The organism is Klebsiella sp. GB_Kp047 (assembly GCF_040065235.1).
Taxonomy (GTDB): Bacteria; Pseudomonadota; Gammaproteobacteria; order Enterobacterales; family Enterobacteriaceae; genus Klebsiella; species Klebsiella quasipneumoniae.
The window spans coordinates 222439-335626 of record NZ_JBEAJG010000041.1; the positions used below are offsets into that span (position 1 = coordinate 222439).

Annotated in this window: 112 protein-coding genes, 3 pseudogenes and 1 riboswitch (2 of these 116 running past the window's edge); of the genes and pseudogenes, 64 read left to right on the forward strand and 51 right to left on the reverse strand. The window is 57.4% G+C overall.

The window, feature by feature from the left end; all coding sequences use genetic code 11:
• Positions 1–50: the 3' portion of a GNAT family protein gene (locus ABLV76_RS21620; RefSeq protein WP_017900284.1), read on the forward strand. 487 nt of this gene lie to the left of the window's left edge; the window shows 50 of its 537 coding nt (coding positions 488–537); its start codon lies beyond the left edge, outside the window; it ends in the stop codon at positions 48–50.
• 38 nt (positions 51–88) lie between these two features.
• On the opposite strand, the gene oxlT is transcribed toward ABLV76_RS21620, so the two are convergent.
• The gene (oxlT, locus tag ABLV76_RS21625; protein ID WP_049115388.1) at positions 89–1345 is read right to left on the reverse strand and encodes an oxalate/formate MFS antiporter; all 1257 of its coding nucleotides are present in this window, start codon (positions 1343–1345) and stop codon (positions 89–91) included.
• 702 nt (positions 1346–2047) lie between these two features.
• Between oxlT and ABLV76_RS21630 the strand changes: the two genes are divergently transcribed.
• Complete coding sequence (locus tag ABLV76_RS21630) at positions 2048–2479, forward strand: DUF4354 family protein (RefSeq protein ID WP_122542975.1); 432 nt, start codon at positions 2048–2050, stop codon at positions 2477–2479.
• Between the two features lie 513 nt (positions 2480–2992).
• Here the strand turns inward: ABLV76_RS21630 and ABLV76_RS21635 are convergent.
• Complete coding sequence (locus tag ABLV76_RS21635) at positions 2993–3343, reverse strand: hypothetical protein (RefSeq protein ID WP_348878465.1); 351 nt, start codon at positions 3341–3343, stop codon at positions 2993–2995.
• A gap of 540 nt (positions 3344–3883) precedes the next feature.
• Positions 3884–3982: riboswitch (guanidine-I (ykkC/yxkD leader) on the forward strand.
• Between the two features lie 56 nt (positions 3983–4038).
• Between ABLV76_RS21635 and ABLV76_RS21640 the strand changes: the two genes are divergently transcribed.
• The 7 genes from ABLV76_RS21640 (at position 4039) to atzF (ending at position 13654) form a co-directional block, all read left to right on the forward strand.
• A complete protein-coding gene (locus ABLV76_RS21640; protein ID WP_348878466.1) occupies positions 4039–5097 on the forward strand; it encodes a putative urea ABC transporter substrate-binding protein in 1059 nt (352 codons plus the stop codon).
• A gap of 24 nt (positions 5098–5121) precedes the next feature.
• Complete coding sequence (locus ABLV76_RS21645; RefSeq protein ID WP_023318280.1) at positions 5122–5937, forward strand: ABC transporter permease; 816 nt, start codon at positions 5122–5124, stop codon at positions 5935–5937.
• Positions 5934–6710, forward strand: a complete 777-nt coding sequence (locus ABLV76_RS21650; protein WP_004205863.1) for an ABC transporter ATP-binding protein — start codon at positions 5934–5936, stop codon at positions 6708–6710. Before ABLV76_RS21645 ends, ABLV76_RS21650 begins: the two co-directional genes overlap by 4 nt.
• A gap of 4 nt (positions 6711–6714) precedes the next feature.
• Positions 6715–7443 (forward strand): urea amidolyase associated protein UAAP1, encoded by a 729-nt coding sequence (locus tag ABLV76_RS21655; protein WP_130971865.1) that lies wholly within the window; start codon positions 6715–6717, stop codon positions 7441–7443.
• 10 nt (positions 7444–7453) lie between these two features.
• On the forward strand, positions 7454–8089 hold the full coding sequence (locus ABLV76_RS21660) for an urea amidolyase associated protein UAAP2 (RefSeq protein WP_017900291.1): 636 nt from the start codon (positions 7454–7456) through the stop codon (positions 8087–8089).
• 166 nt (positions 8090–8255) lie between these two features.
• Entirely contained in the window at positions 8256–11861 is a 3606-nt protein-coding gene (gene uca / locus ABLV76_RS21665; RefSeq protein WP_135683718.1) for an urea carboxylase, read from the forward strand.
• Complete coding sequence (atzF, locus tag ABLV76_RS21670; RefSeq protein WP_085846137.1) at positions 11858–13654, forward strand: allophanate hydrolase; 1797 nt, start codon at positions 11858–11860, stop codon at positions 13652–13654. Before uca ends, atzF begins: the two co-directional genes overlap by 4 nt.
• A gap of 42 nt (positions 13655–13696) precedes the next feature.
• On the opposite strand, the gene ABLV76_RS21675 is transcribed toward atzF, so the two are convergent.
• Entirely contained in the window at positions 13697–14335 is a 639-nt protein-coding gene (locus ABLV76_RS21675; RefSeq protein WP_135683720.1) for a hypothetical protein, read from the reverse strand.
• Positions 14336–14784: 449 nt separating this feature from the next.
• Here ABLV76_RS21675 and ABLV76_RS21680 point away from each other — a divergent pair, with 449 nt between their 5' ends.
• The gene (locus tag ABLV76_RS21680; protein ID WP_235140262.1) at positions 14785–15576 is read left to right on the forward strand and encodes an HAD-IIB family hydrolase; all 792 of its coding nucleotides are present in this window, start codon (positions 14785–14787) and stop codon (positions 15574–15576) included.
• Positions 15577–15771: 195 nt separating this feature from the next.
• Complete coding sequence (locus ABLV76_RS21685; RefSeq protein ID WP_053810379.1) at positions 15772–16392, forward strand: LysE family translocator; 621 nt, start codon at positions 15772–15774, stop codon at positions 16390–16392.
• 51 nt (positions 16393–16443) lie between these two features.
• Here the strand turns inward: ABLV76_RS21685 and ABLV76_RS21690 are convergent, their stop codons facing one another.
• The 6 genes from ABLV76_RS21690 to ABLV76_RS21715 form a co-directional block, all read right to left on the reverse strand.
• A complete protein-coding gene (locus tag ABLV76_RS21690; RefSeq protein WP_032456064.1) occupies positions 16444–17070 on the reverse strand; it encodes a LuxR C-terminal-related transcriptional regulator in 627 nt (208 codons plus the stop codon).
• 135 nt (positions 17071–17205) lie between these two features.
• The gene (locus ABLV76_RS21695) at positions 17206–17718 is read right to left on the reverse strand and encodes a fimbrial protein (RefSeq protein ID WP_032456063.1); all 513 of its coding nucleotides are present in this window, start codon (positions 17716–17718) and stop codon (positions 17206–17208) included.
• A 10-nt stretch (positions 17719–17728) separates the two neighbouring features.
• Positions 17729–18736, reverse strand: a complete 1008-nt coding sequence (locus ABLV76_RS21700) for a fimbrial protein (protein ID WP_032456062.1) — start codon at positions 18734–18736, stop codon at positions 17729–17731.
• A gap of 34 nt (positions 18737–18770) precedes the next feature.
• Positions 18771–21305 (reverse strand): fimbria/pilus outer membrane usher protein, encoded by a 2535-nt coding sequence (locus ABLV76_RS21705; RefSeq protein ID WP_077263576.1) that lies wholly within the window; start codon positions 21303–21305, stop codon positions 18771–18773.
• Between the two features lie 28 nt (positions 21306–21333).
• Entirely contained in the window at positions 21334–22011 is a 678-nt protein-coding gene (locus ABLV76_RS21710) for a fimbria/pilus periplasmic chaperone (RefSeq protein ID WP_235140264.1), read from the reverse strand.
• A gap of 57 nt (positions 22012–22068) precedes the next feature.
• Complete coding sequence (locus ABLV76_RS21715) at positions 22069–22599, reverse strand: fimbrial protein (RefSeq protein WP_064183388.1); 531 nt, start codon at positions 22597–22599, stop codon at positions 22069–22071.
• A gap of 440 nt (positions 22600–23039) precedes the next feature.
• Between ABLV76_RS21715 and ABLV76_RS21720 the strand changes: the two genes are divergently transcribed.
• Positions 23040–23699, forward strand: a complete 660-nt coding sequence (locus tag ABLV76_RS21720) for a winged helix-turn-helix transcriptional regulator (protein ID WP_049092266.1) — start codon at positions 23040–23042, stop codon at positions 23697–23699.
• 66 nt (positions 23700–23765) lie between these two features.
• On the forward strand, positions 23766–24395 hold the full coding sequence (locus tag ABLV76_RS21725; RefSeq protein ID WP_049092259.1) for a helix-turn-helix domain-containing protein: 630 nt from the start codon (positions 23766–23768) through the stop codon (positions 24393–24395).
• 101 nt (positions 24396–24496) lie between these two features.
• Here ABLV76_RS21725 and ABLV76_RS21730 read toward each other — a convergent pair whose 3' ends face one another.
• On the reverse strand, positions 24497–25705 hold the full coding sequence (locus ABLV76_RS21730) for an MFS transporter (protein WP_049092258.1): 1209 nt from the start codon (positions 25703–25705) through the stop codon (positions 24497–24499).
• A gap of 103 nt (positions 25706–25808) precedes the next feature.
• Here ABLV76_RS21730 and ABLV76_RS21735 point away from each other — a divergent pair, with 103 nt between their 5' ends.
• On the forward strand, positions 25809–26714 hold the full coding sequence (locus tag ABLV76_RS21735) for a LysR family transcriptional regulator (RefSeq protein WP_049092257.1): 906 nt from the start codon (positions 25809–25811) through the stop codon (positions 26712–26714).
• 186 nt (positions 26715–26900) lie between these two features.
• Here ABLV76_RS21735 and ABLV76_RS21740 read toward each other — a convergent pair whose 3' ends face one another.
• From ABLV76_RS21740 to ABLV76_RS21770, 7 genes are all read right to left on the reverse strand, one after another.
• Positions 26901–27329 carry a cell envelope integrity TolA C-terminal domain-containing protein gene (locus ABLV76_RS21740; protein WP_049092256.1) on the reverse strand — a complete coding sequence of 143 codons (429 nt, stop codon included), beginning with the start codon at positions 27327–27329 and terminating at the stop codon, positions 26901–26903.
• A 111-nt stretch (positions 27330–27440) separates the two neighbouring features.
• Positions 27441–28583, reverse strand: a complete 1143-nt coding sequence (locus ABLV76_RS21745; RefSeq protein ID WP_023297627.1) for a M20 family metallopeptidase — start codon at positions 28581–28583, stop codon at positions 27441–27443.
• Entirely contained in the window at positions 28583–29338 is a 756-nt protein-coding gene (locus tag ABLV76_RS21750) for a glutamine amidotransferase (protein WP_023297626.1), read from the reverse strand. Before ABLV76_RS21750 ends, ABLV76_RS21745 begins: the two co-directional genes overlap by 1 nt.
• A gap of 14 nt (positions 29339–29352) precedes the next feature.
• Positions 29353–30432 (reverse strand): phosphotriesterase-related protein, encoded by a 1080-nt coding sequence (locus ABLV76_RS21755; RefSeq protein ID WP_064150035.1) that lies wholly within the window; start codon positions 30430–30432, stop codon positions 29353–29355.
• A 3-nt stretch (positions 30433–30435) separates the two neighbouring features.
• The gene (locus ABLV76_RS21760; protein ID WP_348878467.1) at positions 30436–31437 is read right to left on the reverse strand and encodes an ABC transporter permease; all 1002 of its coding nucleotides are present in this window, start codon (positions 31435–31437) and stop codon (positions 30436–30438) included.
• An 18-nt stretch (positions 31438–31455) separates the two neighbouring features.
• Complete coding sequence (locus ABLV76_RS21765; RefSeq protein ID WP_315966736.1) at positions 31456–32202, reverse strand: ATP-binding cassette domain-containing protein; 747 nt, start codon at positions 32200–32202, stop codon at positions 31456–31458.
• Between the two features lie 380 nt (positions 32203–32582).
• A complete protein-coding gene (locus ABLV76_RS21770; protein ID WP_348878468.1) occupies positions 32583–33605 on the reverse strand; it encodes a LacI family DNA-binding transcriptional regulator in 1023 nt (340 codons plus the stop codon).
• Between the two features lie 345 nt (positions 33606–33950).
• On the opposite strand from ABLV76_RS21770, the gene ABLV76_RS21775 reads away from it, so the two are divergent.
• On the forward strand, positions 33951–34904 hold the full coding sequence (locus ABLV76_RS21775; protein WP_049138059.1) for a substrate-binding domain-containing protein: 954 nt from the start codon (positions 33951–33953) through the stop codon (positions 34902–34904).
• A gap of 1 nt (position 34905) precedes the next feature.
• Here the strand turns inward: ABLV76_RS21775 and ABLV76_RS21780 are convergent, their stop codons facing one another.
• Positions 34906–35778 (reverse strand): PfkB family carbohydrate kinase, encoded by an 873-nt coding sequence (locus tag ABLV76_RS21780; RefSeq protein WP_315966687.1) that lies wholly within the window; start codon positions 35776–35778, stop codon positions 34906–34908.
• 26 nt (positions 35779–35804) lie between these two features.
• On the opposite strand from ABLV76_RS21780, the gene ABLV76_RS21785 reads away from it, so the two are divergent.
• From ABLV76_RS21785 to ABLV76_RS21810, 6 genes are all read left to right on the forward strand, one after another.
• Positions 35805–36650, forward strand: a complete 846-nt coding sequence (locus ABLV76_RS21785; RefSeq protein ID WP_032740651.1) for a BtpA/SgcQ family protein — start codon at positions 35805–35807, stop codon at positions 36648–36650.
• Entirely contained in the window at positions 36650–37294 is a 645-nt protein-coding gene (locus tag ABLV76_RS21790; protein WP_348878469.1) for a TenA family protein, read from the forward strand. The genes ABLV76_RS21785 and ABLV76_RS21790 overlap by 1 nt, the downstream gene beginning before the upstream one ends.
• 377 nt (positions 37295–37671) lie before the next feature.
• Positions 37672–39282, forward strand: a complete 1611-nt coding sequence (locus ABLV76_RS21795) for an ABC transporter substrate-binding protein (RefSeq protein WP_008804870.1) — start codon at positions 37672–37674, stop codon at positions 39280–39282.
• Positions 39260–40222 carry an ABC transporter permease gene (locus ABLV76_RS21800; protein WP_008804871.1) on the forward strand — a complete coding sequence of 321 codons (963 nt, stop codon included), beginning with the start codon at positions 39260–39262 and terminating at the stop codon, positions 40220–40222. The genes ABLV76_RS21795 and ABLV76_RS21800 overlap by 23 nt, the downstream gene beginning before the upstream one ends.
• On the forward strand, positions 40215–41078 hold the full coding sequence (locus ABLV76_RS21805) for an ABC transporter permease (RefSeq protein WP_315966685.1): 864 nt from the start codon (positions 40215–40217) through the stop codon (positions 41076–41078). The genes ABLV76_RS21800 and ABLV76_RS21805 overlap by 8 nt, the downstream gene beginning before the upstream one ends.
• Positions 41075–42748 (forward strand): ABC transporter ATP-binding protein, encoded by a 1674-nt coding sequence (locus ABLV76_RS21810; protein ID WP_348878470.1) that lies wholly within the window; start codon positions 41075–41077, stop codon positions 42746–42748. The genes ABLV76_RS21805 and ABLV76_RS21810 overlap by 4 nt, the downstream gene beginning before the upstream one ends.
• 184 nt (positions 42749–42932) lie before the next feature.
• On the opposite strand, the gene ABLV76_RS21815 is transcribed toward ABLV76_RS21810, so the two are convergent.
• The 5 genes and pseudogenes from ABLV76_RS21815 to ABLV76_RS21835 form a co-directional block, all read right to left on the reverse strand.
• Complete coding sequence (locus ABLV76_RS21815) at positions 42933–44471, reverse strand: DHA2 family efflux MFS transporter permease subunit (protein ID WP_012968223.1); 1539 nt, start codon at positions 44469–44471, stop codon at positions 42933–42935.
• Between the two features lie 10 nt (positions 44472–44481).
• Positions 44482–45660, reverse strand: coding sequence for an efflux RND transporter periplasmic adaptor subunit (locus ABLV76_RS21820; protein ID WP_203558860.1), 1179 nt, complete (start codon positions 45658–45660; stop codon positions 44482–44484).
• A gap of 15 nt (positions 45661–45675) precedes the next feature.
• On the reverse strand, positions 45676–46131 hold the full coding sequence (locus ABLV76_RS21825; protein ID WP_012541719.1) for a MarR family transcriptional regulator: 456 nt from the start codon (positions 46129–46131) through the stop codon (positions 45676–45678).
• Positions 46132–46251: 120 nt separating this feature from the next.
• Positions 46252–46554: pseudogene (locus ABLV76_RS21830) on the reverse strand (ISNCY family transposase); the annotation flags it as partial.
• Positions 46555–47304: 750 nt separating this feature from the next.
• A complete protein-coding gene (locus tag ABLV76_RS21835) occupies positions 47305–48090 on the reverse strand; it encodes a MipA/OmpV family protein (protein ID WP_032456049.1) in 786 nt (261 codons plus the stop codon).
• Between the two features lie 124 nt (positions 48091–48214).
• Between ABLV76_RS21835 and ABLV76_RS21840 the strand changes: the two genes are divergently transcribed.
• The 5 genes from ABLV76_RS21840 to ABLV76_RS21860 all read left to right on the forward strand — a co-directional run bounded on the left by ABLV76_RS21840 (position 48215) and on the right by ABLV76_RS21860 (position 56048).
• Positions 48215–48910, forward strand: coding sequence for a response regulator (locus ABLV76_RS21840; RefSeq protein ID WP_348878471.1), 696 nt, complete (start codon positions 48215–48217; stop codon positions 48908–48910).
• Entirely contained in the window at positions 48907–50103 is a 1197-nt protein-coding gene (locus tag ABLV76_RS21845) for a HAMP domain-containing sensor histidine kinase (RefSeq protein ID WP_004205880.1), read from the forward strand. Before ABLV76_RS21840 ends, ABLV76_RS21845 begins: the two co-directional genes overlap by 4 nt.
• 78 nt (positions 50104–50181) lie before the next feature.
• Complete coding sequence (locus ABLV76_RS21850; protein WP_065904734.1) at positions 50182–51330, forward strand: efflux RND transporter periplasmic adaptor subunit; 1149 nt, start codon at positions 50182–50184, stop codon at positions 51328–51330.
• Positions 51327–54401 carry an efflux RND transporter permease subunit gene (locus tag ABLV76_RS21855; protein WP_130944729.1) on the forward strand — a complete coding sequence of 1025 codons (3075 nt, stop codon included), beginning with the start codon at positions 51327–51329 and terminating at the stop codon, positions 54399–54401. The genes ABLV76_RS21850 and ABLV76_RS21855 overlap by 4 nt, the downstream gene beginning before the upstream one ends.
• A gap of 177 nt (positions 54402–54578) precedes the next feature.
• Positions 54579–56048, forward strand: coding sequence for an alpha/beta hydrolase (locus ABLV76_RS21860; protein ID WP_065904736.1), 1470 nt, complete (start codon positions 54579–54581; stop codon positions 56046–56048).
• A 52-nt stretch (positions 56049–56100) separates the two neighbouring features.
• On the opposite strand, the gene ABLV76_RS21865 is transcribed toward ABLV76_RS21860, so the two are convergent.
• From ABLV76_RS21865 to ABLV76_RS21875, 3 genes are all read right to left on the reverse strand, one after another.
• The gene (locus tag ABLV76_RS21865) at positions 56101–56835 is read right to left on the reverse strand and encodes an NAD(P)-binding domain-containing protein (RefSeq protein WP_348878532.1); all 735 of its coding nucleotides are present in this window, start codon (positions 56833–56835) and stop codon (positions 56101–56103) included.
• The gene (locus ABLV76_RS21870) at positions 56787–56975 is read right to left on the reverse strand and encodes an NAD(P)-binding domain-containing protein (protein ID WP_348878472.1); all 189 of its coding nucleotides are present in this window, start codon (positions 56973–56975) and stop codon (positions 56787–56789) included. Before ABLV76_RS21870 ends, ABLV76_RS21865 begins: the two co-directional genes overlap by 49 nt.
• Before the next feature lie 130 nt (positions 56976–57105).
• Positions 57106–57990 carry a LysR family transcriptional regulator gene (locus ABLV76_RS21875; RefSeq protein ID WP_348878473.1) on the reverse strand — a complete coding sequence of 295 codons (885 nt, stop codon included), beginning with the start codon at positions 57988–57990 and terminating at the stop codon, positions 57106–57108.
• 110 nt (positions 57991–58100) lie between these two features.
• On the opposite strand from ABLV76_RS21875, the gene ABLV76_RS21880 reads away from it, so the two are divergent.
• A complete protein-coding gene (locus tag ABLV76_RS21880; protein WP_348878533.1) occupies positions 58101–58853 on the forward strand; it encodes a sulfite exporter TauE/SafE family protein in 753 nt (250 codons plus the stop codon).
• Here ABLV76_RS21880 and ABLV76_RS21885 read toward each other — a convergent pair.
• Entirely contained in the window at positions 58850–59548 is a 699-nt protein-coding gene (locus ABLV76_RS21885) for a GntR family transcriptional regulator (protein ID WP_348878474.1), read from the reverse strand. The two genes, ABLV76_RS21880 and ABLV76_RS21885, sit on opposite strands and share 4 nt — an antisense overlap.
• Positions 59549–59815: 267 nt before the next feature.
• On the opposite strand from ABLV76_RS21885, the gene ABLV76_RS21890 reads away from it, so the two are divergent.
• From ABLV76_RS21890 to ABLV76_RS21920, 7 genes are all read left to right on the forward strand, one after another.
• Positions 59816–61354: a PTS transporter subunit EIIC gene (locus ABLV76_RS21890; protein ID WP_004205900.1), complete on the forward strand. Its 1539-nt coding sequence runs from the start codon at positions 59816–59818 to the stop codon at positions 61352–61354.
• An 11-nt stretch (positions 61355–61365) separates the two neighbouring features.
• Complete coding sequence (locus ABLV76_RS21895) at positions 61366–62694, forward strand: 6-phospho-alpha-glucosidase (protein ID WP_053810391.1); 1329 nt, start codon at positions 61366–61368, stop codon at positions 62692–62694.
• Between the two features lie 741 nt (positions 62695–63435).
• Complete coding sequence (locus ABLV76_RS21900; protein ID WP_004205904.1) at positions 63436–64881, forward strand: sugar porter family MFS transporter; 1446 nt, start codon at positions 63436–63438, stop codon at positions 64879–64881.
• Entirely contained in the window at positions 64871–65314 is a 444-nt protein-coding gene (locus ABLV76_RS21905; protein ID WP_004205906.1) for a PTS sugar transporter subunit IIA, read from the forward strand. Before ABLV76_RS21900 ends, ABLV76_RS21905 begins: the two co-directional genes overlap by 11 nt.
• Before the next feature lie 431 nt (positions 65315–65745).
• Complete coding sequence (locus tag ABLV76_RS21910; RefSeq protein ID WP_004205908.1) at positions 65746–65997, forward strand: hypothetical protein; 252 nt, start codon at positions 65746–65748, stop codon at positions 65995–65997.
• A 12-nt stretch (positions 65998–66009) separates the two neighbouring features.
• On the forward strand, positions 66010–66150 hold the full coding sequence (locus ABLV76_RS21915; protein WP_017900388.1) for a hypothetical protein: 141 nt from the start codon (positions 66010–66012) through the stop codon (positions 66148–66150).
• Positions 66151–66338: 188 nt separating this feature from the next.
• Positions 66339–67277 carry an alpha/beta hydrolase-fold protein gene (locus tag ABLV76_RS21920; RefSeq protein WP_032426155.1) on the forward strand — a complete coding sequence of 313 codons (939 nt, stop codon included), beginning with the start codon at positions 66339–66341 and terminating at the stop codon, positions 67275–67277.
• 33 nt (positions 67278–67310) lie between these two features.
• Here the strand turns inward: ABLV76_RS21920 and ABLV76_RS21925 are convergent, their stop codons facing one another.
• Positions 67311–68966, reverse strand: coding sequence for an EAL domain-containing protein (locus ABLV76_RS21925; protein ID WP_004205911.1), 1656 nt, complete (start codon positions 68964–68966; stop codon positions 67311–67313).
• 296 nt (positions 68967–69262) lie between these two features.
• Here ABLV76_RS21925 and ABLV76_RS21930 point away from each other — a divergent pair, with 296 nt between their 5' ends.
• From ABLV76_RS21930 to ABLV76_RS21965, 8 genes and pseudogenes are all read left to right on the forward strand, one after another.
• Positions 69263–69511: a hypothetical protein gene (locus ABLV76_RS21930; protein ID WP_004205912.1), complete on the forward strand. Its 249-nt coding sequence runs from the start codon at positions 69263–69265 to the stop codon at positions 69509–69511.
• 290 nt (positions 69512–69801) lie between these two features.
• Complete coding sequence (locus ABLV76_RS21935; RefSeq protein ID WP_002904808.1) at positions 69802–70020, forward strand: ParD-like family protein; 219 nt, start codon at positions 69802–69804, stop codon at positions 70018–70020.
• The gene (gene map / locus ABLV76_RS21940; protein ID WP_182937248.1) at positions 70001–70783 is read left to right on the forward strand and encodes a type I methionyl aminopeptidase; all 783 of its coding nucleotides are present in this window, start codon (positions 70001–70003) and stop codon (positions 70781–70783) included. The genes ABLV76_RS21935 and map overlap by 20 nt, the downstream gene beginning before the upstream one ends.
• Before the next feature lie 268 nt (positions 70784–71051).
• Positions 71052–72166, forward strand: a pseudogene (locus tag ABLV76_RS21945) (serine hydrolase domain-containing protein).
• The gene (locus ABLV76_RS21950; RefSeq protein ID WP_004205915.1) at positions 72153–72497 is read left to right on the forward strand and encodes a hypothetical protein; all 345 of its coding nucleotides are present in this window, start codon (positions 72153–72155) and stop codon (positions 72495–72497) included. The pseudogene ABLV76_RS21945 and the gene ABLV76_RS21950 overlap by 14 nt, the downstream one beginning before the upstream one ends.
• Positions 72498–72525: 28 nt before the next feature.
• A complete protein-coding gene (locus ABLV76_RS21955) occupies positions 72526–73059 on the forward strand; it encodes a hypothetical protein (protein ID WP_004205916.1) in 534 nt (177 codons plus the stop codon).
• 2 nt (positions 73060–73061) lie between these two features.
• On the forward strand, positions 73062–73268 hold the full coding sequence (locus ABLV76_RS21960; protein WP_004205917.1) for a helix-turn-helix transcriptional regulator: 207 nt from the start codon (positions 73062–73064) through the stop codon (positions 73266–73268).
• 141 nt (positions 73269–73409) lie between these two features.
• On the forward strand, positions 73410–74702 hold the full coding sequence (locus ABLV76_RS21965; RefSeq protein ID WP_017900382.1) for a glycoside hydrolase family 10 protein: 1293 nt from the start codon (positions 73410–73412) through the stop codon (positions 74700–74702).
• Between the two features lie 16 nt (positions 74703–74718).
• Here ABLV76_RS21965 and ABLV76_RS21970 read toward each other — a convergent pair whose 3' ends face one another.
• From ABLV76_RS21970 to ABLV76_RS21990, 5 genes are all read right to left on the reverse strand, one after another.
• Positions 74719–76041: a type II toxin-antitoxin system HipA family toxin gene (locus ABLV76_RS21970; protein ID WP_017900381.1), complete on the reverse strand. Its 1323-nt coding sequence runs from the start codon at positions 76039–76041 to the stop codon at positions 74719–74721.
• Positions 76041–76307, reverse strand: coding sequence for a type II toxin-antitoxin system antitoxin HipB (gene hipB, locus ABLV76_RS21975; protein WP_004205921.1), 267 nt, complete (start codon positions 76305–76307; stop codon positions 76041–76043). The genes ABLV76_RS21970 and hipB overlap by 1 nt, the downstream gene beginning before the upstream one ends.
• A gap of 282 nt (positions 76308–76589) precedes the next feature.
• The gene (gene uraH, locus ABLV76_RS21980) at positions 76590–76916 is read right to left on the reverse strand and encodes a hydroxyisourate hydrolase (RefSeq protein ID WP_049003664.1); all 327 of its coding nucleotides are present in this window, start codon (positions 76914–76916) and stop codon (positions 76590–76592) included.
• Positions 76913–77413, reverse strand: coding sequence for a 2-oxo-4-hydroxy-4-carboxy-5-ureidoimidazoline decarboxylase (gene uraD, locus ABLV76_RS21985; protein WP_017900378.1), 501 nt, complete (start codon positions 77411–77413; stop codon positions 76913–76915). The genes uraH and uraD overlap by 4 nt, the downstream gene beginning before the upstream one ends.
• Positions 77391–78770, reverse strand: coding sequence for a nucleobase:cation symporter-2 family protein (locus ABLV76_RS21990; protein ID WP_023318211.1), 1380 nt, complete (start codon positions 78768–78770; stop codon positions 77391–77393). Before ABLV76_RS21990 ends, uraD begins: the two co-directional genes overlap by 23 nt.
• 345 nt (positions 78771–79115) lie before the next feature.
• Between ABLV76_RS21990 and hpxO the strand changes: the two genes are divergently transcribed.
• Positions 79116–80270 carry an FAD-dependent urate hydroxylase HpxO gene (hpxO, locus tag ABLV76_RS21995; protein WP_004205928.1) on the forward strand — a complete coding sequence of 385 codons (1155 nt, stop codon included), beginning with the start codon at positions 79116–79118 and terminating at the stop codon, positions 80268–80270.
• Here the strand turns inward: hpxO and hpxR are convergent.
• Positions 80251–81174: a LysR family hpxDE operon transcriptional regulator HpxR gene (hpxR, locus tag ABLV76_RS22000; protein WP_160124777.1), complete on the reverse strand. Its 924-nt coding sequence runs from the start codon at positions 81172–81174 to the stop codon at positions 80251–80253. The genes hpxO and hpxR overlap by 20 nt on opposite strands.
• A gap of 125 nt (positions 81175–81299) precedes the next feature.
• Between hpxR and hpxD the strand changes: the two genes are divergently transcribed.
• Both hpxD and hpxE read left to right on the forward strand, forming a co-directional pair.
• Positions 81300–82337, forward strand: coding sequence for a molybdenum cofactor-independent xanthine hydroxylase subunit HpxD (hpxD, locus tag ABLV76_RS22005; protein ID WP_021314344.1), 1038 nt, complete (start codon positions 81300–81302; stop codon positions 82335–82337).
• A gap of 11 nt (positions 82338–82348) precedes the next feature.
• The gene (hpxE, locus tag ABLV76_RS22010; RefSeq protein WP_064183711.1) at positions 82349–83323 is read left to right on the forward strand and encodes a molybdenum cofactor-independent xanthine hydroxylase subunit HpxE; all 975 of its coding nucleotides are present in this window, start codon (positions 82349–82351) and stop codon (positions 83321–83323) included.
• On the opposite strand, the gene ABLV76_RS22015 is transcribed toward hpxE, so the two are convergent.
• A complete protein-coding gene (locus ABLV76_RS22015) occupies positions 83300–84538 on the reverse strand; it encodes an MFS transporter (RefSeq protein ID WP_348878475.1) in 1239 nt (412 codons plus the stop codon). The genes hpxE and ABLV76_RS22015 overlap by 24 nt on opposite strands.
• Positions 84539–84643: 105 nt before the next feature.
• Here ABLV76_RS22015 and ABLV76_RS22020 point away from each other — a divergent pair, with 105 nt between their 5' ends.
• On the forward strand, positions 84644–85588 hold the full coding sequence (locus ABLV76_RS22020) for an AraC family transcriptional regulator (protein ID WP_004205934.1): 945 nt from the start codon (positions 84644–84646) through the stop codon (positions 85586–85588).
• A gap of 9 nt (positions 85589–85597) precedes the next feature.
• On the opposite strand, the gene ABLV76_RS22025 is transcribed toward ABLV76_RS22020, so the two are convergent.
• From ABLV76_RS22025 to ABLV76_RS22035, 3 genes are all read right to left on the reverse strand, one after another.
• Positions 85598–86353 (reverse strand): VOC family protein, encoded by a 756-nt coding sequence (locus ABLV76_RS22025; RefSeq protein WP_038431654.1) that lies wholly within the window; start codon positions 86351–86353, stop codon positions 85598–85600.
• 178 nt (positions 86354–86531) lie between these two features.
• Positions 86532–86843, reverse strand: coding sequence for a cupin domain-containing protein (locus tag ABLV76_RS22030; protein WP_004205936.1), 312 nt, complete (start codon positions 86841–86843; stop codon positions 86532–86534).
• A gap of 21 nt (positions 86844–86864) precedes the next feature.
• Positions 86865–87128, reverse strand: a complete 264-nt coding sequence (locus ABLV76_RS22035; protein WP_048294843.1) for a VF530 family protein — start codon at positions 87126–87128, stop codon at positions 86865–86867.
• 281 nt (positions 87129–87409) lie between these two features.
• Between ABLV76_RS22035 and ABLV76_RS22040 the strand changes: the two genes are divergently transcribed.
• The 4 genes from ABLV76_RS22040 to ABLV76_RS22055 are packed head-to-tail and all read left to right on the forward strand — an operon-like array spanning position 87410 to position 90712.
• Positions 87410–88438, forward strand: a complete 1029-nt coding sequence (locus ABLV76_RS22040; RefSeq protein ID WP_062913939.1) for an isopenicillin N synthase family oxygenase — start codon at positions 87410–87412, stop codon at positions 88436–88438.
• Positions 88439–88461: 23 nt separating this feature from the next.
• Complete coding sequence (locus ABLV76_RS22045) at positions 88462–89268, forward strand: MetQ/NlpA family ABC transporter substrate-binding protein (RefSeq protein ID WP_004205939.1); 807 nt, start codon at positions 88462–88464, stop codon at positions 89266–89268.
• A complete protein-coding gene (locus ABLV76_RS22050) occupies positions 89265–90056 on the forward strand; it encodes an ATP-binding cassette domain-containing protein (RefSeq protein ID WP_008804932.1) in 792 nt (263 codons plus the stop codon). The genes ABLV76_RS22045 and ABLV76_RS22050 overlap by 4 nt, the downstream gene beginning before the upstream one ends.
• Complete coding sequence (locus ABLV76_RS22055) at positions 90053–90712, forward strand: methionine ABC transporter permease (RefSeq protein ID WP_004217626.1); 660 nt, start codon at positions 90053–90055, stop codon at positions 90710–90712. Before ABLV76_RS22050 ends, ABLV76_RS22055 begins: the two co-directional genes overlap by 4 nt.
• A 10-nt stretch (positions 90713–90722) precedes the next feature.
• Here the strand turns inward: ABLV76_RS22055 and ABLV76_RS22060 are convergent, their stop codons facing one another.
• Positions 90723–91781 carry a nitronate monooxygenase gene (locus ABLV76_RS22060; protein WP_348878476.1) on the reverse strand — a complete coding sequence of 353 codons (1059 nt, stop codon included), beginning with the start codon at positions 91779–91781 and terminating at the stop codon, positions 90723–90725.
• A gap of 89 nt (positions 91782–91870) precedes the next feature.
• Between ABLV76_RS22060 and ABLV76_RS22065 the strand changes: the two genes are divergently transcribed.
• The 7 genes from ABLV76_RS22065 to ABLV76_RS22095 all read left to right on the forward strand — a co-directional run bounded on the left by ABLV76_RS22065 (position 91871) and on the right by ABLV76_RS22095 (position 97022).
• Complete coding sequence (locus tag ABLV76_RS22065; RefSeq protein WP_043519547.1) at positions 91871–92716, forward strand: LysR substrate-binding domain-containing protein; 846 nt, start codon at positions 91871–91873, stop codon at positions 92714–92716.
• Between the two features lie 202 nt (positions 92717–92918).
• Positions 92919–93341 carry a VOC family protein gene (locus ABLV76_RS22070; RefSeq protein WP_004205943.1) on the forward strand — a complete coding sequence of 141 codons (423 nt, stop codon included), beginning with the start codon at positions 92919–92921 and terminating at the stop codon, positions 93339–93341.
• Between the two features lie 155 nt (positions 93342–93496).
• Positions 93497–94684, forward strand: a complete 1188-nt coding sequence (locus ABLV76_RS22075; RefSeq protein WP_043519545.1) for an MFS transporter — start codon at positions 93497–93499, stop codon at positions 94682–94684.
• Between the two features lie 229 nt (positions 94685–94913).
• Positions 94914–95204 carry a hypothetical protein gene (locus tag ABLV76_RS22080; protein ID WP_004205945.1) on the forward strand — a complete coding sequence of 97 codons (291 nt, stop codon included), beginning with the start codon at positions 94914–94916 and terminating at the stop codon, positions 95202–95204.
• Positions 95205–95407: 203 nt separating this feature from the next.
• Positions 95408–96169 carry a trans-aconitate 2-methyltransferase gene (gene tam / locus ABLV76_RS22085; protein ID WP_264021329.1) on the forward strand — a complete coding sequence of 254 codons (762 nt, stop codon included), beginning with the start codon at positions 95408–95410 and terminating at the stop codon, positions 96167–96169.
• 161 nt (positions 96170–96330) lie between these two features.
• Positions 96331–96651 carry a carboxymuconolactone decarboxylase family protein gene (locus ABLV76_RS22090; RefSeq protein WP_004205948.1) on the forward strand — a complete coding sequence of 107 codons (321 nt, stop codon included), beginning with the start codon at positions 96331–96333 and terminating at the stop codon, positions 96649–96651.
• The gene (locus ABLV76_RS22095; protein WP_004205951.1) at positions 96642–97022 is read left to right on the forward strand and encodes a tautomerase family protein; all 381 of its coding nucleotides are present in this window, start codon (positions 96642–96644) and stop codon (positions 97020–97022) included. The genes ABLV76_RS22090 and ABLV76_RS22095 overlap by 10 nt, the downstream gene beginning before the upstream one ends.
• 209 nt (positions 97023–97231) lie before the next feature.
• Here ABLV76_RS22095 and ABLV76_RS22100 read toward each other — a convergent pair whose 3' ends face one another.
• From ABLV76_RS22100 to sad, 7 genes are all read right to left on the reverse strand, one after another.
• Positions 97232–97678: a GNAT family N-acetyltransferase gene (locus ABLV76_RS22100; protein WP_017900367.1), complete on the reverse strand. Its 447-nt coding sequence runs from the start codon at positions 97676–97678 to the stop codon at positions 97232–97234.
• Positions 97679–97930: 252 nt separating this feature from the next.
• Positions 97931–99382, reverse strand: coding sequence for a tagaturonate reductase (locus ABLV76_RS22105; RefSeq protein ID WP_348878477.1), 1452 nt, complete (start codon positions 99380–99382; stop codon positions 97931–97933).
• A gap of 113 nt (positions 99383–99495) precedes the next feature.
• Positions 99496–100026, reverse strand: coding sequence for a GNAT family N-acetyltransferase (locus tag ABLV76_RS22110; RefSeq protein ID WP_049003686.1), 531 nt, complete (start codon positions 100024–100026; stop codon positions 99496–99498).
• A 77-nt stretch (positions 100027–100103) separates the two neighbouring features.
• Positions 100104–101528, reverse strand: a complete 1425-nt coding sequence (locus tag ABLV76_RS22115; protein WP_192079452.1) for a GGDEF domain-containing protein — start codon at positions 101526–101528, stop codon at positions 100104–100106.
• Between the two features lie 114 nt (positions 101529–101642).
• A complete protein-coding gene (locus tag ABLV76_RS22120) occupies positions 101643–102011 on the reverse strand; it encodes a DUF4186 domain-containing protein (RefSeq protein WP_348878478.1) in 369 nt (122 codons plus the stop codon).
• Complete coding sequence (glsB, locus tag ABLV76_RS22125) at positions 102011–102937, reverse strand: glutaminase B (RefSeq protein ID WP_004205960.1); 927 nt, start codon at positions 102935–102937, stop codon at positions 102011–102013. Before glsB ends, ABLV76_RS22120 begins: the two co-directional genes overlap by 1 nt.
• Positions 102938–103017: 80 nt before the next feature.
• Positions 103018–104403: a succinate-semialdehyde dehydrogenase gene (gene sad, locus ABLV76_RS22130; RefSeq protein ID WP_004205961.1), complete on the reverse strand. Its 1386-nt coding sequence runs from the start codon at positions 104401–104403 to the stop codon at positions 103018–103020.
• A gap of 106 nt (positions 104404–104509) precedes the next feature.
• Between sad and ABLV76_RS22135 the strand changes: the two genes are divergently transcribed.
• Entirely contained in the window at positions 104510–105388 is an 879-nt protein-coding gene (locus ABLV76_RS22135) for a LysR family transcriptional regulator (RefSeq protein WP_348878479.1), read from the forward strand.
• On the opposite strand, the gene ABLV76_RS22140 is transcribed toward ABLV76_RS22135, so the two are convergent.
• The gene (locus tag ABLV76_RS22140; RefSeq protein ID WP_064177849.1) at positions 105342–105824 is read right to left on the reverse strand and encodes a GNAT family N-acetyltransferase; all 483 of its coding nucleotides are present in this window, start codon (positions 105822–105824) and stop codon (positions 105342–105344) included. The two genes, ABLV76_RS22135 and ABLV76_RS22140, sit on opposite strands and share 47 nt — an antisense overlap.
• Before the next feature lie 145 nt (positions 105825–105969).
• Here ABLV76_RS22140 and ABLV76_RS22145 point away from each other — a divergent pair, with 145 nt between their 5' ends.
• The gene (locus ABLV76_RS22145) at positions 105970–106914 is read left to right on the forward strand and encodes an L-lactate dehydrogenase (protein ID WP_017900360.1); all 945 of its coding nucleotides are present in this window, start codon (positions 105970–105972) and stop codon (positions 106912–106914) included.
• Positions 106915–106935: 21 nt separating this feature from the next.
• Here ABLV76_RS22145 and ABLV76_RS22150 read toward each other — a convergent pair.
• Positions 106936–107016 (reverse strand): annotated as a pseudogene (locus ABLV76_RS22150) (DeoR/GlpR transcriptional regulator); the annotation flags it as partial.
• Positions 107016–107810 (reverse strand): PhzF family phenazine biosynthesis protein, encoded by a 795-nt coding sequence (locus ABLV76_RS22155; RefSeq protein ID WP_348878480.1) that lies wholly within the window; start codon positions 107808–107810, stop codon positions 107016–107018. The gene ABLV76_RS22155 and the pseudogene ABLV76_RS22150, both read right to left, overlap by 1 nt.
• 201 nt (positions 107811–108011) lie before the next feature.
• Here ABLV76_RS22155 and ABLV76_RS22160 point away from each other — a divergent pair, with 201 nt between their 5' ends.
• A complete protein-coding gene (locus tag ABLV76_RS22160) occupies positions 108012–109211 on the forward strand; it encodes a sugar transporter (protein WP_004205967.1) in 1200 nt (399 codons plus the stop codon).
• A gap of 67 nt (positions 109212–109278) precedes the next feature.
• On the opposite strand, the gene ABLV76_RS22165 is transcribed toward ABLV76_RS22160, so the two are convergent.
• Positions 109279–109947 (reverse strand): MarC family NAAT transporter, encoded by a 669-nt coding sequence (locus ABLV76_RS22165; protein WP_004205969.1) that lies wholly within the window; start codon positions 109945–109947, stop codon positions 109279–109281.
• A gap of 261 nt (positions 109948–110208) precedes the next feature.
• Here ABLV76_RS22165 and marR point away from each other — a divergent pair, with 261 nt between their 5' ends.
• Genes marR through marB form a run of 3 tightly spaced genes read left to right on the forward strand, consistent with a single transcriptional unit; the run spans position 110209 to position 111297 of the window.
• On the forward strand, positions 110209–110643 hold the full coding sequence (marR, locus tag ABLV76_RS22170) for a multiple antibiotic resistance transcriptional regulator MarR (protein ID WP_017900358.1): 435 nt from the start codon (positions 110209–110211) through the stop codon (positions 110641–110643).
• A gap of 20 nt (positions 110644–110663) precedes the next feature.
• Positions 110664–111038 (forward strand): MDR efflux pump AcrAB transcriptional activator MarA, encoded by a 375-nt coding sequence (gene marA / locus ABLV76_RS22175; RefSeq protein WP_002904397.1) that lies wholly within the window; start codon positions 110664–110666, stop codon positions 111036–111038.
• 40 nt (positions 111039–111078) lie between these two features.
• A complete protein-coding gene (marB, locus tag ABLV76_RS22180) occupies positions 111079–111297 on the forward strand; it encodes a multiple antibiotic resistance protein MarB (protein WP_043519537.1) in 219 nt (72 codons plus the stop codon).
• Positions 111298–111345: 48 nt separating this feature from the next.
• Here the strand turns inward: marB and eamA are convergent, their stop codons facing one another.
• Positions 111346–112245 (reverse strand): O-acetylserine/cysteine exporter, encoded by a 900-nt coding sequence (eamA, locus tag ABLV76_RS22185; protein ID WP_064183699.1) that lies wholly within the window; start codon positions 112243–112245, stop codon positions 111346–111348.
• Between the two features lie 194 nt (positions 112246–112439).
• On the opposite strand from eamA, the gene ydeE reads away from it, so the two are divergent.
• On the forward strand, positions 112440–113188 hold the 5' portion of the coding sequence (gene ydeE / locus ABLV76_RS22190) for an efflux MFS transporter YdeE (protein ID WP_004205975.1). 448 nt of this gene lie beyond the right edge of the window; 749 of the gene's 1197 nt are visible here — the first part of the coding sequence; it begins with the start codon at positions 112440–112442; its stop codon lies beyond the right edge, outside the window.

Sequence of the window (113188 nt, forward strand, 5' to 3'; positions counted from 1 at the left end):
AGTGGGGCGATGAGTATCTGTACGCGCTGCTGCGCAGCGAATATCAGTGAAGTGACGGCATGGCCGTCACTTCTGTCCGGCCGGGCGATCAGCTATGCTGGCGGATAAAGCGCGCGCGCCACGGTTTTAGCACCCACAGCGCGAGGGCGGCGGTGATAAAATCCAGACCAATCGCGCAGCTGAAAACCACATGCCAGCCGTGGGTGTACTGATAGAGCAGCGCCGCCAGCGGGCCGCCGAAGATGGACCCGATGCCCTGCGAAATATACAGCCAGCCATAGTTGCTGGCGGCATGTTCGCTGCCGAACGTATCGGTGAGCGTCGACGGGAAGAGCGAGAAGATCTCCCCCCAGCCAAAGAACACCACCCCGGAGAGCAGGACAAACAGCAGCGGATCTTCCCGGCACGCCAGCCAGAGCGTCATCGCCACTCCCTCCAGCGCAAAGGCGATAAACATGGTTTGCTCGCGGCCGAAGCGGTCGGAAATAAAACCAAACAGCGGCCGGGTTAAGCCGTTGGTGAAGCGGTCTATCGTTAACGCCAGCGGCAGCGCCGCCATGCCAAACACCACCGCCTGGCTAATGCCGAAGTCCTCGGCGAACACCGCCATCTGCGAGGTGACCATCAGCCCGGAAGTCGACATCATTGCCATCATGGCAAACATCAGCCAGAACAGCGGCTGGCGCAGCATTTCCCGGGAGGTAAACGATCTGCTGCTCTGCGCCACCGTCTGGCTGACGGGCAGGGAGACAGCAGGCGGCGGCAGCTTCAGCCCCTGACTGGCGAGGAAGCCGACGAGGGCGAAAAGGATCCCGAAAGTTGTCAGCGTGTGTTCAAGGCCGTTAGTGGTCAGCGACAGGGAGATGGGGAAAGTGGTTATGATCGCCCCCATCCCGTAGCCCGCCGCCACCGCGCCGGCGGCAAAACCCCGCTGCCTTGGGAACCATTTAACCATCAGGCCGACAACGCCGATATAGACGATCCCGGTCCCGAGGCCGCCCATGCAGCCATAAACCAGCCACAGCGTCGCCAGGCCCTTCACCTGCGCAGAAAGCACCCAGCTCATTCCGGCCATCACCGTGCCGATAGCGATCAGCCGCCGTGGGCCAAATTTTTCCACTAACCGCCCCTGAAAGGGCGAAAAGAAGGTCTGGAGGATGATCAACAGCGAGAAGGTGACCTGCAGCTCGGGCAGACCGACGCCCAGCCTGGCGGCCAGGGGTTTCGTCAGCAGCGTCCAGACATATTGCGGGCTGGAGATGGCGGCCATACAGATCAAGCCCAGCACCAGCTGGCGCCATTTGTCATATTTCGGGGTAACCAACGGTTCGCTGAGTGTCGTCATGTTGTTCTCCGTTTTCAGTTAACAGACTTCCGTGAAACGCATTCACCCTGGATGCCTCACGGAAAGGGGAAGGTGGCGACCGCAGAGTGACGACGTGTTGTGGCCATACGGCATACGATCTTGTCCACATCGCGGTATACAAGCGCACAGCATTAAACGTGCCAGTTAAAATAGTGCTTTATATACATGCAGTTAACATGGCGATGCGGGATTTGATGGGCTTCAGTATGGTGAACAGCCGGCACTGAGTCGGTGCAAATGGGTCATCGCTGTGCGCTTCACTTGCTGACTGGCACCAGGTCGATGGTAGGTCTGATGGAAAAATAGACATGGCATTCAAGCGGGGGACAGGAACTCTCCTGCTTATCCTGTTCAGGATCGCTGATGATATTCACGCCATGGATACAGGGGGCACTAACCTGGCCGGTGCGAACGGCTTTAAATAGCATCCTGGTAAAGTTAAAGATAAACCGTGCATAAACATGACGCAGAAAAAAGTGAACAACAAGTTACTGGTAACAATTTTTTAAATTCAAATTAGAATTGTTTTAATGGTTATTTTCTCAATGTGCTGATTTATAGGTTTAAATATACTTGCAGGCTGAATTTTGATCATTGAGTGAACATGGATAATATCATTGATTATACCAATATCATGATCTATGGTAGCGCATGCTTAATAGTGAATTTAATGAGGTTGAAATGCATAACTATATTACGAAAGGTATTGCGCTGGCTGTAGCTATCGCTGCCTCAGGAATGGTGCAGGCTGATGAGAAAAAGAATCATGATTCTTATTTTTCGGGGATCAAGATTTTTGCGCAAAAGGAGTCCACCGGAAGTGAATGGGATAGCGTTACCGGCGAGGCGAAGTATCTGATATTCTATAAAGTTACGCTTGATAATTACTCTAATAAAAGCATTGAACCAGGCAAAGATAACAAAATGTGCTTCTTTTTGTATGATAAAAATGGCAAATCATTTATGAGCACCGGAATTCAAATGGAGATGCTGAAAAAATACAAACCCATTGAAAGCCGAACCGGAAGCGTGTTATTCAGCAGCGCCGATCCTGAAATACTGAATATACCTTTTGTTCGTCTTGCTTTCGGTAAAGAGTGCTTAACAAAATAACCACCATCCAGAGTGTGGATGATCTGCCTTATATGATGTTAGCGTAACACCGGGCGTCAGTCAGGTGTTACGAGACCTTATTATTTACCTGAACATTCCAACTGAATGATGAGGATGCGTGCGAGGCAGAGACCAGTGGTGACAAGCACCGCGCTCACCTGAAGAGGGTCACTCGTATTTCGGTTTTACGCGGAGGAGGTGCGTCTGCCGGGAGGGGGATGCACTGGCCAGTTATTGGACAACCTTACGCGTCTTTTTTGCTCCGCTATCCGTGACGCTCCTGATGATTTTTCTCAGTTGGCATATGCCAAAACTCATAGCAAATTTATTAGGGTGCTTCGGTTTGCTTACTGCACCTGAAAAAAGGGATCGCTCGACAAAACTGCTATCCTGATACAAAACAGTATCAGCGTGTAACTCGCCAGATATCATCAGCACTGTTATTAGCAAAAGGAGAGATCTTTTCATCATTCGTTCTCTGATAGCTTAATTCTGTTGCTATTTATCTGCGCATTATGTGCACCGTTCAGCAATGGCAGTAACCGACCGATGTATATCCGGCGCATGCGGCGCATAATAAAATTCTACCGAAGTCTGCCTGCTGTTGAATTTGCTGATTTCAACCCACGCGACAGCCGTGGTTTCAGTATTTATCAGATTGTACTTATAAACATTTTCAGGGAGAGTGTCATCATATTCCAGTGATAGTTTCTCTTTAGTGGCTGCATAATGAAGGCAATCAACCACCTGGCTTTTTCCCTGATTAACATAGTAAGTTTTTTCTTCCGGATGTATCCCTACATCCCCGAGATCCATACAACCATTTAACAGAATAAGGGGTGGTAACATCAGCAATATTTTCATGGATCCTCTCTGTGTTAAATAACATTGGCGTGATTTTAACTTGTATTTAACAGGCTAATCATGCTGGATTAACGAATGGTGATTTCATTCCGCCCCTCTCCTTAACGTGGCGCAATATTATCATCGTGCGTTAAAACGCACAACCAGGAAATTTAGCGTTAGTAGTATTCAACATTTAAATGCTTTACCGTCAGGCGGGTCGTACAGGCGGAAAAATAAGGATAACGCCCCCTGGCGACGGGGCAGCGGAGAAGTCCCTGCTACTTCCCAAATATCGAAGCGGCGTAATGGCAAACATTTACCCGCGCAATGATCATTAGTTACAGGACTCATCCCCCATGACCAACGGCCGGTTGTTTGCCAGGACGCGGTTGGCTTTCCCTCTGCACCAAAGCCATGCAATGCCCCACTTTTACTCCCCATTTTTGGGAGGCGATGCCCCGGTTGGCGGTAAATCGCTGATGGAACGGCTATCTGGCTCCTGGCATGGTGCTTGCAAGAACATCGGCAGAAAGCAGCGCAACAGACAATTCAGATCACACAATAGCTGGCTAGGGTTCCGGTTCACCGCGGTGAACGTCTGGTCCGAGAGCTGGCGACCTCGGCGAGGTTACACGGCGGGATAAAAGCCCGGGAGACAGCAGCACCGTTGGGTGTCGCGCTGCTCCGTTTCTCGTGCTAACCAGAGGTCCACCATGAAAACATCGCCGCTCCTCCGCTCACTCGTCCTGTCGCTGACGCTGCTGACCAGCGTCCCGTCCTTTGCCGCCGTCAAAAAAGAGTTCAACGTCTGCTGGACCATCTACGCCGGCTGGATGCCCTGGGGCGCCATCAGCAATGAAAAGATCATTGATAAATGGGCCAGCAAATACGGCATCAAAATCAATATCGTTCAGCTCAACGATTACATCGAATCCATCAACCAGTACACCGCCGGGCAGTTTGACGGCTGCACGATGACCAACATGGACGCGTTGACGATCCCGGCGGCGGGCGGTGTCGACAGTACGGCGCTGATCACCGGCAGCTACTCCGACGGTAACGACGGGGTGGTCCTCAAAGGGGCGGATAAAAAGCTCAGCGACCTGAAAGGAATGTCGGTGTATCTCCCGGAGCTGTCGGTATCCCACTATCTGCTGGTGCGCGGCCTGGAAAAAGCCGGGCTGCAGGAAAAAGACGTCAAGGTGGTGAATACCTCCGATGCCGATATCGTCTCGGCCTTCGGCACCAGCGGCGTGCGGGCGGCGGTGGCCTGGAATCCACAGCTGTCGGTTATCAAAAAGACCCCGCAAACCATCGAAGTGTTTAGCTCCTCGCAGGTGCCCGGCGAGCTTATCGACATGATGGTGGTGAATACCCAGACCCTGAAAGATAACCCCGCGCTGGGCAAAGCCCTGACCGGCGCCTGGTTTGAAATGATGGCCAAAATGAAGGCCGGGGATAGCCAGGCGTTGAGCGCTATGGCCGCCGACGCCGGTACCGATCTTGCCGGCTACCAGGCGCAGCTGAAAACCACCCATCTGTTCTGGACGCCTGCCGACACCCTGGCGTTTATCTCCTCGCCGGATCTGGCGAAAACCATGCAGCGAGTGGCGCAGTTCTCGTTCGATAAAGGCCTGCTGGGTGAAGGGGCGCAGAGCGCGGACTTTATCGGCATGACCTTTCCGGGAAATGTCACCCTCGGCGATGCCGCCAACCGCAAACTGCGCTTTGACGACAGCTACCTGAAGCTGGCCGCCGCGGGCCAGCTCTAATGATTGCCGCCGGGAGACCACGCCATGCGCCACATTAACCGTTATCCCCAAAAGGGGATGCGCCTGACGCTGATGCTGCTGCCTTTTGTCGTGCTGATCGCCGCCTGGTTTATGGGATCGGCGGTGCGGCTGGAAGCCAATCCGCAGGACAAGTTGCTGCCAGGCCTGTCGCAGATGGTGGCAGCCATTGACCGGATGGCGTTCACCCCGGACAAACGCAGCGGCGAGTATCTGCTGTGGGCCGATACGCTGATCAGCCTGAGCCGTCTGCTGACGGGCCTGGCCGTCTCGTCGCTGATCGGCCTCGGCATCGGCATCGCCGCCGGCGTCTTTCCGATGTACCGCGCGGCGCTGTCGCCGCTGCTGACGGTAGTGTCAATGATCCCGCCGCTGGCGATCCTGCCGGTGCTGTTTATCGTCTTTGGCCTGGATGAGCTGTCGAAAGTGATGCTGATCGTCATCGGTATTACGCCGATGCTGGCGCGCGACCTGGAGCAGCGGGCGCAGGAGATCCCGGCGGAGCTGTTTATTAAGGCGCAGACCCTCGGCGCCAATAGCTGGACCCTGGTGCTGCGGGTGGTGCTTCCCCAGCTGCTGTCGCGGCTGATCACCTCCCTGCGCCTGCTGCTGGGCTCGGCATGGCTGTTCCTCATCTCCGCCGAGGCCATCTCCGCCACCGCCGGGCTGGGGTACCGCATTTTCCTGGTGCGGCGCTATATGGCGATGGACGTGATTATTCCCTATGTCATCTGGATCACTTTGCTGGCATGGCTGATGGATCTGGCGCTGCGCCAGCTGCACAAGGCCTGTTTCCCGTGGGCGGAAGGAGGTCGGGGATGAGTTTTATCGACATCAAAAACATCTGGCAGGAGTACGGCGACCACGTGGTGCTGGAGCGCATCAATCTGCAGGTGAAAGAGGGCGAGTTTTGCTCGATGGTCGGCGCGTCCGGCTGTGGTAAATCGACCTTTCTGCGCCTGCTGCTCGGTCAGGAAAAACCGACCCGTGGTGCCATCCTGCTCGACGGCCAGCCGCTGGCGGCGGAGCCGGACCGCAGTCGTGGTGTGGTCTTCCAGCGCTATTCGGTGTTTCCGCATCTCAACGTGCTGGATAACGTCGCCATCGGTCTGGAGCTGCCGGCGTCCCCGCTGCTGGGGCGCCTGTTTGGCGGCAGAAAGCGCGAGGCCCGGCAACAGGCCCAGCGGATGCTGGAGAAAGTGGGCCTGGGACACGCCCTGGATAAATACCCGGCGCAGCTCTCGGGCGGGATGCAGCAGCGGCTGGCCATTGCCCAGGCGTTCGTGATGCAGCCGCGGGTGCTGCTGCTGGACGAGCCCTTCGGCGCGCTGGATCCCGGCATTCGCAAGGATATGCATGCGCTGCTGCTCCAGCTGTGGAGCGAAACGCGCATGACGGTGTTTATGGTCACCCACGACCTGGCGGAAGGCTTCAACCTCGGCACGAGGCTGCTGGTGTTCGACAAAGTGCGCATCGACCCGCAGGCGCCCAACGCCTGGGGAGCGCGTATTACTTACGACATCCCGCTCAATGAAGCGCGGATGGCGCAGCTGGCCGCCGGTAGCGACACCAACGTTTACGCATTAAGGAGATAAATTGATGACTGAATTGCTTCACTCCATCCCCAGCCTGCGCGAAGAGCAGCTTCCCGGCGGGGCGCACACCTCGCTGATTTTGCGCAAAGGGCAGATCCTGCGCCTGACCGATATCGACGGCGGGGCGAACGTCAGCATGATGATGCTCAACCCCCATGAGAAAAGTGAGCGCCTGAACCTGCCGGATACCCTCAAGGGGCAGCATACCGCGCGTCTGACCGCCGGGCACTGTTTCTACTCCGATATGGGCCGGGTGCTCGCCGGGATCGTCGCCGACAGCTGCGGCTGGCACGATCCGTTCGGCGGGGTCCTTAACGCCGAAGAGACGCACGACAAATATGGCGCCGGACGCTACCAGGAATTACGCAATGGCTTCTACCGCAACGGCGTCGATAACCTGCTGGTGGAGATGGGTAAATGGGATCTCGGTCTGGAAGATCTGCTGATGGTGGTCAACTTCTTCAGCAAAGTCACCGTCGATGACCAGGGGCGCTTTCACTTTGTCTCCGGCAACAGCCGCGCCGGGGATTACGTGGAACTGTATGCCCCGATGGACGTCCTGCTGGTGCTCACCGCGCTGCCGCATCCCCAGGATCCGGCCACCGAGTATGCCCCCCGTCCGGTTCAGCTGAGCTGGTATCAGGCCGACGATGAAGACGCAGCCACCCAGGCGCTCCTGACCCGCGATGAGAACCAGCGCGCGTTCCGCAATACCCAACTTTTTGCCCTGTAAGGAGGCGTTTATGACCCTTATCACCAGTAACCGACGCCCGGAAGAGGCCGTCTATCGCCATGTGATCCCCGCTGGGGAGCCGTGGCTGTTTGAGGTAAAAAAAGGGCAAACCCTGCGCCTGCTCGATCTCGAAGGCAACCAGGCGATTGATACCCTGTTTTACAACGCCGACAACCCGCGCGAGCGCTACGATGCGCAGCGCACGCTGCGCCGCCAGGGTAACGCCTACCTGACCGCCGGCAGCGTGCTCTATTCCAATCTTGGTCATCCGCTGATGACCATCGTGGCCGATACCTGCGGGCGGCACGATACCCTCGGCGGCGCCTGCGCCCAGGAGAGCAACACCGTGCGCTACGCTCTCGACAAGCGCTATATGCACAGCTGCCGGGACAATTTTCTCTGCGCCTGTCTGCACGATGGCCGTCTGCATAAACGCGATATCGGCGCCAACATTAACTTCTTTATGAACGTGCCGGTGACGCCGGAGGGGGGTCTGACCTTCGAGGATGGCATCTCGGCGGCGGGAAAATACGTGGAACTGCGCGCGGAGTGTAACGCCATGGTGCTGATCTCCAACTGCCCGCAGCTCAACAATCCCTGCAACGGCTGGAACCCGACCCCCGCCGAGGTGCTGGTATGGAACTAACCCGCTGGCAACGCTGGCGTTTGCTGGCCTTTCGGCTGTTCGCCGTTCGCGCCGACCGCCTGAACCACACGCCGACGCGCCACCTTTAAGCGCCGGCTCTCCCGGGGACGACCTCAGGGGAAGACGAATTATTGCGGGACGACCCGCTTCGCTGTGAGTTCCGCTTATGTTTGATACCTTACTGATTGCTAACCGCGGGGCGATTGCCTGCCGCATTCTGCGCACCCTGCGCGCCATGCAGGTGAAGGGCGTCGCCGTTTACGCCGAAGCCGACCTGAGCAGTCTGCACGTCCGCGAAGCGGATGAGGCGCTCAGCCTTGGCGAGGGGCCGGCAGCGCAAACCTATCTGGTGGTAGAGAAGATCATTGCCGCCGCGCTGCAGAGCGGCGCCCGCGCTATCCATCCCGGCTACGGCTTTCTGTCGGAAAACGCCGCCTTCGCCGAAGCCTGTGAGGCGGCGGGACTGGCGTTTGTTGGCCCGACACCGCAACAGTTGCGAACCTTCGGCCTGAAGCATACCGCCCGCGCCCTGGCGAAGGCGGAGGGCGTTCCGCTGCTGGAAGGCAGCGAACTGCTGGCCGACAGTGAGGAAGCCTGCCGGGCGGCTGAGGCGGTGGGCTACCCGGTGATGCTCAAGAGCACGGCGGGCGGCGGAGGGATTGGCATGCGCGTCTGCCGCGACGCCCGCGAACTGAGCGAGGCGTTTGCCACGGTACAGCGGTTGGGGCAAAACAACTTCAGCGACGCCGGGGTGTTTCTCGAAAAATATATCGAACGCGCCCGCCATCTGGAGGTGCAAATCTTCGGCGACGGGAAGGGGGAAGTTATCGCCCTCGGCGTGCGCGACTGCTCGCTGCAGCGACGTAACCAGAAAGTGATTGAAGAGACCCCGGCGCCAAATCTGCCGGACGGGATGGCGCAGGCGCTGTGTAGCGCGGCCATTGCCCTTGGAAAAGCAGTGAACTACCGCAGCGCCGGGACGGTGGAGTTTGTCTACGACAGCGCGGCGCAGCGTTTCTATTTCCTCGAGGTCAATACCCGACTGCAGGTGGAGCACGGCGTGACGGAGCAGGTGTGGGGCGTGGACCTGGTGCACTGGATGATCGCCCTGGCGGCAGGGGATTTACCGCCGCTGAGCGAGCTGGCCGCCGGGCTACAGCCCCGGGGCCATGCTATTCAGGCGCGAATTTACGCCGAAGATCCTGGCCGCCAGTTTCAGCCTTCTCCCGGACTGTTAACCGACGTCTCGTTTCCATCGGCGGACGGCGCCACCCTGCGCATCGATCGCTGGGTGGAGGCCGGGTGTGAGGTGCCGCCGTTTTTCGACCCGCTGTTGGCGAAAGCTATCGTCTGGCGCCCCAGCCGCGATGAGGCGATCGCCGGCCTGGCGCAGGCTCTGGCAGAGACCCGCCTGTACGGCGTCGAAACCAACCGCCAGTACCTGCAGCAGATCCTCAGCTTTGCGCCGTTTACTGCCGGCGAACCCTGGACCCGCTGTCTGGAGCAGTTGCGCTACCGGGCCGATACCGTGGAGGTTCTGAGCGCCGGCACCCAGACCAGCGTCCAGGACTACCCGGGACGTCTGGGGTACTGGGCGGTGGGCGTACCGCCCTCGGGACCGATGGATGACCGGGCGCTGCGCCTGGGCAACCGTCTGCTGGGCAATGCCGAGGGCGACGCTGCGCTGGAGATCACCCTTAGCGGACCCACCCTGAAATTTAATACCGCCGTACAGGCGGTGGTCTGCGGCGCGCCGCTGGCCGTAACGCTCGACGGCGTCGACCAGGAGATGGACTGCGTATTCACTATTCCGGCGGGGGCGACCCTCAGGCTGGGGGCAATAAGCGGGCCTGGGGTCAGAAGCTATCTTTGCCTGCGCGGCGGTATTCAGGTACCGGATTATTTGGGCAGTAAAAGCACCTTTACCCTCGGTCAGTTTGGCGGCCACGGCGGACGGGCGCTGCGCGCCGGCGACGTGCTGCATCTTGCACCTCCGGCTGAGACCACGGAAAGCGCGGCGCTTCCTGCAGGGTTGCGCACTGAGCTTGCGGCAGTGCGAACGCTGCGGGTGATCTATGGTCCCCACGGCGCGCCGGAGTTCTTTGCCCCGGCGTATATGGCGACCTTTTTTGCCACCGACTGGGAGGTGCATTTTAACTCCAGCCGCACCGGCGTGCGCCTGATCGGGCCCAAGCCGGTCTGGGCCCGCGACAGCGGCGGCGAAGCCGGGCTGCATCCGTCGAATATTCATGACAACCCCTATGCCGTGGGGGCCGTGGATTTTACCGGCGATATGCCGGTGATCCTCGGGCCGGACGGCCCAAGCCTCGGGGGCTTCGTCTGCCCGGTGACGGTGATCGAAGCCGATCTCTGGCAACTGGGCCAGCTTAAGGCGGGGGATAAAGTGCGCTTTGTGGCGGTGGACGTCCCCACCGCCCAGCGGCTGGCGGCAGGCCGTCGCGCGGAGCTGGCGACCCTGCAGGCGCAGGACGTTGCCTGGCAGCCTGTGCCGCTTACCTCGCCGGTGGTGATGACCTGCGGCGACGCTGACAAACGCCTGGTGGCGCGCCTCTCCGGCGATACCCATCTGCTGCTGGAGGCCGGTGAGGCGGAGCTGGATCTGGTGCTGCGCTTTCGCATCCATGCCCTGATGCAGGCCCTTGAGGAGCAAGCCCGGGAAGGGATCATTGATATCACGCCGGGGATCCGCTCCCTGCAGCTGCATTACCAGCCGGAAACGCTGGCGCTGGAGACCCTGCTGGCGTGGGTCCGCGAGGAGTGGGCCACGGTCTGCATGAGCGACGATCTGCAGGTGCCTACACGGGTGGTGCATCTCCCGCTCTCCTGGGACGATCCCGCCTGCCGCAAGGCGATCGACAAATATATGACCACCGTCCGCCCGGACGCCCCCTGGTGCCCAAGCAACCTCGAGTTTATTCGCCGGATAAACGATCTCCCGGATGAGCAGGCGGTGTGGCAAACGGTGTTTGACGCCAGCTATCTGGTGATGGGGCTCGGCGATGTCTATCTCGGCGCACCGGTGGCTACCCCCCTTGATCCGCGCCATCGGCTGGTCACCACCAAATACAACCCGGCGCGAACCTGGACGGCGGAAAACTCGGTGGGCATCGGCGGAGCGTATCTGTGCGTTTACGGCATGGAAGGCCCGGGTGGCTATCAGTTTGTCGGCCGCACCCTGCAGATGTGGAGTCGCTATCACGAGGTGGCTGATTTTGCTGGCAAGCCCTGGCTGCTGCGCTTTTTCGACCAGTTGCGTTTCTATCCGGTCTCGGCGGAGGAACTGCTGGAGATTCGCCGCGATTTCCCGCTCGGACGCTACCCGCTGCGCATCGAGCACAGCACGCTGCGGCTGGCGGAGTACCAGCAGTTTCTCGCTCGCGAGGCGCAGAGCATTAGCGCATTTCGCGACCATCAGCAGCGGGCGTTTAACGACGAGCGCGAGCGCTGGATCGCCAGCGGCCAGGCTCATTTCGACAGTCAGGAGAGCGCGACAGAAGAGGCGGGCGATGCGCCGCTGCAGCCGGGGGAACAGGGGGTGGAAAGCCCGGTATCCGGCAATCTGTGGCAGGTGCAGACCGCGGTGGGCCGCCAGGTACGTGCCGGCGATGTGCTGGTGGTGCTTGAGTCGATGAAAATGGAGATCCCGCTGCTGGCGCCATGCGATGGCAGGGTTCAGCAAGTCAATGTGCAGCCAGGCAGCGCGGTGCGTGCCGGGCAGCGGGTGGCAGTGATTTTTGAGGAGAAGGCATGATGCAGCAGACGTTTGATTTACGCCTGGCGACCCTGGCGGCGAACTATCGTAACGGCAACACCACCCCGCGCGCCCTGCTGGCAGCGATCCGCCAGCGGGCGGAAGCGCTGAATCCCGAGTTTAATCTGTTTATTCATCTCCTGAGCGAAGCGGAGCAGGCGCCGTTTCTGGCGGCGCTGGAAGGCCATTCGCCAGAGACGCTCCCGCTGTACGGGGTGCCGTTCGCGATCAAAGATAATATTGACCTTGCGGAGATCGTCACTACCGCTGCCTGTCCGGCGTTTGCTTACCGGCCGACGCAAAGCGCGACCATTGTCGCTCAGCTGATTGCCCTGGGGGCGGTGCCGGTGGGCAAAACCAATCTCGACCAGTTTGCCACCGGCCTGAACGGGACCCGTTCGCCGTATGGCCGCTGCCGCAACGCGTACCATCCCGCTTATCCCTCCGGCGGCTCCAGCGCCGGCTCCGCGCTGGCGGTAGCGCTGGGCGTGGCAAGCTTCGCGCTGGGGACCGACACCGCCGGCAGCGGTCGCGTCCCGGCCGGGCTGAATAACCTGGTGGGGCTGAAAGCGACGAAAGGGGTGATCTCTACCGCTGGAGTGGTACCTGCCTGCCGGACGCTGGACTGCGTGACCTTTTTCAGCGCCACCGCCGACGAGGCCAGCCAGCTGCTGGCCCTGGTTGCCCGATCCGATCAGCAGGATAGCTACAGCCGCCGCAATCCCCAGTGGAACAGCCGTCAGGCCTTCGGCAGGCCGTCCGCCGGGTTTCGCTTTGGCGTCCCGCGGGAGCTTAACTTCCTCGGCTGCCGCGTCAGCGAAGCGCTGTTCGCCCAGGCCGTGCAGCGGCTGACGGCGCTCGGCGGCGTGCCGGTAGCGATCGATTTCGCGCCATTTCTGGCCGCCGCCCGCCTGCTATATGACGGACCATGGGTTGCTGAACGCTATGCGGTGGCTGGCCCGCTGATTGAGCAGCAGCCGGATGCCGTGCTGCCGGTCATTCGCGATGTGCTGGCGAAAGCGCCTGATATCGACGCGACGGCGACTTTTAAGGCGATGTATCAGCTGCAGGGGTATAAAGCGCAGTGCGATGCCATTCTCGAGACGCTGGACTGCGTGCTGACGCCAACCGTTCCGCGCCCGGTAACGCTCGACGAGCTGGCGGTGGAGCCCATCGCCCGCAATGCCGACCTGGGCTACTACACCAACTTTATGAACCTGCTGGACTATGCGGCGGTGAGCGTGCCGTGCGGGTTTATGCCCGACGGACTTCCCTCCGGCGTCACGTTGTTTGGCCGGGCCTTTACCGATCAGTATTTGCTGAGCCTGGCCGACGCCTTCCAGCGCGCGGAGCGGCTACCGCTGGCAGGCGGCGCGCGGCTGGAAAGCCCGCCGCCTGCGCATCCCGCGGGCCATGATCGGATGGCTCTCGCGGTATGCGGCGCACATCTGTCCGGCCAGCCGCTGAACGGTCAATTGCTGGCGCGGGGCGGCAGGCTGCTGCAGGCGACCCACAGCGCGCCGCGCTATCGGTTGTATGTCCTTCCGGATGGCAAGCGCCCGGCGATGGTGCGTGACGAGCCAGAGGGGGACGCGATAGCCGTGGAAGTCTGGGAGATCCCCAGCGCCGAGGTGGGGTCGCTGCTGGTCGCCATCCCCGCGCCGCTGGGGCTGGGACAGATTGAGCTGGCCGACGGCCGCTGGGTGACAGGCTTTATTTGCGAAGCCGGAGGGCTGGGCGCGGCCACAGAGATCACCGCCTGGGGCGGCTGGCGTCAGTGGCTGGCCAGGTAAACGGGAAACCCTCTGCGGTAGCGCCGCAGAGGGAACCCTCGCTTATAACGGGCTGTTCTCATCGAGCAGGGTGACGCTCCAGACGCGGGCGTGCGTGTCATTGATGCGATAGTAGCTTTTCACGCTTGCCGTACCGCCGATGGCGTAGCCCACCAGAGCGACGATGTTGAGCTGATGCCCTTGCTTATCGGTAAACGCATAATATTCATCCAGCACATAGCCGCTGGCGCTGGCCGCTGATTCCAGACGATCGTCCCTTGCTTTCAGGTCCGGGGTATAATCGGCGATGGTTTTCCCCACAAAGTTTTTGGCGACGTCCTGCTTTTCGTCATCGCTGACGATAAACGCCGCGCTGGCAGGAAAGTGCTGAACCACGTCAGCCAGGGTTGGTTTCGGCGCGGCAGAGGGGAATAACGTGTGATCGATGGTGTAGGCCTGTAGCCAGCATGAAAATAACGCCGCTTCCGCCGCACGGCCATCCGGATCGGAAAGTCCGGGCAGCGCGTCGACGGTCTCTCCCGCTTTACGCAGCGCAATGAAATCGGCACAGGAGGAGACCCGTGCCTGATTCTGATCGCTCAGTACCAGCGTCAGGGGAGACTGGTTAATCTCAAGCTCGCCCGCCGCCAGCCCCGGCGTGCTCAACAATAACGTCACCGCCATACCGATAAAATATTTCATCACATAGCCTCCATGAATATCGACGTATCCTGATCCGAGGTGACAGGGAAAGCAAGCGATGGATGATGTCTTTTCCACACGTCCGGGCAATGGCTCATGCCGCCAGCTAGCAGGATCGCGCCTTGTCCACGCGCGGCCATCCGCGCAGAGACCGCTTTGATGGCGGCATACCCGGGTATTTATCGACACGGTATGCCAACAGCTGGCGTCATCCCCGCTGTGGCAGGGCGAGTTGAAGCGATAAGCAGGGGTTGCCGATGGCGCGGGGAAGCACAAGGCTTCGAAGTAGTACGGAACAATAAATTAATCTTCGGCCAGATAATGCCCCTGCTGACTTTCTTCGTGCAGTAAGAAGGTTCAAATCTCTCGAGTTAATAAAGAATAACAAATACTAAATTGATATTAACGTTTATCAAAAAAGCCATTAATATCGCCAGCATGGAGGAATTATGAATTTAATTGATAACGTTAAGAGTGAAGAGCTACAGAATATTCGTTTTGTTTTAACTGATATGGATGAAACGCTGACTTATAAAGGCAGGCTGCAGGCCAGAACCTATCAGAGTCTGGAAATGCTACAACATGCGGGCATTAAGGTGATTCCGGTAACGGCGGCCTCTGCCGGCTGGGCCGATCAGATGGCGAGAATGTGGCCTGTTGATGGAGTCATCGCTGAAAATGGAGGATTATTTCTTACCAGAAATACCATCGAACATGGCATTAACAGGTACTTCTGGCATGAAGACAAATATCTTCTCAATCGAAAAAAAATCAGCCACATTCTTCTCAAGATTCGCCAGAAATACCCCTGGGTTGAAGTGTCTGACGATCAGGATTTTCGCCTGACGAGTATTGCTTTCAAACTTCCCAAAAATCATGAGCAGACCAGACAGCTCATTGACGAATTAGCGGAAAATAAATGCAGCTATACCATTAATAATCTATGGGTACTGGGGTGGTTAGGGGGGTATGACAAACTCGTCATGAGCAGAAAGGTGTTAAAGCATTTTTACGCACTGGAAGAATCAGATGAACAGGCATCGGTTTTCTACAGTGGTGATTCGCTCAATGACGCCCCCATGTTCAGCTACTACAGCAAAACGTTGGGAATGAACACGATCAACGACATAGCGCAAGTTATACCATCATTGCCGCGCTGGATAAGTCAATTTCCAGGTGGTGAAGGGTTTGTTGATGGCGCGAACAGAATTTTAAATGCCAAAAGGGCAAGCATCAGTTAAGTTGCCTTCTCCGCTCTGGCAGATGGCAACCGGATCCATTGGTAGCAACAGGTCCGGTTGTTGTATGCGTTGGATAGAGAGCCTCATAGGGGACTTCCCGTTATCCAGGCGGACGCCATCCATGTTGAATGGCTCATCATTCTTGTTGCAAAAATGTGAACACTTCAGTAACCTTGTCTCTTTCGGAGACAGGAAATGCTCGTCACTGATTCACTTCTTGCTTACACTCTCGCTGCCACGCTGCTTACCCTGACGCCAGGTCTGGATACTGCTCTTATCCTGCGCACGGCGACCGCGGAAGGGGGACGCAAAGCCTTGCATGCCGCGTTAGGCATCGATCTCGGGTGCTTTATCTGGGGCGCGCTGGTGGCCTTTGGTTTGGGCGCGCTACTGGCGGTTTCTGAACTGGCTTACACCTTATTGAAATGGTGCGGCGCGGGCTACCTTTGTTGGCTGGGCATCCAGCTGCTCCTGCGCCCACGCCAGCAATTTAACACCCACCCGACCGAATCCAATTCCACGAGTAACTGGTTCCTGCGCGGAATGTTGGGGAATGTGCTTAATCCCAAAATGGGCGTCTTCTACGTTTCGTTTTTACCTCAGTTTATCCCCGCCGGACATTCACCCGTCAGCTGGACCTTTCTGCTGGTCGCTATCCATGTATTAATTGGTACGCTGTGGTCGTTAACGCTGATTACCGCCACTCGCTATGCCGCCGGCATCCTGAAAAAACCGGCCGTAGTGAAATGGATGGATCGAACGACCGGCTGCCTGTTTCTGGTATTTGCCGCGAAGCTGGCGATGAGCCGGCGGTAACCATGCAGGGGCTCGCGCCCCTGTGTCAGTTGCCTTCTCAGCGCATTGGTATCACTGGCTAACTTTTATAAAGCCATTTGGCCAGTCGTTATTTTTTGTCAGTTTATTGAGCAGAAGCATTAGCTCATAATCGTTGCGTAAGTTAAATTTACTCATGACCATATATTTATGCGCATAGACCGTTTTCTCACTGATCATAAGCTCATCGGCAATTTGCGTTACCGACATCCCCTCATATAAACAGATCATGATGCGGATTTGCTGCGGTGACAATTTGGTCGGCTGACAGTCAAAACATGACGCGGGTGACTGTCGATAATTTGTCTGCTGCAGCCGGTGCCAGGCCGTATGTACTGCTCTACGTAACTGTCTCACGGAATGCCGGCGAGAGATAAAGATAATATCCTGAAAGCAAGAGGGGAGCGCAGAGGCTCGCATATCATCATCAACAAAACCAATCACAATGCCTTTTTTTCGCTTCTGTAGTTCAGGGCAGCAAATAAAACATTCGCCTGGACATAATGCCAGCACAATGACGTCTGCTAGCTGAACGCTTTCTGACGTAAAGTTAAAATTGAAATCAACTGTAGTATTGTGTTGGGAAAAGAAATCACTAAAAAAAAAGGTCAGGCCACATTGGAAGAGGGTATCCGACTCTTTTATTACAATATTAACCATTTACCATACCGAAACATATTTATTAAGCGCTCCTGCATTCGGGTAATGATAGACGCAGCACATTATTTCACCCTGTTAGCTTCCTGAAGGGGATGATGACTAACGCGCCTATGACCCTCTATAGCCAGCGCCCCATCAGTTGTATTGCATTGTTAAAACGACGACGGCGCGAATGGAACCTGGTGTCGGCCTTCCCGCCACGGAGGTCACCATGGCTTTCATCGGTATCGTCGCCGTTCTGTCTTCAGCTATATTTTGCGTGATGCTGGATCCGCTGCCCATCAACAGACCCGTTGTGGCATCAGACATCGCAATGGCCACGCGGGTTGCCGTGCCGCTGTTTTGGTAATAATTCACGCCCGCTTCCGGGTCAGGCGTTCCGCTAAAACGGGTCGTCACGCTCAGCGTGCCCGGCGGACAGCGGGTAAACAGGAGATGAAAAGTAACCGGATCGGAAGAAGACCCGGGGGTGAACATGTTTGTTGCTTGGATATTGCCAAGATCAACATTCATATTTTCACTACCACCGTTAAAGACGCAGGGCGCAGCGATAATACGCCCGGTGACTTTGATATCTACATTGTCTGCGGACATTGCAGGTAATACCATTGCGCATGCCATCAGCAAGATTAGTTTATTCATCTTCATTTAACAGCCTTTATTGATAGGTAAGACTCAGCGTTGCGGACGCATTTGCGATGCCGGTGGTTACCGTTGTATTGGTCTGATAGTAGCGTGCGGTTAACGGGAACATCTCCTGGCCGCCATTGGTTCTCTTCAGAACAAGATTATTGCCAAGGATTAGAGGGGTATTGTTATAAACCAGCTGCACGCCAACCCCCTGTGCGACGCCTGCGCTTCCCTGACCGGTTAACGCCAGCACGGTATTATCACTGACGTCAGGATTCTGTGCGCCGGAGAGCATGACGTTAATATTGGCTCCGGCATCACAGTCCAGAATGAGATTCTGCGTTTTCTGCGCATTAGCGGGGGTTAATCCCACCGTAGAACCAAACTCAGTGACCAAAACGTCACCCAGTTCAAATACAATATTCGATGTTGTCACCGCACATGCCACCTGGGTAATAGATCCGGCCCCCGCATTCACGGGAATCTCAGGCGCTTGTTCTCCGCCGAGATATTGCATCGTAAAGGCGACAAACGATGCCAGTTGCCCCGTTACTGAGCCAGAGGTAATATCACCAATCTTCCAGAATTGTATAACTGGCTGATAATCGTGAATAACCAGTTCTCCAGGGTTTGATGACCAACTGGACATTGAAGCGTTACCGCGGTCAATATAATCGGTGCCGCTAAACGTCGACGCGCCTGCTTTGGAGTTCATGTAAAAGCCAAAAGAAATACCCACCCCAGGCACATTGGTTTGATAAACGCGCCGCGCGCCGTACGTCGCGACATAGGGTAAAATAGCGCTTTTCATTCCTGAGCTTGACCCTTCATTGCCGGTGGTGACGCAGGTATAAGCATGTGCTAAGGAACCATATATCTCATTGCTTATTGCTTGCCCAACGGGAACATCGCGCTGAACAATAATATTGCCATAATCCACGGTATAGGGAGAGCCGATGTAAGTATAATCACAACAGAAGCCCGTCAATGGAAACAACAAAGCCAGCATTAATAATGCAGATCGGAAAAGTCGCATATCTATGCACCTGATTTAAAAATTTGGTTCAACGTTAACGGCAAACAGCATTATCGATAATCACATCGTTATTCTGCTTCGTCATGTTTATCGCGTAATAGACCCTGCAGGTGTTTGCGGATTGATTTCCCCATTTCACGATCAGGTTTACCTGGGGATCGAGCCCCGTCAAATACACCTGTCCGCTATCACCAACGATAAAGCTGCTTGGTTCTGCTCCTTCAATGCTGGCCATTGCGCCAAACGGCACTAACTGGCCGTTTCGCTGGGTCAAGGTCATCAACATGCGAACACCGACGCTTGCCCGATAGTTCGCCCTGACAATCGCGCCACGCGTAGGGACCACGGTTTTGACCGTTTGTTCTAACTCAACGTTAGCCGGTAATGTTTCAGTGATTAATGACACATCATTTTTGCGATAAGGCATTAAGTTAGAGGCAACCGTATATCCGCGATAATCGGTTGTCGCTCCAGTCATATTCTGGATGCCTACGCCGGCAGCCCCGGGGGCGGCAATCAGCACGTTGGTTTCGCCCAATGGTTGAGAGAACGTCACGCCATTGGCATGCGCAACCACGCCTCCCTGAATCCCATAGTTCAGACGATCGGTATTTTTGTCATAGCTGTACCCGGCGGTGATTTCACCATAGGTGCCGCGATAATCACCATTCATGTTGCCGGTATAGGCCACGTCGTGAGTGCCGTAACCCTGTTGAATATTCCAGTTGAGCGCATTATTCGGCAGAGCAACACCATTTAACCCAGCGCTGTGTGTCGTACCGTTATTCTTGCTGGCATTCATGCCATAGTTTGCCCATGTCTGCGGCAACAGTTTTTCCAGTGGAATACTGATATTCAGCGCCAGCATCTGGTTTTTATCGTCGCTCTGGGGTGCGCTGTACGTTCCCGCGCCCCCATTCTTACTCAGAGTCCAGGTCAGGCCATAACTAATACTGTGCCAGTAGTTGTTATACCCAACGCTCCATGATTCCATCGCCTTACCTGAGTTCCAGTAATCTTCACGTGCGGCGTTCAGCATCAACGATCCCAGACGGTCTCCCAGCCCCTGGCTCAGCGTCAGCTCAGCACGGTTGCGGCGTCGGTCCTGAAGCGCATGACTGTCACCGTAAGAATCCAGGACCTCTTGCATGCCATAGTAGCCGCTGGTCGAATAGCGGTAGCCGGCAATCGCGAAGTTGGTGCCCGTTGCGGCAAAATTTTTACTGTATCGAGCCCGCCATGATTGCCCCCTGGTTTTCGGCATATTTTGCGGCGTGGACCAGCCCTGGGTGATGTCGCTGGAGATAGCGCCAAAGTCACCCATGTTTTTACCGACGCCCGCGGCGAGCGACTGGTACTTACTCGACTCCTGCAATCCGCCGTAAAACGTAAAGCCGTAGGGCAAGCCGAGAATAACGCTCATCTGAGCAAAGGGCGTTTTGTCCACGCTGCCGTTGTACGAACGATATTGGCCGCCCGTTAACGCATATTTTATTCGGCCTTCACGCTGTAATACGGGAAGGGAGGCAAATGGCACGCTAAAGTGCTGCTCGCTGCCATCAGCCTCTTTAATAGTGACATCAAGATCGCCGGCGCCTCCGGTAGGATACATGTCCGTGATTTCAAAAGCGCCCGGTGCCACAAAGCTCTGGTATATCTGATAGCCATTCTGGCGAATTATCACCTGGGCATTAGTCCGGGCGATCCCACGCACCACTGGGGCATAGCCCTTGAGGGAGTCGGGCAGCATGTCATCATCGGAAGCAAGTTGTCCTCCCCGGAAAGGCATACTGTCGAACACATCTGCCGGGGCAGAGCTGTCACCCAGCGTGAGCTGAGACTTTAACGGGATTATCGTACGTTGAGCATAGGTATAAACCGTCTTCCACGCATCATGACCCTGTGAATCTCGCGACCAGGTGGTGTAGTTTCTTAACCGCCAGGGGCCAATGTTCAGACCAGGACGCAGGTTGGCATACTGATTATCGCTGGTGCTGCTGTTGTTATTTTTGGCCCAGTTATTCGCCCCACTCAGACTGTAGTTGAGCAGGGCGGCGTTAATGCCTTGATCCCAGCGATCCGGTGGCACCGATCCGCGCGCTTGCGCTGAAAGTGCCGCTTGCGGAATGCTCAATACCAGACGTTGCATGGCAAACTGGAAATCCGCACTAGCCTTGGGAATCGCGGACAGGTTCGCACAGGATGTTTCACCCTTTAACGCGGGAAAAAGGCCCGTCTTGACTCCCCAGCTTTCTAATTGCTCAATGGATAAACAGGGGACTAATTTATCATCACCGCCAGGCTCTTTCAGCAACACAAACCTGATATCGCGGGTATCGACTAACCGATCGTCCAGGACGACATCGACATGATAATTCCCGGGGGCTTGCGCGCCAGATTCAAAACCAGAAAGATCGACTTTTTCTGTCCCTGGATTATCCAGTTCAACCAGTTCTGGGTTAAAAAAATCGCGACTATAGCTATTTTGTGTATTACCGAAGAGCGCGATGGTTATCAATAATGCCAACCGTGGAGACCGTGCTTTTATATAATCCATTGCCATCATCATAAATCCCACTCAGTGTCTTTGCGCCGGTCTACAGACTGGCTTTGTGTTCTGCCCCGGGACTGCCATAATCATTAATAATTTTGAATGTCACTGGCCCGCCCGTTACGCCGGAGGGTAAATCGAACATCGCGGTACTGCCGGGTAATACATAACTGACATCTGGTAATTTTTTACCTGATAGTGAAATCTCGTTAAAATTCATGACATGCTGAGTCGGATTGTTTACCTGTATCTTATTACCAACACGTTGCCAGCGTAGTTTATCGACCTGTTCTTCAGGGGAGGCGCCTTTCATCGCCGCCGGACGGTAGATAAGTTTAATTCTGGTTTTAATGGCAATTTGCAACGTATTGTCAACCTTAGCTGCGGAGGGGATGGCTTTTATATTAAGCCAAAACAAGCTCTCTTTATCCTGAGGTAAGGCTCCGGTGGCAACAATGCGCTCGACGTTTTGTTGGCCATTATTTAGTCGATATAGTGGTGGCGTAATGATAAAAGCCGCCTTTTCGCCACCCCCCCCAGGTGTTTCGATCCACGACTGGATAAGGTAAGGGGTTTTATCAGGGTTATTTATGCCAATCGAGGCTTCTTTTTTATTACCATCAAAAATGACGCGCGTACCACCAATAACGACACCGGCCTGAGCAACGGATACGCCAATACTCAATATCGTGATGGTAAGCAAGATACTGCCAAGAACATTCATTTTAGACCTCTGAAATATGGGGCCGTATCGACCCCATCAGCATTTCTTGAAAGAAAATTAGTTATATACAATGGAGAAGTTAGCAACAGAGTTGGCCGTACCCGGCGTTACTGATGCCGTGGTGGAGATATATTGCGCATAGAATTTCAGCGTATTGTCCTGGGTACTGCTAAGTATGTAGTTATAGCTGTTCTCACCGTGCAAAGGCAGGTCGACTTTATCGGCGGTCATCAGGTTAATCGCCACCCCTGACGCCGCACTGGAGGTTGATGTATCAATAGCCAGCAGGTTAGGGTTGGTCAGATCGGGGGTGCCATCAAAGCGTACTTTGGTCGAAGTCACCGTGGTTGGGCAGTTTTTAAGTACGATATTAAAATCCTTTGCAGCCGCTTTTGTGCCACTGCTCGGAAATTCAGTTTTATAAAAGTTACCGAGATTGACCTGCTGGTTTTGCGATGCCACATCGACTTCACAGGCAGTATCCAGAATATTGCCGACGAAATTCACGGTGCCAGCGGCAGCAAAAGCGTGAGACATAGACAGCGCTGCAGTTGCGGTCAAGGCAACTAAAACAAGACTTTTTTTCATTACTTTGTTTCCTTATTAACTTTGTTTGCCATTTATATTCAGGCAATAGGGTGCCGATGAGCGTTACACTCTTTTTGTACCAGTGCCTTAATTTTCACTGTGCAGCATGGCAGCCATAAATAATTACGGTAAGACCATGAACTGTTCTGCTGACTGGCTAAAATTTATCTAATCATTTTCTTAAACTCAAATGTTTTGTGGGTCTATAAGTAGACTCCCACTTAACGAATAAGCAACATTTCTTCTTTTTTATCATGCTTATTAAGGTCCGGTCTATTTTTAGACTCAAAGATCATGGGACACAAAATCAATAACTTAGAATGCATCTTTTGAGCGGTCTACTTTTAGACCCCAGGCCAATATTTCGCGGCTTCTTAATTTTTAAGATAATTCTTCGGTCGATCAATAAAGCGATCACAGTTGAGGAATTGAGGCTGCATATGAACACGCGCTTAACCACCCCGGAAAACCAAGATAAATCAATTACCCTGGAATTAAAGCCATTCCGGCACATCGAGACTCTGATAAAACATGTGTTGCCAGCAGCAGAAAGAGTAGTGATCGGCAGAGGTGAGGTCGTGCATTATTATAAAGATGATATCCGGCAATGTTTTTTACTATTGCAAGGTAGCGTCGCGCTGCACCGTCGCGGCGATGGCATTGTATTAAATTCTGAATCATCACCGTTTATTCTGGGCGTGAGTAGTCAGTTTTCCTCAGAGCATCTTTATGTGAGAGCGCTGGAGACGTCAGAGATCGCCCGGGTGTCACTGGATTGTTTTAATCACATCGTGGCGCAACTGGATCTATGGGAGCATTTTTCGAAACTCCTGATTTACACGGCCTCCCGGGTGTATGAACATTGCGCACAAATCTCGCAGATGTCGGCTTATGACATCATCCGCTTTCAGCTGGTTGAGCTTATGCAAGAGCCGGATGCGATACGGCAACAAATTACGGCTGCAACCTATATTAAAAGCCGAACCTATCTTTCACGGAGCGGGATTATGCGGATTCTGGCAGAGCTGCGAACCGGGAAGTACATCACGATGGAACGGGGTATACTCCTTGATATCAACCATCTGCCTCGAAAATACTGACGATGAGGATACCCGCAACAGGAAGTCAGGCTATAATCAGACAGGTCAATCTTAAGGTTATCGGTTATGTCCTCTTCAGCAAAACCTCACAAAGGTTCACCCTACGCGCAAGAGCTGATTTCTCACTTACAGCCATATTGCACGCCACGTAAAACTGAAAGAGGGGAGCAACTGGATTTCAAGGTGAATGGCCAGGGGATGTGTTACCTGATCCTTGAGGGAACCGTAGCGGTTTATCGCCGAAACGATAATATGATGCTGTCCACTGCGCGCAGTCCCGCCGTGTTTGGTCTTGCCAATCTGACGGATATTTACTTCGATGATTACATTAAAACTATCAACTCCTGCGTGATTGGCGAGATCTCCACCGCTCGTGTTCATGACATTATTAAAGAAAAGTCGTTATGGGGGCTGCTCTCAAAGCAACTGATGTTTGTGTATGGCCGACTTTACAACAATGTGATGCCGCAGGGCGCACCGACGGCGTACGAGATGATCCGCCAGCAGTTGCTCAATTTAATTGAAGAAGATGAGAGTTATCGCGCCGCAGTCACAGCGGAACTCTACATCCGCGAGAAAACCCATCTTTCTCGCAGCGGCGTCATGCGCATACTTGCAGATTTAAAAACGGGTGGTTTTATCGAAATGGAAGAGGGAAGACTCATTAAAATCCATAAGCTTCCCGCCAGGTACTAAATTCAGACCCCGTCAGACAAAAAAACGCCCCTCATCTCCATTTAGCGACCACACCAGGGTCAATGATAATTTTTAATGCCCAGGGCAGGGCGCGCCATGTTCTACCCAGTGGTGTGCCGATCGGGCGGGATCGTCCGCTTAGCCAGTTTTTTTTGCAAAATGATGATAATAATTGGGGATCCTGATGCGGAAATTGCACATAGCGCCAGCAACGTGTCCATATTCTGGAGCGCCATGCGATGGTCAGGTAACAGAAAAGCGGACAGGAAAAATGCGGCAGTCGTCATCAGATACATCATGGACGTCTGTAATGAAGAGAATCCCGCTCGTTGGTTGTTATCAGGAAACTGAATCGTAACCGCCGAAGATGAAACCAGACGACTGTAAGCTGCCCCGAGAAATAACGTCATAAACAGCGCCGGATGCGGATAGCCCAGGAAGGGTATCAGCAAGCTCAGAATAAAAACGAGGGTTGACCCGGTCGCCAAACTCAAGGCAGAAAAACGAGAGGTTAATGCCCCTGTCATTCTTGTAGACAGATACCCCGCCAGTCCCCCGCCGAAGAACAGCCAGGGCAGCAGGCCTTCAGAAGCCCCCAACAGCTGCGTCATTAACGGCGCCAGAACAGGAATGATCAGCATTGGACTAAACTGTACCAGCGCATTACCGGAAGCAAACAGTAAAGTATCAACATCGAGGGGCAGCGCGTAAGACGTGTCGAAAGTGACGGGGTCCTGAGGGATGACAGTGACGATGAATGGCAATGCCAACAAACAGAGCGTGCTGATTAACCACAACGCGACATGCCAACCGTAATGAGTACACAAAAATAATATAGCGGGCATCCCCACAACGCTTACCAGCGAAAATGACGCAATCACCGTCGCCAACATTTTTCCGCGCAAGTCAGCCGGCGTGTGGTTTATCAAAATACCGATCCCCACACCCATTGTCGTCCCTCCAACCAGCCCTGCGAAGAATCGCAAGGTAAGAAGAAGAGGAAAACGGGTTATGAATGTTGTCAACAGTGTCGCTATGGCTAGCAGCACCATATTAGCGATAAGAAAACGCTTCTTATTGCAACGGTCAACCCAGTAAAAGGCGATAATTCCCGACAGGACGGCTCCAGAGGTGTACATACCGGATACATAGCCTGAGAAGGAGACGGGAACAGCGAAATCCGCGGCCATAAATGTAAAAACAGGACTGAATATCATATATTCCAGCGCGTTAGTAAACTGCACAAAAGCGATGACCAGCGCTATCCGTATCAGCGCCTTTTGATTAAATGTTGTGGTGACCCGTGGCATAGCAAGCGACCTGTTGATGAAAGATAACCTAGCTTAACTACTATCAAACTTATCGATTAGATGGTAAAAATGGCACTCATTATTATCATATGTGGGATAGTTGATGCGGCCAGTTCTTGATTTTAATGCGCTGAAAGTCTTCATCGCTGTAGTTGAAAGAGACAGTTTTGTTGGGGCTTCGAAAGCCCTTGAAATGCCGGCATCAAATGTGAGCCGTTGCATTGCTCAGCTAGAAGACAAACTGAATCTTCAGCTTATTGAACGCAGTACCCGACATATGAAACTCACTCAGGCGGGGCATCTACTCTATACCCGGGCGAAGCCATTACTGGAAGCGCTTGAGCAAACTGAAACCGAATTAACGTTGCGGCAAATGCAATTCAAGGGGCCACTACGTATCTGTATTCCCAATGAAATCGGTCCTGCACTGCTGGGCGCTATTGTTGCCGATTTCGCCTGTCAGCATCCGGACCTGGAGATAAGTTGCGTCACCAATTTGTCTGGTTATGAATCCCTGCGCGATGATCTGGATCTCGCTGTCATTGTGAGTCGTGGTCAGATGGATGACAGTGACTACATAGCCCGTCATCTGGTGACCATCCCTTGCACCATCGTTGCGGCCCCCTCCGTTATCCAGCGTTATGGCACGCCTTCTCGTATACAGCAATTTGAAGAATTGCCCTGTATTACAACGGTAAATGCGCTTAAAGGCGCTCCCTGGCAGTTTGTGAATAAAAAGGGCGGATTCGAGACGATTAAAGTTAACGGTCGTTATCGGGTCAACAGCGGGGAGATGGCAGGGCGAGCGGCCATCTCAGGCGTCGGTTATGCCATCCTGTCGAAACAAGCCTGCCAGCCCTATATTGACGATGGCCGGTTAATCGAAATTGAATTTGAACAATCGGCGGCCCCCTTGCAATTGTTCGCCCTGTATTCCGATCGGCGTTATTTGCCGGCAAAAACAAGAGGGCTTATTGATTTCATGTATCAGAGATTGAGTCATGAATAAGAGGCCATCATCAGCGCACCTGGATGCGCTGTCCCGTTCAGCCGGCGCTCTTGCCGCTCATCACCTCGACTCAAGCACCATTGAATCACTCCTCGCCGATCGCCAAAAAGCGTCTGTTAAGGAGGCTGTCAGCTTATCTTTTTAGCCATTGCCCTGGCGATGGCCGGGGCGCTTTCTAGGGCAAGCTCAGGCCTTCAAGTCCAGAACGACATGGCTGAATGTTTGATAAGTTTTTTCATCGGGGGCAGGCGGAATTTTGGCGACTTTCAGCGCGGACATCACCTGCGCGCAGAATGGCCGATCGCCGCTCTCGACCGTCGGATCCTGCACTGTCCCGTCACGCTGTAGCGTAAAGCGCACCGAGCATTTTTGCCCTTGCCAGGAGGCCGGCTGGTCTATGTTAGCGAATATAGCCGCCTGGATCCGCGCCAGATAGCGTGAGGCATTGGCCTGGGGTGAAGTATCGGAACCCGTTTGATAATCGCGAAGTATCTTATCCACTTCAGCCGATATTTTAGCGTCTTCGGCGCTGTCCGGCGCAGAAGCACCACCCGAGCAGGCGGAAAGAAGTAAAGAGAGGGTGCAAACGAGCACAGCGTTGGTTTTCACGGACATGCTAAGCCTCCTTGCTGGTGGGGATACCGTCGTGTACGAGGCGGTTATCCTCTGTTATTCCGCGAAATTATTCAAACGCTGAATGCATGGCACGCGCTTTCAGTGACAGTGTCACTCATTTTTTACTTTCGTCGCGGGCGGTGATGCCATCCAGTCGCGAATAATGTCACCGTATAGCTGTTCTGCCTCCGCCAGTCGGCTGAGCAGGCAGTACTCGTCGGTTTGATGCGCCATCGACGGCTCGCCGGGGCCGAGAATAATACATGGCGGATCGCCCAATGCAGGCAGCAGCAGCGAGGCGTCGGTAAAGTAGGGCACGACGCGCGGCGCAATCGGCTCAGCGTGCAGCGGCTGACAGCGTTGGTAAACCTGCTTAATCCACGCGTGATCCTCCCGGCTGAGGACGGCGGGCAGGTCGACCAGCGTGGAGACGGTGACGCTTTCGCCAAGCAGCGTCGTCAAGCGCTCCCGGATAGTGGCGTGCTGTAAATTGGGCGCGCTGCGGATATCGACATCAAAACGCGTGCGGTCCGGTACGGAATTAATATTGAGTCCGCCTTCTATGCGTCCGACGTTGAGGGTGGGTTGCTTCATTAGCGGATGCGGCGCGCCTGGCGAAAAATGCTGAATCTTACCCAACGCATCCGCCGCAAGATAGATAGCATTGATCCCCAGCTCCGGCATCGCGCCGTGGGCGGTTTTCCCCCGCGTTTCGCAGCGCAGCCAGAGCGCGCCTTTATGGCCGATAACCGGATAGTTGGCGGTGGGTTCACCGACGATCAGCGCGCCCACCTCCGGCAACGTTGCGGAGGCGATCAGCGCCCGCGCGCCGTCGCAGCCGGTCTCTTCTCCGCCGGTTATCAGCAATACCGCGCCGCGTCCGGCGAGGATCGCTTCCCGCTGATGAACGCAGGCGACGGCAAACGCCGCTATCGCCGCTTTCATATCGCTGGATCCGCGGCCATAAAGACGCCCGTCTTCCATCTGCGAGCCAAAAGGATCGTACTGCCAGCGGGCATTTCCCAGCGGGACGGTATCCAGATGTCCGGTAAAGGCCAGCGGTTTACCGCTCTTCGCCCCGGGAAGGCTGGCGATAAGATTGCAGCGTCCCTCGCCGAACGACGACAGCGAAACCTCAAAACCGCTATCGTCAAGCCAGTCGGCGAAGAACCGCATGCAGTCAGCTTCGCTGCCCGGCGGGTTAATGGTGTTAAAGCCCAGCAGCTGCCGGGCGAGCTCAAGGGTCGTGGTCATCAGCGGCGTTCCGTCAGCCAGTCGAGGCAGTTAATCCATAGCTGGCGATAGCCGGGCCATTTGGCAAACTCTTCCGGCAGCCAGTGCGCCGACATGTCGCTGGTCCACACCAGCGAACGACCCTGCTGATATTCGCGAACAGCCAACAGCGGATGACCGGTACCGGCCACGCTCGCCAGCAGTTTGCCTTCCGGGTGCATTTCAACTTCGTTATAGCCCAGCAGCCACGGCCATTCGCCCGGAATATCGTTAAACAGGGGGTGAGACTCCGTCACTTCGGCATAGCAGCCTTCCGGGGTTTCAATGCGGTCGTCCCAGGCCAGGCAGCGTACCGGCAGCACTTTCTCCACCGCGGTATGGCGGTAGCGCGCGCCGCCGTTGATTCCCTGGAAGCTGTAATAGCCGCCGATCATCATCAGCGCCCCCCCGCCGGCCACGTAATCATGCAGGAGCGTTAAACGGTTGGCGGTTCGGCGGCTCTTCAGCCAGGTGTCCGGATGCAGCAGCAGCGTATTGGCGCCAATGTCCGAGAGAATAATCGCATCCCACTCCTGCAGCGCTTCCAGCGTCAGCGGAAAGTCGGTCGCCGCCGCGTGGGCGGGCATATAGGTAATGGCATAGGGACTGTCGGCGAGCGCGGCCAGAAAGTCCGTTGCGCCGGTGTGCCAGGTGGCGGTGGCAAACTGGTCGAAGCCTTTAACGTGCGTTGACGTGCTGGTCCAGGACTCACCGACCAGTAAGATTTTTTTCTGCATGATGACGTTTCCTTTTATCCGCCAAAGACCCGCTGGGGGTTTCCAATCATTAAGGTTTCAAGTTGTTCGCCGCTGACGCCGTGGCGCCGCAGACGCGGAACAAAATGCTTGAGTATGTAGCCATAACCGTGGCCGCCGTAGCGGGTGAGCATGGTTTTCAGGAAGACGTCCTGCGACAGCAGAATTTGCTGGATGTAGCCGTCGTCAATCAGCTCGCGGATCGCGCGGGCGTTCTCCTCGTCGGAGGGCGACTGCGCCGACTCGTCGGCGTAGTAATAGCTCATGCCGATCATGTCGTATTCGAGAAACGCCCCGCGCTGTGCCAGTTCGCGCTGGTAGCGCTTATCGGCAAAGCTGGGATTCATATGGCACAGCACGGTATGGCATAAATCGGCGCCTTCCTGCTCGAGAATATCCAGCACCCGATGGCCCAGCCGCTCCCAGCCGGGCAGATGGACCTCGATCGGCACGCCGGTCGCGGCGCTGGCCCGACCCGCAGCGCGCAGGGATTTCTCCTCATCCGGCGTAAAGCGGCTGGAGATACCGATTTCGCCGATGAGCCCGGCGAGCACCTCCGGTTTCTCCTCCGCGCCGCCAAGATCGTAAATCAGCCGTTCGGTCAGCTGTTCGACGCTGCTGATTTTTACCCACTCAGGGTGCGAAGCTTCCAGATAGAGCCCGGTACCCATAATGATGTTCAGACCGGTCAGACGCGCGATGCGCGCCAGCGCTTTCGGATCGCGGCCAATGCCGATATTGGTCGGGTCGACCACCGTTTCTCCGCCAAGGGCTCGATATTTAGTCAGCTCGTCAATCGCAACGTCGACATCAAACAGCTGACAGTTATCGCGGCTCATCAGCGGGTTAAGCGACAGTTCGCCAAGGTTTTCCATTTTCACCGGCATTTCGGCAAGATGGCGATCGCTGCAGCAGCAGGGTGGCACCCATTTGCCGGAGGCATCCAGCAGAATATGCTCATGCATCAGAGTAACGCCCATTTCGTTAATCGGTAGTGGGCCAAGCACAGTCATTACATAACCGCTGCTGACGCCAACCGGCAGCGGGGAGGGATGGCGAAAAATTGATCCTTTCATCAGCTATCCTTTTGCCGCGGAGCGCGTCGGGTTGAGAATGCGGGTGTTCAGCCAGATAGCCAGCAGGATAATGGTGCCGGTGGCTATCTGGGTGTAAAACGGCGAAATATGCGACAGGATCAGCCCGTTCTGAATGACCGCAATCGACAGCGCGCCCAGCAGCGTGCCAATAATAGTCCCGAAGCCGCCAAACAGACTGGTGCTGCCTAGCACAACGGCAGCAATGACCTGCAGTTCAAAGCCTTCGCCCTGGTTGGAAGAGCCGCTGCCGAGGCGTGCGGTAATGATCATCCCCGCCAGCGCGGCGGCCATTCCGCTGATGATATAGACCTTCATGGTCACCGCTTTGGTGTTAATGCCGCTGCGCCGCGCGCCTTCGGCGTTGGCGCCGATAGCGGTCACGTAGCGGCCAAAGCGCATATGGTTGAGAACGATATGCCCGATCACCAGTATCATCATGCCGATCAGCGCGGGCATGGGGATACCAACTACCCACGCGCGTCCGATAAAGGTAAACAGGCTGTCAGCCGGTACCGGAATCGAGTAGCCCTGGGTGACCAGCAGCGCGATGCCGCGAACTACGGCCAGGGTGGCGAGCGTGACGATGAACGCCGGAATGCCTTCATAGGCAATAAAGAAGCCGTTGATGGCGCCAACGAATCCGCCGAGCAGCAGGCCGCCGAGGAGTACCACCGGCCACTGCAGCCCCCAGTTATTCAGAGCGATAGCGGAGAGTGCGCCGACCAGCGCCAGGGTGGAGCCTACCGACAGATCGATACCGCCGGTGGTAATGACCAGAGTCATAGCCGTCGCGACGATCAGCAGTGGGGCGCTCTGACGGATAATGTTGAGCCAGTTGGTGCCGGTGAGAAAGTTGCTGGTGATCAGCGAAAACACCACGCAGCAGAAGACGAAAAAGAGCGCGATGCTGACCACGCCTGAGTGGTTATGCAGCAGGCGGCGCGGCAGCGAATGCTGGATCATGCGGGAGCTGCTTAAGTTCATGATACTCATCCTGTTACCTCAATGTGCTGCCGCAGAGCGGGCGGTGAATTTTTCGCCCACAATCAGGTTAACGATATCGCTCAGGCTGGTGTCGGACACCCGTCTGTCGGCGACGTTCGTACCCTCATACATCACCATGATCCGGTCGCAGACCATGAACAGGTCCTGCAGGCGGTGGGTAATCAGAATCACGCTCACCCCGCGAGCGGAAACGCGGCGAATGAGCTCCAGAACCGCTTCAACTTCCGCGACGGCCAGCGCGGCGGTGGGTTCATCCATAATCAGCACTTTCGGGTCAAAGGCCGCGGCGCGGGCGATGGCTATAGCCTGGCGCTGGCCGCCGGAGAGATTTCGCACCAGCAGGTGAGTATCCGGAATGGAGATCCCGAGCCCTTTAAGCATCTCTCTGGCATCGGCGTGCATTTTGGCCTCGTCGAGAAAGGGGATGCCGAGGACCGATTTCATCGGCTCACGGCCCATAAACAGATTGCCCGCGACGTCGACCGTGTCGCAGAGCGACAGATCCTGGTAGACCATCTCGATATGGCAACGGCGCGAATCGGCCGGATTCGTAAACTGTTGCTGTTCACCGTCGATACGAATCGTGCCGCTGGAGGGGATCACCGCGCCAGAGAGCACTTTGGTCAGGGTGGATTTCCCAGCACCGTTATCGCCCACTAAGCCCAGCACTTCGCCCGGGGCCAGCTCAAGGTTGACTCCGCGCAATGAGCGTATCGACCCGTAGGTCTTGGTGATATTGATCATCTCTACCCTTGGCGGGGTAGTTTGTGGCTGCTGCATCTGATAACTCCCATCGCTGTGGCCGGGAAAATGTTCGCCATCCTGCGGGAGGGACTCTATCCGACACGGTTTACAATCTAGTAAACCGGTTTACCTGCGGAATAGAGCACTCGCCAGGGCAGTCAGGACAAACGCTATGTAAGATATTTGTTCGCCAGTAAGAACGTTGCAGCATCCGTGCCAGGGCAGGAACCACACAGCAGCCCTGTAACTTAACCTTATGTATTCAATACACTTAATTGAATAAAATCCGGTAAACCGGTTTACTGATTATAGTGAATAAATTGTTAATTGATCGTTTTTTGCGCCAAAAGCGGGCGCTTTTGCGCCATTTTGGAACGGGCTTAACAGATCTTGATCGAGTCGCGGCCAATCCATTCAACCGGCAGGCGGGTTTCCGCAGGGATATCCGGATCGTCGTTTAGCAGGCGCATCATGATGTTCACCGCGGTACGGCCCAGTTCGCGGGCGGGCTGACGGATAGTGGAGATCCGCGGCTGGGTAAAATCGGCGTAGTTGGCGTCATCGAAGCCGACTAACGAAAGCGCCTCCGGCGCCTGGAGCCCGCTGGCGCGCAAGCCATCGAGCAGGCCGAGCACCAGATAGTCGCTGGCCGCGAAGACGGCGGTGGGGCGAACCGGTTGGCTGAACAGGTACCGCAGCGCCTGCTGGCCAAACTCGCGCTGGTAGTCGCCATACATCACCCATTCGGGCGGCCAGCTCAGGCCCGCTTGCTCCAACGCGGTGCAAAAGCCCTGATAGCGCTCACGGACGCTCATCAGCTTGTCCGGGCCACCGACGAAAGCGATATGGCGATGCCCGGCGGCGATCAGTTTTTCGGTGGCGATCCGCCCGCCCTGGACGTTATCGGCAAACACTTTCGGTACCTTACTGCCGGGAATATCTTCATCCAGCAGGACAATGCGTTCGTGACGCTGGACTTCCTTGCGCAGCAGGCCATTATCGGGGCGGTTGGTGGTGAACAGCAGACCGTCGACCTGGCAGGTATCCAGCCAGCGAATGAACTGGCACTCTTTTTCCGGGTTGTTGCGGGTGATACACAGCACCAGGCTGTAGCCGCTGGCAGAAGCAGCCTCTTCGGCAGCGTCGGCCAGTTCGGCAAAGAAGGGGTTGGTAATATCGGGAAGCACCAGGCCAAGCGTTTCGCTGCCGCCTTTGCTAAGACGACGTGCCAGGCTATTGCCGCGATAGTCCAGTTCGCGAATGGCGGTTTCGATGCGGTCGATGGTGTCCTGCGGCAGCACAATACTGTTGTTCATATAGCGCGACAGGGTCGCCTTCGACAGCCCCGCCAGCTTTGCCACATCGGATAACAATACGCGTTTTATACTCATTTCCTGCGCCATTTCTGCCAGAATCGGCTATCTGTAACATAGTTAAGCGCGGTGGATACAGCAATTTCTCTGCGAACAATCACCAAAAATAAATGCTTGACAAATTTTAATCAGCAGAGAATTGTATAGGCAGTTTACCGCATCATCCGGGAAGTCATTCCCAACCCCGTTTAAGTTATTCCAGTCGCGCACCGACACGGACCGGTTGCCGGGATGACATTAAGCAGGTATCCGCCGAACGTTCAATGATTGTTCTGGCGATATAGACGATATTTGCCCGCCAAAAAAATAATCCTTCTGCGTTCGCATGCGGCGCGGAACTCTGCTGGCTATCAACTATTCCCGACGAGGATACTGATGATGTTATTTCACACCGGAAAACTGCGTTTCCTTGCTGTCGCCACGACCATGCTGGCATCAATGAGTTTTATTTCTGCCGCCAGCGCTGCCGGTCCGACTTATGCGCTGGTACAAATCAACCAACAGGCGCTGTTCTTTAATCTGATGAATAAAGGCGCACAGGATGCGGCCAAAGCCAGTGGCAAGGATTTAGTTATTTTTAACTCTAACGATAATCCCGTGGCGCAAAACGACGCGATAGAAAACTATATTCAGCAAGGCGTTAAAGGCATTCTGGTTGCTGCTATCGACGTTAACGGGATCATGCCAGCGGTTAAAGAAGCCGCCGCCGCAAACATTCCGGTGATTGCGATTGATGCCGTATTACCGGCCGGGCCACAGGCAGCTCAGGTCGGCGTTGATAATATTGAAGGCGGCAGAATTATTGGTCAATACTTCGTAGACTACGTGCAGAAAGAGATGGGCGGCCAGGCGCGACTGGGTATTGTCGGTGCGCTGAATTCGGCCATTCAGAACCAGCGGCAGAAAGGGTTCGAAGATACGCTGAAAAGCAATCCGAAGATTACTATCGCTAACGTGGTCGACGGGCAGAATGTGCAGGATAAAGCGATGACCGCGGCGGAAAACCTGATCACCGGTAATCCGGATCTGACAGCGATTTATGCCACCGGCGAACCCGCGCTGCTCGGCGCTATCGCCGCCGTGGAAAACCAGGGGCGGCAGAAGGATATTAAAGTCTTTGGCTGGGATCTGACGGCGAAGGCGATTTCCGGTATTGACGGCGGCTACGTCACCGCCGTACTGCAGCAGGACCCGGAAAAGATGGGCGCAGAAGCCCTGAATGCGCTGAACAGCATCACGTCGGGTAAAACCGTGCCGAAAACCATTCTGGTTCCGGCGACGGTGGTAACCAAAGCGAACGTCGATTCATACCGTCCACTGTTTAAGTAGGTCAGCGCGCGCCGCCCGTGGTTAACAGGGCGGCGAGCTCATGGCTGCCGGGAAACGCGCTGAGCGTTCCCCGGCGGCTAACGGTAATGGCGGCAGCGCGACTGGCGTGCGCCAGCGCCAGCGCATCCGGCGCGACGCCGCGCAGCAGGGCGGAAGCCAACATGACGGCGAGGAACGTGTCGCCCGCGCCGGTAGTATCAAGCGCCTCGGCGGGCACGGCGGGACAAAACTGACGCTGGCCCTCCTGGACCAGCCAGGCGCCTGCGGCACCCTGGGTAATCACTAAGGTTTTCACCCCGTATGGCTGGAGCAGCTCGGCCTCGGATTCATTGACCACAGTGATGTCGATGAGTGGCCACAGATGGCAAAAGTCAGGATTGACAGGTGAGGGGTTGAATACCGTCGTCATGCCGCGGCTTCTGGCGTACTGGAACAGCGCCCGCGTTTTATCGAGGGAGAAATTGCCCTGCTGTAGCAGAATATCGCCAGCGACGGCATCCGCCATATGCGGAATAATTTCATCCAGGCTGAATGTACCGGCCGCCGCCGTAGTGGTAATGATGGCGTTGTCGCCATCAGCGCTATTTAAAATAATCGAGGTATCGCTATGTTGATTGAAATGGCCGTCGGGTAGTAGCGTCAGTGGTTCATTTTTTATCTGCTGGCGGATCCACGCGCCGTTGCTGTCATTTCCCGTGGCGGCAATTAAACGCGTCTCTATTCCGCAGCGGGATAATATAATCGCCTGGTTCGCGCCTTTACCGCCGATATCCTGCGACACTTTAACGCCGTGAATGGAGGCTCCTTTTTTCGGTATATCCGGAATGGACCAGGTTTCATCTACGGTAATATTACCAGTAACGTAAACACGCATAGTGTTCCCTTAACAGGATGGATAAGATGGTTGCTATCTCAGCAGAAAAAACGAATGCAATACAAGCTATTTTTTCACGAAGCAAGGCTGTTATTGGTGTTATTCATTGCGACCCATTTCCTGGCTCGCCAAAATATCGAGGAAAATCAGTCTCGGATATTGTTGAACGTGCGCTTCGTGATGCTGAAAATTATATTTCAGGCGGTGTTCATGGTCTGATTATTGAAAACCATGGCGATATTCCTTTCTCTAAACCTGAGGATATCGGCCATGAAACCTCAGCGCTGATGGCGGTCATTACCGAGAAAGTTCGTGAACGTTTTGCTGTGCCGCTGGGCATTAACGTTCTGGCTAACGCGGCGATCCCGGCAATGGCGATCGCCCTGGCGGGAGGCGCCGATTTCGTCCGCGTCAACCAGTGGGCCAACGCCTATATCGCCAACGAAGGATTTATAGAAGGGGCGGCCGCTAAGGCGCTGCGCTACCGCAGTATGCTGCGCGCTGAACATATTCGCGTTTTTGCCGATAGCCACGTTAAGCACGGTAGCCATGCCATTGTCGCCGATCGTTCGATTCAGGAACTGACGCGCGATGTCGATTTCTTCGAGGCTGACGCGGTGATCGCCACCGGCCAGCGTACGGGCGATAGCGCCACGATGGCGGAAATTGACGAGATCCGCGCGGCGACGGAACTACCGCTCCTGGTGGGCTCCGGGGTGACACCGGCTAACGTGATGCAGATCCTCGGGCGGACTCAGGGGGTCATTGTGGCCAGTACAATGAAGGTCGATGGCGTCTGGTGGAACGATGTTGAGCTGGCCCGGGTGAAACATTTTATGTCGGTCGCGCAGGCCGCGCTGGAGGAAGCTTAATGGAAGCGTTTAGCGAACGCCTGCTGCGCGAACATCAACCGGCGTGGCAGGCGATGCAGCAGCACCCGTTTGTGACTGATATCGAACAGGATCGTCTGCCGACAGTCGTCTTCAACCGCTATCTGGTGTTTGAGGGCAACTTTGTCGCGACGGCGATCGCGATTTTTGCCCTCGGGGTCAGCAAAGCGCCGGGTATTCAACAGCAGCGCTGGCTGATTGGCGTGCTGAATGCCCTGGTTGATATACAGATCGCGTGGTTTGAACAGGTGTTGTCAGCGCGGCAGATCGATCCCGCTGAGTACCCGGATGATTTGCCCGGGGTACGGCGCTTTCGCGACTGTATGCTGCGGACCGCCCACAAGGGCAGCTATGAGCAGATTGTGACCCTGATGTTCGGTGCGGAGTGGATGTACTATTTCTGGTGCCGACGGGCGAGCGAACATTATCAGAGCGATGCTGATTTACGACGCTGGGTGGAAATGCACGCGGAGGACGAATTTTATCAGCAGGCTCTCTGGCTAAAAAACGAACTCGACCGCTGCGCCATGGCGCTGAGTGAAGACGAAAAGCAGGCGTTATCGGCGCTTTACGGCGAGGTGCTGCAGTGGGAAATTGATTTCCATCACGCGGCGTACGAGGAGTAGCCGCGAGGTGGATCACAGGGGGCGCCGGACGCGGCGTCTCCTGAATACGGGTTATATCTCGACGTTCTGCGTCTTGTTGGCGAAACTTACCATTACCGTTAATGCCGATTCTTATTTCACATTTTTATCTTAATAAAGTCGGAGGGTTAATTTAGCTGCCTTCTGACTCTTTTGAGAGAAATTATAGAGGGCGAGCATTTATGTTATTTTATTCGGGCCTGTAGCTCGGGGCTCTCTTTTTTCTTTTCTTCCCACCTGAAGAAAAAGCTATTTTCAGAAATAGATATAAATTATCCATCGTTACTCGACGGCGGCTCTCCCCCTACAATGGACTTTAATTGCCAGATATTTAACAAAAACCAGGCCAAGGAAAAGGGATGAAACGAAGCATTTATTCACAGAACAGTTTATTGCGCATCAGTCTGCTTTCCGCGCTAACGCTTACTGCCAGCTTCACCACTCACGCACAGGATAAACCTGTCGCGGGGGGTGTGCTGACGGTCGCTCTGGGCAGCGATACCCCGATTATTGACCCCTCTATTACCGCTTATTCCGTCACCGCTCTGGTTACGCGTAACGTGGTGGATTCTTTGGTCGGCCAGGCGGAAGATAACAGCTTTACACCATGGCTGGCGGAACGCTGGGAAATTAAAAACAATAACCGCGAATACACCTTCCATCTTCGCAAGGATGTGACTTTTAGTGATGGCACGAAACTGGATGCTGCGGCGGTAAAATATAACTTTGAACGCATACTCGATCCGAAAACCACCTCCAGTTACTCCAAATCGTTGTTGGGGCCGATTGACGCGATCACTACGCCAGATGAGTACACCGTGGTGATCCGCTATAAAACGCCTTTCGCACCGCTGCTGCAGGGGCTGAGCTTGCCGTATCTCGGTATTCAGTCACCGGCTTATCTGCAGAAAACGGCGAATACCAGCAATACCGTGGTCGGTTCCGGTCCCTTTATCCTCGAATCGTTTGTCAAAGGCAGCGGGAGTAAACTCAGCAAGCGCGCCGATTACAACTGGGGTCCGGGCTATGCCACCCATAAAGGCCCGGCATGGCTGGATAAGATCGAATTTAAGTACCTGCCGGAGTCAGCGGTACGTCTTGGCGCGCTGAATAGCGGGCAGGTACAGGTGATCGATGCCATTCCGCCGGTGAATTATGCGCAGGTAAAAAATAACCCGAAGCTGGATGTGATCACCAGGGAAAACCCCGGCGTTCCGCGCGTCCTTTATTTGAATAGCGACACAGGGATCTTCAGCGACCTGAAAGTGCGGCAGGCCTTCCAGAGCGCCATCGATCGCACTACTGCCGTTAAAGCCGCGTTCTTTGGCATCCTGAAACCTGCCGACAATATTCTTGGACCCGCTACGCTGGATTACGATCCGGCCATTGCCAGCCAGTGGGGGTTTGATCTGCAAAAAGCCCGCCGTCTTCTGGATGAAGCCGGCTGGCAGCAAACCGATAGCGAAGGCTACCGGGTCAAGGAGGGTAAACGCCTTACTGTGCAATTTACCTATTCTTCAAACGATGTCGAAGCCGCTGACGTGACGCTGTTCCAGGCAATTCAATACCAGGTAAAACAAGCCGGTTTTGAACTGAAACTCGATCCGGTGGATTCAGGCATTCTCAGCAGCCGCACGGCGGCTAACCAGTACGACATTATCTCGAACTATTTTGTTCGCCCGGAGCCGGACATCCTGCGTACCGTTTTCCATTCCAATTATATTCCGCCGAAGGGGAACAACTTCAGCCGCGTTAAAGCGCTGGATAGCCAACTGGAAACCGCTGTCGGTGCCAGCGAAGCCGAGCGTAAACGCATCTACTATGCCATCCAGCACCAGATTATCGATCAGGCCTGGGCGGTGCCAATTTACATCCCGGCATATCAGTTAGGGAAAGCCAAACAGGTGCAGGGCATTAGCTGGGCCACGAACGCGAAGCCGAATTTCTATGATGTCTGGATCCAACGCTAAGCTGCTGGCAGCAGGCAAGCGCCTGCTGACCATTTTCGCCGTGCTGTGGGGTGCGGCAACGCTGACCTTTGTTGCGGTAAAACTGATCCCCGGCGATCCTGTGGCAATTCTGATAGGCAGCGCCAACAGCGTTGTGGATGATAGTTTTCGCGAGACACTGACCCGCCAGTTCGGCCTGGATAAGCCACTGTGGTGGCAATATTTGCGCTACTGTGGCGAGGCGCTGACGGGCAACCTTGGCGTGAGTTATCAGTATCGCCAGCCTGTTGTGCAGGTGATTAGCGCAGCGTTGAAAGAGACGGTGCCGCTGGCCGTCAGCGCCCTGGCGCTGGCACTGGTACTGGCGGTATTTAACGCATTACTGACAGCCGGACGTCATCCGCGTCTGCGGTCTCTGCTTGCCGGGTTGGAGCTGATGCTGCTTAGCACACCGGTGTACTGGATCGGCATCGTGTTGTTGAGCATTTTCAGTTTCAAACTGCAATGGTTTCCGGTGACCGGTAACGATGGCTGGATCGCCCTTGTGCTGCCGGTGGTGACGCTCAGCCTGCCGCTGGCTGCGACACTCAGCCAGGTGCTGCGTGATGGGCTGGAGGAGGCGCTTTCGCAGCCGTTCGCCATGACCGTGCGTACGCGAGGGGTGAGTGAAACTGCGCTGCGCTTACGGCATGCGTTGCGCCATGCCTCGCTGGCGGTGTCGACGCTGACGGGGACGCTGCTGGCCAGCGTATTAGGCGGCTCAATTCTGACCGAAACAGTATTTGGTCGGGCGGGGCTGGGGCAAATCACTCTCGGTGCGATTGAGAACCGAGACATGCCCCTGGTGCTGGGGGTGGTGATGTTCTCCGCGCTGTTGTTTGTGGTGATTAACCTGCTGATTGATACCCTTTATTTACTGATCGATCCCCGTCTACGTCTGCGAGGGCATGCTGATGAGTGATCTTTTACTGCGGGTGGCCCGCCGCGACGGGGGGCGCTATCGTAACCCGTGGCTGGCGCCGGGTACCAGCATTCCGTTGTTACTGGTGCTACTGCTCGTGGTGGCGGTGTTTTTTCCATCGCTATTCACGCCGTACACCCCCGAACAGATGGATTTCAGCGCGATTTTGCAGCCGCCGGACCTCAGACACTGGTTCGGTACTGACCAGTTGGGGCGTGATGTGTTTACCCGCGTGGTGTATGGCACCTCGCTGTCGCTGAGCATTGGGGTCGGCGCGACCCTGATTGCCAGCGCGGGCGGTATTGTGCTGGGGACACTGACAGGTCTTGCGCCCAGGGCGGTACGGCAGTTACTCGTACGGCTACTGGACATTATGCTGGCGTTCCCCGATTTGCTGTTGGCGCTGCTGGCTATCACGGTGTTGGGGCGTGGGCCAGAGAATACCCTGCTGGCGGTCGGACTGGCCGGCATTGCTGGCTATGCCAGGCTGGTGCGCGCGCAAGTGTTGCAGGTCAGGTTATCGGGGTATGTGCAGCATGCGGTGGCGTTGGGAGAGCCGCCAATGGTGATTATTTTGCGCCATATTGTGCCCAATACGCTGCGCCCGCTGCTGGTACTGGCAACGGTGGGGATAGGGTATTCCATATTATCCGCCTCGGCCCTCAGTTTCCTTGGACTTGGGGTGACTCCGCCGACGGCGGAGTGGGGCGCATTGCTCTCTGAGGGACGTAATTTTCTCGATAGCGCCCCATGGGTCAGCCTGCTGCCCGCCAGCGTTGTCGCGCTGTCGGTGATTGCCATTACGCTGCTGGGCCGACGTGTTCAAACCCTTATTGCCAAAGGCGGGATCGCATGACTTCAGAGACCTTCCAGCAACCGCTGTTACAGGTGGCGCAACTGAGCGTCAGCTTCCCCTCGCCGCAGGGGCTGATGGAGGCGGTTAACGCCTTATCGTTTGACGTGCATGCCGGTGAAGTCCTGGCTTTGGTAGGCGAGTCCGGTTCGGGTAAATCCGTCACGGCCCGGACGCTAGTCGGGCTGGCGGGGGCAGGGGCGGCTGTTCGCGCCGAGTCCCTGATATTGCATGGGCACGATGGCCTGTCGCAGAATTTACTGGCGTGCGATGCCCGCCGTTGGCAGCAACTACGCGGGCGCGAAATTGGTTTTGTTTTGCAGGATGCACTGACCTCGCTTGACCCGCTGCGCCGGATTGGTCAGGAAGTCGCGGAGCCGTTGTTGACGCACCGCCTGGAACGGGGGGCGGCAGTTCGCGAACGCGTGGCGGAGCTGTTAACGCAAACCGGCATCCCCGATCCGCATAACCGGATGGCGCAGTACGCACATGAACTCTCCGGTGGCTTGCGCCAACGAGCGCTCATCGCGTCGGCGCTGGCGGCGGGGCCGCGATTACTCATTGCCGATGAACCTACTACCGCGCTGGACGCCACCGTACAAAAACAAGTTTTGAATGTATTCAGGGCCCTGGCGGATGCCGGGCATGGCGTGCTGCTGATCACCCATGATTTATCGGTGGTGGCGGATATTGCCGACCGTGTGGTGGTGATGCGGCAGGGCAAAGCAGTGGAGAGCGGCAAGGTGCGACAGGTGCTGCATGCGCCGCAACACCCTTATACCCGCCGTCTGCTGGCGGCCATTCCCTCTGCCGGTACGCGTGGGACGTGGTTAACAGGAAACGATCCGCTGGGTCAAACGGTAGTGCGGGAGAACATCAGTACTGACAGCACCACACCCGTGCTGGCTGCCGATAACGTATCACTGGCGTATGTTCTGCCGGATGGCCGTCGCTTGCAGGCCGTCAATCAGGTGACGTTAGAGGTCGCGCAGGGCGAAACGCTGGGCATTGTGGGCGAATCCGGTAGCGGGAAGACCACGCTAGGCAAACTGGCGCTGGCGCTGCAGGCACCGCAACAGGGCGAGATCCTTCTCGCTGGGCAACCATGGAGCAGGCTGACAGAACGTCAGCGGCAGCCGTTGCGGTCGCGTATCCAGACGATTGTGCAGGATCCGCTGGGTTCATTTAATCCGCAATATAACGTGGCGCAATTGCTGCAACAGCCTCTGCGCCTGCATACGACGCTCACAGCCGCGGACCGGTTGTCACGTGCGCAGGCGTTGCTGGCGCTGGTTGGTTTAAGTCCTGATCTGCTGACGCGACGTCCGGCCACACTTTCCGGTGGGCAGCGGCAACGTATCGCCATCGCCCAGGCCCTGGCCTGCGAGCCGGATATTCTGATTTGCGACGAGCCGGTGTCGGCGCTGGATGTCACCACCCAGGCGCAAGTGTTGGATTTGCTGGTAGCGCTGCAACGCCGTTTGCATCTGTCAATGCTGTTTATCTCTCATGATCTGGGCGTGGTGCAGCATATGAGTCATCGTATTGCGGTGATGAAAGACGGCGAGGTAGTCGAAAGCGGCAGTGTGGATCAAATTTTTCGGGCGCCACGCCACCCGTGGACTCGACAATTGTTATCAGCTGTTGGGCAGACGCCGTTGCGATATAACTGAGCAGTAAACGTCAAACACCGTTATCAGAAATGGGGTCATGTTATTCAACACTCTTATCATCTCCAGAGCCCGTTCCAGGCGGTCTTACGTGATAGAGGGCAGGGAAGAGGCACTGGCCCGGCGCTCGATAGTGCCATCCGTACGCAGTGCTCGTTCAGCTAAGTTTGCCTATGTGAATTTCAGTTTAGTGACCTGCTGCGGGGGCGCCTGGCATACCCGATTTCACGAACGGCGGGCGGGTGAACCAGATGATGATAATCAGCGCCATAAAACCCCAGCCGAGCACCCAGAAATAGTCGATTGTCGACATCATGTAGGCCTGCTGGGTAACCACCTGGTCAATCATCGCAAGATGCTGCTGCGTCGGGCCACCCATCTTATTTACGTAATCCATAGCCGCTGGGTTGTACTGTGTCACGCTCTCGGTCAGATTCGCGTGGTGGAAAACTTCACGTCGCTGCCAGATCCATGTGGTTAACGATGAGGCAAAGGAGCCGCCGAGTACGCGAAAGAACGTGGCCAGTCCTGAGCCTTCCGCCACTTCGTTACCGTGCAGATTCGACAGCACAATGGTGGTCAGCGGCATGAAGAAGAAGGCCACGCCAATCCCCATAAACATCTGCACGCTGGCGATGGTGCGGAAATCCACGTCAGTATTGAACTGCGCGCGCATCAGACAGGATGCCCCCATTGTCAGGAATGACACTGAGCATAAAATTCGCAAATCCACTTTGGTGGCGTAACGTCCGATGACTGGCGTCAGCACCAGTGGTAAGAAGCCCATCGGCGCAGCGGCGAGACCGGCCCAGATAGCCGTGTAGCCCATCTGGGTCTGCAACCACTGCGGCAGAATAATGTTGATGGCAAAGAACGCGGCATAGCCCAGCATCAGCGCCAACGTGCCGATGGCGAAGTTGCGGTCTTTGAACAGCCGCAGGTTCACAATCGGGTGACGTTCGTCCAGCTCCCATATCACAAAGCAAATCAGGCTGATCGCCGAGACAATAGACATCACGATAATGGGCGTAGAAGAGAACCAGTCTTCGTCGTTGCCCTTATCCAGCACCACCTGCAGCAGGCCCACGCCAAGCACCAACAGCGCGATGCCAATATAGTCGACAGGCGATGACTGCGTTGTTTCTTCACGCATGCGCAGCTGCGACCAGACCACGATGGAGGCGAAAATCCCAATCGGCACGTTGATGTAGAAGATCCACGGCCAGGAGTAGTTATCGGTAAGCCAGCCGCCGGTGATAGGCCCCACGATAGGCGCCACCACGGTCACCATCGACAGCAGCGCCAGCGCCATGCTGCGTTTCATCGGCGGGAAGATAACCAGCAACAGCGTCTGACACATCGGGAACATCGGCCCGGCGAAAAAGCCCTGCAGCGCACGGAAGATGATGAGCTCCGTCATGCTGTGGGCGAAGCCGCACAGAAATGACGTCAGGGTAAAGAACATCACCGAGGCGATAAACAACCGCAACTGCCCGAATCGGCGGGTAAACCAGCCTGTCAACGGTAGAGCAATAGCGTTACACACCGCAAAAGAGGTGATAACCCATGTCCCCTGATCGGCGCTAACGCCCAGATTGCCGGAGATAGTCGGCAGCGCCACGTTGGCGATGGTGGAGTCCAGCACCTGCATAAAGGTCGCCAGCGACAGGGCAAGCGTCGCCAGAAACAGGCTGGGGGGCGTAAAGGCTGCCTTCGGCTCTGACATAGCTTCTCTCTTAGCGCTGGGCTACAGCGCTGGTGTTGTCATGAAGGATTTTCGCCACCAGTTTATCGGCTGCTTCCATTGGCGTTTCATACACATCGGTACGGAATCGCGGCTGTTCGACGGTTTTTCGTGGCAGAAGGTGACCACCCTGATTGCGGATATCCACCTCAGCGTTCATCGACAGACCCACACGCAGCGGATGCTTCTGCATGTCATGTGGATCAAGCGTGATGCGTACCGGCAGGCGTTGGACGATTTTGATCCAGTTGCCGCTGGCGTTCTGGGCTGGCAACAGTGAGAATGCGCTACCGGTACCAATGCCGAGACTTTCGATGGTGCCGTGATATTTCACGTTATCGCCATAGAGATCCGCATTCAGCTCTACTTTTTGCCCAATGCGCATGTCCTGCATTTGGCTCTCTTTAAAGTTGGCATCCACCCACACTTCATTCAGCGGCACGATGGCAAGCAGCGTGGTGCCGGAGGTGACACGCATCCCGAGCTGCACAGCACGTTTAGCGACGTAACCACTGACGGGCGCAACAATGGTGCTGCGGGAGTTATCGAGATAGCGTTGGCGCAGCGTCGCAACGGCGGTTTTGACTTCAGGATGGTTATCCACCACGGTGTCATCAACCATCGCCTGATTGGTTTTGAGCGCTTGCTCGGCAGCCAGTAAATCGCTTTGCGCGCTGGTCACGGCATCACGGTAGTGCGCAAGATCTTCCACCGCAATGGCACCGGAACTGACAATTTTTTCCCGGCGCACATAGTCACTTTTCGCTGTTTGCAGGGCTACTTTTTTGGCAGCTACTTGTGCACGGTAGTTGTCGGCGGTGCTGTAGAGGCCACGCACCTGACGCACTGTGCTAGCGAGATTGGCTTCAGCCTGCTGCAGGGCGATGGCGGTATCGCTTGGGTCCAGCAGAACCAGGGGCTGGCCTTTTTCGACATAATCGCCTTCATCCACGGTCACCTGAGTCACGGTACCGGTGATTTGCGGTGTCAGGGTGACCTGATTTCCGTTGACGTAAGCATCGTCGGTGCTCTCGTAATAGCGGGCGTAAAGCAGATACCAGGCCAGACAGCCTCCTGCCGCGAGGATCAGGATCAGTAATAAAATGGCGAAGTTTCTTGTACGCTTGCCTGGGCGCTTGTCAGAGGGAGGCGCGTTATTTTCCATAGACATAACCGGTGACCTTAATTAGCGATGGGGGGCCGTGAATTCATCGGGCAGCATTTTGATAAGAATATCTGCGAGCTGCCGGGATTCTTCGGGCGTCAGACGCGCCGTTAAGTCCGCGAGGATGGTATTCAGTGCTTCATTCTGAAACGTATTGCACAGCGTCTGACCTTTTGCCGTAAGGGCCAGGATCACCTGGCGCTTGTCGTGCGGATTCGGGCGGCGCTCGATCAGGTCGTTCTTCACCATACGTGCAACCATACGGCTCATTGCCCCGGTATCCATCTGCAGGCTCTTGCAGATTTCTGCCGGGCTGGTGTTACCTTTAAATATATTAATCAATACCTTAAATTGCGGTGCGGTAATGCCGCTGTCGGCAAAGTAATGGCCGATAAGCAGGTCCTTAAACTGGTTTGCCAGATGGAACAGCAAACCCAGATGCAGGTTTTTATGGGAAGAGTCGATTGGGGTATTCATGATAGCTGCCTGGTCAGTAATTAACATGATAATTACTGCCTGGTCACCAATTGTCAAATTAGGTCAACAGAAAGCACACATATTGACAAATGGAGGAGGGCGATAAGCGAATTACGATCACTCGAACCCGTGATGCCCGCAGACATCAATTTGGATGCGCTCTGGGGTACAGGCCCGACGCAGGCGTGATTGATGTACGCGCGGCCGTAACTTGCCAGGGTTCCCTGAACCAGTCGGTGTCATCAGCTGGCGTACTGTCGGACCAAAATCAGCGTAATGTTCGCGGATAGTACGCAGTGCTCGTTCAGCGAGGCCCGGCATGAGTTGCCGGTTGCCAGGCTGGCCACGACGACGGTTAACAAGTGAAAGCGGCCCATGTTCACGATAGCGCTCCAACAACCGTCGGCAGTGTCTGTCAGATATCTCAAGCGGATAATATTGAGTACGTACCGGGCAAGACCATCAGGTCGTTGGTTATTGCTGGGTTTTCAACGACGACGGCTAGCCATACCCAGCGGGCCAGATTCACGGTAACGCGACAGAAGGCATCGGCACAGGCTGTCAGATATGCTCAGGCGCTGTGTGGCCATCAAGTGTAGTCAGACGCCGAACGATAACGTCCTAATAACTTTGAGTCGGTTAACTTTATCCAAAGCAAAAAACTCCGCCGCATGAGCCGTCATCAGAATCTATCGATGCTGAATCTACGAGTAACTTATCCAGGAGAAAACCTAACAACTTAGCCACCACAATATGAGTGCGCATAATGTATATTATGTTAAATAGAATATCAGGACGCGTAACCCAACCATAGTTACAACTCTACCCCATGAAATTCATAGGCTCCATCTTGTCCTCCACCGGCTGCTTACTCGTTTGTATATGACTCGCGCTGTTTTCACTCACGGTACTCTGATGCCGACCGTGCACCACGTGTCCAACAACTTCCCGCGGACCAGCGATGGCGTTTTTCATAAACTCCTCCGGCACGCATATGGCGCTCTCGATCGTCGTTGGGTTCATTAGGCGAACGCCCGACGGCGACACGCTGACCGCACCCGGCTTTCCGGCGCGGTTAACATCAGGTCTCGCTTCTGGTTGCCTATCTGCCAGACAATGCCGACTCACTCAATTTTGACCTTTCCCGGCAAAACGCACGCCATACTTTCCGACCTAAAATGTCCATGTGACAGCTGCTGTCAGTGCCGCCTCGTTACGTCGTAACACGATCGGGCTTTCATTAGCATGCTCCCCAAGCCAGGTATAGTCAGCACTCAAAACCGTGCCCCAATGGGCATCAAACTGGTGGCTCCAGACCAGACTGTTGTCTATGCCATAAAATCCCCCCGGTGCTGAATAGCGGCTATAAGCTGAGCGCTGGCTCTGCTGCAAATTCACGCCATACCAGGTATTCAGGTAACGCTTGTCGCCAAACAGGGCCGCCGTTTGAAAGGCGAACGTGTCCTGGCCAGTTTGTACGGGAATCAACGTGAAGGATGCCTGGTAGCTTACCCCCTGGCTGTCCGTTAAAGGCAGCGTCGCTTTACCTTCAACACTGAGCCAGGAAAAAGCCTGCCAGCCGACGGCAAGAGCTGTATTCAGGGAAACATCAATATCTCCCATCCCTTTCAAATTATTTGCCCCTGCCCGCCAGCTGGCGTTTTTATCCTTTCTTCCCAGATCGTACCCCAGCGTATGTTCGAAGTACCAGCCGCTGGTGTTTTGCAGGTCATACCCTACCCCTTTCTGCGAATCAATAAAGAAAGCGCCGTTACGACCCTGCAATACAGGAACCACCTGCCATACCTGCTTGTCTGAACCTGAATATCGCGGAGCGTAGCGCCCTCCCAGCCCGATAGTGAAAGAGCCGGAAGAGGCGTTATCATTTGCCTGTACGCAGGATGTGATGACCGTCAAAAGCGGTACGGTCATATACAGGGCTTTTTTTATCGCTATCATACTGTTCTCCTAACAGATGCCGGCTTCTCCTGAAGCAGGAGCTGCCACAAAATGTTGGCGCAGTATGCTTTGGCAAAATCAATGAATCGTCGGGATAGTGTTAAGAAACGGTCAAGGTGAATGGATGTTGTCCAGAAGAGTGCTGATTATTGAAGATGACGCCGATGCGGCTGGCGTGCTCGAAGCCTATTTACGCCGTGAAAATTACGATGTCGTCATTACCGGAGATGGGCTGTCCGGGCTGGATATGGCGCACCGGTGGAAACCCGATCTGATCCTGCTGGATGTGATGCTTCCGGGGCTTAACGGCACCGAAGTCCTGGCTGGCCTGCGTCGCAAAAATGATGTTCCGGTGATCATGGTCACCGCCATGGGCGATACTCCCGAACGTATTGGCGCCTTGCGCTATGGCGCCGATGATTATGTTGTTAAGCCTTACCATCCGGGAGAAGTTGTTGCTCGGGTACAGGCGGTACTGCGCCGTAGCAATAAAAAAGAAACAAAGGAAGAGATCCTTCGCTGGCAATCACTTGAAGTGGATGTCACGGCCATCGTGGCGAGTATTGTCGACGGGAACAACACACCGCGGACGTTAGACCTCACCCCAACCGAATTTTCACTACTGACCACGCTTATGCGCTCTCCTTCACGACCTTTTTCCCGCCAGCATTTACTGGAGCACTGTTTGCCGGAAAGTGAAGCCCTGGAGCGCGTGGTGGATACCCATATTTATAACCTGCGTAAAAAACTCGAGGCGGCGGGTATTTCCGGCGTGCTGGTTAACGTTCGCGGCGTAGGCTACCGGTTCAGACAACCATGACAAAAACCCGCTATTCCTCCCTGTGGCGCTGGATTTGCGCACGTATATTAGCGCTGGCCATCGGAAGCGTAATTGTCATAGCGACCTGTATGTGGCTACGTTATGCGGTGCAGAATTACTGGAACCTGGGCAGAATGCCGGCATCGGTCCGACAAGAGTTTCTTGCGCTCAGCCAGAACCCGCAGGCGGACCCGGCGCGCTTCCATCAAATCGTCGATACCTGGTGGGGGTTGAGTTATTCAACACCCTCCATCGCCTCGGCAGACTGGGTCACCGTGGCGTTACTGGTCCTGGTCATGATCCCTTTTATTGTGGTGATGGGGTTGAGATATGCCAGGCCACTGGCGCTGCAGTTCAGCCGGTTGCGTGATGCGGCAAAGGACGTCGCCGAAGGGCAATTTGGCCGTCAGGCAGAGCTCATCAGGAATGCGCCGGCTGAAATGGTCAGCTTTGCCAGTGACTTTAATACCATGACGGGGAAACTGGCCCGCTATGAAAAAGAGTTACGTACCTCTCATGTGGCCATGGCGCATGAGCTTCGCTCCCCCCTGACTGCCGCTATCGGACGTTTGCAGGGCATGCTGGATGGCGTGTTTGATGCCAGCCCGGAACAACTGGCAATGGTAATGAAACAGCTTCAGCACCTGAATCGCCTGACCGATGAACTTCATCTGCTCTCACTGTCTGATGCCGGGAATCTGGTTCTGGAAAACGAACCCTTTCGTCTGGATGAGCTGCTTAAGGAACGGGTGACATGGATCATGCCCCAGGCTGATGCACATCGTTTTACCATCAGGCTTCATCATTCTCAGGCGTGTCCTTTCAAAGGCGATACGTTCCGTATGGGCCAGGTGTTTACTATCCTTATGGAAAATGCCCTCCGTTACGGGCGTGATGGCGGCTTTCTTGATGTCACGCTGCACTACGCCAGCGGGCAATATTGCCTCGAATTTCGCGATGACGGCCCGGGGGTATCCTCCCGGTTCCTGCCGGAAATGTTCAACCGTTTTAGCCGGGAGGAGCAGTCGCGTGCCCGCCACTCCGGCGGCAGCGGTCTCGGTTTGTCGATTGCTCGCGCGATTTGTCAGGCCCATGGTGGCAGTATCAGCGCGTCGTTACCTGAAACCGGCGGACTCGCAGTCAGCATTTTGTTACCCTGGACGTCGTCTGAGATGGAAAATAGCCGCTCTTGATAATACCTTGACGAAACGTCGAATCTTTCTCGACTAAGCGCGCATTTAATAACGCCGTAACCTATATGGAGCGGCGTTATGTCAGATGAATTTTTACTCTCCCTCCGCCACAGTCTGCACCATTTGTACGACGTGGCGCGCACCCTTTCCTGGCTGCACTTTCTCCCTCTGACCCTTCTTTCGGTAGTGATTTTTCTGCTGCCCGGATGCGGGGACAACCATGGTAATACGACTGATCCTGTGCGAACGGTGCGCTACGTTGTTGTTGGCTCAGCGCAAACCCTTCCCGCGCTGGAAAGAACCGGAGAGATCCATGCGCACGATGAAACGATTCTCAGCTTTCGTACCGGCGGCCGGATAGTGACGCGTAGCGTCGATATTGGCGATCGGGTCAATGCAGGGCAACTGCTGGCCACGCTTGAAAATACAACCAGTCAGAATCAGCTCGATGGCGCACAGGCTGATTATGAAGGAGCCAAAGCCGCTGCTCAGGTTGCTGCACTTAACCTCAACCGAATGCAAAAGCTCATGCCAACAGGCGCGATTGCCCGCACGCAGCTCGATACCGCCCGCGCAGACTGGCTTGTCGCCCGCGCGCGTTTAAAAAACAGCGAGTCCGCATTGCGTAATGCCCGGGAAAGCCTTGGCTGGACGCGTTTGATGGCGCCGCAAAGCGGCGTGATCACCGAAGTAAGCGCCTCTGCAGGTCAGGTGGTCAGTGGTGGTCAGTCGGTGTTGACGCTGGCGACCGGTGAAGCCCGCGATGTGGTGTTTGATATCGCTAAACCCGATGCGATCCCGCCACAGGAACAGGCTGGCTTGCGAGTGTCCCTCCTCAGCGACCCGTCGGTGCAAGCGTCCGCCGCGCTAAGAGATATCAGCCCGCAGGCCGATCCTCAGACCCGCACATGGCGCGTCAGGGCTACTCTGCAAAACCCGCCGCTGGCAATGGCGTTGGGCGCCAGCGTCACCGTCACGTTACCCGCAACCGGCCCGCATGGATACGCCCTTCCCGCTTCAGCGCTGAGTCGCGTCGGCGACAAACCGGCAGTTTATGTAATTAATCCGCAGTCGCAGGCACAGCTTCGCGTGGTGGTGCCAGCATACTATACCGCCACCTCGGTCATTATCTCCGGCGGCCTTGAACCAGGCGACCGGGTAATTACCGCCGGCGTGAGTAAATTACGCTCCGGCGAGCCGGTGATTGCCGGGGAGTGCGAATCATGAAACCAGTATTGAATGAGAAAGTTAACCTCTCCGCCTGGGCGCTAAATAATCAACAGATGGTCAGTTTTTTCATGCTACTGATCATTGCTATGGGCGCGTTCTGTTATGAGAAGCTGCCACGTAATGAAGATCCGGCGTTTACGATTAAAACGGCTGTCGTTTCCGCGCAATGGCCCGGGGCATCCGTAACGGATACCACCCGACTGCTGACCGATACGCTGGAAAAAAAGCTGCAGGAAACCCCCTGGCTTGATTATCTCGAAAGTGAATCCCGTGCCGGGAGAACCGTTATTTATGTCAATCTTCGTGACGATACCCCGCCGGAAAAGGTGCCGGATATCTGGTATCAGGTACGCAAGAAAATGCAGGACATTGCCCCGTCGTTGCCAGAAGGCGTTCAGGGCCCCGCCGTCGACGACGAGTTTGATGACACGTTCGGTACGATTTATGGCTTTATACCTGAGGGCTATACCCTACGGGAGGTCCGGGACCAAGTTGAGACCATTCGCCGGGAACTCATGTCGTTACCGGAGATCGGAAAAACCACTCTGCTGGGTGAGCAGCAGGAACAGATAGTCCTCTCTTTTTCTCCAGCGCGTCTGGCAGGTATGGGGCTGAACATCCAGCAGGTAGCGGATGCCCTCAGAGCACAAAATGCGGTTGTCCCGGCAGGTATAATCCGCACCGGACAGGAAAATATGGCGATAAAGGTCAGCGGGGAGCTGACATCTGAAGCGAGCTTACGTGCCGTCACGCTGCATATTAACGATCGTTACCTTCCTCTGACGGATATTGCCACCGTTAGCCGGGAAAACGGCGAGCCTCCCCAACCGGTTTATCGGGTCAACGGCAAACCCGCCATCGGGCTGGCTATCTCGATGGCGCCGACGGGTAATATGCTGCGTTTCGGCGCCGCGCTGAATGCAAAAATGCATGCCATCAGCGTCACGCTGCCGCACGGTATTGAGATGGTCAAGGTTGCCGATCAATCAGCGGTGGTCAGCGACGCCGTAAGCGGGTTTATCCGGGTGCTTATCGAAGCCGTGGCGATCGTCCTGGCCGTTTCGTTTGTCTCACTGGGTTTACGAGCTGGACTGGTCGTGGCTGCGGCCATCCCCCTGGTTCTGGCCATGACCTTTACGGGAATGATGCTGGCAGGAATAGGTCTGCAGCGTATTTCTCTCGGCGCATTGATTATCGCGCTGGGCCTGCTGGTCGATGACGCCATGATCACCGTGGAAACCATGGTCTCTGGTCTGGAAGCCGGGGATTCCCGCCGGCAGGCGGCTACCCGGGCTTTTAAAACGACCGCATTTCCGATGCTGACGGGCACCCTTGTGATGATTGCCGGGTTTATTCCCGTGGGATTTGCTGCGTCCAGCGCCGGTGAATATTGCTTTTCCCTGTTTGCCGTGGTGCTCATCGCCCTGCTGTGCTCATGGGTTGTCGCGATCCTGTTTTCACCGTTAACCGGCACGTGGCTGTTATCTGACAACATCAGACAGAAGGCGAAAGGTCCTGGATGGATGGCCCGCGGATACCAGTGGCTACTGCGCAAGGCGTTGCGTCACCGCTTCGCCACCGTGTGTATTGCCCTCATTGTGCTTGGTCTGTCCGTATACGGAACAACCTTTATGCAGGGGGAGTTTTTCCCCGCCTCCGACAGGCCAGAATTGCTGGTAAGCCTGACGCTACCGGCAAATGCCTCGCAGTCGGAAACGCAAAATAGGGTTGAAAAGCTGGAGAAGGCCCTGGCAGGCAACCGCAACGTTGAGCGCTTTTCGACATACGTTGGGTCGGGAGCGATCCGTTTTTACCTGCCTATGGATGTGCTTCTGGCAAATGAAAATATCGCCCAGATGGTGGTGGTGGCTAAAGATCTTAAAGCGCGGGATCGTCTTCATCGACAGTTAAACAGGATACTGGCTACGCGCTTTAGCGACATCATCACGCGCGTATCGCCCCTGGAACTTGGGCCCCCGGTCGGGTGGCCAGTCAAATACCGGGTGAGTGGGCCTGACTATCTGAAGGTCAGGTCGATCGCGAATCGCCTGAGTGATGTCATTGGTCGGTCTCCCTCTTCCCGCGAGGTTAATCAGACGGCAGGCGAGCCGGAAAGAGTCATGACCCTCAAGGTCAATCAGACCGCCGCCCGGGCTGCGGGTGTGTCGTCAGAAAGTCTGGCCCGGATGCTCAATACCGTCTGGTCCGGCAGTATAGTCACGTCGGTTCGCGAAAATGACCGCCTTGTCGATGTAGTGCTCCGGGCCAGGGACAATGAGCGTCTTAACCTCGCCACCTTCTCTTCGCTGACTATTCAGGGGAATGACGGTAAACAAATCCCCCTCAGCGCCTTTGCCACACCAGTCTGGGGCGTGGATGATCCGGTGATCTGGCGTCGACAGCGTTTGCCTTTCATCACCGTGCAAACTGACCTCGCACCGGGACTTCGCGCCGAAGCAGTATCCGCAGCGTTGCGACCAGCGGTAGACAGGTTGCGCGCGGAACTGCCTGAAGGCTACAGCATTGAAGAAGGAGGCGCGGTTGCTGAATCTGAAAAAGGTAATAGTTCGGTCTATGCGGTTCTGCCGGTGACACTGGTCATCATGCTCTTGCTGTTGATGCTCCAGTTGCGCAACTATTCCCGTATGGCGTTGGCTATACTGATGGCCCCGTTTGGTTTACCGGGTATCGTACTGGCTATGTTACCTGGCGGAACACCGATGGGATTTGTCGCTCTGCTTGGCGTGATTGCGCTCGCTGGCATGATCATTCGTAACGCCGTCATACTAATTAGCGAGGTTGACAGCAATCTTGCTCAGGGGATGGCAAGCGATGCCGCCATTATTGCGGCCGCAGAGCATCGTGCGCGCCCCATCTGCCTGACTGCCTGTGCCGCCATTCTGGGGATGATCCCCATCTCCCATCAGGTATTCTGGGGACCGATGGCCTATGCGATTATTGGGGGGCTACTGATTGCCACGCTGGTTACACTGACCGTTTTACCTGCATCGTTAAGCCTGTTGTTACACCTGAGAATGATGTCCTCAGGCGAGACTTGTGAAAAATGAGTGGCGTGCCGTCGTATCCTCGTCTCAGGGGGTTGCCAGGTTATTCGCTGCAAGTCAAAGAACTTGCTCACCTGCTGCTGCAACGCCTGGGTAACAGGAAACCTAATAAAAAGTAAATCTCCCTGACCATGTTTATTTATACTCAGAAAACATGTCATTAAGAAAGGAAGCTACGCATTGAAATGGCTAACCTGGTTAAAACGTATCGTGTTGTCCCTGCTGCTGTTGATCGTTGGCGCTCTGGGACTACGCCTTTATGACATTCAGCGCGGGCCCGATCTGCAGCTCTGGCATACCTGGGTTCCGCATGAGATGGACGCGGATGAAATCGACAATGCTGACTGGAACGATTACATCAAAAAAGAGAATGCGCTCTTCAGTGAGGTAAAACGCCAGGTTACCGATAAGCTGGACGCTTCGCAGCAAACCGAACTGAATCGTTACTACAGTCACAGCCCTATCTATCCGGACTCGTTTCCCACCAACTGGAATCGGTCATATATCATGATGCCGGATGGCAAACCGCAAGGCGCCGTGGTGTTGCTGCATGGTCTGACGGACACGCCCTACAGCCTGCGGCATATCGCTGAAAATTACCGGCAACAGGGTTATGTCGCCATCGGTATCAGATTACCGGGCCATGGGACGGTTCCAGCCGGGTTGACCGATGTGGACTGGCAGGACTGGCTGGCCGCCACGCGCCTGGCGGTGAGAGAAGCGAAACGACTGACGGGTAAAGATGCGCCCCTGCATATCGTCGGATTTTCCAACGGCGGCGCGCTGGCAATGAAGTATTCGCTGGACGCGCTGGATAATGCCGAACTGGCAAAACCCCAGCGGGTGATCCTGATTTCTCCGATGATCGGTATTACTAGCTTCGCGCGTTTTTCCGGCCTCGCGGGCTGGCCCGCGTTTCTTCCCGCCTTCTCGAAAGCCGCATGGTTAAACATCATGCCCGAATTTAATCCGTTTAAATATAACTCCTTCCCGACGAACGCCGCCCGGCAGTCCTTCCTGCTGACCAAAGCGCTGCAAAAGCAGATAGTGGCTGACGCGAGAAATCAGAAACTTAACAGCTTACCGCCGGTATTGACCTTTCAGTCCGTCATGGATTCAACGGTCAGTACGCGGGCGATCGTGACGGCGCTGTATAACCGCTTGCCGGATAATGGCAGTGAAATTGTCCTGTTCGATTTAAATCATGCGGTCAGGTTTAATTCATTATTACGCCGGACGTCTTACACCGCGCTGGCGCGGTTGCTGCCCGCAGCGCCGCGAGCTTATCAAACCACGATCATCACTAACGCCAATTCCGCCAGTACAGAGATGGAGATCCGAACAACACCTGCCGGGAAAACAGACACTACGGTGGAGAAGCTACAGGGACTGCATTATTTACCGGACGTGTATTCGCTTTCTCATGTCGCGCTTCCCTTCCCCTTGAGCGATTCGCTGTACGGACGCTATCCCCATCCGCTGAATCAATACGGGATCAGCCTCGGCACGTTTGCAGCTCGCGGCGAGCGTTCTGTGCTGGTAGTGGGTCTGGACTCGCTGATGCGCCAGTCTTCCAATCCGTTTTTTCCCTATATGATCAAGCGCATTGACGAAGGGATCGACACTCGCCCGGCTCTCTCCGGGAAATAACTCTTCTCTGGATAAGTGGCCACCACGGCCACTTTTTCCTGAGGATGCGGTACTACGCTTTCGCCGACGCCGACAGCCACTGATATATCGAGGACAAATCCTGCCCGGCATATCCTGCGTCCGCCGCCTGCTGCCACAGTTCGGCGATGTTATCCAGCCCCGGCATGGTGTGCGGCTCGGCCAGGGAAAGCGCCAGCCGGGCATCTTTCAGCGCATGCGCCAGCTGCATCTGCGGCACGAATTGCTCATTGGCGATGGCGTCCAGTTTGACTTTGACATACGGTGCGGCCAGCGGGCCGCCTTCCAGGGCGCTCCACAGCTGGTCGGGAGTAAAGCCCAGCGTCTTCGCCAGCTGAGCGCTTTCCGCGATGCCCTGCATCATCGAAATCAGCCAGGCATTGAGGACCAGCTTCATTTTCTGGCTGTTGCCCGCCTCACCAAACCACTGCGTCCCACGTGAGATAGCGGCAAATATCTGCTCCGCCGCGCCACATTTTTCACGCTCCCCGCTGGCGAGCACCAGGATCTGCGCCTTCTCCGCCGGGGCTTTGGTCCCTGAAACCGGAGCATCGACGAAGGTCATCGCCGGCTGAAGCTCCCGCAGCAAGGCGATAGCCTGCTGGGTCTCCGGCAGGCCAATGGTGCCCATCTGGCAATAGATCGCCTGCGGCTGACAGGCAGGCGCAATTTGCGCCAGTACCTCCAGGGTAGCCTGACCGTCGGCGAGCATACTGATGATCACCTCAGCATCGCCACCGCCTGCTGCGGCGTGGCGTGCAGAGATAATCCCTGCGCCTGTAAATCCTCGCCGCGCGCTGGCGAACGGTTCCAGCCCGCGACGGTAAAGCCCTTCTTCAGTAGATTGCTGGCAAAAGCGTGTCCCATGGCGCCGAGTCCCAGCACCGCGACCTTTGGTAATGTACTCATCTTGTCTGTCCTGATTCGCGTATTAATAAATGGCGGACGTCTACTATCGCATCTCTGGCACGGAAGTCAGTAGCAATAACCGCCATAAAAAGTGACACTGTCACTACGTCATGGCCATGTTTATAGCGGCTCAGGGCTGGCGGAGCCACTCCAGCAAGCGGCGCATTGCTGGCGACAGGCGGTCGTCATCCTGATAGCACAGGCACAGCCGACGCAGCGCCCAGCGATCCTGTAATGTGATAACGGTGAACCGGTAGCGCGGCTGATAGCGTTCGGCAATAACGCGCGGCAGGATCGCCCCGCCGGCACCGTGAGCCACCATCTCGCAAAGCCCTTCAAAATGGCTCATCCTGATGCGGACGTTCAGCGCCTGGCCGAGTCCGGCGGCCTGCTCTTCAATATGCTGCTGCAGCGCGCTGGTCTGATAGAGCGCGACCAGCGGCTCATGGATAATCGTCGCGAAAGCCACTTCGGCGGTTTCACGCAAGGCATGGGCCGGCGGCACGATCAGCACCAGGGGATCCTCCGCGACGGGCTCCAGACGCAACGGCCCGGGATCGACCGCATCGGACACCACCCCGGCCTGCGCTAAGCCCGCCAGAATGCTGCTGACAATATCCGCGCTGGTGCGCTCTTCGGTGTCGATCTGTATCCCGGGATGCGCTGCCATCCACGCGGCGAGTTTGCCCGGCAGAAAAGCCGACATCGCCGAGGTATTGGCAAACAGGCGCAGCGTTCCCTGCTGACCGCGGGCGAAGGCGTGCATCGCCTGGCGCACACGCCGCTGCTGCTCTAACAACGGACGAGCATGGCGCGCCAGCACCTCCCCGGCCTCGGTCGTTGTCACTCCCCGGGCATGACGGTGCAGCAGCGGCACACCGACCTCCGCCTCCATTTTGCGCAGCCTTTCGCTGGCGGAGGCCAGCGCCAGATGGGCCGCCGCCGCCCCGCCGGTAATGCTGCCGGTATCCACGATGGCGATAAACAGCCGCAGATCGGCGAGATCCAGTCGCATGACGCCCTCCTTCCCTTCGGTTTTACCGTAGACTTTGGGCAACATACCGCATTGTCCCCCCCGCGACCAGCTGTTTCAATGCCCTTCTCTGAGCCGATAGGTGAGCCATGATGTTTGATCTCCACACTCTCTGTTTACTGCTGATTTTTATCGCCGCCGGGCTGGTCAAAGGGGTGACCGGTATGGGGCTGCCCACCGTGGCGATGGGCCTGCTTGGCCTGCTGATGCCGCCACCGGCCGCGGCGGCCTTGCTGGTGCTCCCCTCGCTGTTGACCAATCTCTGGCAGCTGCTGGCCGGCCCCGCGCTGGCGCAGATTGCGCGTCGCCTCTGGTTAATGATGACCGGGATGATTATCGGCACGCTGGCGGGATCGTCACTGCTCATCCATCTTAACCCGCGGTGGTCGGCGCTAGCGCTGGGCGCCGTGCTGATAGCTTATGCCGGATACGCACTCCGTGGTCCGGCGGTGCAGGTTCCTGCACGCATGGAAAAGCGCCTGTCGCCGCTGATGGGCGGACTGACCGGAGTGATCACCGGGGCGACCGGGGTATTTGTTATTCCGGCGGTGCCCTGGCTGCAGGCGCTGGGCTTTCGTCGCGACGAGCTGGTCCAGGCCCTGGGATTGTCGTTCACCCTGTCCACTCTGGCGATGGCGGCCGGCCTCTCTCTGCACGCTGGCTGGCGCGCAGATTCGCTGCTGCTGTCGGCGCTGGCGCTGGCGCCCGCGCTGCTCGGCATGTGGCTGGGACAGCGGATCCGCTCGCGTCTCAGCCCGCAGCGCTTTCGTCAGGGCTTTCTGTTGTTCCTGCTGGCGCTGGGGCTGGAGCTTGTCCTCCGGGGGTTGCTGGCGGAATCATCCTAGCGGCGGGTAATGTGCTTCACATTGTATTTACTGGTGTTCTGGTAGATCTCTGAGAAATCAACGATCGCCCGGTTCTGGGCGTAGCTGACAGACTGCACCCGTAGCAGGAGGCTGTTAGGCGCCACCTGCAGCAGCTCCGCCTGCTCGCGGGTCGCCAGCACCGGGGTATAGCTGCGGTGGCTCTCAATAATGGTGATATGGCACTCTTTTTTGAAATAGTTGAACTTAGACTGCTCAAGGTTACCCACGCTGAGCCACGGAAAAGCGGCGTAGGGAATGTAGCTGTTCTCCACCAGGATCGGGACCTCATCAATCAGCCGCAGCCGCCTGACGTAGTAGACTTTTTCTCCCGGCTGGATCTTTAACTGCTGGGCAATGGCCGGCGGGGCGTCAAGCAAGGTGAACTCAATAACCTTATTGCGGTAGTTGGTGACCCCCACCACCTGCATCTGGTAGTTAAACCCCTCCAGCTCTCCGTCATGATAGTTACTTTTACGCACAATGCAGGTTCCGCTGCCGTGCCGCCGGGCGATCAGCTTTTCCTCCTCGAGTAGCGCCAGCGCTTTGCGCAGCGTCATCACCGAGACCTGCAGCTCCGCAGCCAGCGCTTTTTCGCTGGGCAGCATATCGCCGACGGCATAGTCGTCGCTGTTGATGCGGGCCTTCAGTTCTGTGGCAATCTTTTTATAAATCACTTTTAGATGTCTCACCGAGAGGAGTGACGTCAAATGCAGCTGCATTTAATGCATTGTATTTATTCATAAAAATTAATTTTCACGCGCCATAAGCAGCGTTAACTCATCTATAAAAATGGCTATATTTATATATCTCTCCTGCAACAATATATATGACTTTCGTCACAGATGGCCTTTTTCCTGCTCGGGATCCCGGTGGTCTGCTCCTAGTCTGATAAGCCTATTGATCAGGTGATGACAGCGGGCGATGAAGACGAGAGGACAACCATGATTGGCGTGAAAAAGCTTCAGGACTTTTCCAAGGCGATGATCGGGCCGGTGCTGTATCTGCCGGCTATCGGCCTGTTGATCGCCCTGTTCAGCATGACCACCAACCGGCTGTGGGTGGATGAAAGCAGCGGGATCTATCTGTTGGGGAAATTCGTCTCCAGCATGCTCTGGGCGCTGATGAACAATCTCGGGTTTCTGTTCTGCCTCGGACTGGCCAGCGGTCTGGCGAAAACCCGCAAAGCCGAAGCCGCTTTCGTGGCGGCCATGACCTGGCTGGTCTATCTGGCGGCGAACAACAGCTGGCTGACCCTGACCCATCGTCTGGCGACCGGAGCCACCAACGCGCAACTATATGGCAGCGGACAAACCTATATCTTCGGTTTTCAGGTCATCGATATGGGCGTGTTCCTCGGTATTATCCTTGGCTGCGCCGTCGCCTTTGTTCACAATCGCGTGGTTGGCATTGAGTTTCGCGGCGCGCTGTCGATCTACGGCAACAGCAAGCTGGTGCTGATCGTGATGCTGCCGCTGGTGGGCCTGTTTGCTATCGCCACCGTCTATCTCTGGCCGGTGGTGGAGCTGGGTATCTCGGCGCTGACCGGCTTTATGAAATCCTTTGGCGCCATCGGGGTCTTCCTGTACGGCTTTCTCAACCGGTTCCTGATCCCCACCGGGCTGCATCATTTGATCTGGTCGCCGTTCGTCTTTACCTCTATCGGCGGTCAGTTGCTGATTGATGGCCAGACCGTCATTGGCGCCAAGCCTATTTTTCTCGCCGAAATCGCCCGTCATCCTGTTGACGCGCTCAGTGATTCCGCCCGGTTTTTGACCTATGGGATGGTGAAGATTTTCGGCACCGCCGGTATGGCGCTCGCTTTCTATCGCACGGCGAAACCGGAGAATAAACAGCGGCTCAAAGTCACGCTGATCCCCTTAATTGTCACCTCCGTGCTGGTGGGGATTACCGAACCTTTTGAGTTTCTCTTCATCTTCACCGCCCCGCTGCTGTGGCTTATCTACTCCCTGCTGGACGGTTTTTTCCAGATGCTGGCCTGGCTGCTTCACGTGCGGGTCTGCGCCACCAACGGTCTTATCGATTTTGTCGTCTATAACCTGCCCGCCGGCGCTAGCGTGACGCGCTGGCCGGTGTTTGTCGCCCTCGGGCTGCTGGAGACCGCCACCATGTACCTGGTCGGCACCTTCTGTATTACCCGCCTGCGAATGCTTACCCCGGGGCGCGAAGCCGCTGCCGATGCGGTGCGTTCCCCACAGACGGATCCGGCAAATGGCGAGTCTGACAAAGGCGCGATGGTGATTGCGGGGTTGGGCGGCAAAGAAAATGTTTGTGCGGTGGAAAACTGTTTTACCCGCCTGCGGGTCGATGTGCGCGACCCCGCCCTCATCCAGCAGACGCTGTTAAAAGAGAGCGGCGGGAGCAGCGTGCTGATTAAAGGCAATCATGTTCAGGTGATCTACGGCCTGGGGGTTAACAAAATTCGAACGGCGGTCAACGCCAGTCTGGGTGTAACTGAATAACGAGGTGGTAAATGAAAGATAACTTTGTGGTCACGATTGCCGGCGGCGGTAGTACCTATACGCCGGGGATTGTCATGATGCTGCTGGAAAATATGGCGCGCTTTCCCCTGCGGGAGATCCGTCTGTACGATAACCATTACGAGCGTCAGAAGACCATCGGCGACGCCTGCGCCATTCTGGTGGCGGAACGCTTCCCGCAGGTAAAATTCAGCTATACCACCGATCCGCAGGCGGCCTTCACCGACGTGGATTTTGTGATGGCGCATATTCGCGTTGGCCTGTATGAGATGCGGGAAAAGGATGAAAAAATCCCGCTGAAATATGGCGTGCCGGGTCAGGAAACCTGTGGGCCGGGAGGGATCGCCTACGGTATGCGCTCGATTGCCGGCGTGCTGGAGCTGGTCGATTATATGCAGCAGTACGCCCCGGGGGCGTGGATGCTTAACTACTCCAACCCGGCGGCCATCGTCGCGGAAGCGACCCGTCGCCTGCGGCCCGACGCGCGCATCATCAACATCTGCGATATGCCGGTGGCCATCGAGGGGCTGTTTGCCGATATCCTCGGTCTGCCGTCGCGTAAGGCGCTGAACGTCCGCTACTATGGCCTCAATCATTTTGGCTGGTGGACCAGCATCACCGATAAAGCCGGTAACGATCTGATGCCTGCGCTCAAGCGTCACGTGGCGGAGCAGGGTTACAGTAGCCCAAAAGAAGATTTTCAGCATAAAGCGCCGAGCTGGATCGAAACCTTTAAAAAAGTGAAGGATGTGTTTGCCCTCGATCCCCTGACGTTGCCTAACACTTATCTGAAATACTACCTCTATCCTGACTACGAGGTAGCCCACTCTGACCCGGACTTTACGCGGGCTAACGAAGTGATGGCCGGACGTGAAAAAGAGGTCTTCGATATGGCCCGGGAGATCACTCGTCGCGGCACCGCGGAAGGCGCGCATTTCCATGCCGGGGCCCATGCCACCTTCATCGTCGACCTCGCCTGCGCCATCGCCTTTAACACCCAGGAGCGGATGCTGTTGATCGTGGAAAACAACGGGGCGATCGCCAACTTTGACGAGACGGCGATGGTGGAAGTCCCCTGCCTGGTGGGCGTCAACGGCCCGGAACCGCTGGCGATGGGAAAAATCCCTTCGTTCCAGAAAGGACTGATGGAGCAGCAGGTGGCGGTGGAGAAGCTGGTCGTTGACGCCTGGATTGAGAAAAGCTACCAGAAACTGTGGCAGGCCATCACCCTGTCAAAAACGGTGCCCAGCGCCGCGGTGGCGAAAGCGATTCTCGATGAGCTGATCGTCGCCAACGAAGGTTACTGGCCCGCGCTGCACTGATTTTTTGCCACAACCCTGCCGTGAGTGCCCCTCTCGGCAGGGTTATCGCCGGCATCCATCCCGCGATACCTCCTTCCATAGCCTCCCTCAGCGCCAACGCGTCGATGGCCTGCGCGACGCCAGCCAGACTGACATCACAGCATCGCCAGCCACAATTTTCCCTGAACAGAGTAATGAAATATAAATTCTATTCCTCGATATTATGGCGTAAAAATGTGATCTGCGTTGTATTCTTTGAGTTACATTAACCCACTGAAAACAACATCATTATTACTAACTCGCAAATTTAACCCGCATTTCATAGGGATATACTGCCGCATGCCATTGTGATTGGCTTCATGCATTTACCTTCCTGCAACACCAGTTTGAAATTAAATTTTCATAATGTGATCTTGTAGCATGCTCATTCCATTTCTTTGTGCCATATTCTTAGCACGGTAAATCGCCGGAACGACAGCAACGTGCCACACCAGGGCGCTGTCCTGCGGCCAACGTCGGCGCTGCCGACGCACTGAAGACCGCTAACCCGAAAAGGAGAACGGATATCGACGACATCCATGCCAACACCAAGCCGTAAACCTCTTTGACCGCCATTGCTTAGCGTACCCTGCCTTGTGCTGAGCAATTACACAAAGAAGAAAATCATTTAATTCAGTTAGATACGACAACACAGGCGTGATAAATCCTGACTGGGGAGATGTATTTTTATCTTGTGTCGTTCAACAAAATAAAGGGACTACCATGTCATTTATAACAAACCTGAACCAGCAACAGAGAAAACGACTTCATCAGATCACCTTAGTGGCCACCTTCGGCGGCCTGCTTTTCGGTTACGACACCGGCGTTATCAACGGCGCCTTTTCCTCACTGAAGCAGTACATGGCGCTGACCCCGACCACCGAAGGGCTGGTAATGAGTGTCCTGCTGATCGGCGCCGCGCTGGGCAGCGTGTTTGGCGGTAAGTTCGCCGACTACTTCGGCCGGCGCAAATACTTGCTCTTCCTCTCCTTTGTTTTTCTTATCGGCGCCCTGCTTTCCGCCGCGGCTCCCGATATCACTACCCTGCTGATTGCCCGCGCCCTGCTGGGCTACGCCGTCGGCGGCGCCTCGGTCACCGCCCCCACCTTTATTTCTGAAGTGGCGCCCACCGAGATGCGCGGTAAGCTGACCGGCCTGAATGAAGTCGCCATCGTTATCGGCCAGCTGGCGGCGTTTGCCATTAACGCGATCATTGGCATCATCTGGGGCCATCTGCCGGACGTCTGGCGCTATATGCTGCTGGTGCAGGCGATCCCCGCTATCTGCCTGTTTGTTGGCATGTGGCGCGCGCCGGAAAGTCCGCGCTGGCTGATCAGCAAAAACCGCCACGAGGAAGCGCTGCATATTCTCAAACAGATCCGCCCGGCGGAACGCGCGCAGAAAGAATTCGACGACATCTCCACCCTGATCAAAATTGAAGCCGGCAATAAGTTCAGCACCCAGAACACCTTCACCACTATCCTCAAAACGCCATGGATCCTCAAAATTTTGCTGGTGGGCATTACCTGGGCCGCGCTGCAGCAAACCACCGGGGTGAACGTGATTATGTATTACGGCACGGAAATCCTGAGTGCCGCCGGCTTCTCAGAGCGTACCTCGCTGATCTGTAACGTGCTGAACGGCGTCTTCTCCGTCGGCGGTATGCTGATTGGCGTGCTGTTTCTCGTCGATCGTTTTAAGCGTAAGACGATCATTATCTACGGCTTCGCCATTATGGCCACGCTGCACCTGATTATCGCCGCGGTCGACTACACCTTGGTGGGCGACCTCAAAGCCACCGCTATCTGGCTGCTGGGCGCGCTGTTCGTCGGCGTGATGCAGGGTTCGATGGGCTTTATCACCTGGGTGGTATTAGCCGAGCTGTTCCCGCTGAAATTCCGCGGATTGTCGATGGGGATCTCGGTATTTTTCATGTGGATCATGAACGCGGTGGTCAGCTACCTGTTCCCGCTGCTGCAGGCGAAACTGGGCCTTGGGCCGGTCTTCTTTATCTTCGCGGCCATCAACTATTTGGCGATTCTGTTCGTGGTGTTCGCCCTGCCGGAGACCTCCAATAAATCGCTGGAGCAGTTAGAAGCGGAGCTGTCAGCGAATCATGAGGATAAAAAATCTACTCGTCTCACCAGGGAGGTTGGCTATGATCGATAACATCACGCTGGATAATCTGCACATCGGCTGCAAGGCCAGTAATAAAGCGGAAGTCATCGCCATGATTGGCGCAGAGTGTAAAGCCAAAGGCTATGTCAATCAGGAGTGCGTTCACTTTCTGCTGGAGCGTGAACATCAGGTTTCCACTTTTTTGGGCAATGGCATCACCCTGCCGCATCTGCCGAAATCAGCGACGGATATCATTCTTAAAACCGGGATTGAGATCTATCAGTTTCCTGATGGCGTTATCTGGGATCGCGGCAACGTGATGTTTATTGCCATTGGCGTGATTGCGAAAGAGAAAGAGCATATTGACGTGCTCAAAGAAATAGCCTCGATATTCAGCGATGAGCTGATCGCGAATGCGTTGTCATTAATCTCCGACAAAAATGACTTCCTGAAGATCCTCCAGCATAACGCGCTACCGCGTTAAGTGCGCCACCGGCCGGGGCTCTGCCCCGGCCAACGCCCTATTTTATTGGTCTCGCAGAAAGCAAGCATTACGAAAAATCTAATTTTCTCCGTTATCACGTCACTCACAATAATAACCGGGGAAATTAACGCATATCGAATGGCTATCAACTCTATTTATTATGCGATAGCCTTTATTCGATATGTAAAAATAATCAATAAAAACATAAAATTAACTATTAAAAGGCGATTTATCCTTTGCTTTGCTAATCAGGCCGCGGGTGCCGCGCGCCAGTGATTCCTGCGCTATCCCATTAGTTTTGATTTATATCAATACCTCTTCCATCGTTAAAATGCATTTTACAGCGCGATTATTTTGCAAAGGTGTATACGACATTGGTTTTACGATTTGGATATTTATTTAGCCGGCCCGCAAGCCTGTGGGGATGGCTGATGTGTAACGCGCTTAACGGTATCGCGATCGTCCTCTGCTTTCGCGGGATAAGCATCGTGACAGGCTATCGTCAGGCGGTCTGGCAGGTCATCATCACGCTGGCTATTATTATATCGACCTGGTATAGCGCTAATTATTTCGCCGCCCTGGAAGCGCGACGCGACAGACGACGCTTTCTGCTGCTGGCCTGGGTGGTGATGACCATTCTACTGAATTTCATTCACCTCAGCGGCGCTGAATACCGTTATTAAAGGAGCATGCCCATGACGCTGGCTATGCTGTTGGTGCTTATCAATCACCATAAAGGTCTGACGATCTTACTGATTGTCATTATTGCGCTGTTGGTTATGGCGCTTACCCCGCTGGTCAAAAAACTGCTGAGCACTCTTCACGATCGGTCCTGACTTTTCTCTCACGGCCGCCGACAGGCGGCCATCTCTCCTCCTGTTAGACTGATTCCGCCACCAGCCTTAGCGGCATGCAGCCTGCTACAGCGCGCATGAAAAGAAATGAGAACCATTATCAATGAAGCTATGCTAACGTGTCAGCCCAGGCAAAACGCCAGATGACAGAAAACAGGGGGACAGACGAGGTGAAGCAGGATTCAGGGATCATCACAGCGCGGCAGGCGCACGGATTGCTGACGCTGGCGATAGGCGCCGCGCTCTTCTACAGCAGCGGCAGTTTCGCCCGGCCGGATCTGCAGCCGCTGGGGCCGAATATTGCGGACAAAGGGTCAGCTTTCTACCATTTTACCCAGCGCCAGTACGACTCTGCCGATGGCGAACGCCATTACCGGGTGTGGACTGCGGTGCCGGATAAAGCGCCGCCGGCCGCCGGTTATCCGGTACTGTATATGCTGGACGGCAACGCGGTGATGGATAAACTCAACGACGCGTTTCTGCAACAGCTCTCCGCTGGTTCCCCGCCGGTCATCGTCGCTATTGGTTACCAGACGGCGCTGCCCTTCGATACCGCAGCCCGGGCCTGGGATTACACTCCGCCGCTTAAGACGCATCAACCTCGCGCCGGAAAATCCGCGCTGCCGCCGCGAAAAACCGGGGGTAATGACCTGTTTCGCCAGCTGCTGAGCGAAACGATGGTTCCGCAAGCAGAAGCTAAGCTGAAAATCGATCCCCGCCAGCGCGCTATTTGGGGTCACTCCTATGGCGGACTGTTTGTACTCGACGCGTGGCGTAAGAGCGACCTGTTCCATATCTTTTATTCCACCAGCCCGTCGCTCGGCCAGGCACTCGAGTCTCCGCTTAAAGACAGCAACAACATCGATGCCGCGGCTTTCGTCGGGAAATCGCTGTATCTGCTGGAGGGGGATGGCAAAGCCCCTGGAGAGCCGTCCGGGCACGTGGCTTCCCTGGCGGTTTTGCGTCAGACCCAACAGCAACTGGCGGACAACGGCTTGCGGGTGGCCTTCTGGCGCTACCCTGGGCTGACCCATGGTCAGATGTTCGAGGTCTCCCTGCGCTCCGCGCTGCTGCACCTTTCCGGGCAGGCAGCGCTTGCGCATCAGTGATGACCTTGCGCCCACCAGCGGACGGCGGGCGATTCAGCGCTGATCGGGCAGGTGTTTAATATCGACCGGCTCGCCGAACAGGAACCCCTGCATTTCGTCACATCCCTCCTCTTCGAGGATCTGCAGTTGTCCTGCGGTTTCCACGCCCTCGGCGATAAGCGGCGTATTGATCGAGTTGCCCAGCGAAATAATGGCCCGCACGAATGAGCGGACCTGGGGATTGCTCTCCACATCCAGCATAAAGCTGCGGTCGAGCTTGATGACGTCGAAATGAAAATCGCGCAGCATGCTCAGGGAGGAGTAGCCGGTGCCGAAATCATCCAGTGCGATACTGATCCCCATCTTTTGCAGATGATGCAGGACGCTGAATGCCAGCTGCTTGTTCACGATAAACGCCGTCTCGGTGACCTCAAACTCCAGCAGGCTGACCGGATAGGCGGTACGCATCAGGATCTCGCGGACTTTTTCGATAAAGCTACGATGACGCAGCTGCACCGGCGAGATATTGACCGAAATTTTTCTGTTGAGACCCTTTTCCAGCGCTTCGTTACACACCTGCTCCAGCACCCAGTAGCCTAACGGCACGATGGCGCCGCTCTCTTCGGCAATGGGAATAAACACGTCCGGCGGAATAGCGCCCAGCTGAGGATGCTGCCAGCGCAACAGCGCTTCATAACCGGTGATGCGACGATCTTTAATATTGCGGATCGCCTGATAGTGAAGCGAAAACTCCCCCGCCTGAATACCGCGGCGGATGTCGGCGGCCATCATATTCCGCTGCCGCGTCTTGTCGTCCATCTCGCGTTCGTACCAGCAAATTTTGTGGTCGAGACTGCTCTTTGCCCGATACATGGCCAGATCGGAATTGCTCAGAACCGTATTAATATCCGTCCCGTCCTCCGGGTAGACGGAGATACCCATGCTGGCGGAAAGGATCACTTCCGTCGCGGCAAACGTCTGCTTACCGCTGAAGCAGTGCCAGAGACGGGCGGCAAAGGCGTCCACCTCGCTTTCATCGGCAAAAGGTTTGACGGCCACAAACTCATCGCCACCGAAGCGGGCGACCATCTCCTCCTTCTGCAGCGTTTTGAGTACGGCGCCTGCCACGCGCTGCAGCAGCTGATCGCCAATAAGATGGCCCTGCAGATCGTTAATCTCTTTAAACTTATCTAAATCGATGGTGAAAACGGCAAAGCGGCGGGCGTCATTCCCGGTGATTAGCTTTTCCACCCGCTCAAAGAACTCCACCCGATTGGGTAAACCGGTCAGCGCATCGTAACGCGCCATCCACGCGATGCGGTCATTGATCGCCTTCTGTTCGCTGATGTCGCGGGTAATTTTGGCAAAGCCCAGCAGGTTATTTTGCTCATCGCGGATGGCATTGATCATGACATGCGCCCAGAACCGGGAGCCATCTTTACGATACCGCCAGCCTTCGCCTTCGAACTGCCCGCTACGCAGGGCAATTTGCAGATTATTCGCCGGCACCCTGGAGAGTTGTTCGGCTTCGCTATAGAAGAGACCGAAGTAGCGACCGATGATCTCATCGCTCAGGTACCCTTTTGCCCGGCGGGCGCCCTCATTCCAGCTAATGACCGTCCCGTCGGCGCTCAGCATATAGATGGCATAATCTTTAACACTTTCAATAAAGTGGCGATAGGCAATGTCCGTCAGGTGATCGTTACTCATGGTACAGCGCTCTCTGTGGCTCGGTCGTGGCAAAACGCATTAGATATAACAGAATCACGCCCATAATGAATACAAGGTTAAGGTGTTTTATGGTCGCCTTTCCGGCCCGGACAACCGCCGATCGCGCGGCGGACACTCCTGTTAAGCGTAGTGGACCAGGCCACCTTCGGGGGGATAACCTCGGCGATTTTCGCACTTAGGTCGCCCACTAATAGTTACTTTTATTGATTAAAAAGTTTGATTGAAAGAATAAATAAAAGGAGTAATGTTAATAATACTTTCTATGGAGGTTAAATATGTTGCGTGATTATTTAAAAGTGGAAAAAGAAGATCGGTTGGTTGAACAACAGAGTCGTCATGACAATAGTCAGCATTATTCTTCGGTAACTGAATGGGTTATTTTAAGTAAAGATGGCCAGCGTAAAGGCCGGGTATCCCTGTTTGACCGCTTCACCACCCGCCGCTCCTGGAGCGACAGCTTCCGCATTACGCAGTTCGATAATGCGGGTAAAGTGGTGGTGGATAAACTCACTGACGCGCTGTAAATTCCCCGGATTCCCGGCCTGACGGGAGAATATTCATACGCAAAATTAACACCTGCATAAAATATATTGATGCGTCGTCATCATGTTATTTTCATTCCGCATACCAATAACCTAATGGGTAATTTTCGCCATGGTGAGCCGCGCGAATTTTTAACCTGAAAAAATACGGTAAATAAGCCCGCTGGTCGGGCTTTTTTGCATGACGCTCGTCACCCACGCCACAAAATGCCAAGGACATCCCGAGCTGGTTTGTATACGATACATCTACGAATCATATATGGTCTGTTTCTATGGGAATCGTCAAAATCTCCGATCTGCTGCACGATGACATTCGTGATGCCAGCAAAGCCATGTCCCGCTCCGTTAATGCCCAGGCGGAATACTGGATCCGCCTGGGCATGATGAGCGAACTCTACCCCGAGCTTAACCACCAGCAGATCAAACTGCTGATGCTGAAATCCGGCTCTGACCGTCTGCTGGAGGTGATCAATGCCATCAATAATCATTAAAACCGCCGATGAGCTCGCGCGCCAGCGCCATGCCGGCCAGCTGCTGGCATCGGTGTTTGACATGCTGGATACCTTTATCGTCCCCGGCGTGACGACGATGGAAATCAACGATCGAGTGGAAGATTTTATCGTCAACCAGCTGCACGCCCGCCCGGCCAGCAAGGGGCAATACGACTTTCCCTATGTGTTGAACACCTCAATTAACGATGTGGTCTGCCATGGGATCCCGAAGGCGACCGAGCATCTGCGCTCCGGGATGATCGTTAACGTCGATATCACCCTCGAGAAAGCGGGCATGATCGCTGACTCCAGTAAGATGTACCTGATAGGCGACGTTTCCCCGCTGGCTCGCCGGCTGGTAAAGACCACCTATGAAGCGATGTGGAACGGCATTGAGGTGGTGAAACCCGGCGCGACGCTGGGCGACATCGGCCATGCCATTCAGCGCTGGGTCGAGGACCATGGCTACAGCGTGGTCAGAGAATACTGCGGTCACGGCGTCGGTCAGGAAATGCATGAAGAGCCGCAGGTGCTGCACTACGGCAGGCCCGGTGAAGGCGCGGTGCTGCGGGAAGGCATGGTATTCACTATTGAACCGATGGTGAACCAGGGCGACAGTCGTATCAAGACCAAAAAGGATGGCTGGACGGTGGTCACCCGCGATAAAAAACTCTCCGCGCAGTGGGAACATACCGTGGCGGTGACCGCCAACGGCTTTGAGGTACTGACGCTGCGCGACGACGAGCAGTCGCGGATCCGCTGAGTTTTCTTCTCCCGGTATATCGGCATAGCCGACATTTCTCGCTGGCGAGTACCGCCCTTCGTCAGCGCACTTTATCCCCTGGCCTCTATTGCCCCCCGCGTTCTCCACACCGCGCCGGGTGTGTCTGCTTTACTCCTTATAAAGTTAATCATAAAACGATAAAAATTTATTGTAAAACGATAAACACCAGGCTAACCTGCGCTCACTTTAACACCAGGGAGAAACGGTATTCCCTCACCTGGATGTCGTACCGCGTTAAGGAGAAAACATGCGCTGGAACCGCTATCGCCGGGACAGACAGATCATTGCCGCCGTGCTGGTTTTTACCGTCATCGTGGCGGCGGGGATCGCCCTGCAGCCCGGCTTTCATCCCCCCAGCTCCCGGACGACGGGGGATAAACAGCTGGTCTCGATATTAACGCCTCTGCTTAACGGCGCCCGCGGACAGGTCGCCGCCGCGCTGATTACCCCTCAGGGGGTGCGCTACGGCCTGTGGGGGAGCGAGTATACGACGCAGTATGAGATCGCCAGCCTGAGCAAAACCATGACCGCCAGCCTGCTGCTGGAGGCTATTCGCCGCGGCGAAGTCACCGCGCAGACGCCGGTGTCGGCGCTGGTCCCGGAGATTGTCAGCCCGGTGCGGGACGATACCCTGGAGCAACTGGTTTCTCACCGTTCAGGACTGCCACCGCTCACCGCGTCGGTTGGGCAGCGGCTGGCTATTCTGAGCGACATTGCCCGGCGACAGAACCCCTGGCGCTTCGACCGCCCGGCGCTGATCGCGATGATGAACCAGGCCACCCTGCAGCCGACGAAATGGTTTGATTATTCCAACGCCGGGTTTGCCCTGCTCGGACTGGCGCTGGAGCGGGCGTCTCATCGCGATTTTGCCACACTGATGGCGCAACGGGTCTTTGCCCCCGCCGGAATGCAGGACGCGGAAGTGGCCCGGCACAATACTCCAGCCTCGCCGACGTTTACCGTGGGCTGGTCAGCCTCTGGTTTCCCTCAGCAGCCATGGGTGATGGACGCCTTCGCCCCCGCCGGCGGCGTACGCGCCACGATTGTCGATATGGCGAAATATGCCCAGGCGCTGCTGGCAGGAAACCTGGCGGGCAGTAAAGGCATGCCCCCCTGTTCGCCACCGATGATCCCGATTCCCGGGTGGGTTATGCCTGGTTCACTACCCGCGTCCGCGGACGGGAGATCGTCTGGCATGACGGGCAGAGTGGCGGCTTTGCGGCAATGATGGCCTTCGACCGACAGCGACAGACCGCGGTAGTGATCCTCTCCGATACCGCCTGGCCGGTGATCGGGCCTGCCATCAAGCTCTTACTGGCTGCCACCCCTGATGAACAGGAGGCGCGTAATGAACGGAATTGACATCCTCTGGGCGCTGTTAACGCTGTTGTCGGTGATCCTGTTTATTTCCGGCGACTGGCTGGCGCAGCGAAAAATACGCCTGCTCAATTATGTTTTGCTGGTGACCGGGGTTATTTATCTCGCCGAGGTTTTCCAGACCCTGCAGAATCTCGGCAAAATGGGCTACCTGTTTCGGATGCTGACCTGGACCATCCAGGCATCGTTCATCACCCTCAGCCTCTACCGCGTCTGGACCCGTCCGTGGTTTGCCAGCCGTCGACGCGGCGTCCGGGCGATGAGCGTTGTCTTCGCCGTGGCCCTTATGTCATGCTTGACGCGGCTGGTGCTTTAATTATTCTCATCAATCAGGAAGGTAAATTGTGAAGCAATCCAGAACCCGGCTGAGTCTGGCTATTATTAGCGGCATACTGCCCCTCTTTTTTATGCTCGCCCTGATCGTGCCGCTGTGGATTTTCTTTACCGGCGAACGATATTTTCTTTCCACCCTGCTGCACTTTGCTGAAGTGCCGTTAACCGACAACCCGGCCCAGGCGCCGGGGATGGCGAGACGTTTGTTGCTGCTGGCCCTGCTGTATCTTCCGGCCGGGCTGTTCGCGTTCGCTATCTGGCAGGGCATGAAGGTAACCCGTAGCGTCCGCCAGCGCAGCGTGCTCAGCCTCTCCCTGGCGCACAGCGTTCGTTACATCGCTCTGGCCATGGTGGGGATGGGGATCTTACTGCCGGTCTGCCGCTTTCTCATCCCGCTGCTCGCCTGGTGGCCGCAGCCTTATTACCAGGTGGTGTTTCTGCTCAGCGACGGGGTGCTGCTTCTGACAGGAAGCTTGCTGTTTGTGACATTTCACGCCATGCTCCACGGGATCCGTGCGGAAGAAGAGAATAAGGAGTTTATTTAACGATGGCTGTGGTGGTGAATCTGGACAAACTGCTGGTGGAAAAAAAGATGACGTCCAGGGCGCTGGCGGCCTTTGTTGGCATTACCGAACAGAATTTGTCGCTGCTCAAGTCGGGAAAAGTCAAAGGCATCCGCTTTGATACCCTGTCGCGCATCTGCGAGGCGCTCGAGTGTCAGCCTGGCGATATTCTGGCGTGGGAGCCCGACTGACCTCTCCCACCTGATGTCAACAGTCCTATCAAGGAATTGCTCTGGCCGGCGAATCGTAAGAGAATAGCGCCTACACGCGACGATCTGATTACACGGGAGTTCATCATCAGCCATTCTCGTCGATTCCCCCTAGCCAGCAAAGTGGCGCTGGCAGGCGCGGCGCTCATCGCCGCCGGCATGCTGTTCAGCTGCACCAGTAAGGCCCCCAAATCCCTCGTCACGCCGCCGAAGAGCGCGGCCGTTAAAGCCGGTCAGACGCACCGGGAGCCGGTACGCGGCGTCTGGCTGACCACCGTCTCGCGCCTTGACTGGCCGCCGGTCGGGTCAATTATCGCCAGTACGCCGGAAAGCCGCATCACCCAGCAGAAGCTGGCGCTGCTCGCCAAACTCGATAATCTGCAGCGCCTGGGGATCAACACCGTCTTTTTCCAGGTGAAACCGGACGGTACGGCGCTCTGGCGGTCGGATATTCTGCCGTGGTCCGATATGCTGACCGGCAAAATCGGCGAATACCCCGGCTACGATCCGCTGCAGTTTATGCTGGATGAAGCGCACAAGCGCGGCATGAAGGTCCACGCATGGTTTAACCCTTACCGCGTCTCGGTCAACACCAAACCGTCGACGATTGCCGAGCTGAACAACACCCTCACTCAGGTGCCGGCCAGCGTGTTCGTCCTGCACCGTAACTGGATCCGCACCGCCAGCGATCGCTTTGTTCTCGACCCGGGTATTCCCGAAGCGCGTGACTGGATCACCAGCATTGTCGCTGAAGTGGTGCAGAACTACCCGATTGACGGCGTGCAGTTCGATGACTATTTCTACACCGAAACCGCTTCTTCCCCGCTTAACGACAACGAGACCTTCCGTCGTTACGGGCAGGGCTATGCCTCGAAGGGCGACTGGCGGCGGCATAACACTCAGCAGCTTATTGCCCAGGTCTCCGCGACCATTAAAAAACTCAATCCGAACGTCGAGTTTGGCGTGAGCCCGGCCGGGGTGTGGCGCAACCGCTCCCACGATCCGGCGGGGTCTGATACCCGTGGCGCGGCCGCCTATGATGAATCCTATGCCGATACCCGCAGCTGGGTGCAGCAGGGACTGCTCGACTACATCGCCCCGCAGATTTACTGGCCGTTTGCCCGCGATGCGGCGCGCTACGATGTGCTGGCCAACTGGTGGGCCGAGGTGGTCAAGCCGACGCATACCCGGCTGTATATCGGCGTGGCCCTGTACAAGGTGGGTGAACCGTCCAAAAATGAACCTGACTGGACGGTGGATGGCGGCGTGCCGGAGCTGAAAAAACAGCTCGACCTCAATGAGTCCCTGCCGCAGATCCAGGGCACCATCCTGTTCCGCGAAAACAACCTCAATCAGCCGCAGACCCGCCAGGCGGTTAACTACCTGCGCAGCCGCTGGGGGCCGCCGCAGAGCTAACCGCCAGCCGGCTTCGCTATCCCGCCTGCAGCCCTTGCTGCAGGCGGGCGTGCAGTTTCAGCATGTTCTCCGTGATGGCCCGCCAGACGTGGGCGGAAAAGTCCGACGGCAGCGTCCGGCGGGCGCTTTCGATGGCCTGCGGCACGCGGTCGGCAAACTCGCCCAGGATCGCCAGCATCTGCTCCCGGGGGAAGTTAACCGCTTTGGCGGTCGCCAGAAAATGACGCGGATAGATAGCGTTAATCTCCGTTTTCCGCCCTTTTGTGGCATTGAGCCCCATCGACAGCTTCAGGTCGCGCAGATGCAGTCCCGTCCCGCCCAGCACCGGAAATGCCGAAATAATGTCGTAGAACGGCGTGAGCCGGTAGCTGCCGCCGGGCAGCAAAAAGAGCGAGAAGTTCTTCGCATGCCCGTCCGTTGCCCCGGTCAGCCACTGGAACACCATGAACTTCATAAAGTCATAGCGATCTTTCAGGGCCTCACTGGAACCCAGCAGAAAGGTCATGATCGCGGCGATACCCGGCCCGCCGTCAGACTCATATTTCATCGACGACGGTATGCCGAATGCCTGACACAGATCCTCCTGCGGCAGACGCAGCAGCACGCGCCCCTCCTGCGCCCAGCGCCGGTCGAAGCGGGTCACCGCCAGCGCACGGATCCGCGGCGTGTTGATAATCTCCGCCTCCGGCACCGCCAGGCCCAACGCCCTGGCCAGCGCCAGGCACAAATATTCGTTATCCACGCTTTCACGCAGATCCAGCGTCGCATTGGGCTGCTTTATCTCGCCGATAGGCAGTTTAATGATATGGGTGGTCGGGGTGGTGCCCTGCGGAATACACCAGTGCTCGCCCATTCGCAGCAGCGCGGTTTTCTCCTGAGCGCCGGCCACCGAGATACGAAAATCGTCCTGGCCGGTCACCATTCCGAGAGGAATATCCGACTGGTAGGCGGTCAGCAAAGCGGTCAGCTGCGCCTCATCCAGCGTCTGCCAGCGCAACGCGGCAAGATGCGCCTCTTCCCCCGGCGGCAGCAGAGTCACCGCCCCTACGCTGTCCCGCCCGACCTCGGCCAGCAGATCGAACGGCTGTTTCGAACGCGCCTGATAGCGCCTGACGATCCGCTCGCGGACCTGCGGGCTGTCGGGCAGCAGGTTATCAAAATAGTGATACACCGCGTCGGCGGTAATATTGCCATACTGCAGCGGCAGCGAGAGGGAGAGCGGTCTGGCGCGCGGGCTGCGCAGCCACTCCTCATCATAGCGGAAACTGTGCGCCCCGTTGGCCTGGCGGGTTAAGGTTCCCACGCGCGCATTGTTCATCCAGGTGGTGAGCGTCGCCATTACCAGTCAAGATCCGTGGTGTTATCGGGAATCATCGCCGTCTCTGCCGGTTTGGCGTTCAGGGTCATCACCACCCCCAGCGACTGGAGGATCTTAAACAGGGTGGTTAAGGTGGTTTTGTCGGGGTGATTTTCAAAATTGGACAGCGTCGCCTGTTTAATGCCGATCCGGCTGGCCAGCGCCTCCTGAGTCCAGTGATTTTGCTGGCGCAGCAGTTTCAGGTAATTGGCCAGCTGAACCGGACTGTATATCTGCGGGGAATTCATCGCCTTGTTCCTCACCATCATTTATCCCCCTATCGGGATAAAACTGGTTTTATACCCTGCAAGGGATAATGTCAAGTTTATCCCCTAGTGGGGATAGGTCAATGATTATCCTTACGTAGGGATAAAGCAGAAGGGATGGCAGCCGGAGCAACGTGGTCTGCCCGGTGGCGGCTGCGCCTTACCGGGCCTACGGGCTGTCGCTACCAGTTTCATCATCATCCAGGCCGGGCAAGCGCAGCGCCGCCCGGCAATGGCTGTCACTCGGGCAACGCGCAGCCGGGCTTAGCTGCCGCGGTAGGTCGACCACCCGCCCGGGGCGATCAGAAACGGCAGATGGAAATGGTCCTCTGCCGCCTCGCCAATGACAAAATCAATCTGCGCCCGGGTAAAAACGCTCTCGCGCCCGGCACGGGCAAACCACGCCCCGGTTTCCGCGGTTAAACGGTAGCGCCCCGCCGGCAGCGGCGCGGCGCTGAAGGTGGCGATACGCCCCTGGGCGTTGGTCACCAGGTTCGCCAGGGTCTCGCCCTCCCGGCTCAGGCTGACCGCGACGCCTTCAGCCGGCGTGCCGGTGGAAATATCCAGAATATGGGTGCTCAGGGTGCTCATTCGCCAATCGCTCCTTCCAGTCTTAACATCGTAATTTCCCGCAGCTGGGCAAGCGCCTCAGCCACTTCTTCGTCAGCGGTATGCTGCAGCCGGCGCGTCAGCGCCTGCAGAATCTCTTCGCCGCTGCGCCCTTTGGCGCGGATTAAAAACACCCGGCCAAAGCGGGCTTCGTAGCGGGCATTCCCCTCCCGCAGGGCCTGCGCCAGTCTTTCATTATCGCTGTCCACCGCCGACTGCTCCTGGCGCGACATCGTCGCGTGCGCCTGGCTGCCGCTCGGTTTTTCGCCGATCCGCGGATGGGCGCTGAGCGCCGCGTTCAGATCGTTCTCTCCCCAGTCGCCCATCGCTTCCCGGGCGACCTGCAGCAGCGCTTCACGGTTGGCGAAGGGGCGCAAGTTCACCAGCTTATCGCTCCAGGCCGGGATCGCCACACAGGGAGCCAGCAGCTCCCCTGCCTCATCGCCACTCAGGCTGTTAAACTGACTCAGCGCGATCATCCTGACTCCTTATCGTTTTCGTCGCCGCCTGCTCCTGCGGCAGAACAAGGTTCAGCGCTATCGCCACCAGCCCACCGCTGGTGGCCGCGGAACCGAACAGATCGCCGACCATCGGCGGAAAATGGCTGAGAAACGCCGGCACCGACTCCACGCCAAGACCCGCACCAAACGCCAGTCCCACGATCAGCACATCGCGTCGGGTGAGCGGGTTCTGGGTAATGATCCGGATCCCGGCCGCCACCACACAGCCAAACATCACCATCGTAGCGCCCCCCAGCACCGGCGCCGGGATCTGCCGCAACAGTTCGCCCACCGGCGGGAACAGCCCGAGCAGGATCAGAATTACGCCAATGTAGCGTCCGACATAGCGGCTGGCCACCCCGGTCATCTGGATCACGCCGTTGTTCTGCGCGAAAGTCGTGTTTGGAAAGGCGCTGAGCATTGCGGCCACCATGCAGCTGACGCCATCCGCCAGGATACCGCCCTTCAGCCGGTTGCGGAAAGCGCGATCGTCAACAGACTGTTGTGAAATCAGCGAGTTGGCCGTCAGATCGCCCACCGCCTCCAGAATACACACCAGCGACACCAGCGCCACCGGCAGAAATATCGCGCTGTTAAACTGAAAGCCAAACGGGAACAGCGTTGGCAGGCGAAACAGGGTATCGCCCAGGCTGTGAAGATGGAACTGACCGCTCAGCCCTGCCGCCACACAGCCTGCGGCAATGCCCACCACCACCGAGGAGAGCCGCAGCCAGCGGTTTTTGGCGCAGCTCAGCAGGACGATAACGCCAAGGGTACCCGCCCCGAGCGCGATATTGCTCATGCTGGCGAAATCCTGCGCCTTTTCCCCACCGCACCAGTTAATGACGCTGACCTTGATCAGGCTGATGCCGATCAGCGCAATCACGCTGCCGGTAATAATAGGGGTAAAGATTTTCTTCAGCGGTTCGATAAAGCGGCTGACAATCACCGGCACCAGGGCGGCGACAAAGTTAACGCCAAACAGCATCGCCATAATATCCTGCGGCCCGCCGCCCTGCGCTTTCACCCACATCCCTCCGGCTACCGCCACGCCCAGAAAGGCGAAGCTGGTGCCCTGCATGCAGATCATCCCGGCGCCAATGCCCCAGACCCGGTTGGACTGCAGAAAGGTACCGATACCCGAAGCCAGCAGCGACATACTGATGAGATACGGCAGCCAGTCGCCAAGTCCGAGGGTGGCGCCGATGATCAGCGGCGGCGTGATGATCCCCACCAGACCCGCCAGCACATGCTGGAGGGCGCTAAAAAAGGCAGGAAGCGGTGGGATCCGCTGTTCAAGGCCGTAAAGCAGGCCGCTGTGATGTTCGTCAGACATGGTGTTATCCCGTAGCAAAGAGAAGTACATGGGCTACTGCACAAAGCAGGCCAGAGACGACAAAAGCGCACGAATAAATTTATTAACACTTCAAAATCATAAGCTTAAATTATTCGAATGATGCATCATTTCCCTCCGCTGCTGAACCAGGCTTATGAAACGATAGATTCTGAATGCAACATACGGAAACTTTTGATTCATAAAAAGGCAACCAATGCATCACATTGCACCGAGGTGGTGCGCCATGACCTGTCGCTGTGCCTCTGGCGGGCGGTTTTCCTCTCTTCGGCGAACTGGTACGCAAATTGCTGTAGTCAGTGCCTACATCTGGAGAAGGAGAAAAAAATGAAAGCAATCGTGATTGGCGCGGGCATCGGCGGCTTAAGCGCGGCAGTGGCGCTCAAACAGTCGGGGATCGACTGCGACGTCTATGAGGCGGTGAAAGAGATCAAACCGGTCGGCGCGGCGATTTCCGTATGGCCCAACGGCGTGAAATGCATGGCCCACCTCGGCATGGGCGATATCATGGAAACCTTCGGCGGACCGCTGCGCCGCATGGCGTATCGCGATTTCCGCAGCGGCGAGAACATGACCCAGTTCAGCCTCGCGCCGCTGATCGAACGCACCGGCAGCCGCCCCTGCCCGGTATCCCGCGCAGAGCTGCAGCGGGAAATGCTGGATTTCTGGGGACGGGAGCGCGTGCAGTTCGGCAAACGCGTCACCCGCTGTGAAGAAAACGCCGACGGCGTGACGGTGTGGTTTACCGACGGCAGCAGCGCCAGCGGCGATTTGCTGATTGCCGCCGACGGCAGCCATTCCGCGCTGCGTCCGTGGGTGCTCGGCTTTACCCCGCAGCGCCGCTACGCCGGCTACGTCAACTGGAACGGTCTGGTGGAAATAGATGAAGCGCTGGCGCCCGGCGATCAGTGGACCACCTTTGTCGGCGAAGGCAAGCGCGTCTCGCTGATGCCGGTCTCCGCTGGCCGGTTCTACTTTTTCTTTGATGTGCCGCTGCCGGCGGGTCTGGCGGAGGATCGTGACACCCTGCGCGCTGACCTCAGCCGCTACTTTGCCGGCTGGGCGCCGCCGGTGCAGAAGCTGATCGCCGCCCTTGACCCGCAGACCACCAACCGTATTGAAATCCACGATATCGAACCGTTCAGCCGCCTGGTGCGCGGTCGCGTCGCGCTGCTGGGCGACGCCGGACACAGCACCACCCCGGATATTGGCCAGGGGGGATGTGCGGCGATGGAAGATGCGGTGGTGCTGGGCGCCGTTTTCCGCCAGACCCGCGATATTGACGCCGCCCTGCGCGAGTATGAAGCCCAGCGCTGCGATCGGGTTCGCGATCTGGTGTTGAAGGCGCGCAAGCGCTGCGATATCACCCACGGTAAGGATATGCAGCTCACCGAAGCCTGGTACCAGGAGCTGCGGGAGGAGACCGGCGAACGGATTATCAACGGCATGTGCGACACCATCCTCAGCGGGCCGCTGGGCTGACGGTCGCCATGGACTCAATCACCGCGCTCAGCGTCTGAATGGCCATCTGCGCGGGACGCGATAGCTGACGCGAGGGCGCGGTGCACAGCGCCAGAGTCAGCGGCCGCAGCAGCGTACTGCGCAGCGGGATAAAGGCCAGCTGTCCGCGCTGAACCTCGTCCAGCACGTCGAGCAGGCTGAGGAGCGTCACGCCGCTGCCGCGCAGCACCAGCGACTTAATGAGGCGAATATCATTGCAGCTGATGGTATTCTCCGGCGTAAAGTCATGGTGGCGATAGAGGAGCGCAACACGCTCATGAACGATCAGCGGCGCGCCGGGCACGATGTGCCGCTCCAGGCTGAGCTCGCCCAGAGACAGGGCCTTTGCCCCCGCCAGAGGATGGTCCGGGCGCATCACAATCCCCACCTCCAGTTCGGCAAAGGCCAGTACGCTGAGTCCGGCCTGCCCCTGCGGATCGAGGATCAGACCGACGTCCAGATCCGCCTGACGCACTTTCTGGCTGACGGTGTGGCTGTCGGCCACCTGCAGATCCAGCTCCAGCCACGGCCAGCGGGCGATGATCTCCGCCAGCGCGGCGGCGAAGCCGCCTTCCGCCAGCGCCTGCACCATGCCGACGCTGACGCTCCCGCGCTTCATCCCCTGCAGCTCATCAAATTTTTGCCGGGTCTGACGAAACTCCTTCTGCCAGCGCAACAGATTGTCATACAGCAGTTCACCCGCAGTGGTCATCCGCAGTCCCTCCGGCAGCCGCTCGAACAGCGGCGTCCCGAAGGCCTCCTCGGCCTGCAGGATCTGGCGGTTAATCGCCGAGGCCGAGATATGCAGCTGCTCGGCGGCCCGGCGCAGGCTGCCGCAGCGAGCCACGGCGATGAAATAGTGGGCGAAACGGGAAAATGGACTCATGGTGCCCCTGTACTCTTTTTTGCAACAGCAGAGTGAATTAATGGTGATGGATGTGAACACCCTAATATGACAACAATAATCTCACAACAATAAAACAATCACCGATGTGAGCAGGAAGAGAAATCATGAAGACAACCACCCCCACGCCCCCCGCCCATTGCACCTTCGATCCGGAAGACTGGCTGCGGCTGGCCCGTTGCTGGCACCCGGTGGCCCGCGCCTGCGATATTGACGGCGCTCCGGTGAAAGCCACCCTGCTGGACGAACAGCTGGTTATCTATCGTATAAAAGGCCAGGTGGTGGTCGCCCGCGACGTCTGCCCGCACCGCGGCGTCCCGCTGACCCTGGGGTTTCATGAAGAAGAAGGCATCGTCTGCCCCTATCATGGCCTGCGCTTTGGCGAGGATGGCCGCTGCAACCGCATCCCCTCCAGTCCGGGGCAACCCATTCCGGCCAAACTGCATCTCACCAGCTTCGCCGTGGAGGAGCGTTACGGGCTGATCTGGACCTGCCTGGACTGCGATCCGGACAATCCGCCGCCGTTACCGACCATGCCGCACTGGGACGACGCCGGCTTTCAGCAAATCAACTGTCCGGCCTTTGAAGTGAAGGGCTTTGCCGGCCGCCAGGTCGAAGGCTTTCTCGATGTCGCCCACTTCGCGTGGATCCACACCGAGACCTTCGCCGATCCGGACAACCAACAGGTGCCGGACTACACCCCGCAGGAGACGCCGTTCGGCTTTGTTGCCGACTACTGGAGCTCGGTAGGCAATTACCCGGCCAGCTCCGATTTCCGCGCGCCGGAAGGGTTCCAGTGGCTGCGTCACTTTGAAATGCATCTGCCGTTCACCGCCACGCTGACCATCCATTTCCCTGCCGATGCGAAGCTGGTGATCATGAACGCCGCCTCGCCGGTGTCGTCGCGCGTGACGCGAATGTTTGCCCCTATCGCCCGCAATTTTGACCTGCATGTGCCGGTGGAAGACGTTCATGCGTTCAACCTGCGGGTGTTTGAGGAGGACCGCCTGATGGTTGAGACCCAGCGCCCGGAGCGGCTGCCGCTGGATCTGACCCTGGAGGCGCATATTCCGGCAGACCGCAGCTCTATCGCCTACCGGCGCGGGCTGAAGAAGATGGGCTTTGGCGATTTCTTTCTGGTATGAGTGGAGGTCTTATGCGCGACATACTCCAGGTGGTGGTCGATGGCCTGTGGCGCCAGGGCGCGAAAAATCTGGCCGTTCGTCTGGTGAGCGCCGATGGGCAATCGCTGCCGGCGTGGGCGCCCGGCGCCCATATCGACCTCCATCTCCCCTGCGGGCTGATCCGTCAGTATTCGCTGACCGGCAGCCCGGCCAGACGGGATCACTATCTGCTCTGCGTCGCCCGCGAGGCGCAGTCGCGAGGCGGCTCCCGTTATATTCATGACACCCTGCGTCCGGGGCAGCCCTTGCTGATCTCTGCTCCGCGCAACCACTTTCCCCTGCGCGGGGGCGGCCACGTGGTGCTCCTCGCCGCCGGGATCGGCATTACGCCGCTGCTGGCGATGGCCCATGCGCGGGCGGCGTCCGGCGCCAGCTTTACGCTGCACTATTACGTCAGCCGCGCGCAGGAGGCCGCCTTCGCCACCGAGATCGCCAGCCAGCTCACCGGCGGAACCTGCCTGATCCACAGCTCTGCCGACGGGCAGAGTCCGCGCCTGCGGCTGGCGCAGGATCTGGGCGCGCCGGACGCCGACACCCGAGTCTATTTCTGCGGACCGCCGGGGTTTATGGCCCAGGTGCGCGACACCGCGCTGGCGGCCGGCTGGGCGGAAACGCAACTGCACAGCGAAGCGTTCCAGCCGACCGTCCCGACGGCGGCGTCGGCGGAGGACGGCACCTTCACCATCACCCTCGCCTCCACCGGGGAGCGCTGGCCGGTCCCGGGGGACAAAACCATCGCCCGGGTGCTGCAGGAGCATGGCGTTGAGGTGCCGCTCTCCTGCGAGATGGGGATCTGCGGCGCCTGCCTGACGCCGGTGCGGGAGGGAACGGTCGACCACCGGGATACCGTGCAGTCGGAGGCGGAAAAACAGGCCGCGGAGCAGCATATCGCGCTGTGCTGCTCCCGCAGCCTGTCGGCCAATTTAGTTATCGATCTCGCGGGATAAGCGGCCGGTCTCCGGCTGCTCGGCGCTGGCGACCGGTTTCACCCGCACAGCGGTGAAGACCACGACCATCGCGATCAACAGCAGCAAACCGCTGCCGGTGAAGACGCCGCTGGCGCCATGCAGATCGAACACCGCCCCGCCGCCGGCGGCGCCGGCGCTGATGGCCAGCTGAATAGAGGCCACCAGCAGACCGCCTGCGCTTTCCGCCTCATCCGGCACGGTGGTGGCCAGCCAGGTGGACCAGGCCACCGGCACCAGACCGAAGGCAAATCCCCACAGGGCGACCAGCAACCCGTCGAGCACGGACAGATGGCCAAACGTCACCATCAGCAGCGCCAGGACGCTCATCATCAGCGGCACCAGCGCCAGGGTCAGACGCAGGCTGCGGTTCAGCAGATAGCTCGCCACCGAGGTGCCGATAAAGTTAGCGACACCGAAGCCGAGCAAAATCAGCGAAACGCCTTCAACGCTGGCCTGCGCGACGGTCTCAAGGAACGGTCGCAGGTAGGTGAAGAAGGCAAAATGGCCGCTGAAAATCAGGATCGACGCCAGCATGCCCCCCAGCATACCGGGACGGCGCAGCACCCTGAACAGCGTGGAGAAGGTGCCAACGCTTTCCGGCCACATGGAGGGCAGCACCCACAGCTGCCAGAGCAGCGCCAGCAGGCTGGGTATCGCGCAGAGAATAAACACGTTGCGCCAGCCGATCAGCTCTCCGAGGTAGCTGCCGAGCGGCGCGGCCACCACCGTGGCGACAGACACCGCGGAAAAGATGATCGCCAGCGCTTTCGGCACATGGGCCGCCGGCACCAGACGCATCGCCGTGGCGGTGGACATCGCCCAGAAACCGCCGATGGCGATCCCCAACAGCAGACGACCAAGCAGGAGAAACGCCAGCGAACCGGCAAAAGCGACCATCAGGCTGGAGACAATCTGCAGCACGGAAAAGAACATCAGCACCCAGCGGCGGTCGATATTGCGGGTGGCGGTGGCGATCAGCAGGCCGGTGACTAACGCCACTAACGCCGTGGCGGTCACCGCCTGCCCGGCCATCCCTTCGCTGACGCCGAGGCTGCTGGCCATCGGCGTTAACAGGCTGGCGGGCAGAAATTCAGCCACGATCAGGCCGAACACCCCGAGGGCCAGGGCATAGACGGCGCGCCAGGCAGGCCTGACGGGTGACAGGCTCGCGTCAGCAGCTATGCAGGAAGTCATATACATCTCTCCAGGTTTATTAACATCCTGGACATCTTAGGGGCTTACCCCTGGACGATATATGATGCATACTCTTCAGTTATTGATTATTCGTCCGGAATTACCATGAGCCAGCCCACTATCGACCTGACCAGCGAACTGCTGCGCGGTATGCGCCTCTCCGGCGTGAATTACCGGCGCATCGAGACCTCCCGCCCGTTTGGCGTCGGCTTTAGCGCCGTGGCGGGCAAAGCCCAGTTCCATTTCATCAGCCGCGGGCCGGTGCTGCTGCGCATGGCCAGCGGAGAACAGTTCACCCTGGAGAGCGGCGACGCGCTGTTTATTCCCAACGGCGACGGGCACGCCCTGCTCTCCGATCCGCAGGCCGCGGTGGTGAATGTGGCGCAGCTGAACAGCGAAACGGTGTGCAGCACGGTCAGTTGTATCAACGCTGGCGGCCAGCCTGACTGCCCGGAGCGCGCCGTGATTTTCAGCGGTTGTATGGACTTTGAACTCGGCGGCATGCAGCCGCTGGTGAAGGCCATGCCCGAAGTGATGCGGGTGAGCTGCCTGCTCAACACCTGGCCGGAGATCCAGCCGCTGCTGGCGGCGATGGAGCGGGAATCGCTCACCCGCCAGGCGGGCTATGCCGGGATCCTCGCCCGACTGGCGGACGTAGTGGCCGCGCTGATAGTCCGCGGCTGGGTGGCCTGCGGGTGCGGTAACGCCACCGGCTGGGTGCAAGTCCTGCGCGATCCCCGGCTGGCGAAAGCGATCTACGCCATGCATCAGCGTCCGGGCGTTAACTGGAAAGTGGAAGATCTGGCGCGGGAGGCGGGGCTGTCGCGCTCTCTCTTCGCCGAGCGTTTTCTTGCCGCCACCGGCACCACCCCCGCCCGCTATCTCACCGAGCTGCGTATGCGGCTGGCGGTGCAGTACATCACCCACGAAGGCCAGGCGCTGGAAAAAGTCGCCTTCAGCCTCGGGTATCAGTCGCTGGCGGCCTTTAGCCGGGCTTTCAAACGCATCACCGGCCAGCCGCCGGGGGCACTGCGCGCTACGGTACGCTAGCGTCAGCCTTTATATAAAGCGATACACGCCGTTGCCGACGCGAAAGCGTTGCCCCTTAAGCGCCGGGTTGGCGACGCGAAACACCAGCTCGGCCAGCTGGTTGGCGGGTCCCTGGCGGAAAATAAACCACTGGCCGCCCGCGTCCAGCCCCTGCTCCCCCTGTGACGGGAAGCCCAGCAGTGCCTGCCAGCGGTCGCGCACCGCCTGCGGATTGTCCACCTCGAACACCGCCTGCTCGAGCACAATGTCGCCCAGCGGATGAGGCACGTCCAGCCCCTGAGCGCGCAGCCGCGCCAGCCGGGTCTCGTCGTCTTCTCCCCACTGCAGCACAAAGGGAAAGACCAGCCCGTCGGTGTCGCCATCGATGGTGAAGATCCGCCAGCGGATGACATTGCCCTGCGGATCGTGGCGCTGGCCATCGACAATCGGTGACACCGCCAGCCCCTTGCGACGCAAGTGGTCATGGGTGGCGTCGATGTCGTCGCTGCGCAGCGCGACGCGAAACAGCGCTTCGTTCTCCGGCAGCAACCGCGCGGCATCCCGCGAGAGCAGAAATCTGTCCGTCGCGGCGCGCAGTTCGTCGGGGTCGGAAATGGCGAGGAATTCGATATAGGTCAGACCAAAATAGCTCAGCGCATTGCGGGTTCCCCACCCCGGATGGCGCCCGCCGACCGCCGCCCGCAGCTGCTGCCCGGCAAAGATTTCAATCGCCGCTTCCGGCTGATTCACAAACTGTACTGCGTGATCCCACTGCAAGGTGGCCATGATCTCTCCCGGAGTTGTGCCTGTTAAGACGTCTGCGGCAAAAGATAGTGCTGGGGTGAAGGGAATGGCAAACAAGAATTAAGTATATCGAAAGCTGGATAAGTGATTTATATCAACGCGGTAAGTTGAGTGTGACAGGCGATGAAACGGCGGGCTAACGAATTGCCCGCCGGCGGGATCAGACCGACCCTTCTTTCTCAATCACCAGAATACGCGCCGCCCCCTGGGGATGGGCGACATGCTCGCATCCCACCTCGGCGTAAAAGATATCTCCGGCGTTCAGCATGATCACCTGTTCCTCGCCGTCGACCTTCACATGCATCGCCACCTGACCATCCATCACGGCAAACACCTCCTGACCGTCGTTGATGTGCCAGATATAGGGTTGGTCGGTCCAGTGCAGGCGCACGGTGGTGCCGGAAAAATTGGCAATGTCCAGCGCGCCCCACGCGCGGTCGGCGGTGAAATCTTTACTGCTCCAGCTCTGCATGATGTTGTCCTGTGGTAAGGGTTATTTTTTCTGCCAGTTTGCCCAGGGATCCGGTTTCTCTGCCGGCGCATCGTCGTCGAGCGAAGCCAGATACATCGCCTCCACCTCTTTGCGCGCCCACGGCGTCCGGCGGAGAAATTTCAGGCTGGACTTGATGCTGGGATCGCTTTTAAAGCAGTTAATGTTGACCTGGCGGGCCATTTCCGCCCAGCCGTAGCGCGCCACCAGGGCATTGAGCAGCGCTTCCAGCGTCACGCCGTGCAGAGGATCTTTTGAGCTGTGCATGAGGATACATCCGTTCCGCATTAAAAAAGTGCGCCCACCTTACTGACTCTCGGTGACGGGCGCAACGGCTTCAGTTCGCCCTTATGCCTTTATCTATTTAACGCAAAAGCACTGAACCCCGCGCGGACATAAATTAGAAAATAACGTTATTGGTTGCTTATCTGGCCCTGAGGCAAGCTGTGCTCAGCCCCGGACAGAGGAAATCACCATGCGCTGCTGTTGTGCCAGAACCCTGAACCTGAATCGACCCATAACTTATTATCCCGTTTTCGGAGAACACAATGAACGCGACCACCCTGCCGATTCTCGATCTGGCCCGCTACGCGGACCCCGCGGATAAAGCGGCCTTCCTGACCGACCTGCGTCACGCCGCCCGCGACATCGGCTTCTTTTATCTGATCAACCACGGTGTCGACGACGCGCTTCAATATGAAGTTCAGCGCCAGTCCCAGCGCTTTTTTGCGCTTGATGAGGCGCAAAAACAGCAGGTGGCGATGATCCACTCCCCCCATTTTCGCGGCTATAACCGCGCGGCCTCTGAGCTGACGCGCGGCCAGCCTGACTGGCGAGAGCAGTTTGATATCGGCGCCGAACGTCCGGCGCTGACCCTCAGCGACGACGCGCCGCGCTGGCAGCGCCTGCAGGGTCCGAATCTGTGGCCTGACGCGCTGCCGTCGCTAAAACCGGTATTACTTCACTGGCAACAGCAGATGACTCAGGTGGGGATCCGCCTGCTGCGCGCCTTTGCCGAAGCGCTGCAGCTCCCGGAGAATGCCTTTGACCGGCTTTACGGCGACCAACCCAACGAGCATATCAAGCTGATCCGTTATCCCGGCCAGCAGGAGACCCAGAGCAGTCAGGGCGTTGGCGCCCATAAAGATTCCGGTTTTCTCAGCTTCCTGCTGCAGGACGAGCAGAAAGGGCTGCAGGTTGAGGTGGCGCCCGGGCAGTGGATCGACGCCGTACCGCTGGCCGGCAGCTTTGTGGTCAATATTGGCGAATTGCTGGAGCTGGCCACCAACGGCTATCTGCGCGCTACCGTTCACCGGGTGGTGTCACCGCCGGCTCAGCAGCAGCGCCTCTCCATCGCTTTCTTCCTTGGCGCCCAGCTTGACGCGGTGGTGCCGGTTTATACCCTGCCGCCCGAGCTGGCGCGTGAAGCGCGCGGTCCGGACAGCGACCCGCACAATCCGCTGCTGCGCGATGTCGGCTGGAATTATCTCAAGGGCCGTCTGCGTTCCCATCCGGACGTGGCGGAACGCTACTATCAGGACGTTTTTCGCGAACGCGCCGAGCAATTGATCGTTTAACCATAACTAAAAAGGAACACACCATGAAATATGCTGCTTTTAAACTGGCAGGGGTCGCACTGTCTCTTTCTCTGGCATGGACGTCTGCCCAGGCCGCCGCGCTGCGCGTCGCCGCGGACCCGGTTCCCCACGCGGAGATCCTCAACTACATCAAAAAAATCGATCCCAGTCTCGATCTCAAGGTGGTGGAGCTGACCAGCGGGGTCAACGCCAATGAACTGCTGGCCAGTGGCGATGTGGATGCCAACTACTTCCAGCATGTCCCCTACCTGAAGGATCAGGAGAAAGCGCTGGGTAAAACCTTTGCCGTCGCGGCCACGGTTCATATTGAGCCGCTGGGGATCTACTCGCATAAGCATAAAGATTTCTCGTCGCTGCCGGAAAACGCCACGGTGGCGGTACCGAATAACACCACCAACCTGAGCCGGGCGCTGTTCCTGCTGCAGGCGCAGAAGCTTATTAAGCTGGACCCCAAATTTACCGACCCGGCCACCACCCTGGCGACGCCGAAGGATATTGTCGAGAACCCGAAACACCTGAAGATCCTGGAGATTGAATCGCCGCAGATCCCGCGCTCCCTCGACGATGTCGACCTGGCGGTGATTAACGGTAACTACGCGCTGGAAGCCGGTCTGGTGCCAGCGAAAGATGCCCTGGGGCTGGAAAGCGCCGAGCATAACCCCTACGCCAATATCCTGGTGACCACCCCGGCCCTGGCGAATGACCCGCGTATTAAGGCGCTGGCGAAAGACCTGACGTCGCCGCAGGTGGCGGAGTTTATCCGTAAAAACTACAACGGCTCGGTGATCCCGGTGGCCCCTCAGTCATGATCACCATCGAAGGGCTGAGCAAAACCTACGCCGGAACCGGCCGACCGGCGCTGAACGATATCGCGTTACAGATCCCGAAAGGGGCGATATACGGCATTCTCGGGCGCAGCGGCGCCGGCAAAAGTACGCTCATCCGCTGTCTCAATTTGCTGGAGCGGCCCACCTCGGGCCGCATTCTGGTGAACGGACAGGATATTACTCAGCTGAACAAGGCGGCGCTGCGGGATTATCGCCTGCGCACCGGGATGATTTTCCAGCACTTCAATCTGCTGCATGCCCGTACCGTCGCCGATAACATCGCGGTGCCGCTGGAGATTGCCGGGGTGCCGCGGGCCGCTCGCGAAGCGCGGGTGCGCGAACTGCTGGAGCTGGTGGATCTCAGCGAAAAGGCCGCCGCTTTCCCGTCGCAGCTTTCCGGCGGGCAAAAACAGCGCGTCGGCATCGCCCGGGCGCTGGCCGCCCGACCGGAGGTGCTGCTGTGCGACGAGGCGACCAGCGCTCTGGATCCCGAGACCACCGCCTCGGTGCTGGCTCTGCTGGCGGATATTAACCAGCGGCTCAATCTGACCATTGTGCTGATAACGCACCAGCTGGAGGTGGTGAAAACCATTTGTGACCACGCGGCGCTGCTGGAACAGGGCGAGATTGTCGAGAGCGGCAAACTCGCCGACCTGCTGGTGACCCCATGGTCGCGGCTGCGCCAGTCGTTGCTGCACGACCCGCAGGCTGAACAGGATTTTCTTACCCGTCACGGCGTTCAGGGGAGGCCATTATGCGGAGTAGCATGAGCTGGGAAGATTTGTGGCCGTTATTACTCGACGGCACGTTGGATACGCTCTATATGGTGGGCCTGGCGGCCCTGTTTACCGTGCTGATCGGGCTGCCCACCGGTGTGTTGTTATTTATTTCCCGCGCCAACGGGCTGGCGCCGATGCCGAAACTGAACGCGCTGTTAGGCGCGGTGATCAACATCGGCAGGTCGCTACCGTTTATCGTACTGCTGATCGCCCTGATCCCTTTTACCCGGCTGATCGTCGGCACCACGCTGGGCAGCACCGCCGCCATCGTGCCGGTGACCATCGGCGCCTTTCCGTTCTTTGCCCGCCTGACGGAAAACGCGCTCGACGAGGTGGATTACGGAAGAATCGAAGCCATTCTGTCGATGGGCGGCAACGTCTGGCACGTGATTTTTAAATCCCTGCTGCCAGAAGCCCTGCCGACGCTGCTGGCCGGGATCACGCTGACCATCGTGATGCTGATTGGCTTTTCGTCGATGGCCGGGGTGATCGGCGGCGGCGGACTCGGCGACCTCGCCATCCGCTACGGCTATCAGCGATTCAATAATGAGGTGATGTTTGGCACAGTGCTGATCCTGGTGGCGATGGTTCAGGGCGTGCAGATGGCCGGCGATCGGCTGGTGCGCAGCCTGGCCCACCGCCGTTAGCCGTCAGTCATTAGTTCCAGCCGCTCTCTGCCGCCAGCTGGCGGACCAGACGGGCGGCGTCACACTCGCGGATCAACCCCACCCCCTGCCCGGCCCAGTGGGCGCCATACTCATGGACGCCCTGGGCTTTCGCGGCGGCGGCCAGCGCTTTGCCGATATCATACGCCAGCGGATAATCCGGCACGGCGCTCGTCGGACAGGCTTCCCCCAGCGCGCAGAAGGCATTCGCCAGACAGCGTGCCGGACGCCCGGATATCGCGGAGGTCAGCACCGTACGCCCGTCAAGGCTGTTGTGGATCGCCGCGCGATAGCCGGCGTCGGCGGCCGATTCCGGACACAGTAAAAACGCCGTACCGAGCTGCACGCCCTGCGCCCCCAACTGCATCACGCTAGCGATCCCCGCTCCGTCCATGATGCCCCCGGCGGCTACCACCGGGATGGTTAGTCGACGCCGCAGAAGTTGCACCAGGGTGAAGGTGCTCAGCTGAGCGTCAGGCTCCTGCGGAGCAAAGATCCCCCGGTGCCCGCCCGCCTCATAGCCCTGAGCGACCACCACGTCGATCCCCTGCTGTTCAATCAGCAGCGCCTCCTGGAGCGAGGTTGCCGTCGCCAGAGTGACAATCCCCTGCTGTCGCAGACGCTGGATCGTCTCACCTTCAGGAAGGCCGAAATGAAAGCTCACCACCGCCGGCGAGTGGTCGAGAAGCAGCTCCAGCATGGCGGTGTGGCCGATAAACGTCTGGTATATCTCCCTAAGCGATGCCGGAGGCGTACTGCCAAAGCGGGTAAAATGGGGGAGCAGCGTCTCTGCCCAGTCCGCTTCACGTGGGGCGTCGCGCCGCGGCGGCGCATGGCAAAATAAATTGACATTGAACGGCCGGTCCGTCAGCTGGCGGGTGGCGACGATCATCGCTTCCGCCTGGGCAACGGTTGCAGCGCCCAGCCCCAGCGAACCCAGCGCCCCGGCATTACTCACCGCAGCAGCCAGCGCGGGGGTGGAGACGCCCGCCATCGGGGCCTGGATCAGGGGGTAGTCAATATCAAGAAGCGAAAGCAGTGAATTTTGCATGAGTTCCTCGTAGATGAGTGATGCCGGAGGCTTACCATCTCTTTTAAAGATGATAAGATCAACATCATTATCATATTGAGAATAAAAATATGAACCACAGCACACTGCAGATTTTTATCCAGGTGGCCGACACGCAAAGCGTCACCCTGGCAGCTAAACGGCTGGGCCGCGCCCAGTCTAATATCACCACCCGTATTCAGCAGCTGGAAGAGGAGCTTGCCGTGGAACTTTTCGTCCGCGGCAACAAAAAAATGGTACTGTCGCCGGCAGGCGTACAGTTCCTCAGCTATGCCCGGCGGATCCTGAGCCTGGCGGAGGAGGCAAAGCAGGCTCTGCATCCGACCACACCCGGCGGCAGCCTGCGTTTGGGCGCGATGGAGGCGACCGCCGCCAGCCGTCTGCCGCCGCTGCTTACCCGCTTCCAACAGCAATGCCCGCAGGTGGATGTCACCCTCAGCACCCGGCCGACCCGCCAGTTAGCCGAGGGGGTATTCACCGCCGCCCTCGATGCCGCGCTGGTCTGCCTGCCGCCAGGGCCGGATGGCCAACCGACATGCCCGCCCGGGCTGGAATCTGTCCCGGTGTTTCAGGAAACCCTGATGCTGGTCCGGCCGCAGGGCGCTGGCCCGCTGCGGTTCGCGGCATTTACCAGCGGCTGCAGCTATCGGGCGTTAGGAGAGCGCTGGCTGGCGGAGCAACAGGCGGCCGTCGAGGTGCATGAGGTTAGCTCCTATCACAGCATGCTGGCCTGCGTGGCCTCCGGGCGCTACGTCTGCCTGCTGCCGCAGAGCGTGCTGTCGCTGATGACGCTTCCCGAAAACTGCCTTAGCGAACCGCTGTGCGAGGCGAGCACCCAGCTTATCTGGCGTCAGGGGTTCAGCACCTCCGCCCTCAGCGAGTGGCGCATCCTGTTGCAAAGCGCTGCGAACGGCTAAGCTAGAAGAGGATTCAGTGACACACGCGCAGGGGGCGAACCAGAGCTCTTGCCGACAAACGCAGAGGCGTTTTGCCGCTACAGTATCAACCCGAGCGACAACAGCGACAGAATCGCTTTTCGCCACAGGTCGCGGCTGTGACGCCGCTTTTTTGCCGGGTGGCGGCTGCGCCTGACCCGGCCTACGCCTTATGGGAGTCAATATGTCGTTCTGCCACATGCGCATCGCCAGACCGGTCAGCGAACTGGAGACCAGCGCCAGCATGTATTGTGCCGGGCTGGGGCTGCAGGAACTTGGCAGCTTTACCGATCATGAAGGATTTAGCGGGATTATGATCGGCTCCGCGGATGCCAGCTGGCATCTGGAATTCACCCACTGCCGCCACCATCCCGTTACCCCCTCGCCAGGAGATGAAGATCTGCTGGTGCTGTACTATCCGCAGCGTCAGGCCTGGGAGGCACAATGCAGCGCCATGGACGCCGCCGGGTTTCTGCGCGTCACGGCGTTCAACCCCTACTGGGAGGTCAACGGCGTCACTTTCGTCGACCGCGACGGCTATCGCACCGTGCTGCAAAACCGCGCCTGGGGCGTGGTGGGCGATGAGTCGCATGTGGCGGCGAGCTGACGATGATCGGGGCTGGCGTCAACCGCTGCAAAAGCAATTATTTACCTTCGGACAGACAACGTTCCCGTCGGTTACCGATAAAACGCCTTCCCGACTCGCCAGCCTTCTCGCGGCGCGCTATGCTAAACATCCCTATGTATTAACCCTTTATCCCTATGAGCACTTCCGTCAGCACCACGCAGCTTAATTTGCGCATCATTTCGATCGTTGTTTTTACCTGTATCTGCTATCTCTCCATTGGTCTGCCACTGGCCGTTCTACCGGGTTATATTCACTATCAGCTGGGCTACAGCACCTTTGTCGCCGGTATTGTGATCAGTCTGCAGTACATCTCCACGCTAATAAGCCGGCCGCACGCCGGGCGCTATACCGATATCTGGGGGCCGAAAAGAGTGGTTAGCCTCGGGATCGTCTGCTGTCTGCTTAGCGGCGCCTTCACGCTGCTGGCGGTAATGTTGCAGACGATGCCCATGCTGGCGATTGCCGCGCTGTTGGCGGGCCGGGTATTTCTTGGCGTCGGCGAGAGCTTTACCGCCACCGGAGCCACCCTCTGGGGGATCAAAACCGTCGGCGCGATCCATACATCACGGGTGATCTCGTGGAACGGCGTGGCGACCTATGTGGCGATGGCGGTGGGCGCGCCGCTGGGGGTCACTCTTAACCACTATTTCGGCATCAGCGGCTTTGCCACGGTGGTGGTGCTGGTCGCCGCCATCGGCCTGCTGTTCGCCCGCACGCGGCAAGACGTCAGCGTGACCGCCGGCGTCAGAGCGCCCTTCCACGCGGTGGTGCGCAAAATCTGGCCTTATGGCCTGGGGCTGGCCTTTGGCACCGTCGGTTTCGGCGTTATCGCCACCTTTATCACCCTCTACTTCGCCGCGCACAGCTGGCAGGGCGCCGCGTTTACCCTCTCGCTGTTCAGCGTCGGTTTTATCTGTGTTCGCCTGGTGCTGGGGAATACCATCACCCGCTATGGCGGAGTCCCGGTCTCCCTGGCCTGCTTCGTCATCGAATGTCTCGGTCTGCTGCTTATCTGGCTGGCGCCGTCAGCCTGGGTGGCGGGCATCGGCGCCTTCCTCACCGGCTCGGGTTTTTCGCTGGTCTTCCCGGCGTTGGGGGTTGAGGCGGTAAAACAGGTGGAAGAGCAAAACCAGGGGACCGCCCTCGGCACCTACTCGGCGTTCCTTGACCTCGCGCTGGGGCTGACCGGGCCGCTGGCCGGCTGGGTCGCCGGCTACTACGATCTCGCCACCCTGTATCTGCTGGCGGCGATCGTCGTCGTGTTCGCTTTCCTGCTGATTTTACGCGTACATCTGCAACAGCGGGCAGCGGTCAGGACGTAGCCAGGCCCGGCTCGCGGATCGCCGCGGGCTGCCGACACCGGCAAAAAACGAATCGGCAATTGACGACGATTCGGCTTCCGTGCCAACATCCCCCTCAGCGTCTGGCGACAGATGCAAGGACGGTGGCGGAAAACAACAGAGATCGCGCAACGATCCAGCCCGCCGCCGTAGTCCAATCCGAATCACTGACCCACACGGTGAATTCCTGATTCTGGCGGGAAACACAGACATGCACCAAAGTTTTAATCAGCGCGTTCATTTCTATTACTGCGTCCTGGTCGCGCTGAAGATGCACGGAAAGTCGAAAAAGTCGGGCGGTATCCGAGGAAAGAACAACTTTCTGCTGAAATGGCTGCGCCGGGCGCAGGATAACAACATTTTCCATCCCGATATCACCAGTGAAATCGAATGGCTGCGCGGGAAGATTATTCAGGCCGGCTACGATACCGATCTCGAGCCGATGCTGGATTTTGTTTACGCCACCGCCAGCCGCGCCGAAGCGCTGAAGAACGCCGAATAAGCCACTGCGCCCGCTGCGGGCGCAGATGCTGACCAATCCGCTTCCCCTCACAATGTGCCCATACCGCACGCGATAGCCTGCTGATGCCATTTTATCTGTGACAGTGTCACGCTACCAGATGCTGCAGGGGATCATTACCCCCTGACAGGCGGCCCTGGGCGTTCTATGCTTTGCCCTGTCTCCCTCACACAGGACAACGCCCGATGGCTGACTGGAATCCTTCGCTGTATCTGCAGTTTGACGCTGAGCGCACCCGCCCGGCGGCTGACCTGCTTTCCCGTATCGCTCACCTGCAGGTTGAGAGCGTCGTTGACCTCGGCTGTGGGCCGGGCAACAGTACCCGCCTGCTGCGTGCCGCCTGGCCGCTGGCGGCGATCGTCGGTATCGATAACTCCCCGGCCATGCTGGACCAGGCGGCGCGGGCCTTACCCGACTGTGAGTTCATCGAGGCCGATATCGCCAGCTGGCGGCCTGCGCAACCGCCAGACGTGATCTATGCCAACGCCTCGCTGCAGTGGCTGGCGGATCATGAGACGCTGTTTCCGCATCTGGTGAATCAGCTGGCGGATAACGGTACGCTGGCGGTGCAGATGCCGGATAACTGGCAGGAGCCCTCCCATACTCTGATGCGTCAGGTCGCCGGCGAGCTGGGAATGCCGGACCGCGGCCGCCAGCCCTTGCTTCCGCCGGACGCCTGGTACGATCTGCTCACCCGACAGGGCTGTGAAGTTGATATCTGGCGCACCACCTATCTTCATCCGCTCGCTTCTCATCAGGCGATAGTCGACTGGCTGCAGGGCACCGGATTGCGACCTTATCTGACGGACCTCGATGAGCAGGCCAAAAGCGCCTTTCTGACCCGCTATTTGGCATCGTTGGCCGACCACTATCCGTTACAGTGTAACGGAATGGTGCTTCTACGCTTCCCACGTCTGTTTATCGTGGCGCGAAAAATAGCCGCCTGAGGGTTGCCTTGAGCGTGGAGTAAAACATAAACAATACATAAGCAAGTCGAGCCAGCAAACATTCCTGTTTTTCAGGATCAATTATCCTGAACATTGCGATATTCAACACATTCCTCAGCATGCGACAGTGACGACCACTTCAACCTGTAACGGGAGTCACCATGGATACCACCCCTGTCGATCGCCACACGCTGGCTGCCATTGCGCCAAAACTGGCAGAACTGACCGAAACGGTGCTGTTTGGCGATATCTGGGCGCGCAGCGAGCTGTCGCCCCGGGAACGCAGCTTAATCACCCTCTCCGCCCTGACGGCGCTGGGCAAAACCGAGCAACTGCCCTGGCATATCGCCTACGGCTATCGAAATGGCCTGAGCCAGGAGGAAATTGTCGAATTATTTACCCACCTGGCGTTCTACGCCGGCTGGCCGGCGGCGGCCAGCGCCCTGACCTGCCTGAACGCGCAGGAGGCGCCATGCCTCTGACCCGTATTTCGCTTGGTACGGCATGGCGTCCCGCGGAGTTTGCTCAGCTGTCGGCGCTATTCCATGAGTGTCTGGTGGCGGAGTTTGCCGTGCCGCCGGCGGACAAATTTCAGTTTATCGAGCAGACCGCCGACGGGCAGCGCATTTACGACCCGCATTATCTTAGCGGCGGTCGCAGCGACCGCTTCGTGCTGTTTCATATTTTCGCCGGAAAACCGCGCCGCCGGGCGCAGAAACAGGGTCTCTATCGTCGGCTCTGCGCGCGGTTAGCCGATGAGATGGCGGTCAGCCCGCAGGACGTGATGGTGGTGATCCAGTTTAACCAGCTGGAGGACTGGAGTTTTAGCGCCGGCAAAATGGCGGGTGAATAAGTCAGGCGGCGCCTGCAAGGGCGCCGCGATTCAGGCTATTTAGTTGCTACCAGGCGAGATGATGCACCAGTGACAGATCCCAGGCCGTCGCCAATAGCGAAAGAAACATTATCAGATTGACCACTGTTTCGAGACGTTTTTCCATCGTTGCTTCTCCTGAGCCTGTTTCCCCTGTTATAGCGGGAAAAGCTTAACAGCATCTTATCGCTTCAGGAGTCAAGGGTGATCCTGTAGCGTACATAATCGTCAGCTGGGGTGAATTCATCATACAGGTGGCGGGCGGGATTATCACGGCGAGTATGCCAGTACAGACGTGACCAGCCTTGATCAGTCCCTTCGGTTTGCAGCGACTTAATCAGCGTTCTGGCAATGCCTTGTCCGCGGAAAGCTGGATCGACGAACAGATCCTCCAGATAGCAGATTGGCGTGGTGACCCAGGTGCCTTCGTGCAGAATGCAGATAGCGAATCCCACCACCGTATCATTCACCACTGCGACCCTGCCCAGCACGGGTGAGTTCACGTCCAGCATCCGCTGCCAGGTGCATTCGGTCACCTCTTCCGGCTGCGGACTGCCGTAGAAGTGGGTATAGCCTTCCCAGAGCTGAAGCCATTCGGCTTTGTCATGCGGCCTTACTTCCCGGATATCGATGACCATGCGAGTTTCCTTACAGATGAATGAATTAGCCTGCGAACATTGGCAGGAACCAGGTATTAAGGCCATTATTTTCCTGCGCAGATATTTGTTCAAGCGGCTTAACCATAATTCCCGCCTGCGCAGGGCGATTTGGCACTAAAAAGCCTTTTGCAGCGGGCTGCTGACCGGCTCTATCGGGACAATAAAAAAGTATGTTGTAACTAATTTGAGTGCCAATAAACCCGGCCGCAGCCGGGTGAAGAGACTCCGCTATCAGCAGAGCGGCCTGACGGCGTCGCGCATTCCGCGGGTCAGAATAGCGTCAAGGTCAGCGGCGACCTGATCCACCAGTCCAGGGATCTGGCTTAGATCCTGCTCCCAGTGGGACTCCACGCTGAGCACAGCGGAAACCAGCTCGCGGGTGCTTATCTGACCGTCGCGATGGCGGGCCCAGAGCGTCTGGTAGCGCGTCAGCCAGTCAGCATCATCCTGTACCGGATAGCTTGTCCCCTCCCGCTCTCCTCGGTAGAAGGCGATCAGCGCCGCCAGGGCGAAGGTCAGGCGCGGCGGCAGCGCGCCATGCGCCTTCTGCCCTGCCAGCAGCTGCGGCAGAATACGGGTGCGGTACTTGGTCATGCCGTTGAGGGCGATCGAGAGCAGCTGATGTTTGATAAAGGGATTGCGGAAGCGCCCGGTCACGGCGCTGGCGAATGACACCAGCTCATCGCGCGGCAGGTCCAACACCGGAATAATCTCGTCATAAATCGCTTTTTCGACAAACGCGCAAATCTCCGCGTCGTTCATCGCTTCGCCGACGGTGTCGATTCCAGCCTGGAAGGCCACCGGCACCAGGGCGGTGTGCGCCCCGTTAAGGATCGCCACTTTGCGCTCTTTATAGGGCTTGATATCGTCGACGATACGCACATTCAGCGGCAGCTTATCGAGACGCAGCTCGCTGGCCAGCGAAGCGGGCCCCTGGATAACAAACAGATAGAAGTGCTCGGCGGTATCGAGGAAAGCGTCTTGATAGCCGGTTTGCGCCTCCAGAGCCGCCACTTCATCGCGCGGATAGCCGGTCACAATGCGATCCACCAGGGTGGAACAGAAGGTGTTCGCCGAGGTGAGCCAGTTGATAAAGTCCTGCGGCAGCTGCCACTCGGCGGCATAGCGCAGGACCAGGGCCTGCAGCGCCTCACCGTTATAATCGATCAGTTCGCAGGGGATAATCACCCATCCCTTATCGGCTGCGCCGGCGAAATGCTGGTAACGCTCAAACAGCAGGCGGGTTAGTTTCGCCGGATAGCTGACCGGCGGCGCGTCGTCAAACCGATCCCCGGCATGGTAGCTGATGCCTGCCTCGGTGGTATTGGAGAAGACAAACCGTATCTCCGGGTTATGCGCCAGACGTAAAAAAGCGTCGTAGTCAGCGTAAGCGCTGATTTCGCGGTTGACCGATCGGATCAACCGCGCGTCGCTAACCGCTTCGCCCTGCTCGTTGAGACCACGGATAATGGTGGTATAGAGGCCGTCCTGGGTGTTCAGAGACGGTGGAAAATCCGTGTCAATGGGGCGAACGACCACGATGCCCGCATTCAGGTCGGTATGCTCGTTGAGCAGGTCGATCTGCCAGTCAACGAATGCGCGCAGGAAGTTGCCTTCACCAAACTGGACGATACGGTCAGGGTACTGCGCGCCGGGGAAATCACGACGGTTTAATGTTTTCACAATGGGTTCCCTCTAATAGTAGTCATACAACCTGAGTAATTGGTCCAATAAGTTATCAGGTTTTACGACCACTGAAACCCTGTTTTGATCAAAGCATTCTGCAATAGCGGCCGTCAGGGCAGAAACTTATAGAACAGCGAGGTGGCAGTCATCTTGCCGTCTGGCATCAGCGCATAGCGCGGAATTTCCCCCACTTTTTCCCAACCGCAGCGAACATAGAACTGCTCCGCCCCGCTGCCGGTCGCCGTGTCCAGCACCAGCACTGTCTTCCCTTCCCGACGAGCGGTTTGCTCCAGCTCCGCCATCAGCGCGTTGGCAATACCCTGGCGGCGGGCATTTTGGTGAACCAAAAGTTTGGCGACATCCGCACGATGCGGCTGATTTTCCGGCTGGCTGATAATCAGCTGCACGGTGCCGACGGGGCGCGCGTCAGCGTCAAGGGCGGCCAGCACGATGCGCTCCCCGGCCGCCACGCTGTCAGCGGTACGTTGCCAGAAGGTCGTCGCGGTTTGCAGACTAAAAGGCAGCATAAAGCTCACCGAGGCGCCGCCGTTAACGCAGCTGGCCAGGATATCGCTTAATGCCGGAAGATGATGAAGAATATCGTCACGCGACAGCGTGCGCAGTGAAAAGGATGTGGTCATAAGAGCTCCCTGTTATCGACCACATCACTATGTTTTTAACCAAAAATTAACACAAGAGAGATCCTGATAGGATTTTCTTATGGCGCACTTTCGGTGAGCGCCGGCATACAGATGCGGTTACGGCCGGTCTGTTTGGCTTTGACCATTTCATCATCCGCCGCCAGCAGCAGCTGGTTAAACAGTTCGGTAATGCGGGCGTGGCCCACCTCGCGGGTCTCCAGTCCCATACTGATGGTCAGATGGATCGGGTTCTGACCGAGGCCGAAGGATTGCGACTCCACACCGTGGCGGATCTTCTCCGCCAGCACATAGCCCTGCTGAGCGCTGTCGACGACGGCGGCCACGGCAAACTCCTCGCCGCCGATACGGGCGACCATCCCCTGCTCGCCCACCAGGTGTCGAACCTGCTGGGCAAACTGGGTCAGCACGCAATCGCCGCCTTCATGGCCCAGGGCATCATTCACTCGCTTGAAGCCATCGATATCCAGCACCATCACCGTCAGCAGCTTATCCGCCGGCAGCGCCTGGCGCTTCAGCGCCTCGCTCAGCCCGGAACGGGAATAGACGCGGGTCTGGAAATCAAAATCAGCGCGCAGGGCCAGCTGCTTCACCAGCATGTTAATCGCCTCGACGCTGGAGGCGACGATCACCGGGCTTATCAGCATAGCCGCGATCCCCAGGCGGGTGGAGAACAGCTGCCACGGCTGCATTCGCGTATCCGGCGAAAAGTGAATTAACGAGTTGGCCACCAGCAGTATCTCGCCGATGCCGGTGAGAAAGGTCAACAGGCAGGTCAGCGGCAGCGGATAGCGCACGGCGCACCAGATCAGGGCCGGTAACGGGAAGGTAATGCTGCCGGCGCCGCCCACCGCCACGCCGAGGGCAATCGACAGCACCAGCGCCAGCGCTGGCAGCAGCTGGCGAAAGCGAAAACCGCTTAACGCGGATGGCAGCGTCAGGGTCAGAATAAACGGCAGGATAAGCACCGCCGTCGAGAACTGCTCGCTAAACCAGTCCGCCAGCTGGGGGATAAAGGTGGCGCGCTCGACGTCCACCGACCCCAGCGCGCCGACCGCTGCGCACAGCAACGCGGCTAACAGACAGAAACAGAATAAATTAAGCGCGTTAATCGGGCCTGGCATGGAATCGGCGCGTCGTTTATCCCACAGCACCAGCTGTGCCAGGGTCACAATAAAGACAATATTGGAGAAGTTAATCAGCAATGAGGCAAAGCCCATTCCCCAGCGCGAGGTTAATCCGTCATAGACCAGCATTGCCGCAAAGCAGACGGCATAAAAATAGCTGCGATTAAGCCATACGTAGCGCGCAAAAATCCCGGCCATCACGGCGTTGAGCGGCCAGAAGAAAGAGAGCTCCTGCACCAGACGCAGCATGGCGCCCAGAAAATGCAGCAGTAGCGTTAACGTAAATAAGACCAGTGCATCGCGCACGGGTTGTTCTTCACGAAACAGTGTAAATGACCGAATCGACAGTGAAGACATTCAGTAATTATCCGTCTAATTGTTTCAGGCAATTATTATGTTAATAGTTAGTTAGCGGATTATCATAACATGAGAATATTTATCAGGCATACTCCGGCGCCGATCAAATGCAAATTAGCGCACAGACGGCGCGTTCATCTGCAGCACCAGCCAGCGGTGGATCACCTGCACAATATAGCGCTGTTCCTGCTCGCTCAGCGCGCGGCCGTGGGGAATGGCGTGCCATTTTTCCAGGCAGCCGCGACAGCAGGTGGCGGTCGCGTGCTGGGCGATAAACACCGGGTGACCGCGCATCGGCGTCTGCTTGCCATCATTGGCCGGCTCGGCGGATGCCAGCCGCTGGCGAATGAAATCGGCGGCGTGCTGGTCGATGACCTCCGGTCCCTTATCGAGACAATATTGCCGCTCTTTCATCCCCAGCCGGAAGCGCGAACGAAACGTCGAGCGCGCCAGACGAGCAAACAACCGATCCTGATCGACCATCAGAACACCGACCTCCCCAGCCGCTGAGTCAGTTTCTCCAGCAGCGCCACCCCGGCCAGCGAGTTACCCGCCTCGTCAAGCTCCGGGCTCCACACCGCGATCGCCATCTCCTGCGGCACGATCGCCACAATTCCGCCGCCGACGCCCGATTTCGCCGGCAGCCCCACGCGCCAGGCGAACTCGCCGGCGTTCTGGTACATGCCGCTGGTCATCATCAGGGCATTCACCTGACGGGACTGGATAGGCGCGATAACCGGCTTTTCCAGGTGCGGGGCGATGCCGCGGTCGGCGAGGAAGAGAAATGTTCGCGCCAGCTCGACGCAGCTCATCTCCAGCGAACAGTAATGAAAATAGTTCTGCAGCACGGTGGTGACGTCGTTATGGAAGTTGCCGAAGGATTTCATCAGCCAGGCGATAGCGGCGTTGCGTGCCGAATGCTCAAACTCAGAGCGGGCCACCAGCGGATCGTAGGCGATATCGGCCACGCCGCTGAGGCGGCGGACTATCTCCAGCATCCGCTGGCGCGGCGCGCTGAGCCGGCTCTGCAGCATGTCGCAAACCACCAGCGCCCCGGCGTTGATAAACGGGTTGCGCGGTTTACCCTGCTCGATCTCCAGCTGCAGCAGCGAGTTAAACGGCTGTCCGGAGGGATCTTTCCCCACCCGCTGCCAGATCTCTTCTTCCTGATAGTGGTTCATGGCCACCACCAGACTCAATACTTTGGAGATCGACTGGATGGAGAATCGTTCATGCGCATCGCCGGCGGCAAAATGTTGCCCGTCCACTGTACTGATAGCGATGCCAAGCTTGTCGCCGCTGACGCTGGCCAGCGCCGGAATATAATCCGCCACTTTACCGCGGCCAATCAGCGGCCTGATTTCTGCCAGAATGGCTTCCAGCATTGCGTTATTGATCACCGTCGCCACACGCGGCTCCTTGCCCACCGTCGAATTTTGGTGGGCGAGTATAGCAGACGAGAACGACGGTCGTCAGGGGCAAACGCAGATTAGCGACGGTCTTTCCAGACGGTCTGCGCATTGCAGAACTCGTGCAGACCAAAATGCGACAGTTCACGACCAAAACCGCTCTTCTTCACGCCGCCGAAAGCCACCCGGGCGTCGCTGGCGCAGTAGCCGTTAAGGAAGACGCCGCCGCACTCCAGCTCGCGGGCAAAGCGCTGAGCCTGCGCTTCGTCGGTGGTGTAGACCGTTGCCGACAGGCCAAATTCGCTGTCGTTGGCGAGGGCCAGCGCGTGGTCCGCATCTCGAGCGGTGGTCAGGGTCGCCACCGGACCAAACAGTTCCTGGCGGAAGCCGGTCATTCCGGCGGTGACGTTGCCCAGGACCGTGGGCGCGTAGTAATTGCCCGCCCCTTCGATTTTCTCCGCCCCCAGCAGCAGTGTCGCGCCTTCATCGAGGGTCGCCGTGACCTGCTGGTGCAGTTCATCGCGCAGATCGAATCGCGCCATCGGCCCGACGTAATTCTGCTCGTCGCGCGGATCGCCCATCTTCAGCGCCGCGACGGCGTCGACAAATTTGCGGGTGAAGGCTTCGGCAATGCCGGCTTCGAGGATAAATCGTTTCGACGCGGCGCACACCTGGCCGCTGTTCTGATAGCGGCCGGTGACGGCGGCCTTTACCGCTTCATCCAGATCGGCGTCGTTCAGGACGATAAAGGGATCGGATCCCCCCAGCTCGAGCACGCATTTTTTCAGCGCTGCGCCCGCCTGAGCGCCAATCGCTTTTCCGGCGCGGACGCTGCCGGTGACGGTCACCGCCGCGATGCGGTCGTCATTGATAATCTGCGAAACGCCGTCATTGGTGGCATTGACCCAGCCAAAAACCCCCTCCGGCAGGCCGGCGGCGGCAAAAATTTCGCCCAGCAGACGGGCGCTGCCCATTACGTTAGGGGCATGCTTCAGCAGGTAGCTGTTGCCGGCCAGCAGGATCGGCACCGCGCCGCGCAGCACCTGCCAGACCGGGAAATTCCACGGCATCACCGCCAGAATGGCTCCCAGCGGACGATATTCGATCACCGCCTGGTTATTTTCCACCAGGGTGGCTTCGGTCGCCAGCATCGCCGGGCCATGTTCGGCATACCAGTCGCAGAGGTTGGCGGATTTCGCCACCTCGCCGCGAGCCTGAGCAATCGGTTTGCCCATCTCGAGCGTGATCGTCTGGGCCACCTCTTCACCGCGGGCGCGCAGCTCGGCCCCAATGCGGCGCAGCGCGTCGGCGCGTGCGGCGAGCGGCGTCTGACGCCACTGGCGATAACCCGCCGCGGCGAGAGCGATAGCCGCGTCGACCTCGCGTTCGCTGGCCCACGGCAGCGAGGAGACCACCTCACCGGTAGTCGGGTTGACGGAGACGGCGTGCGTTGCAGATAAATTCATCGTTATTCTCTCTCTCGTTGCTTGCGAAGTGAGCGTATTCTGGCTTACCTTTCCATTCATTGAAAATGAATAATATTAAGCAACGCATTCACAAAAGAAGAATGGTATGGACCTGACTCAACTTGAGATGTTTAACGCTGTCGCTAGCACCGGCAGCATCACCCAGGCGGCGCAAAAAGTGCATCGTGTGCCGTCCAACCTCACCACCCGCATCCGCCAGCTGGAGGCTGATCTTGGCGTTGAGCTGTTTATTCGCGAGAACCAGCGGCTGCGCCTCTCCCCCGCGGGCCACAGCTTTTTACGCTACAGCCAGCAGATCCTCGCCCTGGTTGACGAGGCGCGAATGGTGGTGGCGGGCGACGAACCCCAGGGGCTGTTCTCTCTCGGTTCGCTGGAGAGCACCGCGGCGGTGCGGATCCCCACCACCCTGGCCCACTTTAATCAGCGTTACCCGAAAATTCATCTCGCCCTCTCCACCGGCCCCTCCGGGACAATGATCGACGGCGTGCTGGAGGGAGCCCTGAGCGCCGCATTCGTTGATGGACCGCTGGTGCATCCGGGCCTGGAGGGGCTGCCGGTGTTCCCTGAAGAGATGATGATCGTCGCCCCCTACGGCCACGCGCCCATCGCCCGCGCCAGCGAAGTGAACGGGGCAAATGTCTACGCTTTTCGCGCCAACTGTTCCTACCGCCGGCATTTTGAGAGCTGGTTCCATGCCGACAGAGCGACCCCGGGCAGGATCCACGAGATGGAGTCTTACCACGGGATGCTGGCCTGCGTGATCGCCGGCGCGGGCCTGGGGTTGATCCCGCGCAGTATGCTGGAAAGTATGCCCGGCCATCAGCAGGTATCCGCCTGGCCGCTGGCCGAAGAGTGGCGCTGGCTCACCACCTGGCTGGTGTGGCGCCGGGGCGCCAAAACCCGCCAGCTGGAGGCGTTTATAGCCCTGCTGAACGAAGATCGGCAAACAGCGGTTTCTCCATAAACACGCTGAGCGGATCGGGCTGGTAAGGGGCAAACGCGCAGCGGGTCTGATAGCCGTTGCGCGTATAGAGGGTGATGGCCGCATGCTGATGGATGCCGGTCTCCAGGCGCAGAGTATGGCAGTCGCGCTGCCGCGCTTTCTCCTCCAGGGCCGCCAGCAGCTTTTCTCCCAGCTGCTGTCCGCGGTGCTGTGGATCGATATAGACCCGCTTCATCTCGCCAAAACCTTCAGCGCTGAGGACGATAGCCCCGCAGCCAACGGCTTCGCCCTGCGGACTGCGAATCGCCAGGGCGATCACTGTCTCTGGCGGCAGCTGGCCGAGGTCCAGCAGATGGTTGCTCTCTGCCGGGTAGAGTGTCTCCTGCCAGGCGTCGAGGGCGGCAATCAGGGCGGTAAATTCGGCGTCGGTGGGGGCGATGTCGGTAACGGTATACATAGGTGAGCTCCTTTTTTTATGCCACTGTAGCGCGCCTCAGGACGGTTTCCGCCATAGCATTAACTTATATTGCCGCCAACCACTTGCGCTAACTCACTGAAACACAGTAATTTTATCCCCTGCCGTTCGTTTTTGAGAGCTGAATATGCACACCAAAGCCCGTAAAGTGATGATTATTGGCGCCGGCAACGTCGGCGCGTCGGCGGCCTACGCGCTGCTCAATCAGAGCATCTGCGAGGAGCTGATCCTCGTCGACATTAACCAACAGCGCGCCGAGGCACACGCTCAGGACCTCAGCGATGCCGCGGCCTATCGGCCGGGGATGATGACCATCTCTACCCGGGAGGCTAGCGACTGCGCTGATGTCGACATCGCGGTGATCACCGTCTCCGGCGGTGCGCTGCGTCCAGGCCAGAGCCGACTGGATGAACTGACCACCACCGCGAAGATAGTGAAGCGCATCGTGCCAACGATGATGGCCAATGGGTTTAACGGCATCTTTCTGGTAGCCACGAACCCCTGCGACATCATCACCTGGCAGGTATGGCAGCTCTCCGGCCTGCCGCGCAGCCAGGTGCTGGGCACCGGCGTCTGGCTGGATACCACCCGCCTGCGCCGTCTGCTGGCGCAGGAGCTGAACATTGGCGCCCAGAGCATCGACGCTTTTATCCTCGGCGAGCACGGCGACACTCAGTTTCCGGTTTGGTCGCACTCCTCGGTGTATGGCTCGCCGATAGCCGACCTCTACCAGCAGCGCACCGGCCGGCCGCTCGACCGCGAGGCGATGGCCGACAAAGTGCGTAAGCTGGGGTTTGAGATCTACGCCGGGAAAGGCTGTACGGAATATGGTGTGGCAGGCACCATCGCCGAGATCTGCCGTAATATTTTTACCGGCAGCCACCGCGCGCTGGCGGTCTCCTGCATTCTTGACGGTGAGTACGGGGTCTGCGGCGCGGCGGCTGGCGTGCCGGCGGTGCTGGCCCAGGGGGGCGTGGAGCAGATTATCGAACTGCGGCTGGCCGACGAAGAGCAGGCGAAGTTCAGCCAGTCGATTGCGGTAATCAAAGCCAATATCGCGCGTCTGCCCTGATGGCAGACGGCGACGTCTGGTTCAGTCGGCAATGATCAGCTGTGGGGAAAGGGTCACCAGCGCCTCGCGGGTCGCTTCCGGCAGGTGGCTGTCGGTAACGATTACCCTCGCAGATAAATCGTTCCGCGCAGATAGGTGGTGGCCTGGCCGCCGATCAGCACCCTGTCGCCCTGCCACTGGCAGCGCAGGTCGCCGCCGCGGGCGGAGCCCTGGCGCGCCATCATGGTGGTTTTCCCCAGTTTTTCGCCCCACCAGGGGATCAGCATGCTATGGGCGGAGCCGGTCACCGGATCCTCCGGCACCCCTTCACCCGGGCAGAAGAAGCGGCTGACAAAGTCATACTCCTCATCCGGCGCGCTGACGCAGATCATTTTGCCAAGCGTCTGCAGGCGCGCCATGTCCGGCCGCACCGCTTCAACCTGCTGACGATCCGCCAGCAGCACCAGATAATCGCGCCCTTCACGTACCTCGACGGCCGCCTCGAGGCCTAGTCCGGCCAGCAGGTCCGCCGGCGGGTCGGCCACCGGGCTGGTCGTCCACGCCGGGAAGTCGAGCGTCAGCCAGTCTCCGCTGCGGGTGACTCGCAGGTCGCCAACGAAGCGGGTGCTGAAGGTGATGGTCGCCGAGGGATGGTCGAGATACTCAAAAATAACGTGCGCCGCGGCCAGGGTGGCATGACCGCAGAGGTTGATCTCGTGCAGCGTGGTAAACCAGCGCAGCTCATAGCCTTCGTCGGTGCGGACGAAGAACGCCGTTTCGGACTGATTATGCTGTTGGGCCATTTTCAGCAGCACATCGTCGGCTAACCACTCGCTGAGGGGGCAGACGGCCGCGGCATTGCCACCGAAGTTTTTATCGCTGAAAGCATCGACCAGATAAAATTGAATTTCCTGCATACACTGTCCTTACTTTTTTTACTTTCCTTCAACATGACATAAAAGCGCCCCTCTGACACTATCCATAGCAAAATTAATTGCTTAACCGCGCCTGGCTGCTTGCAGTGAAACGAGAGGCAGATCACATAATGATTGTCTTTTCGCCAGCAAACGTTTTATGATCGGCGTCACATCTTCCCCTGAATCACCAGTCCAGAGCTTATGACTACGAATACGGTCTCACGCAAGGTAGCGTGGCTACGTGTCGTGACGTTGGCCATCGCCGCGTTTATTTTTAACACCACAGAATTCGCCCCGGTCGGTCTGCTGTCGGATATTGCCGACAGCTTCGGCATGGAAACTGCCCAGGTGGGCATGATGCTGACCATCTACGCATGGGTGGTGGCGTTAATGTCGCTGCCGTTTATGCTGCTGACCAGCAAAGTGGAGCGCCGGCGGTTGCTCATCGGCCTGTTTATTCTGTTTATCGCCAGCCATGTGCTGTCGTTCTTTGCATGGAATTTTGACGTGCTGGTCATCAGCCGCATCGGCATCGCCTTCGCCCATGCGGTGTTCTGGTCGATAACGTCGGCGCTAGCCATCCGCATGGCCCCCCCGGGCAAACGGGCGCAGGCGCTCAGTCTGATCGCCACCGGTACCGCGCTGGCGATGGTGTTTGGGATTCCGATCGGCCGCATCATCGGCCAGTATTTTGGCTGGCGAATGACCTTCCTGGCGATCGGCCTAGGCGCGTTAGCCACCCTGGTCTGCCTGGTGAAACTGCTGCCGACCCTGCCGAGCGAACACTCAGGCTCGCTGAAGAGCCTGCCGGTGCTGTTCCGTCGCCCGGCGCTGGTCAGCGTATACATTCTGACCGTAGTGGTGGTGACCGCCCATTATACCGCCTACAGCTATATCGAACCCTTCGTCCAGACGGTGGCGGGTCTGAGCGGCAATTTTGCCACCGTGCTGCTGCTGATCCTCGGCGGGGCCGGGATTATCGGCAGCATTCTGTTCGGCAAGCTCGGTAACCAGCACGCTTCGGGGCTGATAAGCCTCGCCATCGGCCTGCTGCTGGCCTGTCTGCTGCTGCTTCTGCCGGCCTCGCATAACCCGCACCACCTGATGCTGCTCAGCATCTTCTGGGGGGTGGCGATTATGATTATCGGTCTCGGCATGCAGGTGAAAGTGCTGGCCTCCGCCCCGGACGCCACCGACGTCGCCATGTCTCTGTTCTCGGGCATCTTTAATATCGGCATTGGCGCCGGCGCGCTGGTGGGCAGCCAGGTGAGTTTGCATCTCTCTATGGCCTCCATCGGCTATATCGGCGCTATCCCGGCGCTGGCAGGCCTGATCTGGGCCCTGCTGATCTTCCGCCGCTGGCCGGTATCGCTGGAAGAACACCAGCCGCACCACTCTTAATTTAGCCGCAAAAACAGCCCGCCGGTATCGCTCCGGCGGGCTGTTGTCTCTCTGCGCATCACCGCGGTCAGGGATGCCAGGTCGAAATGATCTCCAGCACGCCATTAATAATAAATTGCACGCCCATGCAGACCAGCAGGAAGCCCATCAATCGTGAGATGGCCTCAATGCCGCCTTTGCCTACCAGACGCATAATCGCCCCCGAACTGCGCAGGCAACCCCAGAGAATGATCGCCAACAGGGCAAAGATAATCGGCGGCGCCGCCAGCACCACCCACTCCGGGAAGTCCACCCCGTGCTTAACGGTCGAGGCGGAACTAATGATCATCGCGATGGTGCCCGGACCGGCGGTGCTTGGCATCGCCAGCGGCACAAAGGCGATATTGGCGGTCGGCTCATCCTGTAGTTCTTCCGATTTGATCTTCGCTTCCATCGAATCGTGGGCTTTTTGCTGGGGGAACAGCATACGGAAACCGATAAAGGCCACAATCAACCCCCCGGCGATTCGCAGCCCAGGTATTGATATGCCGAATGTATTCATCACCACCTGGCCGGCATACCATGACACCATCAGGATGGCGAAGACATACACCGAGGCCATCAACGCCTGCTTGTTACGCTCGGCGTTGTTCATATTGCCCGCCAGGCCGAGGAACAGCGCCACGGTAGTCAGCGGATTCGCCAGCGGTAAAAGCACCGCCAGGCCGAGCCCTATCGCTTTAAACAAATCGAACATAGTTAAATAAAGTCCCGTAAACATTCATTTTTTAAAGATGGTTTCAATCCGTGAGTATACCGGCTTCAACAATTCCAACGCCAGCCAGCTGATAAATCACTTTCGCCAAAAATTAACAAGCGTTAGAAAATTCACAAACAGTGACACGCGTCGAATTTTTTTATTTTAGCAAATCGTGGCATCGGCTAATTCATAATGTTGACTTATGATTGCCTGGGCAATAGTATCACTCGCAACTAAATCATTGCCTGGGCAACCATCATGAAAAATACCAGCGACCTGTTCAACGAGATGATTCCGCTGGGCCGCTTGATCCAGATGGTTAACCAGAAAAAAGATCGCCTGCTCAACGACTACCTCTCACCCATGGATATTACCGCGACCCAGTTTCGGGTGCTCTGTTCCATTCGTTGCGAGGTATGTATTACCCCCGTTGAGCTGAAAACCGTGCTTTCCGTCGACCCGGGCGCGATGACGCGTATGCTCGACCGCCTGGCGTGTAAAGGCTGGATTGAACGGTTACCCAACCCCGCTGACAAGCGCGGTGTGCTGGTGCAGTTGACGCCAGACGGCGCAGCCCTTTGCGAGCAGTGTCATCAGGTTGTGGGTCAGAAGTTACACCAGGAGTTAACAAAAAATCTGTCGGCGGACGAAGTCGCCATGCTTGAGCAACTCCTCAAGAAGGTCCTGCCGTAACAATAAGAAGAGGTAAGATGATGTCCAGACGTAATAATGACGCCATCACTATCCATAGTATTTTGTCGTGGATCGAGGATAACCTGGAATCGCCCCTGTCGCTGGAAAAAGTGTCTGAGCGCTCAGGTTACTCCAAGTGGCACCTGCAACGTATGTTTAAGAAAGAGACCGGCCATTCCCTCGGCCAGTACATCCGCAGCCGTAAGCTGACGGAGATTGCGCAAAAGCTCAAGCAGAGCAATGAGCCAATCCTGTACCTGGCGGAACGCTACGGTTTCGAATCGCAGCAGACCCTGACGCGAACGTTTAAAAACTATTTCGATGTTCCGCCCCACAAATATCGCATAACGAATGTACCTGGCGAATCCCGCTATCTGCATCCGCTAAATAACTGATGTTAATCGCCTGTAATATCAAAGACGTATTGAGGAAATCATGAAACTATTCGCTGCCGCAGCTATCGTCCTTCTGTCGCTGGCATCCAGCTTCAGCTTTGCGGAGCAAACCACCACGCCGGTGCGGCAAAACCAGCGTGACACAATGATTCTCCCTTCGGACCATAATGACTCGCCGTTTGATTTCAATCATATGGCGGCCGGCAATGATAAATCTGACGAACTAGGCGTGCCGTACTACCAGCAGCACGACCTGTGATGCCATTACACGCATACTTGTGTATAGCCCCGTCTCCGGGGCTTTTTTTTACCCGCGCGCCATGCCCGGCCGCACCAGACGCAGACCGAAAACGTTGATATAGAGCCCGGCCATGATCAGCGCCGCCCCGGCGAGCTGCAGTCCGCTCAGCGTCTCCCCCAGCAGCAGCGCGGCGCTGGCCATCCCCACTACCGGCACCAGCAGCGACAGCGGCGCCACCCGCCAGGTTTCATAGCGCCCCAGCAGCGAGCCCCAGATACCATAGCCGACGATGGTGGCGATAAACGCCAGGTAAAGCAGCGAGAGAACCGTCAGCATATCGATCTGACGTAGACTCGCCAGCATGAGCTGCGGGCCATCGATCAGCCACGAGGCAAACATAAACGGCAGCACCGGGATCAATGCGCTCCACACCACCAGCGACATGATCGGCGGGCGGGTCGCCTGGGACATGATTTTTTTGTTGAAAATATTGCCGCAGGCCCAGCTGAACGCCGCCGCCAGGGTCAGCATAAAGCCCACCAGCGGGACATGCTCCCCGCCGAGGCTCCCCTCCACCAGCACCAGCACGCCGAAGATCGCCAGCGCGATCCCCGCCAGCTGCTTGCCCTGTAAGCGTTCGCCAAAGACGAAGGCGCCGAGAATGATGGTAAAAAAGGCTTGCGCCTGCAGCACCAGCGACGCCAGCCCCGCCGGCATGCCCAGGCCGATAGCGCAGAACAAAAAGGCAAACTGGCCAAAGCTAATGGTCAGGCCATAGCCCAGCAGCAGGCGCAGCGGAATGGCCGGCCGGGCGACAAACAGCAGCGCCGGGAAGGCGACCAGCATAAAGCGCAGGCCCGCCAGCATCAGCGGCGGCATATTGTGCAATCCCAGCTTAATCACCACGAAGTTAAGCCCCCACACCACCACTACCAGCAGCGCCAGCAGTCCATCTTTCCTCGTCATACCCTGCCTCTGTCGTTATTAGAATTTTTGTGAACAAAATCAAAGTAGCGAAAAAGCGGTCGCCAGGATAGATCATTATTTTTGGCAGGTTCGGAAGTGCCTATCGCCACCGGGGCGACCTGTACAAGGCGTGATGGCCGTGTTATTTGTGATCGAAGACATAAAATTATAACAACATGACAGGCAAGGAAATCATGATCACCACACTCCGGCGCTCCACCATCGCGCTGCTGGCATCGTCGCTACTGTTGACTATCGGCCGCGGGGCCACACTGCCGTTTATGACCATCTACCTCACCCGACGCTATCAGCTGGAGGTGGATGTGATTGGCTACGCCCTGTCGCTGGCCCTCGTGGTCGGCGTGCTGTTTAGCATGGGCTTTGGCATCCTCGCGGACAAGTTCGACAAAAAGCGCTATATGGTGTGGTCAGTGCTGGTGTTTATCCTTGGTTTCAGCGCGATACCGCTGGTCAATAACGCTATCCTGGTGGTGATCTTCTTTGCGCTGATCAACTGCGCCTACTCGGTCTTTTCCACCGTGCTGAAAGCCTGGTTCGCCGACCGGCTGACGGCGGAGAAAAAAGCGCGCATCTTCTCGCTGAACTACACCATCCTCAACATCGGCTGGACCGTCGGACCGCCCATCGGCACGCTGCTGGTGATGCACAGCATTAATCTGCCATTCTGGCTGGCGGCAGCCTGCGCCGCCTTCCCGTTAGTGTTTATTCAGCTGTTTCTGCAGCGAGATGGCGCCGCCGCCGCCCAGCCAGGGGCTGCCGTCTGGACGCCTTCGGTGCTGCTGCGTGACCGCGCGCTGCTGTGGTTTACCTGTTCAGGGCTGCTGGCCTCCTTCGTCGGCGGCGCTTTCGCCTCCTGTATCTCGCAGTACGTACTGGTGGTCGCCAGCAGCGACTTCGCCGAAAAAGTGGTGGCCGTGGTGCT

Coding starts and splice junctions, on each gene's coding strand:
- ABLV76_RS21905 (WP_004205906.1), top strand. CDS start 64,871: ATGATCGATAACATCACGCTGGATAATCTGCACATCGGCTGCAAGGCC.
- ABLV76_RS22110 (WP_049003686.1), bottom strand. CDS start 100,026: ATGACCACATCCTTTTCACTGCGCACGCTGTCGCGTGACGATATTCTT.
- hpxD (WP_021314344.1), top strand. CDS start 81,300: ATGAAGACAACCACCCCCACGCCCCCCGCCCATTGCACCTTCGATCCG.
- ABLV76_RS22030 (WP_004205936.1), bottom strand. CDS start 86,843: ATGCAGAGCTGGAGCAGTAAAGATTTCACCGCCGACCGCGCGTGGGGC.
- ABLV76_RS22090 (WP_004205948.1), top strand. CDS start 96,331: ATGGATACCACCCCTGTCGATCGCCACACGCTGGCTGCCATTGCGCCA.
- ABLV76_RS22140 (WP_064177849.1), bottom strand. CDS start 105,824: ATGTATACCGTTACCGACATCGCCCCCACCGACGCCGAATTTACCGCC.
- uraH (WP_049003664.1), bottom strand. CDS start 76,916: ATGAGCACCCTGAGCACCCATATTCTGGATATTTCCACCGGCACGCCG.
- ABLV76_RS21770 (WP_348878468.1), bottom strand. CDS start 33,605: ATGGCGCAGGAAATGAGTATAAAACGCGTATTGTTATCCGATGTGGCA.
- ABLV76_RS21705 (WP_077263576.1), bottom strand. CDS start 21,305: ATGATGATGGCAATGGATTATATAAAAGCACGGTCTCCACGGTTGGCA.
- ABLV76_RS21720 (WP_049092266.1), top strand. CDS start 23,040: ATGAACACGCGCTTAACCACCCCGGAAAACCAAGATAAATCAATTACC.
- eamA (WP_064183699.1), bottom strand. CDS start 112,245: ATGACGAGGAAAGATGGACTGCTGGCGCTGCTGGTAGTGGTGGTGTGG.
- ABLV76_RS21715 (WP_064183388.1), bottom strand. CDS start 22,599: ATGAAAAAAAGTCTTGTTTTAGTTGCCTTGACCGCAACTGCAGCGCTG.
- ABLV76_RS22155 (WP_348878480.1), bottom strand. CDS start 107,810: ATGCAGGAAATTCAATTTTATCTGGTCGATGCTTTCAGCGATAAAAAC.
- ABLV76_RS22060 (WP_348878476.1), bottom strand. CDS start 91,781: ATGCAAAATTCACTGCTTTCGCTTCTTGATATTGACTACCCCCTGATC.
- ABLV76_RS22055 (WP_004217626.1), top strand. CDS start 90,053: ATGAGCTGGGAAGATTTGTGGCCGTTATTACTCGACGGCACGTTGGAT.
- ABLV76_RS22070 (WP_004205943.1), top strand. CDS start 92,919: ATGTCGTTCTGCCACATGCGCATCGCCAGACCGGTCAGCGAACTGGAG.
- ABLV76_RS22040 (WP_062913939.1), top strand. CDS start 87,410: ATGAACGCGACCACCCTGCCGATTCTCGATCTGGCCCGCTACGCGGAC.
- ABLV76_RS21710 (WP_235140264.1), bottom strand. CDS start 22,011: ATGAATGTTCTTGGCAGTATCTTGCTTACCATCACGATATTGAGTATT.
- map (WP_182937248.1), top strand. CDS start 70,001: ATGCCATCAATAATCATTAAAACCGCCGATGAGCTCGCGCGCCAGCGC.
- hpxE (WP_064183711.1), top strand. CDS start 82,349: ATGCGCGACATACTCCAGGTGGTGGTCGATGGCCTGTGGCGCCAGGGC.
- ABLV76_RS22020 (WP_004205934.1), top strand. CDS start 84,644: ATGAGCCAGCCCACTATCGACCTGACCAGCGAACTGCTGCGCGGTATG.
- ABLV76_RS22120 (WP_348878478.1), bottom strand. CDS start 102,011: ATGGTCGATCAGGATCGGTTGTTTGCTCGTCTGGCGCGCTCGACGTTT.
- ABLV76_RS21890 (WP_004205900.1), top strand. CDS start 59,816: ATGATTGGCGTGAAAAAGCTTCAGGACTTTTCCAAGGCGATGATCGGG.
- ABLV76_RS21780 (WP_315966687.1), bottom strand. CDS start 35,778: ATGCGTGTTTACGTTACTGGTAATATTACCGTAGATGAAACCTGGTCC.
- ABLV76_RS21690 (WP_032456064.1), bottom strand. CDS start 17,070: ATGGTTAATATTGTAATAAAAGAGTCGGATACCCTCTTCCAATGTGGC.
- ABLV76_RS22045 (WP_004205939.1), top strand. CDS start 88,462: ATGAAATATGCTGCTTTTAAACTGGCAGGGGTCGCACTGTCTCTTTCT.
- ABLV76_RS21810 (WP_348878470.1), top strand. CDS start 41,075: ATGACTTCAGAGACCTTCCAGCAACCGCTGTTACAGGTGGCGCAACTG.
- ABLV76_RS21805 (WP_315966685.1), top strand. CDS start 40,215: ATGAGTGATCTTTTACTGCGGGTGGCCCGCCGCGACGGGGGGCGCTAT.
- ABLV76_RS21735 (WP_049092257.1), top strand. CDS start 25,809: ATGCGGCCAGTTCTTGATTTTAATGCGCTGAAAGTCTTCATCGCTGTA.
- marB (WP_043519537.1), top strand. CDS start 111,079: ATGAAACTATTCGCTGCCGCAGCTATCGTCCTTCTGTCGCTGGCATCC.
- ABLV76_RS22065 (WP_043519547.1), top strand. CDS start 91,871: ATGAACCACAGCACACTGCAGATTTTTATCCAGGTGGCCGACACGCAA.
- ABLV76_RS22160 (WP_004205967.1), top strand. CDS start 108,012: ATGACTACGAATACGGTCTCACGCAAGGTAGCGTGGCTACGTGTCGTG.
- ABLV76_RS21765 (WP_315966736.1), bottom strand. CDS start 32,202: ATGATCAATATCACCAAGACCTACGGGTCGATACGCTCATTGCGCGGA.
- ABLV76_RS22075 (WP_043519545.1), top strand. CDS start 93,497: ATGAGCACTTCCGTCAGCACCACGCAGCTTAATTTGCGCATCATTTCG.
- ABLV76_RS21950 (WP_004205915.1), top strand. CDS start 72,153: ATGAACGGAATTGACATCCTCTGGGCGCTGTTAACGCTGTTGTCGGTG.
- ABLV76_RS21840 (WP_348878471.1), top strand. CDS start 48,215: ATGTTGTCCAGAAGAGTGCTGATTATTGAAGATGACGCCGATGCGGCT.
- ABLV76_RS21835 (WP_032456049.1), bottom strand. CDS start 48,090: ATGATAGCGATAAAAAAAGCCCTGTATATGACCGTACCGCTTTTGACG.
- uraD (WP_017900378.1), bottom strand. CDS start 77,413: ATGATCGCGCTGAGTCAGTTTAACAGCCTGAGTGGCGATGAGGCAGGG.
- ABLV76_RS22145 (WP_017900360.1), top strand. CDS start 105,970: ATGCACACCAAAGCCCGTAAAGTGATGATTATTGGCGCCGGCAACGTC.
- ABLV76_RS21925 (WP_004205911.1), bottom strand. CDS start 68,966: ATGAGTAACGATCACCTGACGGACATTGCCTATCGCCACTTTATTGAA.
- hpxR (WP_160124777.1), bottom strand. CDS start 81,174: ATGAGTCCATTTTCCCGTTTCGCCCACTATTTCATCGCCGTGGCTCGC.
- sad (WP_004205961.1), bottom strand. CDS start 104,403: ATGAATTTATCTGCAACGCACGCCGTCTCCGTCAACCCGACTACCGGT.
- ABLV76_RS22165 (WP_004205969.1), bottom strand. CDS start 109,947: ATGTTCGATTTGTTTAAAGCGATAGGGCTCGGCCTGGCGGTGCTTTTA.
- ABLV76_RS21660 (WP_017900291.1), top strand. CDS start 7,454: ATGACCCTTATCACCAGTAACCGACGCCCGGAAGAGGCCGTCTATCGC.
- ABLV76_RS22095 (WP_004205951.1), top strand. CDS start 96,642: ATGCCTCTGACCCGTATTTCGCTTGGTACGGCATGGCGTCCCGCGGAG.
- ABLV76_RS22025 (WP_038431654.1), bottom strand. CDS start 86,353: ATGGCCACCTTGCAGTGGGATCACGCAGTACAGTTTGTGAATCAGCCG.
- ABLV76_RS21845 (WP_004205880.1), top strand. CDS start 48,907: ATGACAAAAACCCGCTATTCCTCCCTGTGGCGCTGGATTTGCGCACGT.
- hpxO (WP_004205928.1), top strand. CDS start 79,116: ATGAAAGCAATCGTGATTGGCGCGGGCATCGGCGGCTTAAGCGCGGCA.
- ABLV76_RS21730 (WP_049092258.1), bottom strand. CDS start 25,705: ATGCCACGGGTCACCACAACATTTAATCAAAAGGCGCTGATACGGATA.
- ABLV76_RS21960 (WP_004205917.1), top strand. CDS start 73,062: ATGGCTGTGGTGGTGAATCTGGACAAACTGCTGGTGGAAAAAAAGATG.
- ABLV76_RS21640 (WP_348878466.1), top strand. CDS start 4,039: ATGAAAACATCGCCGCTCCTCCGCTCACTCGTCCTGTCGCTGACGCTG.
- ABLV76_RS21825 (WP_012541719.1), bottom strand. CDS start 46,131: ATGAATACCCCAATCGACTCTTCCCATAAAAACCTGCATCTGGGTTTG.
- ABLV76_RS21800 (WP_008804871.1), top strand. CDS start 39,260: ATGATGTCTGGATCCAACGCTAAGCTGCTGGCAGCAGGCAAGCGCCTG.
- ABLV76_RS21820 (WP_203558860.1), bottom strand. CDS start 45,660: ATGTCTATGGAAAATAACGCGCCTCCCTCTGACAAGCGCCCAGGCAAG.
- ABLV76_RS21760 (WP_348878467.1), bottom strand. CDS start 31,437: ATGAACTTAAGCAGCTCCCGCATGATCCAGCATTCGCTGCCGCGCCGC.
- ABLV76_RS21900 (WP_004205904.1), top strand. CDS start 63,436: ATGTCATTTATAACAAACCTGAACCAGCAACAGAGAAAACGACTTCAT.
- ABLV76_RS21990 (WP_023318211.1), bottom strand. CDS start 78,770: ATGTCTGACGAACATCACAGCGGCCTGCTTTACGGCCTTGAACAGCGG.
- ABLV76_RS21645 (WP_023318280.1), top strand. CDS start 5,122: ATGCGCCACATTAACCGTTATCCCCAAAAGGGGATGCGCCTGACGCTG.
- ABLV76_RS21870 (WP_348878472.1), bottom strand. CDS start 56,975: ATGAGTACATTACCAAAGGTCGCGGTGCTGGGACTCGGCGCCATGGGA.
- ABLV76_RS21755 (WP_064150035.1), bottom strand. CDS start 30,432: ATGAAAGGATCAATTTTTCGCCATCCCTCCCCGCTGCCGGTTGGCGTC.
- ABLV76_RS21635 (WP_348878465.1), bottom strand. CDS start 3,343: ATGAAAATATTGCTGATGTTACCACCCCTTATTCTGTTAAATGGTTGT.
- ABLV76_RS21630 (WP_122542975.1), top strand. CDS start 2,048: ATGCATAACTATATTACGAAAGGTATTGCGCTGGCTGTAGCTATCGCT.
- ABLV76_RS21750 (WP_023297626.1), bottom strand. CDS start 29,338: ATGCAGAAAAAAATCTTACTGGTCGGTGAGTCCTGGACCAGCACGTCA.
- ABLV76_RS21850 (WP_065904734.1), top strand. CDS start 50,182: ATGTCAGATGAATTTTTACTCTCCCTCCGCCACAGTCTGCACCATTTG.
- ABLV76_RS21775 (WP_049138059.1), top strand. CDS start 33,951: ATGATGTTATTTCACACCGGAAAACTGCGTTTCCTTGCTGTCGCCACG.
- ABLV76_RS22100 (WP_017900367.1), bottom strand. CDS start 97,678: ATGGTCATCGATATCCGGGAAGTAAGGCCGCATGACAAAGCCGAATGG.
- ABLV76_RS21815 (WP_012968223.1), bottom strand. CDS start 44,471: ATGTCAGAGCCGAAGGCAGCCTTTACGCCCCCCAGCCTGTTTCTGGCG.
- ABLV76_RS21655 (WP_130971865.1), top strand. CDS start 6,715: ATGACTGAATTGCTTCACTCCATCCCCAGCCTGCGCGAAGAGCAGCTT.
- ABLV76_RS22115 (WP_192079452.1), bottom strand. CDS start 101,528: ATGTCTTCACTGTCGATTCGGTCATTTACACTGTTTCGTGAAGAACAA.
- ABLV76_RS21675 (WP_135683720.1), bottom strand. CDS start 14,335: ATGAAATATTTTATCGGTATGGCGGTGACGTTATTGTTGAGCACGCCG.
- ABLV76_RS21695 (WP_032456063.1), bottom strand. CDS start 17,718: ATGAAGATGAATAAACTAATCTTGCTGATGGCATGCGCAATGGTATTA.
- ABLV76_RS21935 (WP_002904808.1), top strand. CDS start 69,802: ATGGGAATCGTCAAAATCTCCGATCTGCTGCACGATGACATTCGTGAT.
- tam (WP_264021329.1), top strand. CDS start 95,408: ATGGCTGACTGGAATCCTTCGCTGTATCTGCAGTTTGACGCTGAGCGC.
- ABLV76_RS21970 (WP_017900381.1), bottom strand. CDS start 76,041: ATGGCGACGCTCACCACCTGGATGAACAATGCGCGCGTGGGAACCTTA.
- ABLV76_RS21910 (WP_004205908.1), top strand. CDS start 65,746: ATGTGTAACGCGCTTAACGGTATCGCGATCGTCCTCTGCTTTCGCGGG.
- ABLV76_RS21740 (WP_049092256.1), bottom strand. CDS start 27,329: ATGTCCGTGAAAACCAACGCTGTGCTCGTTTGCACCCTCTCTTTACTT.
- ABLV76_RS21745 (WP_023297627.1), bottom strand. CDS start 28,583: ATGACCACGACCCTTGAGCTCGCCCGGCAGCTGCTGGGCTTTAACACC.
- oxlT (WP_049115388.1), bottom strand. CDS start 1,345: ATGACGACACTCAGCGAACCGTTGGTTACCCCGAAATATGACAAATGG.
- ABLV76_RS21795 (WP_008804870.1), top strand. CDS start 37,672: ATGAAACGAAGCATTTATTCACAGAACAGTTTATTGCGCATCAGTCTG.
- ABLV76_RS21855 (WP_130944729.1), top strand. CDS start 51,327: ATGAAACCAGTATTGAATGAGAAAGTTAACCTCTCCGCCTGGGCGCTA.
- ABLV76_RS22015 (WP_348878475.1), bottom strand. CDS start 84,538: ATGACTTCCTGCATAGCTGCTGACGCGAGCCTGTCACCCGTCAGGCCT.
- ABLV76_RS21785 (WP_032740651.1), top strand. CDS start 35,805: ATGGTTGCTATCTCAGCAGAAAAAACGAATGCAATACAAGCTATTTTT.
- ABLV76_RS21680 (WP_235140262.1), top strand. CDS start 14,785: ATGAATTTAATTGATAACGTTAAGAGTGAAGAGCTACAGAATATTCGT.
- ABLV76_RS22080 (WP_004205945.1), top strand. CDS start 94,914: ATGCACCAAAGTTTTAATCAGCGCGTTCATTTCTATTACTGCGTCCTG.
- atzF (WP_085846137.1), top strand. CDS start 11,858: ATGATGCAGCAGACGTTTGATTTACGCCTGGCGACCCTGGCGGCGAAC.
- ABLV76_RS22050 (WP_008804932.1), top strand. CDS start 89,265: ATGATCACCATCGAAGGGCTGAGCAAAACCTACGCCGGAACCGGCCGA.
- ABLV76_RS21930 (WP_004205912.1), top strand. CDS start 69,263: ATGTTGCGTGATTATTTAAAAGTGGAAAAAGAAGATCGGTTGGTTGAA.
- ABLV76_RS21650 (WP_004205863.1), top strand. CDS start 5,934: ATGAGTTTTATCGACATCAAAAACATCTGGCAGGAGTACGGCGACCAC.
- ABLV76_RS22135 (WP_348878479.1), top strand. CDS start 104,510: ATGGACCTGACTCAACTTGAGATGTTTAACGCTGTCGCTAGCACCGGC.
- ABLV76_RS21880 (WP_348878533.1), top strand. CDS start 58,101: ATGTTTGATCTCCACACTCTCTGTTTACTGCTGATTTTTATCGCCGCC.
- ABLV76_RS21685 (WP_053810379.1), top strand. CDS start 15,772: ATGCTCGTCACTGATTCACTTCTTGCTTACACTCTCGCTGCCACGCTG.
- ABLV76_RS21790 (WP_348878469.1), top strand. CDS start 36,650: ATGGAAGCGTTTAGCGAACGCCTGCTGCGCGAACATCAACCGGCGTGG.
- ABLV76_RS21700 (WP_032456062.1), bottom strand. CDS start 18,736: ATGCGACTTTTCCGATCTGCATTATTAATGCTGGCTTTGTTGTTTCCA.
- ABLV76_RS21875 (WP_348878473.1), bottom strand. CDS start 57,990: ATGCGACTGGATCTCGCCGATCTGCGGCTGTTTATCGCCATCGTGGAT.
- marR (WP_017900358.1), top strand. CDS start 110,209: ATGAAAAATACCAGCGACCTGTTCAACGAGATGATTCCGCTGGGCCGC.
- ABLV76_RS21725 (WP_049092259.1), top strand. CDS start 23,766: ATGTCCTCTTCAGCAAAACCTCACAAAGGTTCACCCTACGCGCAAGAG.
- ABLV76_RS21915 (WP_017900388.1), top strand. CDS start 66,010: ATGACGCTGGCTATGCTGTTGGTGCTTATCAATCACCATAAAGGTCTG.
- marA (WP_002904397.1), top strand. CDS start 110,664: ATGTCCAGACGTAATAATGACGCCATCACTATCCATAGTATTTTGTCG.
- uca (WP_135683718.1), top strand. CDS start 8,256: ATGTTTGATACCTTACTGATTGCTAACCGCGGGGCGATTGCCTGCCGC.
- ABLV76_RS22035 (WP_048294843.1), bottom strand. CDS start 87,128: ATGCACAGCTCAAAAGATCCTCTGCACGGCGTGACGCTGGAAGCGCTG.
- hipB (WP_004205921.1), bottom strand. CDS start 76,307: ATGAATTCCCCGCAGATATACAGTCCGGTTCAGCTGGCCAATTACCTG.
- ABLV76_RS21895 (WP_053810391.1), top strand. CDS start 61,366: ATGAAAGATAACTTTGTGGTCACGATTGCCGGCGGCGGTAGTACCTAT.